Source organism: Leifsonia sp. 21MFCrub1.1 (assembly GCF_900107895.1).
In the GTDB taxonomy this organism is placed as follows: Bacteria; Actinomycetota; Actinomycetes; order Actinomycetales; family Microbacteriaceae; genus Leifsonia; species Leifsonia soli.
This window is the reverse complement of the sequence record NZ_LT629867.1, coordinates 3,340,253-3,455,595: the sequence shown is the minus strand read 5'-3', so window position 1 is coordinate 3,455,595 and position 115,343 is coordinate 3,340,253. Positions and strand designations below refer to the sequence as shown.

The following is a 115,343-nucleotide window of genomic DNA, read 5'->3' as shown; positions in this document are numbered from 1 at the left end:
GACGCCCGTGATCTTCGTGAAGTTCACGATGAGCGGCGAATGGAAGCCCTCACAGGGAAACCAGACCTACCAGGATGTCACCGGCACCACGCTCAATGGCACGCAATTCGACGGACGTCCCGAACCGGCCGTCCTCGACACCGCCGACGGACCTTCCGCCGCCAAAGCCGCCGGACTTGCGTGGCTGCCGAGCGGGATCTTCCACGGCAAAACTAATTGGACGATTCCCAACGACAAGGAACGATCCTTCGGCGCCGCCTGGTACCTCCCGGCCGGCGTCGACCGGCTCCTGCTCACCATGAACGTCCCCTCCGAGGGACAGCCCTTACATCTGACCGTGCCCCTGCCCCCGTCCGCGACGGACGCAGCGAACGTGAGCGGAGAGTAACCCCATGGAGCTCGTGCTGAACGTGCTCGGCCTCCTGCTCATCATCGGCATCACCCTGCTCGGAATCGTCGGTTCCGGGCTGCTTGCGGCGAAACGGATGACTGAGACCGAAGAACCCGAGTCGAGAACAGATCCCACCGAAAGGAAGAACCACTCATGAGCGCACTCAACGAAGCCCTTGTCACCGCGCACGCTCGCGTGATCACCGTGTTGACGGTGAACAACCCGTCACCTGATTTCTCCGGCCCCGGCGTCGGTGCCCTCCAGTCGATCGCTAACGTCGTGTTCGCCATCGTTCTCACCCTCGGCGTAATCGGCGGTCTTATCGCGGCCGGGTTCATCGTCGTCGGCCACATCTCCAGCAACGGACGAGTTCAGAAGATGGGCATCGTCGGCGTGGTTAGCTGCGTCGCCGGAGTCGCCGTCGCCGCCGGAATCGCGGGACTGATCAACTGGGGTCAGTCGCTGAAGGTGGCGTGATCCCGATGCTCATCTCAGCCGCTGTTGCTCCGCCGGACCCTTTCTCGCCGAACTACGGCTGCTTCATGGCCGACTTCGGCTGCCAAGCCTCTCAGACCGTCGCCCAATTCATGGGCTCCACCATCCGCAACCTGGGCAACTTCATCGCCACCATGATCGCCGGGGCGTTCAACACCAACATCGACCAGGGCAGCTGGGAGATCGCCCACTCGCAGTTTCTGTTCTGGATCGCTGTCACCGCCCCCGTCATCCTGATCGTGGCCCTCGTGCAGATCGGGATCGCCATGATCCTGCAGGACTGGGCACGCATCGGGCGCACAGCCGCCGGCGCCGCCCTCGCAATCCCGTTCAGCGCCATCTGCGTATGGGGAATGCAAAAGGCGTCGGGAGTCACCGACGCCGTAACCACCAGCCTCACCTCCACCGTCCAAGGCGGTGACCTCAGCCAAGGCCTCTTGCGGGTGGTGGGGCTCTTGGACATCACCAAGCAAGCACCCAACGCAGTCATGCACAACGCCCAATTCACTCAAGGGGGCGTCATCTTTACCATCGCCAGCCAAGGCGCCCAAGGGCCCGGCTCGGTCGGGGAATACGTGTTGGCGTTGCTCGTGGTCGGGCTGATGATGATCGCCTCACTGTTCCTCTTCATCGCCATGTCAATCCGCGAGTTCGGGCTCCTCGCCCTGGCGGCGATGGCCCCGGTCGGGCTGATGATGATCGGCCAGCCGAAGCTCACCGCCTGGGCACAACGCTGGCTGAACCTCTCCGTCGGACTTCTCATCGCCAAGCCCCTTGCCGCCGGAGTCGTCCTACTCGCGGTCGAGTTGACCAAAGCCAGCCTCAGCATCGGCGTCATCCTCGTCGCCGCAGGCGCCGTCATCGCCGCCTCGTTCAGCCCGTTGTGGGCGACGAAGCTCGTCTCGTTCGCCGGTGCCGAGGTCGGCACCGCCCTCCATCACCGGTTCTCCGTCCGCGACCAGTTCTCGCGCGCGAGCACCGCCTCCGCACCCGTCCGCACCGCGGCACGGATCGTCAAGGTTGGGAGATAACTCATGACCACCCTCACCGCTGACCAGATCTTCACCGAGGAAGGCGCACCCCGGGTCCGCTTCGCGGCCCGGGAACGTCGCGGGATCTTCCTTGGGCTGACGTTCCTTCAGCTGGTCGTGATCGGCGCCGCCGTCGCGGTCCTGCTCTCCACTCTGTTCATCGACACCAACGCCATCTGGGCGGTGCTCCCGATCGTCGCTGTCGTGGTGTTCTTCGCGCTCGCCACCTACCGGCGCGAACCCGTCATTGTGATCGTTGCCCAAGCTGCCCGCTACATACGCCGGAGCCTGACCGGCCAGACCATCTTCCGCCGCGATGTGTGGTTCCGTGTCACCGTCGCCTCCCTCAACGTCGGTCACGCCCAGGTCGCCGCAGTGACCCCGGTGGTGGCATCGAAGTTCCTCCTGCCCGGAGCGCTCGGCGACGTGCAGATCGTGCAGATCCCGGGCGCGGGCGGCTTCATCTACAACGCCCGCGGGCGGCTCGCTTCCGTCACCGTCAAGGTCGGTTCCAAGGCGTGGGCGCTGCGAGACAAGGGCACCCAAGAGGCGGCCTATGACGGGTTCGTGGAATGGCTCAGTTCGCTGGAGAGCTTGCCCGGGGTTCGCGAAACCACGATTCGGATCCGGGTCGACCGGGCCTCCTCGAACGAATTGCGCGACTACCTGGTCGGGCGGGAGAACGAACACAATCCGCAGGTCACCGCCGAGCTGCGCGAGCAGTATTGGGCGTTGACCCGAGCGGCGTCAAAGCGGTCGATGGGATTCACGAACTACATCACCCTCACCTTCGACACCGGCGCACTGAACAGCGCGATCCGCGACGCGGGTAAGGGTCTTACAGGCCTCGCCGCCGTGCTTAGGGAGCGGGTCGCCGGCATCGAGACCTCGATGGAGCACGCTCGCCTCACTCCGGACGGATGGCTCACCGCTGAGGAGCTCGACGAGCTCAACGCGCTGTCTGCCGACCCCGTGGCCGCCGCGACGCGGCGTGAGCAGGACTCCTACATCGGCTCTGCCCCGTCGCCGGTGATGGGGATCGACGAGGGCTGGGATGCGATTCGCGTCGACGAGACCTGGCATCAGACGTTCTGGGTTGCCGAGTGGCCGCGCACCGACGTCCGCACCGGCTTCCTTGAGCCCCTCCTCTATGCGGGGGATGCGACGCGGGTGATCACGCTGCAGGTTCGCCCGGTGGCAACGCACAAGGCGCTGGCCCAGCTGAACCGTGCCCAGTCCGACATGGAGACCGCCGCGACAATCCGGATGAAGCTGTCCTCCCGCATCCCGCTCACCCACCTCCGTGAAGAGGAAGACCTCGCCGTGCGCGAACACGACCTCGTCGACGGGTTCGGCGACGTCCAGTACCGCGGCTTCGTCACCATCTCCGCCGAATCCAAAGACGCTCTCGCCAAAGCGCGGACGGACATCGAACAGGCCTCGCACCCCGCCCGGCTCGTCCTCGCATCAATGTCCGGCCAACAAGCTGCCGGGTTCGTCACCGCAGCGCTGCCGGTCCCGCTGGAAGGGGAATGAGATGAAGCAGTCCGCCGTCATCGGACGCATCCCAGCGAACGAGAAGGCTGGCGCCAACGGCCGCCACCGCCAGTCGGCCGCTACGGTCAAGACCTCGAGTTGGAAGTTGCAATCTTCGGAGTTGCCGGCGTCGAAGATGCCGGCCTGGGGGTGGAAGCAGCCGCACAACCTGCGTGGCCCACTACGCGCCACCCCACCCGCACACCGGTGCTCCTCCAAAGTCCTCGGCGGGGCGTATCCGTTCCTGGCGGAGACCGGCGACATCCTCACCGGTGCGTACATCGGGGAGAACCTCCTGTCCCGGGCGCCATTCTGTTTTGACCCCTGGGACGCGTACTCCGCCGAAGCAGTCCGCTCGCACTCGGTCGCGATCCTCGGGGTGAAGGGAACCGGGAAGTCGATGCTGGCCAAGTCCTGGTCATCCAGGCTGGCCCGGCTGGGTCGGAAGATCGCCGTGCCGCACGATCCGAATGGGGAGTGGGTGCGTGTCGCGGCGTACGTCGGCGGCACCTCCATCTCGGTCGGCCCGGGCAAGGCTGCCCGGATCAACCTCCTCGACGAAGGCCCGCGGGACGCCTCGTTCTCCGATGAGGACTGGAACCAGAACGTACTCCAGTACCGGCGCGCGACGGTGAAGACGATCATCCGACGTCTCCGCGAGGGCGGGAACCTGGAACCGGTCGAGCACACCGCTCTCGACGTCGCCCTCGACTCCCTCCGCGGGAACTCCACCGTCACCATCACCCACGTCTACGACCGTCTCGTCGACTCCCATCAGAGCCAGCCGCTCGAGGTAGTCGAGGCCGGGCACCGGCTCGCGCACTCGCTACGCCGGATGGTCTCCGGCGACCTCACCGGGTTTTTCGACGGCCCCTCCACCGTCCGTTTCGACGCCGACGCCCCCATGATGGTCGTCGACACCTCCGCGCTAAAAGGAGCCTCACCCGAGGCGCAGGCGCTCGCCCGGCTGGCGACCGCGAACTGGATCCGACGCTCCTCGCTCGGTGCGAACCGGCAAGCTCGGGTCATCGTCCACGAAGAGGCCGCCGTTGAGCTGCTCAACGATGTCTCGGGCGGTGACGGGCTCGCGGACCGTGTAGAAGACGAGAAGGTCGCCCGCCACCTCGGCACCTCGAACTGGTACCTGCTTCATCGGGTCGCCGACCTCGACGCGCTCGGCGACCGCAACAGCGCCCTCCGCTCCCGAGCCCTCGGTCTCCTCGCCGACTGCGAAACCCGGATCTCCTACGCGCAGCACTCGGGTGAGATCGCGAGGTCGCGGGAGATCCTGGGCTGGAACGACACCCAGGCTGACCTGGTCCGCAAGCTTCACAAGGGCGAAGGGCTCTGGCAGATCGGCCAGGACCGGGTCGCGAAGGTCCGCAACATCTGCACCGACTACGAACTCGGTATCTTCCGCACCGACGCGATGGGCGGTGAACGAGCATGAGAAACCACCGCTCCTCTTGGACGCAGGCCGCTCTCTATAGCCTTTTCGGGATCGTCGTCGCGGGCGCACTCGCTACTGGTGTCGCGAGTGTGACCATCACCGCGACTTGTAACGGGGGCGGACAGCCGGCCAGCGTCTTCGCCGGCCTGCAATTGGCAATAAGCGGCGATCCAAGCGGGTTCGCCCTGGTGCCCGGATGCACGGCTCCTGTCACCTTGATCCGGGTTCTCGACCTGCTTACCGTCTTCCTTCTTCTCAGCGCGATTGCAGTCGGGGTGATCTGGTGGCTTCGGTACCGGCAGTCGGACCGGTACTTCATTCACGAGCTCCGCGGACGCGACGGGCTCGCCAAGCCAGGCGAAGTCCGCAAGCACACGTCCGCCGGCACCGCCCGGCACCGCGCCAAGACGCTGCGCCCGTCCCTGGTCGATCCGTCGCCATCTGCGGCGGGGTGGAAGGTCGGCCGCGCCCACGGGCAGGACGTCTACGTCTCGATCGAGGACTCGATCGTCGTCGAGGGCGCTCCCCGTTCCGGCAAGGGCTACCGGTTCATCATCAACGCCATCCTCGACTGGAACGGACCGCTGATCACCACCTCCACCCGCAACGACAACCTCTCCGCCACGATGCGCGAACGCGCCCGCGTCGGCCAAGTCACGGTCTTCGACCCCCAAGAACTCACCGGTATTCGCTCCGGCCTGCGGATCTCGCCAGTAGCCGGATGCGAGGATCCGCTCGTCGCCGACCAGCGGGGACAAGCAATCATCGCCGGCACCGCCCTCGGCGCGTCCAAGACCAACCAGGAATGGGCGCAGGTGTCCTCCAATGTGTTGTCCCGGCTCCTGCATGCCGCCGCGGTCTCTGGCCGCGGCACGGACGCGTTGGCGCGGTGGGGATCCAACCCAAGGATCGCGCGCGAAGCCGTCAGCGTGCTCGCCAACCAAGGGACGTCGGGCTGGTCCGAGGATCTGGACGCGATCATCAACGGCGACGAGAAGCTCCTCGCCAACTCGTGGTTCGGCGTCTTCGGCGCACTCCGCCCTCTCGCCATCCCCGCGATCCGGAAGGCAATGACACCAGGGCCGGGGGAGCAGTTCGACCTCGACGCGTTCCTCGCCGGCTCCAACAGCCTGTATCTCGTCGGCACCGGCGCCGGAGCCGGCTCCGTAGGTGGGTTCCTCGGCGCGGTCCTGGACGACATTGTCGAGACCGCACGCCGTAAAGCCCTCGCCTCACCCGGTTCCCGGCTCGGCCTTCCGCTGGCTGTGATCTTGGACGAGATCGCGAACATGTTCTCCTGGCCGGCGCTGCCGCGGATCATGGCCGATGGCGGCGGAATCGGCATCTCCACCATCGTCGTCCTCCAAGCGCTCTCACAGGCCGAGACCGCGTGGTCGAGGTCCGAGGCCGACACCATCTGGTCCGCCGCCACCGCCAAGCTGCTCCTTGGTGGCGCGTCCGATGTCGATCATCTCCGCGACATCGAATCCCTCCTCGGGACACGGCGGATCCGGAACACCGGGCACTCGTACAACGACAACGGCTCATCGACGAACGTGCAGAAAGAGAGGGTGCCCGTGATGACGCTCGACGAGATCCGCCGCATGCCCGAAACCGTCGGGCTCCTTGCCTACCGGAACCGTCGCGGTATTCTCCTCGACCTGCGTGGTTGGACCGATCGCGACGACGCTCAGCAGGTCAGCGCCGGGAAGAAGCTCACCGAGCTCGACCAGCAGGTGGTGTTCGCCGAACAGTATCAGGCCGCGCTGGATCGCCGAGGGTCAGCGGGGGAGGGAAACTGATGTCCAACCGTCGCCGGCCTGCACGGGATAGCACCTACCGCAGCCGCTACCTGCACTCACCGGCGTGGTTCGCCCGACGCGACCGCTGGTTCCTCGAGGAAGACCACCGCCACGGTGCGGTCCGCTGCGCTCTCTGCCTCGGCGCTGGCAGCGCTCGGTCCCTGGAGCTGCACCACCTCGACTATCGCGGCGTCACCCAAACCCCGCACGGCTGGACCGCCCACGAGCAACACGACGACCTGACAGCGCTCCACCCGCGCTGCCACGAATACGTGCACCAGCTGATCGAACGCGACCGCGCCCTCTCCGGGTTCGTCTCACGCCGCACCGCCTCCATCCAGGCCATCGCCCGGCTGCAGGCCAAGATCGCCCGCTACATCGAAGCCTCCCTGGAGCAGCAGTGAGCGACGACACCCCGCTCGACGACCTCGTCGCGTCGCTTGCCGACGGATGGGAGGACCGGGCCCCCCGGCAGAGTCCGGGGATGCTCGGGATCCGCGTCATCAGCTGGCGCACCCTCGAAGACGAGGAAGCTCCGCAAGTCTGGACCGACCTACGCGAATGGGTGGTCTGGTTCACCCACCGCTACAACATCGCTACCCGGAAGATTCCGCCATGCTGGTTCAAGCACGGCGCCCTCGTCGAAGAACTCTCGGCCCTGCACACCGCATGGCTGGTCTCTTACGACAGCCTCGACGCCGGCTACGGACCCATCGGCTGGCACGAACGCCTCGCCGTCGCAATCCCGCGCCTGGCGACCTGGTACAACGGCGAATGCCACAACGGCCACACCGAACTCCCACAAACCGGCGACGACGCCGTCCGTGCGGAGTGGGCCGACTGGATCCGCCACAGCCACGCCGACTCGTAGTTCTTGCCGGCCCGTGAGTTGCGCGCCGTCTGCGCGCATTTTCGGACCGCGAACCGGAAGTTCTAAGTGAAAGCGACCCGAAAAGCGGCCGCCAAATGGAAAGGAAGAGAACGATGAGCACACGAGTCCCGATCAGCATCGAAGGCAACCTCGTCGCCGACCCCGACTACGGCGAATCCCAGAACGGCACCAAGTTCGCCAAGTTCACCGTCGCCGTCACCGATCGCAAGCAGGTCGACGGCAAGTGGGTCGACGGCGACACCCAATACCACCGCACCACCGTCTTCGGCCGCACCGCCGAGAACGTTCGCGCCAGCCTCGCGAAGGGCGACACCGTCATCGTCAACGGCAACCTCGAGTTCCGCCACTGGACCGACCAGGCAACCGGGGAACCTCGAGCCGCCACCGAAGTCGTCGCCGACAGCGTCGGCCCCTCCCTCCGCTACACCACCGCGGAGGTCACCCGACGCGCCCCAAAAGCTGACGGCCCGGACGCGTCCCCCTCCGGGCCCGTGTCGACCCGAGGGGTGGAGCAGCAGACGGCATCGCTCGCATGACCCCACCCAAAGGGGGCTGGCGAAAGCCAGTCCCCTTTTGGTGTTCCTGCATCGCCGGGTCGCGCCCCGTGTTAGTGACTGACAACCGACAAAGGTGCAGCGCCGAACACGAGGAGTTACAGGGTTGGCAGTGTTTGCCGCGGCGACCCCTTTCTCCGGTTCGGAAGCAGGCCCTGCCGGGCGTTGCACGTTCCTACCCAGTCGCACAGGAACCCATTCCTGCACCTCTGGACGTGTGAAGGGCAAAAATTCTGACTTCAACAGGGCCGCAGAGCGGTGCGCTTAGATTACGGCGCGGTCGCGCAAGTCGCCCTACCGAGCATTGCATGGTGTCACATGGGGGATCACACAATGCAATGGGATAATCATCATGTCAGTGACGCCTGCGAGAGCGCAATTAGCCCCGCCTCTTTGTGATGGCACCCGTTCAGCGCAGATGCGCGGATCCCAGTACGGTGATGCCATGAACGAGACCGAGTTGGCGGACCGCGATCTGGCGGCCGCAGAGGACCGTCAGGCGGCGGCCGCAGCCTGGAAACGCGGGTACAGCCAGTATCGCGCGGTCCTCGTGCAGCACGATCGTTCGGCCGACAAGCGGACCAGCACGCTTGGCAAGCTTGTCAATGCTCGCCAGCATCGTGCTCTGTTGCTTTACATGATGCTACTCAGCGTCTGGCCGTGGCTTCGCGATCGCAAGTACCCGCTTGAGGCGCACGTGTGGATGCAGTTGCTCCACTCCCGAGTGGGCACCGGCGACCATGATTTCCAATCCCTCGTCTGGTCTGAGTCAACTCTTTCCCGCACTTGGAAGTACCTCGCCAAGGAGAATCTTGTGAGCAAGAAGCGGGGGGCCAAGGGGCGGCTGCGAGTGACGCCCCGGCGCGAGGACGGCCTGTCGGATTATGAGTTCCCGGACGGGTCTAAAGACTGGAACGAGATTTACTTCACTCTGCCGGATCGGTTCTGGTTGGACGAGGACTTCGCGCGGCTGTCCCTCCCTGGTCTGGCCGTTCTTCTTGTGATTGCCAAGGAGACGAACCAAAAGCCAAGTGTGCGCATGACGCAAGACCAGATGGCTGAGTGGTACGGGTTCAGCAGAGCCACGGTCACCAAGGGCCTCGCCGACCTTCGCAAACTCGGCTTGCTCGTCGAGGACGTGAGATGGATTCCGGCTCGCCTGTCAAAGATCCGCACCACGAAGGAGGTCTGGTTTTCCCTCGCTGGCGACTACTCGATGGAGGCACGGAAGCTGGCCCGCAATAACGCTGAGCGGCGACGGCGGCGAGCCGAGAAGAAGGCCGTCGTCGGGTTCGGGCAGCCCGAGTTCGCGGAAGAGGACGGTGAGGACTATGACGGTGATGCGGCGTGACGATTCAGAGCGGTGGAAGACGGTTCGCGCTGCGATTGCAGGCGGCTGGGGAGCAACACTGCGCTACGTCGTTATCGCAAGCGTTCCCACCACCTTGGGCATTCTCGGGCTCTGGTTTGCTCGACACCTGTGATCGACAACTCGACGCGTCCGGAAAAGTACTAGCGCGTTGCGCGAAACTTGACCACCAATGCGGTAGCGTTAGGCGCAACTGAACGGAGAGTCATGGTTAATGCGGTGTCGGTTCTTCCCCACGGCCACAGCGACGAGGCGCGCCTCAACGCCTTTGGCCTCTCCACCGAGCTTATCCATGGGGCGTATCGGCCGGGCCTGTCGAGAGCCTTGAACCGGACCTCGCTCGCCCTTCCTTCGTCGCCCGGCACGGATATCTACCACGACACCATGGAGAATCTGTCGCTGCTCTTGTCAGATCGCGGCTGGAAACTCGCATGGATTGATCGTCAGCCCCGGCTCGTTCATCCGGAGAGCCTGATTGCGATCACGGTGGCCTCTGGCACCGATGTTGCGAGCTCCGATCGTCGCAGAGCTCCTCGAGCTAGGAAGGGAGTGGCGACTCGCGCCGCACTTGCGCCCCCGGTGGCAGCGATGCCCCTGTCCATTTTCGAGGACCAGATCGAGAGTGAGCGCGCATTGGCGCAAGCGGCCGCCCAGACCGCACCGCTTTGGCTCCTGGTCCACGAGCGGACGGACCATGGACTTCGGATTGAACTTTCGCGTCCGGCGCTCATGACGGAGTCGGGCGTGGTATACGACTGGGAAGACCGCATCCTGATCGATTTCCTTGATCTAAACGGCGATCTGTCGATTTTCGACGAGCCAGACGATGCCGGCGGCTTCGACGTCTTCGTCGAGCCCCTGGCCTGATCCAATGTTCGCACCCTCTCGCCTGAAGCTCGCCCGCCAGCGTCTCGGCCTCACGCTGACCGGGCTGGCGAACGCGAGCGGCGTCTCTCCGCGTTCGTTGACGAATTTTGAAACAGGGGATCGCGTTCCGAGTGCGGAGTCGCTTGAAAAACTTGCAACCGCGTTGTCGGTACCAACGGCCTTCTTCGACCGGGAGGCGCTCGAGGCGATTGCGCCGGAGGCGGCCAGCTTTCGAAAGCTGAGCAAGACAAGCGCGACCCGACGCGACGCTGTATTGGCCGGGGCAAGCCTCACGGTCGAGTTCTACGACTACATCAGTTCGAACTTTCACTTGCCTGAACCGAACATCCCGACGCTAGACAAGCTAGCGCCCGAAGCCGCAGCAGAGCTTGTGCGTCAACGGTGGGCACTCGGAGATCGGCCAGTAGCTAATCTCGTCCATCTGATGGAGTCGAAGGGGGTGCGTCTCGGCGCACTCAAGCATCAATACCACGACATCGACGCCTTCTGCTTTGTTCGCGACAACACGCCGTATGTACTCCTGAATACCTCGAAATCAGGCGAGAGGCAACGATTCGACGCGGCGCACGAACTTGGCCACCTCGTATTGCACGATGAACTCGAGATGGATCCGAGTACGTCAAAGGAACGCGAGTCCGAAGCGAACCAGTTCGCTTCAGCGTTCTTGATGCCGCGTAGCGCGGTTCTAGCACAGTCCATGCGAGCTGCGAGCCTTGACCGTGTCCTGGCTGCGCGCAGATATTGGCGCGTCTCGGCTATGGCTCTCACCCATCGGCTGCACGAACTTCGGTTGCTGAACAACTGGCAATATCGCACGATGTGTCTCAATCTTTCAGAGCTCGGCTATCGCTCTACCGAGCCCGGTGGGATAGTCCCTGAAACATCACAGCTGCTGAGGAAGGTCATGTACGGCACGGCCGGACGCGTAACCGTTCGCGACGCGGCGAACGCATTGAGCCTTGACCAACGGGACGTCCGGGGCTTCGTCCGCGATCTCGTGCCCGTCAGTGCGGCAGATGATCTGTCGGATCGCGGCCCGGCTGCGTCCGCCATCGACAGCCCCCTCGGATCCGAACGCTCAGGACTGAAGCTCGTCGAAGGCTCACAGCGCAGGAGGCGCAGTGGGTGAACAGCCATGGGTCGACGTATTCTGCGACAGGGTCGCTCAGTGAGCGACCTCGACTGGCAGGCTCTTTTTGCGTCGGTCCCTCACCCGGAGACTGACGCAGACTACGCCACACTCCGCACGTTGGGCCGAACGATTATCGGTAGGTCCTTTCCCTTGACCTATGGCCACCCGGACGACATTGGCCATCCCGCGCGCACCATTTGGCAAATCATCGCTGAAAGTGCTGACGCGCCAGGCAGCTTCGACGATGAGGGGGACGAAGTGGAACTTCATCAAAGCCCTGGCGGACGAGTCCAGGTGAAGGCGCGGGTGGTACGTGAAAAGGGCAACGTAGCTGAGATCCGATTCGAGAAGGTCACGGGTCGAGTGAATCACGACGCCCAACTCACCCGCCTCTTGAACCTCGATCGTGATGCAGCTAACCGGCTGATAGACATGTGTGTCGCCCTGAGAGGGGTGGACCCCGCCGGCGGGGAGACCGTGAGAATCGATGAGCATGCGTTGGCTGCATTTCTCGAGAATCCGGAAGCGTTGACCTCGGCGTACGTTGAAAGCCCAGACAAATTCAAGGCTCTTATCGAGGCGGATGCTTCCGCGTCAGATGTCATCGCTATAGCCGCCCGCCGGAAGACGCTTCAGCGTTTTGAGGAGCTCTTGTCCGACCCTGCTGCTTTCGAGGCGGAGCGAGAAGGAGGTACAAGGGAGTCAGTCTGGCAGCGGTTTTTCGAACAGAACCCTTGGCTCCTCGGCGTCGGACTGTCAGGGCACCTACTCACCGCGTGGGACAAAGGTCGGCTTGAGCGTGTGGTGGCAGGTCATTCCGTAGCGGATGTCGGAAAGCGGGTAGACGCCCTGCTGACGACAACTGGAATCGTCCGTTCGCTCGCTTTCGCAGAAATCAAGCTTCACGACGATGATCTCTTAGAAAACGCCAGCTACAGACCCGGAACATGGGCGCCCTCTCGAGCCCTTTCAGGGGGAATCGCGCAATCTCTAGTGACCATTGAACGAGCGCGCAACGATCTTGGCGAGTGGCTAGGGGTGCGTGACGACGACGGGTTTCGAACCGGTGAGGATGTCTTTTCTGCGGCTCCGCGGTCCTTCCTTATCATCGGACGGCTCGAAAGCCTCACGCGAGACGGACAGGTGCACACGGACAAGGTTCGATCCTTCGAACTCCTTCGCGCGAATCTCAACGCACCTGAAATCCTCACTTACGACGAAGTTCTCGCGCGAGCTCGGTGGACGGTGGACGTTTCAATGGAAGCTGGCTAGCGTGAGCCACCGCGTGATTCCTTTCGATCAGGCGTGGTGAGGTGGTGCTGTGTCGGTCTGCCGCGGGCGCTGCGGATCGATTGTTTCTCGTTCCGAAAGACAGCGGTCTCGGGCAAACTGGGTTTGTGAGTGTGCAAACTCCGGCTCCCCGGCCCTTGGGAGTCTCGGACGTTGAAGCGGTCGAGCTGTGTCGTCAGTGGATGGTCTATCTGGGCGCGGCCGATTCTGTCGCGGCCTCAGGGGACTTCCGCCAGATCTGTGATGTGTATAGCCGCCATTACCTGGCGTGGGTCGACAATCGGCAGCAAAACCTAGACGCAGGGTTGGTGCGGCGTGCAGCGCGGCTCTGTGCGGGCGACGGACGTCGAGGCCTGATTTTTGTGTCTGGCGGAGTGTTTCCTGAGGCGCAGGACGGTGCGGAAGCGTTGGGTGTTGCTCTTCTTCGGTTCGATCCCTACGGCGGCGATCTCGACGGCGCAAACCCGCTAGGGCGATATCTGCGCACGCACAGTCTCGCCCTCGAGTAGCGCGGCGTCATACCAAAGCGGGGCCAGATGCGTGCTTGGAGACGGATGGCTGGGCCGGGTCAGTGTCACCACGGGCTGCGCGGTTGAGTTCTGCCCTCGCAGCAGCGCGAGACTTTTCGATCGTCTCCTCGACTGACTGCCGCTGCATTGTCTCCATGAGCTGATCTTTTGCGTGAGCTGTTGTCGTAGCAAGCACGATCGCTCGGTTGTCCTTCTTCCCGCGCGTCATTCCGACGTAGAGGCCGGCAGCGTCGACGCCTGGACCAACTAGTGACACGTCCGTTGTCTCGCCTTGTACCCCGTAGACCGTTGTGGCGTAGGCCAAATGAAGATGGGATTCGGCGTACGCATGCGTAATCTTCCGTAGATCGGTCGAGTCGTTCGCAGAGGCGAGCAGCACGTGATCACCGGCGACCTTTCTGACCACCCAGTTCTGACGGTTTTGGACGTCAATCGTGGCGTCGTTTCGGCGAGTCTGCACGACGTCGCCAACAAAGATCGGCTGCCCGCCCTGGCCCGTCACGCACTCGAGGGTTTCGACCATTCCGATCGCGACTCGTCGAGCTTGGATGTCCTCGCTGACGGCTTGTGCCTCCGCGTGTGTGGCTGTGACTAGCGCGATGGATTGACGCTCGCGAGTTGCTTGGAACCATGCGTGAACCATGGCCTCGCGGGCCTCCAGGTCACTGTTCGCAAGGACGACGTGGCCGGTGGTGATCAATTCCTCGGCGACCCTCGCCGCGTCCTCCGCACCTCGAGGCTTACGTAGTTTCAGGGTCAGATCCCCCCAATTCGGATCTTCGAATCGATGGATCGTTAGGAGCTCGATCTGACGAGCAGCGCGACGCCAGAAGAGTGCCATCGCGCCAGAATGTCCGACTGGCAGAGCTTGGTGTTGATCTCCGACGACCGCGACCGATGCACCGGTTCGGTGAAGAACATCAAGCAATGCACTCGCGGCCTCCAGGTCGAGCATTCCGGCTTCGTCCACAACGATGCGATCGCCCGGGCGAATACGGACCCGCGGGCCGGCGTACTCGACTCCGGTGATCGGGTCGACGTCCCCGACTCTTAGGCAGGACCACTCGACTGCACCTGCAGGGCTGCCCTTCCATCGCCATCCGTAATCGTGCAGGAGTTGATGAAGCGACGACGACGCGCTCTCGGTTGCCCGACCAGCGACGGCGGAGGCCTTCTTCGTCGGCGCCACGATGAGCATGTTGCGGCCGCGGCGACGCAAAGCGGCGCCGGCGACCTTGAGCATGGTCGTCTTTCCCGTGCCGGCAGCTCCGGCGATGGCGACGACTCTGTCCGTTCCCGCGATGGACGACGCACCTTTGATCTGGTCCTCATCCAGGATGTGGTTCGGTTCGATCGCCCTCGCGATGGCGGTGGTCTCGCCTGACGTCAACACGTCGCCCGTGGCGGCGAGCGCTTCAGTCCGCTGGGCGACGGTGGCCTTGAGCATCGCGGTCGAGGTCGCCATGAGCCGCTTGATGTGTGCAGGAATCTCTGGCTCAGAGAGGAGTGTCACCGTGTGAGTCCGGATCGCGAGAGAGCACACCTCGTCGATCAGGGAGACGAGCTGCGTCCTATCTCCGATCACACCAGAGGCGGAGATTGATCGGATCGCCCCCGCACGGACATCCATGTCGCTGAATCGCCCGCCGTTGCCAGTCGACCGAGCATCGGCATCTACGATCGCCGTCGCCGCGAGGAGCTCGATGTCGAGGTCCTGAGGAGCGAGCGCTCGAGGTGTCACCGCTGGCCGGGAGTGGGCGAGCTCCGGGTCTGCATGAAAGAGCTCAGCCATGACAGCGGATGCCCAGTCGTCCTCGTCCAGCAGCCCCGGCTTGTTCGGCCTACCCGCCGCCCACGCCCACTGGTCAATTTGAACTAACACGGTAGAGGACGGCTCTTCACCCGGGTGCTTCTCCCTCCAGGTGCGGAGACGGGTCGCCTTGTTGGCTTCAATCTGCGCGGACCTCTTGGACAGTGGTCGCACAAGGTGCTGCAGCTGCGCGATCTCTCCATCCGTGTCCAGCGTGAAGCCCTTGGCTGCCAATACGGCAATCCACGCCGGGTCAGTCCGCGAGGCCAGATCGCCCTCAGCGTTCACGACATTCTGAAATCGCAGCGCAACTCGAGTGTCGACGTTCGACCACTTCCCGTCGCGGCCTTGAACCTTGACGTTCAGCCACAGGTGGCGGTGCTTGTGTGGGTCCAACGAACGGGACCGCTCGTGCCGAAGCTCAACGACCTCGATGCGGGCCAGGCCCTCACGTACCGAACCTTGCCTCCCCCGGCGAGCGTTGAGCTCGCTCTGCCACAATTTGATGATCCGATCCCGCAACCGGTCCTGTAAATCCTCGTACGCGGCCGCCAGCTCGGGGTCCAGCATGGCCGCGATCGAGATCGACTTCGGCGCGTTGATCGTCGCATCAAGAATCAGGTCCGCGACGGGTGACTCGAGGTCGCGACCTCGCCGCTCCCCAGTGAGGGGGTCGAGACCATCGACCCATCCTTTTAGCTCGGATCGTGTCAGCAGGTCGTCCCGGATGGCGCCGTTCTCCACGATGTAACGGGCCATGACCGCATCCGCGTAGCCCGCTGCGGCCAGCGCGCCGTCGGCGGTCTTCGCCGTGAGGGTGGCATCGCAAACCCCGCCGAAGGCGTAGTTCACCGCCTGCTTGACTCCCTGGGCCGCATGCCCGCGCTTCCAGCGCGCCACTCCACCTCTCACACTTAGAACTTCCGGTAGCGCGCTCCATCCGGCGCGCATTTGGCGCGCACATCTCGAAGAGTGCCTACGTGCATTCGCTCTTTAGGTTGCTTCTTCTCCTATCCGTCCTTTATCGTGTTGCCCCGTTTGTTCGGACACATTCCCTCTTTTCTAGATTGGGTTCTTCCTTTCCGGTCGCCCTTTCTCGCATCCCCTCAGCGCGCTCATCCGCGGATTATGACCCGGCGGTTTCATACGCTTGGCGGGGATGCGCGACATCGAGATGTCGAGGAGGGTGACCCCGTCGACATCGTCGACGTCCTCTTTGATGCGCTGGTGATGAGCTGCCTGTAGCTCAGTCACCGATTGGCCGGCTGACGCGAGCGGCGCTTTCGCCGAACGGCCCCGCCGGTGACCCCGCCCCGCGTCACGCTAGCGTGGCTTCCAACAGCCACGCCGTGTCCGGACCTGCTGGCGGGGCAGCGACACCGGTGAGCGCGAGGGCCTGGCCGGTGAGGACGATTCCCGGGCGCGCATCGGTCGACAGCCGCGGGGAGAGGGGTGTGCTGCCGTCGGCACCCGTCGGAAGTGCCCCATCTGCTCCAGCGAACCATGGCGGGAGGGGGCCACCGGCCGCGGGGTCGGAGTGGGGGAGGGGGCGGATGACGTAGCGACGGGCGGGGTCGAGCCCGCGCAACGTGATCCTGCCCGGCGACGAGACATCGCTCACGTCGACGGCTACCACCCAATATAGGGCGCGCTCCCGGCTGGGGGAGACGACACCGCTGACGTGGAGAGCAGGATCGATCTGGTCCATCCGGACCATGTCCCCACTGTGCAGGAACGAGCGGTTCGCGCGGTAGAACGTGACCCACGAGGCAAGAGCGCGGAGTTCCTCATCATCGGCCTCGAGCAGATTCCACTCGATGCCGAGGTGGCCGGCGACCGCCGTGGCTGCGCGGAACGCTAGGTCGTGCCGACGGCCGGTGGTGTGCGAACGGCTAGAGGCAATGTGGGCGCCGAGGAGCTCCGGGGGCAGCAGCTGCAGGGTCCAGCGGTGTATCTGCTGGCGTTCGTGGGGATCGATGCAATCGGACACCCACACCCGGTCGGTCCGGTCGATCACGCCCAGGTCCACGCGGCCGCCGCCGGACGAGCACGACTCGATCTCCAGTCCGGGAAACCGCCGCCGCAGCTCATCCATCAACCGGTATGCGGCATGGGTCTGCGCGTGAACCCCTGGGCGTGCGCGGGGTCCGGCTCCGGCATCCACCAGATCCCGGTTGTGGTCCCACTTCAAGTAGGCGATGTCGTTGCGGGTGAGGATGTCGACCAGCCTGTCTCGGACGTACGCGTAGGCCTCGGGGTCGCCGAGGTTCAGCACCTGCTGGTGCCGGGACTCGACGGGGAGCCGGCCGCCTGTTCGCATGATCCACTCGGGATGCGCCCTCGCCAGGTCGGAGTCCGTACTGATCATCTCGGGCTCGACCCAGAGGCCGAACTCCATCCCGAGTGCGCGGACGCGATCGATCAGGGGAGTGAGGCCGTCCGGCCACACGGTCTCGTCCACGTACCAGTCGCCGAGGCCGGCGGTGTCGTCGCGACGGTGGCGGAACCAGCCGTCGTCGAGGACGTACCGCTCGACCCCGATTGCGGCCGCGCGCTCGGCGAGTGCGGTGAGCTGACTCAGGTCGTGGTGGAAGTACACGGCTTCCCACACGTTCAGGGTGACCGGTCGGGGTCGGGAGGGATGCTGGGGTCGTGCGCGCAGGTGGCGGTGGAGGCGGCGTGCCTGCTCGTCCAGGCCGTCGCCGTACACGGCGTACAGCCAGGGCGTGCGGTACTGGTCCCCGGTGTTCAGGACGATCTCGCCGGGGAGCAGGAGTTCCCCGCCCCCGAGGACCTGCTCGCCAGTGGAGAGTCGCTCGGCATAGTGGCGGTGATTGCCGCTGAAGCCGACGTGCACCCCCCAGACTTCGCCGCGTGCGAAGCCGAACCCGGGTTCACCCGCCGAGAGGAGTGTGGCCGCGTCGGCGCCGGTTCGGCCGCGACGGCCCTCGCGCAGATGCGTCCCAACCTCGAGCGTGCCCCGTTGGGGCACGCGTTCCTTGCCCCAATGGCCGGCGAAGTCGAAGAGCTCCCGCGCGCGCGGAGGGATCGGCAGTGCGAGCGAGAGTTCGTCCATCCGGTACGGCTCGCCCGTATTCGTGAGTGTCGCGGCGAGGCGGAGGACTCCGGACGGGGACAGTTCGATGTCGATCGCCAGCCCTAGCGAGGCCAGGCGATCCCTGGCGGTCACCGCGACGGAGCCGCCGTCGACGAGCGTGAGCAAACCATCCGCTGCCTCGACCGGGAGGCCTCCGCTCGTACGCGCCTCCAGTACGCTGTCGCGGAACCACGGCGACCAGTCGCCGCCGTCGCGGCTGCCGTTCAGGCCGGGGCGACCGGCCCATCCCGCCCGGTGCTCGGGAAGGACGGCGACACGGACCGGCTCGTCGACCGTGTTGCCCGCGTGCGCCGCGACGCCGGCGATCACGACGGCCCGTGCGGCCGCCGCATCCAACGGGCCGAGGTCGGCTCCCCAGTGGGCGATCGCCGGGAGCAGGCCGCCCCGAACATCTAGCAGGACGCTCACACCGGCCGCGGTCAGGTGGACGAACTCGACGACGGTCAGGTCCGGCTGATCGTTGCTCGACCGGCTCTCATCGTCTCCTCCCGCTAGCCGCATGTCGTCGATCGCAGACGCACGTCGCGGCCGAAGTAGCTTGGACGGTTGTCGGGATGGATGGCCTGCGCATTCACCCGTGCCTTTCCGGCGGCGATGGCGCCGCCCTGGCCCGTGAACTCCGCCGTGACGCTCCGGTGCGGAAGGACCGACGGGAACGACTTCTCGCCCATCGCCGTTGCGACGCTGACGCTCGCCGTCAGCGGGCTCCGGTTGGTCGCCGTCACGGTCGCGACGGCGGCCGTCGCACGACACTCCTCGCGGACGGCCACCGTCACCGCCAAAGGAGCAGCGGAGACAGGCATCAACCGGAGGGCGTGGAACTTGGTGGGATCCTTGCTCTCGGCCACGCCTTTACCCCAGCTGCTCCACCCTCTCCGCACCGTGCCGTCGTTGTCGTTGAAAGCGACCGTGGCGGCGAGCACTCGGTCGGCCGGATCGAAGACGGAGGTGGCGCCGAGTGAGGTGTAGGGGATCGCCAGCTCGTAGGTCGTGGTGTGCTGCGAATCGTCCCGGGCGACGGCGGAGGTGATGCCGTCGGTAGTCGCGCCGACGGGCAGCCACCGCGCTACATCCGTCGGCCCGGCACTCGTGAGCGCCGTCCCGATCTCGCTGACCGGCGTGCGACTCTCGCCGGGCCAGCCCGGGCTGACACCGATCTGCATACTGTCGCCCTGCCAGATGTCGGCGGCGCGCGCCGGCTGGTACTGCGTGTCGTCGGTCATGCGGGCGGTGATGTACAGCGTGCTGTCGTCATGAGTGAGCCAGAGGTCGCCGCTGAGATCTGCCGGCCCTGTCCATCCCGTGATGGTCTGTTCGTCAGCGCCCAAATGCTGGGCGGGGAGGTGCGTGACGGCCGGATCGACAGAGCCGTCGACCTGCACGGCCTGGAACGGCACGTCGACAGGTTGAGCGGCGGCGAGGGTCCCCGAGGTGGTGGCGGTCGCCGATCCTGCTGTCGCTGTCGCCGACCACGACCCGAACTGGCTGAAGGGGACATCCGTCGAGACGGACGACCCTGCGGCGACGGAGACGCCGGCCAGGGTGGTGCCCGTCGTCCCGGCGACCGTGTACGCGACCTGACCGAGCTGAACGGTTACGTCGCTCCGGTTCGTGACGTGGAGACGCAACACGTCCGCTCCCGTCGCGCTCAGGGCATGGCTGCCGGTGACCTGCAGCTCGGCATCCACCTGGGCGGACACGCTGAGCCGGGCGATCGCGGCGCTCCCTTCGGTCACGACGGCGGTCCAGGTGTGAGCACCCTCGTCGGCGGCGGGGAGAGCGGCTGGCACGTCTTTCGTCTCGCCGGCCGCGACCGTCGCCGTGGTCGTCTTGCCTCCGGAGGTGAGAGTGAAGGTCCCCGTGGTCGACCCGGTGTTGGCGATGTGCCACGTCGCGGTCGGCGCGACGCCGGCGACGGCGTTCGAGATCGTCAGCCCGAAGGGGGACGACGTCGTCACGGAGCCGACCGGTCCCGTCAGGTAGACCGGCTGAGTGCCGACACCGACGTGGATGGCGCCGGACGCGTCGGGGGTCAACGTCTGACGCGACCCGTACAGATCCGTGACGGTGACGGGACCGGTCGCCGCGACACTCCACGTCTGCGGGCTCAACGCCCACAGGGCCTCCATGCGGGTGCCCGACGGCTCGCCGGCACGAGCACCGAAACGTACGCCGTAGTTGCCGCTGCCCAACGAGAGCACCGAGTCGACAGCGCGGTCGGCCGTCTGCCGGGTCAGGATGCCTTCTGCGACGAAGGCGGGCTTCGGCGTGTACGCGCCGCGCGGGTCCGCGTCATTCCGGATGATCCCGAAGTTGTGCTCCGGGTCCGTGGCTGTGGTGCCATCGTCCTTGAAGTCGTAGACGGTGTACCGCCCGATGCCCTCACCGAGGGCGAGCAGCTGTGCGCGAGCAAGATCTTGCGCCTGGACGGCAGGCGTCACTCCCGGGGCCGTCGGGGTCGTGTACCAGCCCTGTTCGGTGAACCAGATCGGCATGTCCGCGTGGCCAGCGGCGTCGAGTTTCTGGCGCAGGATGTTCACGTGGTCCATGAAGACCTCGGGGGCGGCCGTGAAGTTGTAGGGGTGGGTGGAGAACGCGTCGATGTTCGAGAGTCCGCCCGCGGCGATGAACTGGTCCAACCAGGTCTGCCAGTCGTTCATCGGCGCCAGCGCCGGACCGACGATGGTGACCGAGGGGTCGACCGCCCGCATCTTCGTGGCGGTCGCCGCGAGCAGGGCGGCGTAGTTCTGCGCGGTCGCACCGGCCGGGCCGCTCGCATCGCGGATGTTCCACTCGTTCCAGGCCTCGTACGCCGTGTGAGCAGTGCCGAAGTGCGAGAGGGAGGCGGCAGCGTAGTTGGCGAACGCGGTGCGTTGGGCGTCGGTGGACGGCGCCTCGTCCGGATAGTAGAGGGTGTTGCCGTAGTCGAGGATGTTGAGGTGGTCCACGTCGGACGCCCGCAGCGCGGCCGTGTACGAATCGATCTTCCCGGAGAAGTCGTAGACGCCCTTGGACTTCTCGACGGAGGACCAGTAGGCCTCGTCCCGGGCGAAGCCGAGTCCAGCCTTCCCGAGAAGCGGGATGGAGTCCTGCACCCACGGTCCGGAATAGTGGGTGGCCGCGCCGATGCGCCGTTCACGGAGCGTGCTCGCCGGCAGCACCGAGATGTCCGTCCCCCCGCGCACCACCGACCCGTCGCCCTGTTTCGCAGAAACGTTGACGGTGTACCAGCCGGCCGGGAGCGCGCCGAGCGAGACGGTCTTGACGGAGTTCGCCGGGGTGCCGTTGCCGGTGGCGACGACACTGCCGCTGGTGTCCCGCGCCGTCCAGGCGACCAGGGTTCCCGCGGTCTGCACATCGAAGGACACGGTCGCGCCTTCGGTGAAGGCGTTGCCGAGCGTGGTCGTCTGAATGGCCAGCGGAGGCGCCGCGCCCTGAGCCACCACCTGGTCGACATCCAGGGTGACGCTGGGGCCGGGGGAGAGGCGGAAGGAGTCGATCAGCAGCGACAGCTGAGTCAGCGGACCGTGCCAGACGCCGTCGTTCGCTCCACCCCAGTGCGAATACTGGGTGCCCCCGGCGAATTGGCTGATCGAGAGGGTCTGCCATTGACCGCCGGCTGTCAGGGGGACGGTCTGCTGATGCGCCTGTCCGGTGCTGTCGGTGAGACGCACGACGAGCGCGGTCAGCGCGGTGCTGCGCACTTGGAGCGTCAAGCTCCTCGCGTCGATCGACGGGACGCTGCGAAACAGCTCGGCCGTGCCTGCGGGGACGGCCGCGGTCACCCGAGCCGACGCCGTCCCCGTGCCCGGAGAGTCCGAGGTGGTGCTCAGCGAGGCTGTCGCGCCGCCGCCTGCCGTGGTGGACCACGGGCTCGTCCCGGTCTCGAAGTCTCCGAGGGTCGTCGCCGTGGCACCCGCCGCAGCGGCGGGGGCGGTAGCGACGACGGTCGCTCCGGCGATGGCGAGGGCGATGGCGAGAGCCGCCCGTGCTTTCCATCCGTGGCCTGGGTGTCTCATCGCCCTCTCCTTCGAGTTCGCTGGTTACGAAAGCAGTTTCGTGAACGCGCCCATCCTGCGGGAAGGGCGCGGGGTTGTCAACCGCTCCGCGAAAATGGCGGCCATATACTCGCCTGTATGGCCGCTCCTCGAAGGCCGCGGCAGCGTGGCGTCAAACTCAGCGATGTCGCCGCCGTGGCTGGTGTCTCCTTGTCCACGGCATCCAAGGTCCTGAGCGGCACGACCGAGCGCATCTCGGAAGAGACGCGTATCCGGGTGCGCGAAGCGGCGGCCCGGCTGGACTTTCGTCCGAACGCGCTCGCGCAGTCGTTCGCCCTGGGTCGCAGTGACACCATCGGCGTGCTGACCTATCGGGCAGCGAGCACGTTCACCGGGCCGGTCCTCGTCGGGGTGGTGCTGGAACTCGGGGCGAACCGGCAGGCGGCGCTGGTCTACGACGAGGACATCCTGGGGCGGCGGCAGATCACCGAGAGCATCCGGCGTCTGCAAGCGCGCCAGATCGACGGGCTGATCGTGGTCGGCGACGGGCATGAGCATCTCTCTCCGTCGATCACGCATGAGTTCCAAGTGCCGGTCACCTATGCTTTCGCGGCATCGGAGAGCCCGGAGGACGTGGTGTTCCTGCCGGACAACTTCGAGGCGGGGCGCATCGCGACCCGGCATCTCATCGAGCGGGGCCGCACCCGCATCGCCCACATCACGGCCGATTCGACGGCGATCTCCGTGCAGCTGCGCGAGAAGGGGATGCTCGCCGAGCTCGCTGCGGCCGGCCTGCAGCAGGCGGCCCCGACGCGGTACGGCGCCTGGTCGCAGGCCTGGGGAGCGGAGGCGACGGAGGGTCTCCTGGCTTCCGGGGTCCCGGTGGATGCCATCTTCTGCGGCAACGACCACATGGCGCTCGGGGCGCTCGACGTGCTCCGGCGCCGCGGTGTGAGGGTGCCGGAGGACATCGCCATCGTTGGCGTCGACAACTGGGAGGGCATCGTCATCGACCAGGGGATCCGCCGTCTCACCACGGTCGACATGGAGCTGCAGAAGCTCGGCCGGCTCGCCGCCCGCGACGTGATGTCGGGCGAGCGTTCCGTCGGCGAGCAGCGCGTGGCTCCCACGCTGATTGTCGGCCCGTCCTCCTGACCCCACTCCCGACGCGCCCGGGCGGGGCTGTCGCTCCCGGTGCGCGACGACGTCCTTTTGCCGCGATTGACAGCCGGCCCTTTCGTATGCTGAGGTGTACGAAAGCAGTTTCGTTGATGACACTGCGGGAATGGACTCACTGATGGCGACACCTCCCGAGCGCTCCGTCCTGGTCACGGGAGCAGACGGGCTCATCGGCCGGGCCGTGGTCGACGCGCTGACACGTGCCGGCCGCACGGTGTCCGCTCTCTCGCGGACCTGGTCGTCTCCGACGTCCGCCGCTCGCGTCTTCACCGGGGACGCGGCGGACGAGGAGCTGGTTCGCCGGGCTGTGCAGGGGATTGACGCTGTCGTGCACCTCGCCGCCATCCCGCACCCGAATCTGGGGACTCCGCGGCAGGTCTTCGTCGGCAATACGTCGGCCACCTTCACCGTGCTCAACAGCGCGGGCGAAGCGGGCATCCGCCGCGCCGTAGTCGCGAGCTCGATCAACGCGTTCGGAGTTCCGCTCAACCGGCACGACACCTACACCTCGCACTATCCGCTCGACATCGATGAGCCCGTTGAGCACGATGACGCGTACTCCCTGTCCAAATGGGTCGACGAGCGGATCGCCGCCTGGGCGTACAGCCGCTGGGAGATCGACTCCGTCGCCTTTCGCTTCCCGCTGGTGCGACCGGCGGCCGAGCTCCGGCTCGCGGCCGACAGGCTCCGCGAGCAGCCCGGCGAGCAAGCACGGCTCGCCCGAGAAGGCTGGGCGTACCTCGAGCTCTCGGACGCCGTCGACGCCATCGTGCGCGCCCTGGATGTGCCCCTCAGTGGCGCGCACACCCTCATGCTGGCTGCGGAGGACACGCTCCTGGCTGAACCCACCGACTCCCTGCTCGACAGGTTCGCTCCGCACAGCCGGCGCCGCACAACGTTTCCCGGGCGGACGGCGCCGATCGACACCAGCGCTGCCCGCGAGCTGCTCGGCTGGGCCCCCACGCACACTGTCCTCCCTCTCGATCCGAGTTATCAGGAGACCCCTGCATGAGCGCGCCGGAGACTGAATTCCCTGCGCCGTGGCCGTCCGGCGAGGATGTCCGTATCAGCGGCGTTCGGGCGATCGTCACGGCGCCCGAGGGTATCCCCCTGGTGGTGGTGAAGGTGACCACGACGGACGACGGGCTGTACGGGCTCGGCTGCGCGACGTTCACGCAGCGCTGGAAGGCCGTCGTCTCCTACGTCGAGGATCACCTCGCCCGGCTGGTCGTCGGCCGGTATCCGGGGGATATCGAAGACATCGTCCGGCTGGCGAAGCTGTCGTCGTACTGGCGGGAAGGCCCGGTCGGCAACAACGCGATCTCCGGGATCGACCAGGCGCTGTGGGACATCGCGGGGAAGCGGGCCGGCCGGCCCGTGCACGAACTGCTCGGCGGCAAGGTCCGCGCCGCAGCGGACACCTACCTCCATGCCGCTGGATCCACCGTGGAGGAGACGCTCGACCAGGCGGAGCGTCTCCGCGAGGCGGGCCTTCGTCACATCCGTCTCCAGGTCGGCCAATCCGGCCGCGGCACGTACGGCGCCACGCCGACCGCTGACATCACCGACCCGACCGCACCGTATCCCGGCGGATGGAGCGTCACGGAGTACTTCCGCAACACGCCCGCCCTGTTCGCGGCCGCCCGCGAGCGGCTCGGAGACGACGTCGAGCTGCTGCACGACGTCCACTCCCGGCTCTCGCCGAAGCAGGCGGTCGTGCTGGCGCGCGCACTCGAGCCGTACCGTCTCTTCTTCCTCGAGGATGTCGTCGCCCCTGAGCACTGGAGCGCGCTCCCCGACGTGCGCGCCGCATCCCCTGTCCCTCTGGCGGTGGGGGAGTTGACCACCTCCGTCACCGACGCCGCGCGTCTGGTGCTCGGCGGCGGTGTGGACTACATCCGGTCGCATGTGTCAGATCTCGGCGGGCTGACCCCGGCCAGGAAGATCGCCGCCGCGGCCGAGCTGGTCGGTGTGCGGACGGCATGGCACGCACCGGGAGACACCTCGCCGGTCGGCGCCGCCGCGAACCTCGCTCTCGACGTGTCGAGTCCGGCATTCGGCATCCAGGAGGGACATGTGTACGCCGAGCAGGTCCACGATGTCTTCCCGGGCACCTTGCGCATCGAGCACGGGTGGTTGCGCCCGAACGAAGCCCCGGGCTGGGGAATCGACCTCGACGAAGAGCAGGCTGGACGTTATCCGGCCGACCACTCCCGTCACGACGCCTGGGCGGCACACGTCCGCGGTCTGGACGGAGGTCTCCTCGCTCCCTGATCACGTTCCCGAGTTCCGTCCCAACCAGCACAACGAAGTACTGAGGAGAACCATGCACACGAAGTTCCGCCCCCTCGCGGCGGTGGCAGCAGTCGCTGTGGCGGCCGCGCTGATCACCGGCTGCACCTCGAACGCGTCCGGCGACTCCGGAAAGGTGTCGATCACCGTCGCCGGGCAGCCGTCGAAGGAGAATCCGGATCAGCTGAAGGCGTTCAATCAGAAGGTCGAGACCTTCAATAAGGCCAACGCGGACATCAAGGTCACGGGCGAGGAATCCGATTGGAACGCCAGCACGTTCCAGGCCCTCGTGGCCGGCGGCAAGCTGCCGACCGTGTTCTACGTACCGTTCACTGAGATCCAGGGCGTGATCGCCCGGCAGCAGGCCATCGATCTCACGGACTCGCTCACCAAGGATTCCGACGTCAACCGCATCAACCCGTCCATCCTGTCGGTGGCGAAGGCGTCCAACGGCCACATCTACGGCGTCCCCACGGCCGCCTACAGCATGGGCCTGCTTTACAACCGGGCACTGTTCGCCAAGGCGGGCCTCGATCCGGACAAGCCGCCGACGACCTGGGACGAGGTGCGGTCAGCTGCGAAGAAGATCCAGGACGCCACCGGGGTCCAGGGGTTCGGTGCGATGACCAAGGACAACACCGGCGGCTGGGTGCTCACAGCGATGAGCTACGCGAACGGCAGCACTATCCAGTCCAAGGACGGCAAGAAGGCGAAGCTCGACAACGATGCCACGCGTGAGGCGCTGCAGTTCTACCGCGAGCTGCGCTGGGACGACAACACCTTCGGGTCGAACTTCCTCGTGGGCTACAACGACGCCATGAGCATGCTCGCCGGCGGCAAAGTCGGGATGATCGTGCAGGGCGCCGACGCCTACACCACCGTGGTGCAGTCCCTCGGGATGAAGGCGGACGACTTCGGCCTTGCTCCGCTGCCGCAGGCGTCGAAGGGCATCGGGACGCTCGGTGGAGGCTCTGTCGCCATCGTCAGCCCCAAGGCCACACCGGACCAGGTGAAGGCGGCGCTCAAGTGGATCGACTTCGCCTCGTTCAAGAAGTACGGCTCCGAATCCGCCGCCGTGACCAACGCCAAGGCTGCTGCGGCCGACAAGCTGCCGGTGGGAGCGCCCGAACTGCCGCTCTTCGACCAGGCGACGACCGACCGGTACTACGGCTGGATCGCGGACGAGATCAATGTGCCCAGGAAGAACTTCTCGGCCTACTTCTCCTCCGCTCAGAGCCTCCCGCTCGTCCCGGAGCCCTCAACGAAGGCGCAGGAGATCTACAGCGTGATGGACAACGTGGTGCAGTCTGTCCTGACGCAGCAGAACGCCGACATCGACGCCCTGCTCTCCGACGCCCAGAAGAAGGCCCAGGCCGTCATCGACGCCGGCTGACCACCGTGTTCCGCCGTGCCGGACGTGTGCCGGCACGGCGGGGCCCCCGAACGAGAAAGGGCAGGCACCTCGCATGGTCCACGCACCCACCTCGGCCGTTCCTCTGATAGCGCCGCCCCGGCGGCGTCCCCGAAGCGTCATGCGCTGGGTGAAACGCGGCGGCCTGTCCACGCTCGTGTTCTTCCTGCCGCTGCTGCTGTCGTTCGGGCTGTTCTCGTGGTGGCCGATCCTGCGGTCGCTGCTGCTGAGCGTTCAGAAGACGAACTTCATCACCACCGACTGGGTGGGTTTCCAGAACTTCGCGCAGGTGCTGAACGACCCGCTGCTGGGGACCGCCGCGCTCAACACGTTGTGGTTCGCAACGCTCGCCTTCATCATGGGCTTCCCCGTCCCGATCGTGCTCGCCGTCGTCATCGCGGAACTGCGGCGTGCGCGGCCGATCGCCTCCGCTCTGGTGTACCTCCCCGTGATCTTTCCGCCCGTGGTCGCCGTGCTGCTCTGGAAGGCCTTCTTCAATCCAGGCAATGAGGGCGTCTTCAACAGCATCCTCGGGTGGTTCCATCTGGGACCGCTAGCCTGGCTGAACGACGGCAACCTCGCGATGCCCTCGATCGTGCTCCAGGCGACCTGGGCTTCGTTCGGGACGGCGACCATCATCTATCTCGCCACCCTGATGGGCATCCAGACGGAGCTCTACGACGCGGCCGAGGTCGATGGCGCGGGTGCGTTCCGCCGGTTCTGGTCGATCACCCTTCCGCAGATGCGCGGGGTCCTCCTGGTCATGCTGCTGCTGCAGATCATCGGCACGTTCCAGGTCTTCACGGAGCCGTACATCATGACGAACGGCGGTCCGGACAACCGGACCATCACGATCCTCATGCTGATCTACCGCTATGCATTCATCTCCGGCGACTACGGCCGTGCCACAGCGCTGAGCGTCCTGCTCGCGCTGGTGCTGTCTGGGCTGTCCGCCGTCTATCTCTGGAGCACCCGCCGTTGGAGCACGTCATGACCGAGACGACCACACGCGCCATAGCCGTCGCGAAGCCCGCATCCGGCGGGGCCGCGCGGTCGCGACGCGTTCGCCGCCAGAGCGACACCGAGGACCGCAGTATCCTCTCGGAACTCGACCGCCGACGCAGGGGGATGCGCGTCGGCGTCGCCGTCCTCGGCGGCCTGGTCATCGTCGCCCTCATCATCGTCTGCGCCGGACCGCTCGCCTGGCTGTTCAAGGCGGCGACCTCGACCACCGCTGAGACGCTGTCCTCGCCCTTCTCCCTCTGGCCCACCGGTATCCATTGGGATGCGTTCGCCCAGGTGTGGACGCGGGTCGACTTCGGACGGTACTTCTGGAACACTCTCGCGCTCATGGCCGGGTCGTTGTTCTTCGGCGTGCTGGTGGCGGCCACCGGCGGTTACGGGCTCGCCGTGCTGAAGCCCCGGTACGCCAAGCCGGTCTTCGCTGCGGTCCTGGCCACCCTGTTCATCCCGGGTGTCATCTCGCTCGTACCGCTCTACTTGACGGTGATCGACGTTCCCCTGGTGCACGTCAGCCTGCTCGGGACACTGTGGGCGGTCTGGCTGCCGTCCTCGGCGAACGCGGTGAACGTCCTGCTGATGCAGAGGTTCTTCGCTAACATCCCCGGCGAGATCTTCGAAGCGGCCCGGATCGACGGAGCGGGGGCCTTCCGCATCTTCGTTTCGATCGTGGTGCCGATGTCCCGGCCGATCTTCGGCGTGGTCAGCCTGCTGACGCTGGTCGCCTCCTACAAGGAGTTCCTCTGGCCCTTACTGGTCCTCCCGAATCCGCAGGACCAGCCCATCGCCGTCGCCCTCCCGCGCTTGGAGGGCTCGATCGACCTCGCCCAGCTCATGGCCGCTCTGTTCATCTCGGTGATCATCCCCGTGATTCTCTTCCTCATCTTCCAACGTCAGTTCCTGCGAGCGGCCGGCAACGCCGGGGCCCTCAAAGGCTGACGCTCCAACCCTCTCGACCACCATCACCGAGGATCCTCATGCCCCGATTCGATCTGCCCCTCGACGAACTCCGCGAATATCGACCCGTGGTGAACCGTCCAGCCGACTTCACCGCCTTCTGGGAGACCACCATCGCGACGGCGCGAGCTTTCGGCGGTGAGCCGGACTTCAGCCCCGTGGATGGGCCTCTGCGCTCGGTCCGCGTGTTCGACGTGCGTTTCCCCGGGTTCGCCGGCAACCCGATCGCCGGCTGGCTGCTGCTCCCCGCCGGCGATGGGCCGCATCCCGCCGTCGTGGTCTACCTCGGCTACGGCGCAGGCCGCGGCCTTCCCCACGAATATCTCCCGTGGGTCGCGGCCGGGTACGCCTGCTTCGTGATGGACACCCGCGGCCAGGGTGCCGGGTTTGGCGTGGGTGGGGTGACCCCCGATCCGCACGGTTCCGGCCCGGCCAACGGGATGCTCGCGCGCGGCATCGAGGACCCGGCGACCTACTACTACCGGCGGGTCTACACCGACGCCGTCCGCGCGGTCGACGCCGTCCGGCAGCATCCCGACATCGATCCGGCGCGCGTCTCCGTCGCCGGGGGCAGCCAGGGCGGTGGGATCGCGCTCGCCGCCGCCGGGCTGACCGAAGGACTCGGCGCCGCGCTGATCGACGTGCCCTTCCTGTGCCATTTCGAGCGCGCGATCGGCCTGACCGGCAGCGACCCCTACTCCGAGCTCGTGCGCTACCTCGCCGTTCGCCGCGACATGACGGAGATCGCCTTCCAGACCCTGTCGTACTTCGACGGCGTGAACCTGGCGGCGGGCGCGACGGCGCCGGCCCTGTTCTCGGTCGCGCTGCTCGACCAGATCTGCCCGCCCTCCACGGTATTCGCCGCCTACAACGCCTACGCCGGCGAAAAGGAGATCGTCGTGTACCCGTTCAACGGCCACGAGGGCGGCGCCTCCGGGCACTGGCCGCTCCAGATCCGCCACCTGGAACCGGTGCTCACGGCATGAGCATACGGTTCGGTGTCAACTACCTGCCCCGCCGCAACTGGTGGTACGAGTGGGGCGAGGACGGCACGGCGGCCTGGGACGACGATCTCGGCAGGCTCGCGGAGCTCGGCTTCGACCACATCCGCGTCCAGTGCCTGTGGCCCGTCTTCCAGCCGAACCCGGACTGGGTCTCGCCGCGCGCGCTCCGGCGGCTCGGGCAGCTGCTCGACATCGCGGACGCCCACGGGCTCGCGGTGTGCGTGACCATCCTCGACGGCTGGCTCAGCGGCTTCGACTTCCGCCCCGCCTGGCTGAAGTCCCTGCCGGCGTACACCGACCGCGAGGCGATCCGCGCCGCGGCATTCCTCGTCCGAGCCGTCGCCGAGTCCGTCGCCGGGCACCCGGCTCTGTGGTGCATCGACATCGCGAACGAGCCGAACGTGCTGATGGGCGGGCTGCGGCGCGGCGAGGGCGAAGCGTGGGCGCGGACGATGCTGGCCGAGGCGCGCCGGGCGGGGGCGCCGGTGACCGTCGGCGCCGACCACGACCCGTGGATGAACGACGCGGCACCGCTCTCGCGGGAATTCCTCGTGCAGAACAGCGACCTCGTGGCGGTTCACGCGTGGCCGTACTTCACCGGCGCACTGGCCGCCGTCGGCGAGGAGAAGGCCTGGGCGATCCCGGACTACCTGGCCCAGATCGCCCGCGGGACGCCGGGCGCCGACGGCAAGCCGCTCTGGATCCAGGAGCTGGGAGTGTCGGAGCTCTGGCTCGACCGGATCGAGGTGAGCGACTTCGCCGAGGCGATGCTCCGCCGTTCCGCCGCCGTGCCCGGTGTCGCTGCGATCAGTTGGTGGGCTTCGCACGACATCCCGCGTCGCTTCACGGGTTTCGACGAGCTGGAGTACGGGCTCGGGCTGATCGACGAGGAGGGGCGGCTGAAACCTGTCGGTGCCCGGATCGTCGACGTGATCGCGCAGCTGCGCAGGATGTCGGAGCCGGTCAGCGATCCGTCTGCCGAACGGCCGGAGCCGTCCCAGCAGACGCTCGCCCCCGAGGGCGGACGCACCGGCATCGCGTTCGCCGCTCAGTGGTTCGAACAGATGGACGCGGTGGCCGGGCCGCGCATCGCTGCTGCACCCATCTCAGCGACGGAAGGGGTCGGCCGATGACCGACCGGATCGTGGGCGCCGACCTTCTCGTCGTCGGGGGTGGCCTGGGAGGCGTCGCCGCGGCTTTGACGGCAGCGCGGCTCGGCCTGCGAGTGGTCCTGACGGAACGCTCCGACTGGCTGGGCGGGCAGCTAACCACGCAGGCCGTCCCTCCCGACGAACACCACTGGATCGAGACCGGACTCGGGTCGGCGTCGTATCGCGAGCTGCGCCAGACCATCCGTGAGCACTACCGCCGGCACTATCCGCTCACCCCCGAGGCGGCCGCCGACCCGCAGCTGAACCCCGGGCGCGGGAACGTGTCCCGGCTCTGCCATGAACCGCGGGTCGCCGCGCTGGCGATAGACGAGCTGCTGTCCCCCCACGTGGCCTCCGGCGCACTCACCGTGCTGCGAGAGCACGCGCCGGTCGATGCGGAGCACTCCGGGCGGACGATCACGCGAGTCCGACTACGCGGCCCCGACGGCGACCATGTGGTCGCGTCGGCGCCTCTGATCGCCGACGCGACCGAGGAGGGGGACCTCATCGCCCTGTGCGGACTGGATCATGTCATCGGCGCGGAGTCCCGTGACGAGACGGGCGAACTCCACGCTCCAGATCTCGCCGACCCCCGCGATCAGCAGGCGATCACCTGGTGCGCCGCTCTCGAGTACCGGCCGGGGGAGAACCATACGATCGCGCGGCCGGCGGAGTACGAGCACTGGCGCGACACGGTGGACCCGCGCTGGCCCGGCCCGCAGTTGTCGTGGCGGGACATCGTCCCCAACACGGGAGCCGTACGCGATCGGCCGCTGTTCGCGGACTCGCCGGAGACGGCCGTCGGCTCTCCTGCGGACGACCTCTGGCACTACCGGCGCATCCTCGCCCGCAGCACGCTCGACCCGGCATTCCCGGGCGGTGAGGTCACCCTGGTGAACTGGCCCCAGGCCGACTACTGGGAGCGCCCCCTCCTCGACGTCGGCCCGACGGAACGGGAGCGGGCGCTGGCCGGGGCGCGGTCGCTCACGAACAGCCTGATCTACTGGTTGCAGACAGAGGCCCCGCGTCACGACGGAGGTCAGGGCTATCCGGAGCTCCGGCCGCGAGGCGACGTCATGGGGACACCGGATGGGCTGGCCAAGGAGGTGTACATCCGTGAATCCCGACGGATCCGGGCGCTGTTCACCATCACCGAGGGGCACATCGGCACGGAGATGCGCGGAGCTCTCGCCGGCAGCGCGCTCTTCCCCGACACGGTCGGAATCGGTCACTACCGGATCGATCTGCACCCGAGCACCTCGGGCCGCGGTTATGTCGACATCGACTGCTTCCCGTTCCAGATCCCCCTCGGGGCGCTCATTCCCGTCGATTCGGACACGGTGGTCGCCGCGAACAAGAACATCGGCACCACGCACGTTTCGAACGGGGCCTACCGGCTGCATCCCGTCGAGTGGTCCATCGGGGAGGCCATCGGAGCGCTCGCGGCCGAACTCGCCGACGGTGGCGGGACGCCCGCAGCCATCCGTTCCGACCCTGCTCGGCTGAGCAGGCTGCAGGCTACGCTCCGTGACCGGCTCGGCGTCACCCTCGAGTGGCCGGAAGGGATCCGCACCGGCCGGATCGGTCTCGCGGCGCCGGCCGGATACGCCAGGACTACGGAGGCGGGCACGCCGACGGAGAGGACACGATGACCACCGCTGATCTGTGCGTGTACGGAGGAACTCCGGCCGGCTGCGTCGCCGCCGTCGCGGCCGCGCGGGAGGGCGCGTCCGTCGTTCTGATCGAACCGAGCCGTTGGCTGGGCGGGATGTTCAGCGCGGGCATCAAGCCGCTGCAGGACTGCCCGCTTCCCGAGGCAGTCGGCGGATTGACGGGGAGCGAGCTGTTCGGGCTCGGCGAGGACCCGCTCACCTTCCTCCATGCGGTCCACCGCTGGGTGGTCGAGGCCGGTGTGACCGTGCTGTTCGAGCGGCGCGTGCGTCGCGTCCGGATGGACGGGACCAGAATCGCCGGGCTGGATCTTGAGACGTCGTCGCCCGACGCCTGGGGTGTCCCGCTTCCTGCCAGCCGCTCGGAGCCGGCCGGCCAGGTCACCGCCCTTTGCTTCATCGACGCCTCCTACGAGGGCGACCTGATGGCGGCCGCCGGTGTGCCGTACCGGACCGGCCGCGAAGCGCGATCGGAGTTCGACGAGGCACCGGCCGGAGTCCAGGAGCCGACGAACTGGACCCCCATCGACCCGTACCGGGAGCCGGGGCGGCCGGAGAGCGGCTTGCTTCCGGGGATCGACCCCGACCACGGTCTACCGCGCGGCGCGGGCGACTCGTACACGCAGGCGTACAACTACCGCTACTACGTGACCGCGGATCCTGCGCGACGGGAGCCGATCACCCCGCCCGAGGATCTGCGACCGGAGCGTTTCGAGCTGCTCCGCCGCTACGTCCGCCAGCTCGCGGCGGGCGAGCCCGACCGCGAGACGCTCCTGGCGCGGCTCCGCTCGATCTTCCCCGGGTGGATCAACTCGGGCGAGTACAACTACGAGCGCGGCTCCCTGATCTCGATCGCCCCCCTAGGGCTCAGCAAGGATTACGCCGACGGCGACTGGGACACCCGGTCCGCGATCTGGCGGGAGCACATCGAGCACCTGCGCGGACTGCACCACGTGCTGTCGACGTCAGGCGAGGTCCCCGTCGAGATCCGTGCCGAGACGGCCGCGCTCGGACTCGACCGAGCCGTGTACCCGCACACGCAGGGCTGGCCGCACCAGCTCTATGTCCGGGTCACGCGGCGGTTGTCCGGACGCTACATCCTCACCCATCGGGACGTCCAGAACCGCACGACCATCGACGACAGCATCGGCCTCGCCCTGTTTGGCGTGGATGTCTACCCGGTGCGCCGGATCGCTCGCACGCATCCGGAGACCGGGGCGATGGGCGTCGCCACCGAGGGCGACATGTTTATCGGCGGCCACCTCGGCACGGGGACGCCCTACCCGGTGCCCTACCGGGCGATCACGCCGGAGCGCTCCGACTGCACGAACCTCCTGGTGCCGGTATGCCTGTCCGCGACCCACATCGCGTACGCGGCCACGCGCATGGAGCCCGTGTTCAGCGTGCTCGGCGAGTCCGCCGCCGTCGCCGCTCTGATGGCGCTGGAGGGCGCCTCTGCGGTGCAGGACATCGATACGCATGAGCTGCAGCGCCGACTCGTCGCCCGCGGTCAGCGACTCTGAGCGCGCCCGCCCATCCGCCCCGAACCGAGGAGTGATCGTGAGCACACCCGCCGCCTCAGGACCTGCCATCGGAAGCTCCGGCAAGGCTGCCGCACCGGGCCGCCTGCAGCCGTCGGCCGTCCTGCGCAGCTGCCCGGTGATCGCCGTACTGCGCGCCCGGGATGCACGAGACTACGACCCCGTCATCGACGTGCTCGCGGAGAACGGCATCCTCTCGGTGGAGGTGACACTGACGACACCGGGGACGGTCGAGCAGCTGCCCTCCCTGCTCGCACGCACCGGGACCGAGATCGGCGTCGGGACCATCACAAGCGTGGATGACGCCCGCCGCGCCATCGACAGCGGTGCTCGCTACCTCGTCACGCCCGTGACGCGGCTGGACATCGTGGCCTGCGCTGTCGACTCCGGCGTCCCTGTGTTTCCGGGAGGCCTGACTCCGACAGAGCTGTTCGCAGGATGGGAGGCCGGCGCCACGGCTGTGAAGGTCTTCCCGGCGGCGACGGTCGGAGCGCAGTACGGCTCGCACCTGCGCGGCCCGTTTCCCGACATCGAGTTCGTGCCGTCCGGGGGCGTCGCCCTCGATGACATCTCGGCCTGGCTGGACGCGGGCGCCGCCGCCGTGAGCCTGGGCGGCCCCCTCCTCGGGGATGCGCTGATGGGCGGATCGCTGGATGCGCTCGCACGACGGACCCGGCGAGTGGTGGAGATCGTGGCCGAGGCCAGGAGCGCCCGGTGAGCACGGTCGTCACGATCGGCGAGACGCTGGCGCTGATGTCCGGCACACTGGGACCCCTCCAGCACAGCCCGGGCATGACCCTCGGGATGGGCGGTTCGGAGAGCAACGTCGCGATCGGCCTGGCCCGGCTCGGCGTGGACGCCACGTGGATCGGCAAGGTCGGCGCCGACGCCCTGGGTGACCTCGTGGTCCGCGAGATTGCCGCGGAGGGCGTGCGCGTCGTCGCGACGCGCGACCCCGACGCGCCCACCGCCCTCATGATCAAGGAGCGGCGGACAGCCCTCGAGACCAGGGTCTACTACTACCGGGCCGGCTCCGCCGGATCGCGGCTGACGGTCCAGGAGGTGGATTTCGACCTCGTGCGCTCCGCTTCGCTTCTGCACGTGACCGGCATCTCTCTGGCGCTTTCGCCGAGTGTGGCCGAGGTGATCGGGGAGGCCGTCCGGATCGCGAAAGCCGCAGGCGTCATCGTGTCGTTCGACCTCAACTTCCGGTCGAAGCTGTGGTCACGCGAGCGCGCCGCGGCTGCGTACCAGCGCATCCTGCCGCACGTAGACATTGCATTCGGGGGCGCAGACGAGGCCGTCATCGCCCTCGGCGGCGATGGCCCGCCCCTGCAGCTCGCCCACGGACTCATCGAACTCGGTGCGCGCTCCGCGGTCGTCAAACTCGGCGCGGCGGGCGCGGTGGCCTTCGTCGGCGGCCAGGACTACGAGCAGGCAGCTGTCGCGATAGCCGCAGTGGACACGGTCGGCGCGGGCGACGCGTTCGTCGCGGGATACCTCGCGGAGGTAATGGCAGGAGAGCCGCCGGCGATCCGGCTGGCGACGGCCGTCACGGCCGGCGCCTACGCGTGCCTGGCACCCGGCGATTGGGAAGGACTGCCGCGGCGCAGCGAGTTAGCGGGATTGTCCAACGCGGAGCCCGTCACGCGCTGACGCCTATTCCGCTTATCGTCCCAGGCTCGCGTGCACCGGATGCCCCGAGCGGCGACGGCTCAACATCGTGGGCGGCGCAAATGGTTCGCCGGTCATCTTCGGCAAACCGGCCCACCACCTCAGCACATCGGGATTGACCCAATTTGGGCGGACTGCGACAGAGAGCCGCGGGAAACCAGCCGGGCAGCTCCGCTAGGGAGTACCAAGCTGACAAGATACAGTGTCGGTGCCGCGGGGCTGTGCCCCGCTCCCCTCTAAGTGAGCTTGGCGATGCGGTGTGCAGTGTCCAGTACACGCGCGGCGGTGGCGTGGATCAGGTTGGTGTCGCCGTCGGCCCATCCGGTGATGTAGCCGATGCTGTACGCGCTGGTATCGAATCCGGCGAGGCCGGCGACGATATATGCCACGGATTCCGCTTCGACCTCCATCACGCCGCGGTGGCTCACGTAGTCGGCCGGGTTGCTGGTGTGTCCCAGCAGGATGTGCGCGGCTTCGTGGATCAGCGTCTTGGCAGTGTGCTCAGCGCTGAGCCCGTCATCAAGTACCACGGTCCGCGCTTCGGGATCGGTGTAACCGTTTCGGGCGCCTGGTAGCGGACGGTATTGGATGCTCCAGCCTTCGGCGACCAGGTAGTCGGTGAGGGCGTTGATGAGACCGTGGTCATCAATGCCGGTGAGCTGCTGAGTGATGCTGCTGGTGTCTTCTGCTCCGTCGATGAGGTCGGTTTGGCTGATGTCGAAGATGGTCAGGATCGGGTAGCGGACAAGGCGTTGCTCGAATTCCTCGCCCTTGTCGTCTTCGTCGGTGACCTTCTTGGTGGAGTAGCCGAAGATGCGGATGCCGGTTTCGCCTTTGCGTACCTGCCGGCCGAGCTGCTGCCATTTCCGGAACCCGGCGACCTGGGTTGCGTCCGGTTTTTGGGCGAGGATCAGCAGCAGGTTGTTCAGCGAGTAGGCGTGGAACCTGTTGGCGAAGTCCAAGAACGCCCGCCACTTCTTCGAGTTCTTGAGTTCTTCCACCTGTTCGCTGATCGAGTTGTGGAGCGCCTCTGCGCGTGCTTTCTGTTCGTCGGCGTTCGAACCGGCTCGGTGTGTGGTTGTGGTGCTCATTGGTTTCTCCCCTGTGAACGACTTGTTGTGTGTGCCTTTTCGGCAAGGGGAATCGATGGGGAGCGGTGGCGGCGTAGTGCCGGGAGCGTGGAATACCGGAGCGCAGCGAGGATATGCCGCGAAAGCCCGGCAAGGAGCCGCAGGAGCGAACTACGATGAACGGCCGGAAAGATCACCAATCCCTATCTGAGTCGGACCCCTGAAAAACGGCTCAGCACGTTGGGTCATTCGAGGACCGTCGTTGTGCCGAACCGTTCGCCTCCGGCCCGGGAGTGCCAGCCGATCTCCTGGCAAATACGCGGGTCGGGGGCGTCGGAGATCAGCCGCAACCGCAGCAGGCGTCCGCCCGCTGGAACCAGTGGAGCCGCCTACGGCGGCACTGTTCCTACGAGTTTGTGTGTCTTTCCGCGGGGCGATCGTAGCTCGTTCCCGCGGCTTACCGTGCCGGGCTTTCGCGGCATATCCTCCCTCCGCTTCGCTCCAGTCCGGTATTCCACGATCCCGACACTCACGCCGCTCCCACTCGCAATCGATCTCTCCGCCGGAAAGGCAAACAAAACGATCGACCAGGGGAGTGATCAGGATGCGGGTATTCATTATCGACACCACACACATGGGTCCAGAACTGCAACGGGGACTGATCGGGGTGGTCGGCTCGACCAGCCCGACACCGGAAGAAAAGAAGGAATGCATCGACACGGTCAGCAGGTATGCGGTGGACGGGTGGGCGATCGCCGCCGACCCACACACCCCGATCGGTCACCTCGCCGCGCTGACCGCCGAGACCGCGTGCGTCCCGTTCCTGGCGTTGGATCGGGTTCGCCGGGCCGGCGGCACGGTGATCGCACCGCCGACAGCCGGCGCGCACCTGCACGAAATCGACTGAACTGGGCGGTGATACACGGTTGTGGGTCCCGCCCTCCGCGGCGGGACCCACAACCGGGGGTTTCAGTCTTCGCCCCCGTCGGCGGCGTATTGCTCGGGGTCCGGGTTGATATCTGCGGCCTGGTCGTCGGTACCGGTGACGATGCGTTCGACGTCGCTGAGCGTGTAGCCCCAGGCGACGAGTTGGGTGAAGTAGGCGGCGTCGGTGGGCGAAGGCGTGCGCCAGGTTTGCTTGCTGGTGACGCTTTCGCACGCGCCGAGCACGATCGCCAATGCCACATGTTGTGCTTTGCCCGGCATCTGCTCAAGCAGGGCGGCGAGCTTGTCGGCTTCGAAGTAGCCGGAGGGCTCGACACCGAGCAGTTGGTGGGCGAGTTCGTTGCCTTCCCGGGTGGCGCTGCTGATCGCCTGCCGGTGCACGGTGAGACCTAGCGCGATCACCAGTCCCGTGTCTTTGGGGAGTGTTTTGCGGCTGAGGAGGGTGGTGAGCCAGTCGCGGCGGACGACTTCGGCGGAGGCCCAGGCCTTGTTGTTGGCGATCAGGGTGCGGCGTTCCGCCTTCTGCTCCTCCGTCATTGGTCCGCTGTGCGTGCCGCTGGTGTTGTAAGTGTGGAATCCTGCGGCCTTGGCGTCGTGGAGGAAGTAAGTGATGCTCGGCTCGCCGTCGGCGTAGACGCGCACATACGCGGCACGCCCTTCGATGTTCTCGATCTGTTCGACGGTGACGCGTTCGTCCTCGGCGGTAAGCAGTTCGCTGATCCGGGTGTACTGGGTGTCGTAGTAGCCGGGGTCGGTGTCGAGGATTTCATACCCACGCCCAATCAGGTCGGCTTCGGCGGCTGCCTTGGCTTGGGCGCGGGTTTTTTCGTCGCGTGCCCGCTGGGCCGCGTGCGGGAACTGGGCCGGATCGGTGGTGGCGACGTGAATGAGCTCGCTGCGGGTGTGTTCGTCGGTGTCGAATTCGATGAGCACGGCCGCCTGGTCCAGGGTGAGCGGGTGCTCCTGCAGGGCGGTCGCTGCGGCGGCGTTCTCGGTGACCGCAAGCGCGGTTTTGACCTCCCGGGTTTTGCTGCCGGTGCGGCGGGCGATGGCGGTGACGGTGAGGCCTTCGAACGCGAGCTGCTGGAACGCGGCAGCACGCTCCCCGTCGGTGAGCGGTTCCCGCTGATCGTTCTCCACCATCTGCTGCACGATCCGCTCCGTGGCCACGTCATCCGCTTCCACGAGATAGACGGGGATGGTGGCGAGTTGCGCTTCGCGGGCGGCGAAGACGCGGCGTTGCCCGGCCCGCACGGTGATGCTGCCGTCCGGGTTGTGGTGGGCGAGGACGGGGGTGAGGACCCCGTTTTCCCGGATGGACTGGACGAAGGCGGGGGTGATGGGTGCGGTGGGTCGCACGTTCTCTTCCAACAGGAGGGTGTGCGGGTCCAGATGCTGGATGGTTCCGGTGACGGTGGTGTCGTTCATGGTGTTGCTTCTTTCGATCAACTGGTTTGGTTCGCCTGTCTGGCAAGAGGATCGAGAGGGAAGCGGAGGCGGTGCAGTGCCGGGTACGTGGAATACCGCAGCGCAGCGAGGATATGCCGCGAAAGCCCGGAACGCAGCCGCCGCAGCGACCTACGATCAGCTGGCCAGGCAGGCGGACAACCTGAGTAAGCGGGGCGCCGCTCGCGGCTCCACTGAGGTTGGGATGCTACTTGCGGTGAACGAGGTTCCCGGCGACCCACACATGGATGGGGGACCGGGACCCTTCGGGAACGTAGCGGATCAACACGAGGCCGCCGGTTGTCCAGGCCAACGCTTCACCGTCGACCAGTTGCACGTCGGTGTAGGCCACCTGGACCGGCACGTGAACCATCACCGGCACGGGTTGGGGTTCGTCCCGGCGTCGACCGCTGGCCCGCACCACATCCTCCGGGATGCTGATCGGCCGCGGCTGCCGCTCGGCCGCCTCCGCGATCTCCGACAACGGTTCCGCGTAGACGTCGTAGCGCTTGTTCGTACCCACGGCTCAGGCCGGGTCGAAGGCGATCAGGACCCAGCCAGCCCCCTGGCGCTGCACCCGGAACACGCGCACATCCGCAGGGTCCTGCTCCGCGCGACCGATCACTGACCAGCCCCGCAGCTGCTCCGCGGGATGGGTCAGCGCATCGTGTACAGCGATGGTGCGGATCGGTTCAGCTCCCGCGAGCCGGTATCGGGTCCCGGCCCAGACGAGGCGGATTGGTGTCCCGTGTTCGGTCCAGACGTGGATGATGTCGGCGGCGGGCGCGATGCTCATGACCAGGACCTCCAACTGCTTAGTGTCACCCCATTGCACCACAATTCGAAGATATGTTCGAATGTTGTACGAGGCGAGGAACGTGAAGGTGTTGCAGGTAGGGGAGCAGGTGTGGCTGGTTTTGAACGATGCGGCGAACCGGATCCACTTCCAGATCGAGTACGGCCCGGCAACCCGCTCGGACACCCACGAGACGCTGATGGTGTACCGGGTTGATCACTGGGTGCTCAAGCGCAGTGACCGGTGGCCGTTGGGCTATTACGACGAGTTGCGGCAGGCGGTCGACGGCTGCGCGTTGGCGCTGGGTATGCCGAACTTCCTCACCCCGGCCACGGCACCGGATGGCACCATCATTACTCCGCAAGAGCAGCGCTCCCGCTGGCAGGCCGGCCTTGATCCGCGCACGGGACGCAGCAGGCACGAGTCGGTGACGGCGTGACCCCTCAGCCGGGAGCCGGTCTCCGGGATGTGAGCGGAGAGTTTGCTTGGACGTCTCGCCGACGGAAGCCTTGAGGCAGTGTCCTGGGTGAGTCTGCGGCGGTGACCCTGGCGCCGATTTGCGAACGGATCGTGTTGGCAGTCGCGTCCGCGATCGCCCGTCCGGTTCCTTACAAGTGTGGTTGGAACACTGACCAGCAGCCGAGGTCGTACTCGAGTTCTTCGCCGGAGTAGAGCCGCAGCACCCATCGGTGTGAAGTGCCGCCGGCGAACTGTCCGGTGACAGTTTCACTCACCCAGACGCCATCGGATTCATGAACCCACCGGATTAGGCCGATGTGCTCCCTCAGCCGTGGCGGGTGGGGTGGGTGGAGGTAATCCACTTCATCGGCCATCACGTCCCCCTTTTGCCGCCGCCTGATTCCAGCGGTGGGCACATGGTGCACCCACGAAGCTCTCTACGGGAATGCCCATTTCACCGCACGGTCAGCAGCGTCCGGCCTCGATACGGGCCAGCCGGTACATCGCCGTGTGACCGTCGGCGATGCTGCACCGCTCCCAGACTTCCAAGATTTCACCGTCAGGGGTGTCGATGGGTCGGCGGATCACAATCGGCGGCACATCGAACGCGTCCGGCGATTGAAGGGTGACGATTTCGGCTTCGCCGTCCGGGTCTGGGGAGACCAGGATGGCGACTATCTCGCGCATCAGCTACCTCGGTCGGGGTGGCTGGACTCTACGACCAGGCGCGTCGCCCGCAATAGACAAGACATGTGCCGCGCGCCCGGCTTATGAGCGGGAGTTGCCGTGTTCGCAGGGACCGATGTTTCGTGGATGGCGGTCGCTTACTGTGCGGACATGAAGAAGATGGCTGCTGCAGCGATATACGCGCGGATCTCCTCCGACCAAACGGGGGAAGGGTTGGGCGTGCAACGCCAACTCGAGGACTGCCGCCGATTAGCCCAAGACCGCGATTGGGTGATCGCCGGCGAGTACGTAGACAACGATGTTTCCGCCTATTCGGGGAAACCGCGGCTCGCCTACGAGCGAATGGTCGGAGACATCGTCGAGCGACGAATCGACGCGGTTCTGGTGTATCACTTGGACCGGCTCACCCGACGGCCGGTCGAATTAGAGCACTTCATCGACGTGTGCACCGTCGCTGGCGTGGATGTCACCACAGTGACCGGGGACGTTGGGCTGGGAAACGACAACGGGCTGCTGATTGCCCGGATCACCAGTGCCATGGCGGCGGCAGAGTCGGGAAGAAAGTCAGCGCGAATCCGACGCAAAATGCTACAAAACGCGCAAATGGGCAAACCCAACGGCGGGGCCAATCGACCCTTCGGATACGAATCCGACCGGATCACCATTCGCGACGCCGAAGCAGCCATCATCCGCGAGGTCGTCTCCCGCTACCTGGACGGTGAATCCTTGAACTCGCTGACCCGCTGGATGAACGAGAAGGAAATTCCGACATCCGGGGTGGCGGACTCATGGAGCGTCCGCACCCTTCGCCCGATCCTGATCAGCGGACGCATCGCCGGATTGCGTGACCATCACGGGAAAACCGTGGGGCCCGCGGTGTGGCCCGGGATAATCACCCCCGAGCAGCACGAGACGGTGCTCGCCACGTTCGCGTCTAGGCACATCGAGCGGCGGCCGCCGCACCAGTACCTGCTTAGCGGCCTGCTGCGGTGCGGCCGCTGCGGTAACACGCTGGTCACCACATCGCCGCGGGGCGTGCGCCGCTACACCTGCACGAGAACACCAGGAACCAACGGATGTGGCCAACTCTCCATCAACGCCTCGATGCTCGAAGAGTTCATCGCCCCGGCCATCGTGCTGCGGCTGGAATCGCCCGAAATCGGGCCTGTTCTGGTTGCCCGCGCCGAACCGGGCCAGCACCCGCAGCAGCTAGGAGAAGTCGTTCGCGCACAACAGGCGATGCTTCAGCTAGCTGCGATGCTCGGCGCGGGGGAGCTTACCCGCGCCGAATTCCTGGAAGCCCGGAAGGCCGCGGCTGCCCGCCACGCCAGGGCGGTGAAACGGTTTGACCGGGTCGCTGGTACCCGCTTGTTCGATGGCTGGGCGAGCGAGGGCGCCGCACACATGTCTGCGTGGCAACAGCTCCCACTGGCTCGTCGACGAGAGATCGCCCGGACGGTGCTCACGTCTGCTGTCATCCAACCGCGTCCAAGGGGTGCACGCGTCCTCGATCCGACTCGTGTCGAACTCGTCTGGGCGACGTAGCGGCACGCCAGCACGAAGAGCTTGATAGAACTGTTCTTCCGTTCGTGCAGCAGGTTGTTTACCCGGGCCGCCGATCGGACGGTCGAGAGTCGCTGCGCCCCGGTTAGACAGTTCTCCCGCGGAGCAGCGAACCCTGCACAAGAACGTGCTGCGGTTTCGTGTTCGGCGCCGCGATTCGATCAAGAGTCTGCCGTGTCGCAGCCTCAGCCATGGCCGCCACATCCTGTCGCCAGGTGGTGAGGCCGAAGACGGGTGTGGCTACTTGCCCGAGCCCGTCGTACCCAGTCAGAGCAAGGTCGTCCGGAACCTGAACCCCCCAGCTGTCGAGCAGGTTCCACGCGGCGATGAGCGTCGGATCGTTGGGGCACATCAATGCTGTGATCCGGTTCAGCGATTCCCGGAGATCCTCCGGGTCGACGCCGTCGGCTCGGCTGCTTGCCTTGACGGGGAAGGGCTCGAGGCCCCGCCGTTCGAGCGCCTCCCACAGCAGCCGAGATCGACGGCTCAGGGTTATGGACCGGGCCCGCGAGTACATGACCACCCCGATCTTTTGATGACCGGCGTCGGTGATGAGCTGCGCGAGGGCGTCTGTGCCCGATCCGTCGTCTGCCACAGACCCGACCAGTTTCGAGGTGGACGTTGGGCCGATGGCCGTAACCGGCACTTGCGCACCGACAGCCTCGATACTGCGCGAGGGGATTCGACCGGACGCGACGATGATCGCGTCCGGTCGGAGACCGAGAATGCGACCGAACGCCCCCGTCGCATGGTGATCGCCGTCGGACGCGGCCGTCAAGGCCGTGCTGTAGCCGAGGGCTTCCAACCGATCTTGCATTGCTGCGATCAGCTCGGCGTAAAAATCGAGCCGGACGGTACGGACGACGATGCCGATCGTGCTCGTGGATGTCGCCTTCAACGCGTGCGCTCGAATGTCTTTGACGTAGCCGAGGTCGGCAGCTGCCTTGGCCACGGCGTCGCGCACGGCGGTGGTGACGCCCACTTGGCCGAGAAGCGCTCGACTCGCCGCGGATCGCGAGACGCCGGCTGCGGTGGCGACGTCGATGAGAGAGGGTCGCCGTGCCGCTTCTGAATCGGGTTTCACAGGTGATAGTCCACCACGATGCCGAGGTGGTCGCTCGGCCAGGCGCCCGTGTCGGCGTTCTCAGGTTCACCGACCACCCACGCGCGTCCCGCGGATACCGATCCGCGGGAGAAGTGGAAGTCGAGCGTGTAGTCCAGCCTGCTCGTGCTTCCCGGCATCAGTGACGTCACGTAGTCCCGATATGGTCGGGGGTTGTCGAGGACCAGGGGGTTCGTGTCGAGGATGGTCGCACCCGATCCCAGCCGGGGGGCAGCGCGCCAGGCGTCGACCCACCCGGCTTGGACGATCGTGTTGTATTCGGGGCCGTCGGGAACGAAGTTCATGTCGCCGGCGAGGAGCCGTGCTTCCGCGCCGGTCTCCGTCTCGTCGAGCGCCGCGAGGAGCGATGTGAGCTGGTCGAGGCGGTGATTGACGCTCTCGGCGAATTCGGTATCTGCTTGGGCGGGCATCGTGACCCCTCGAGCGGCCGCTCGATAGTCGTCGTCGCAGCCCATGCGTCCCGCCTGCCAGGTGTGTCGAAGGTGCGCGGACGCGGCCTGCACGTCGGCTCCGTCGTGGTGGACCGTCGCGGTCACGCCGTAGTAGTGGCGCTGCTGGGGGTGTGGCAGTTCGATGATCGAGGGTTCGCGGAAAGCGGCACTGGTCAGAAGCGCGGGGACGCTGGTGTCCGCATCGGACAGGACATCGGGGACCGCCGCGAGGCGGAGCCCGGTGCTGTGCGCGAGTGCCGCTGCGTCGGCCGGGCTGGTCTCTTGCAGCATCACTACGTCGGGTCTGATCCGGGTCACATAGTCGGCCAGGATGGCTGCTCGTTCCCTGCGATCGCGGTAGAGCACGTTCCAGGTCAGGGTGCGAATGCTCATGCGCGGTCTCCCTCGTGGAAGTTGATGCGAAGGTAGGTGCGATCGTCGGGAGCGACGCGGGTGCCACCGACGGCCTTGCCGAAGCCACGGAGTGTGGTGATGGCGGCCGGGTCCGCAGCGATCGCTTCTGACAGTTCGGATTCGGCCTGGTGCAGCGTCGAGCTGGCTGCGAGGTAGCCGTCGGTGGCGAGGACCACGTGTGTTGCGTCGGCGAGTGGACGCACTTCGATGAAGCGCTCCGGAACCTCGGTACCGTTCAGCACCCCGTACCCGAAGGGGACATCGCGGTTCGCGAGTGCCGGTTGCAGCCGAAGGAGCTCGTCCGCGGCTCGCAGCCCCGGATCTTCCGTCTGCACATGGTCGAGTGATGCGCCGTTCGCTAGGTGCGCTGCGTTCACCGCCGCTCGGTACCAGGCGAGTGCGGTGTCGACGTCTTTCTCTCCAGGCAGCTGGGCCGAGTCGATCCCGAGGTGAACATCCCCGACCCGCCACACCTCCCGACGCCGCAACGAGATGATCGCTGCGACGGCACCTGCTGGGCCGGCATGGTCGGGGTGCAGGTGTCGTTGTGCGGCGGCCACGGCGGTGATCGCCTCCACCGCGGATGCATCAGCGGGGAGGCGCAGGATCGTTTCGGCCGCCACTGCGGCGAACCCTCTACCGGATGCTTGGGCGGACGTCCTGGACAGCGGGCTAGACATCCCATCGATCACGGCGAGGTGATTGCTGGAGAGGACCAGCATGTCTTCGCTGCGCCGTGTCGGGTCCTTGCCGACGGTGAAGGCCTCGACCACACACGACGGGATGGTCCCACCGGCTGCGACCGATTGCAGGTCGGTGCCGGTGCTCAGCACGTCACGCGCGCCCAGGTACGAGGTCACCGTGCACCCGCCGATCCGCCGATGAGGCGCGATGCGCGTTGCGACATGCGGTCGGCCACGATGACCATCGTCAGCGCGATGAGGGTGCTGATGACCACATAGGCGGTCGATATTCCGACGGTGCTCGGATCCTGGGTCGCGGCGAGAGTTCCCAGAGCAACACCGAACGGCGTGCTGTTGATGTTGTAGAGCAGGACGGAGATCGTGTACTCGTCGAAGGTCGAGTTGAAGCCGAGGGCAGCCACCTGTAGCAGAACCGGGATGAGCAACGGGAGCATGATGGTCCGGAATCGTCGAAGTCCGGTCGCGCCCAGGGAGCGGGCCGCCTCGTCGAGTGCCGGATCCATGCTGGCGTAGTCCGCTCGGACGAAGCGAAAGACGGTCGGCAACAGGGCGACCGTGTAGGCCAGGGGCAGGATCCAGAATCCACCGACCAGCACTTGACCGCCGACGAGGGCGCTACTCGCCCCGAATGCGATGAGGAACCCCAGGGCCAACAGCACACCGGGCAGGAAATAGGGCAGCAGCAGGCTCGCCTGCAGCGCTGCCGGAATGAGCCCGCGCTTGCGGTGGGTCAGATGGGTGACGGCGACGCCGAGGACCAGCGCGGCCGGGATGGCGATCGCACACAGCAGGAGCGAGTTCAGCAACGGCCCGAGCTGTGCAGAGGAGGTGAAGACGTGGATGTAGTTCTCGAAGGTGGGAGCACCGATGCTGCCGTTCCGGATGGCCGCGGGACTGGACAGCGACATTAGCAGCGTCGTCACCAGCGGCGCCAGGTTGATGACGGCGAGGATGCCGGCGGCTCCGTACAGGGCGACCCGTGCACCACGGCGGTGGATGCGTACCGGCTGGAAGGGCTTCGCTGATTTTGAACCGGCGAACAAAGCCGCGCGGCGCTCCGTCCGAAGCACCAGGACCAGGAGCGCCGCGGTCAGGATTCCGAGTCCGAGCCCGAGCACCGCCGACATGTCGGGACGGCCGAATGCGGTCAACGCTTGGATCAGCGGCCCGATCATGGTGAAATGCCCGCCGCCGAGGATGTTCGGGGCGGCGAATGACCCGACAGCTGCGATGAAGACCATCAGCACCGCAGCGAGAAGAGTCGGCCGGAGGACCGGCAGAACCACGGAGACGAGGGCACGTATCGGTCGCACTCCCAAGGACCGAGCGGCTTCGACGAGAGAGAAGTCGACCCTTCGGATCGCAGGCCGGAGGAAGAGGAAGTGGTATCCGGTCATCGTGAAGGTGTGAACGAGGATCACCGCGAGCATGCCGGAGAACCAGTTCGGTGGAATCCCTGGAAAAACGCTGAGCATGGCGTGTGTAAGGAGCCCGTTCGAACCGTAGACCGCCGCATACCCTGTCACAGCGGACACGGACCCGAACACCAGCGGTACGGCGAAGGCGATAGCGAAGAAGGCCTTGGCGCGCAGGTGGAATGCTTCAAGTAGGAATGCCTGCGCGATGCCGACGACGTTCACCGTGACGACCGAAACGACGGCGACGATGATGGTGTTCCTCAGCGCGGATTGGACCTGTTCCGACGCCGCAAGGGCGTGGATGGTGTCGAAGAGGGATCCGGTGGGCGGAAACAGGGCAGAGTGGATGATGGAGAGGTTGGGCCAGTACAGGAACGTCACCAGGAACCAGGCGATGATGGCGACGAGGCCGACCACCCCGGCGATGCGCCCTAGCCGGGAGACCGGGATGGGTCGCGCGGGTCTGGCTGTTAGGAGAGCCACAGCAGGTCCTCCTTCCGTACGGTGCAGCGCACGGGATCCCCGGTGGCCCAGCGCGCCGCGGCTCGACCGCCGGGCCGCGCGACGATATCGCCGCCGCCGACACGAACGATCACTCGGCTCGACGCCCCGAGATAGGTGCGCTGCCGGATCTGCCCGACGACGCTGTAGACCTCGCCTGCCGGCTGGTCCGCGGGAGAGCCGAGGTGCACGTGTTCCGGACGGACATAGAGGCCGACCCCTGCCGTCGGCGTGATCCCGAACACCACGGCCATGTGCGAATCGAGTTTGGTGGACTCGCCGATGAACTCGCAGGTGTAGGCGTCAGCCGGATCGCTGTACAGCGTCTCCGGCGCCGCCACTTGGGAGAATCGGCCGTGATTCATCACGGCGATCCTGTCGGACATGCTGAGAGCTTCTTCCTGGTCGTGGGTGACATACAAGGTGGTGATCCCGATCCGGTCGTGCAGTGCACGGATCTCGTCGCGGAGTCGAACGCGCAGCACAGCGTCGAGGTTGGACAGCGGTTCGTCCATCAGCAGGACGCTGGGACGAGTCGCGAGAACGCGTGCGATGGCGACACGTTGCTGCTGACCGCCTGAGAGCCGGGCAGGGGTTGCCTCCCGCAGGTCTTCCAGACCGGTGATCGCCAGCGCTTCACCGACCCGCTCGGGGATCTCCCGGCGGGGGAGGCGCTGCGCTCGCAGACCGTACGCAACGTTCTGAGCAACGTTGAGGTGGGGGAACAGTGCATAGCTTTGGAACACGAATCCCAGGTGGCGGTCCTCGGGGGGCAACGCTGTCACCTCCTCCCCGTTGATGGTGATGCTGCCCGACGTCGCATCGACGAGGCCGGCGATGGTGCGCAACAGAGTGGACTTGCCGCAGCCGGAGGGGCCGAGAAAGGTCATGAACTCGCCGCGCTCGACCCGGAACGACATTCCGCTGAGCGCATCCCGGTCGCCATAACGCACGGTCAGGTCGTCGACGGTTACACCGCCGGGGTGGGGGGAACCCATCAGCTACCGCTGGAGAGCTGGATCTTCTGAAGCCAGTCGCTGAGGTGCTTTGTCACGACCGACCAGTCGATGTCCTGCTTGTCGATGCTGTGCAAGGCGGCCGCCTTGTCACCGAGCTCCTTGACCGCTGCCGAGTTGACCGGCGTGTCGTTGTTGGTCGCCTTCACGAAATCGACTTGGAAGTTCGTCGACCCGAACCAGTCGATGAAGGCTTTCGCCGCTGCGGCATGCGAGCTGCCCTTTACCAGGCCGGCACCGGTCTGCACGTAGGGCGATCCGCCCTTCGTGTTCACCGCCGCCAGTTCGAGCTTGTTGTCGGATGCGCCGGTCTGGATTCCGCCGAGCCAGCTGACCACGATCGGCTGCGCGCCGGATGTGACCCAGTTCCAGTCGAACTTCTGACCGGCGGAGACCGCGAAGGAGTTGGCCTCGATCTTGCTCAGCACATCCCATCCCTTCTGGGACACCGTGCCGGTCGCGTGGTCGGTGTATCGCCAGAGGATGCCGACAGCCGCCGCTTGTCCGGTCTGGCCGGTGATGGAAGGGAACACGAACTTGTTCTTGTACTCGGGTTTCGCGAGGTCTTCCCAGCTTTTCGGTGCGTCTGCCGCTGACATCTTGGCCGTGTTGTAGGCGATCACGATCGGCGTCTGGGTGGCGAGGGTGAAGTCCTTGTCCGACCCACGGAGATTCTTGGGAACGTCATCGGTCCAGGAGGGCGTGTAGGGCTGAAGGATTCCAGCGTTCGCCACCTGGGTGAGCTGAGCCTCACCGAGGCCCAGGACGACGTCGGCCTGGGTGTTGTTCTTCTCCGCGAGAAGGCGGTTCGTCAGATCCCCGCCGCCGCCCGAGACGAACGTCACGGTGATCCCGAGATCGTCCTTGGCTCGCTTGACCATGTACTCCCCGCGCGCGTCGGATCCCTGGGGCGAGTAGACAACGATCGTCTGGCCACGCACCGAGGTCGGAGTCGCGTCAGCGGACGAGGCCCCTGTTGCGGGTCCGGATGAGCATCCTGTCAGGGCGACGGCGAGGACGGCTGTGCTGCCGATGACGGCGGCGATGGTGCGGAGTCGGGAGGACATGGTGGCCTTTCGGTCGAAGTGGGGTGCTCTAACGCTCGCCAGATCCGGTGAACAGCGCACAAACAGACGGCCACATCGAGGTGAAAGCGTGGGAACGATCCCGGGATCGTTCCCATCACAATGGCCTCAGAGAACCTGCCACCGCGGCTTGTTCGCGTAGGCATACCGGTAGTACTCGAGGTTCTCCAGCCGCGACGCGGCCGCCTCGTCGACGATCACTGTGGCGTGCTCGTGCAGCTGGATCGTCGACGCCGGAAGGCGCGACGTGACCGGACCTTCCACGGCGCCAGCGATCGCTTCTGCCTTGCTCGCGCCGAAAGCGAGCAGAAGGAGCCGTCGGGCTTTCAGGATGGTGCCAAGCCCTTGAGTGATGCAGTGAGTGGGTACCTCTTCGAGTGATGCGAAGAAGCGCGCGTTGTCGGCTCGGGTCTGGGCGGTGAGGGTCTTCACCCGGGTGCGTGACGCGAGGGAGGAGCCCGGCTCGTTGAACCCGATGTGACCGTCGGTTCCGACCCCGAGAATCTGCGCGTCGATACCCCCTGCGGTCGTGATGGCTTCTTCGTAACGTGCGCCGGAATGCTCGATTCGATCTGCCGAGCCGTCCGGGACCTGAACGAGCGACGGATTCAGCCCCAGGGGTCCGATCACTTCGCGATCGATGACCGCTCGGTAGCTTTCCGGGTGGCCGGTTCGCAGCCCGACGTATTCGTCCAGCGCGAACCCGCGGATCCGGGAGACGTCCAGGCGGGCCGCCTTCACGCTGGCGGCGAGAGCCTGGTAGACCGGGCGGGGTGTGGATCCGGTTGCCAGGCCGAGGACCACATTCGGTCTGCGCCTGATGAGTTCGTGCAGCACCTCCGCGGCAAGCGTTCCCGCGACGTATTCATTGCTCACCACGATGACTTCGGTCACAGGTGTTCCCTTCGATGTGGGAGATCCGGGCACAACCGTGACCGTTGACCGGTGCTGGATCAGACGGCGCCGTAGGACAGGCCGGAGACCAGACGACGCTGGAACAGGGCGGCCAGGATCAAGACGGGGATGGTGCCGACGGTGATCGCGGCGGCCATCTGCCCGAAGTCCGTGCCGGCGATGGAGATAAAGAAGTTCACCGTCGTGGGGTAGGTGCGGGCATTCACCGACGTCAGGAACTGGGCGAACGCGAACTCATTCCAGGTCTGGATGACGAGGAGCAGGGCGGTTGAGACGATGCCCGGCCCGAGAAGCCGGAAGTGGACGGTCCACAGGATGCGCCACCGGGAAGCGCCATCCAACTGCGCCGCTTCGTCGATCTCGACCGGGATATCGCGCATGAACCCGCGAAGCATCCACACCGCGAGCGGGACGTTCATCGTGAGCGTGGCGATGATGAGGATCCACGGGGTGTCCAGAAGGTGGATGAACTGGGTGATCAGGAAGAAGGGGATGACCACGGCGATCGCAGGGATCATCCGGAACGACAGGATGTTCAGCGCGACGGAGCGTTCCTTCCTCAGGCCGAACCGGGTCAGTCCGTAGGCGGCCATGAGGGCCAGGAACAGAGATGGAATCACCGAGCCGATGGTGACGACGATGCTGTTCTGGATGTACCCGCCCATGTGGTTCTCGACGAACAGGTCGGTGTAGTTGTTCAGGGTCGGGGTGAAGATGAAGTTCAGGGGCTGGAGCACGTCCCTCTTCAGCTTGAACGAGGAGGAGACGGCGAACAGGGCGGGGAAGAGGGAGATCAGCGACCAGATGATGACGACCGCGTAGATCAGGGCTGCCGACCAACGCCGTTTGCGGCGCACTCGAGGGGCGGGCTGGGTCTGTGGCGACGTTTGTGGGGGAGCGGTTTCGGTGAGGGTGGTCATCCTTGCAGCCCTTCTGCTCGCTTGAGGTACCTGGTGACGAATTGGGAGACGAGTATGACCAGGATCAGGAGAAGTACGGCGATGGCCGACGCTCTCCCGATCCATCCGGAGGTGTACAGGCCGTAGTGGAAGATCATCAGCCCGAGCGTCTCCGTCGCCTTGCCGGGGCCGCCCTGGGTGAGGGCGTACGCGGTGTCGAAGACTTTGACGGAGTCGATCAGGCGCAGCGCGACCACCAGGCCGAAGATCGGCTGGAGCATCGGGAAGGTGATGTGGCGGAATACCTGCCACGCGTTTGCCCCATCGATCTGTGCTGCCTCTTTCGGGCGGTAGTCGAGCGAGCGGATGCCGGCGAACATGATGAGCGCGACGAACGGTGTCCACTGCCAGGTCTCGACGGCGAGGACGGAGAGGAACGCCAGCGGCGGTGAGCCGAGCCACGCCTGATCGAGTCCCAGGGGACGCAGGAACGCGTTGAGTGCCCCATTGAGGTCGTTGAACATCAGGCGCCACAAGAGCCCTGCCATGACCGGAGCCATTACAAGGGGGACGAGGAAGAGGGTGGTGAACAGCCTGCGACCGACGAGGATGCGATCCAGGAGAAGAGCGAAGATCGTTCCGAGAACGACGGTGGTGGCTGTGGAGGTGAGCAGGAACGCGATGGTGACACCGACGGCGGGCCAGAAGTTGCCGTCGGAGCCGGAGAGCAGCCGAGTGTAGTTGTCGAAGCCGACGAACTTCGCACTGGATAGTGGTGTTCCGCGGTTGTAGTCGAAAAGGCTGACGCCGTAGAGGAACAGGCCGGGCAGTACTCCGACGGCCAAGACGACGATCAGGGCGGGGGCGATGTAGAGACGGCCGGTGCGAGTTGTTCGCCGGGTGAGTTCGTGGGTGAATTGCTTCGGTGCGCTGTCTGTTGTTGCAGTCACGTCAGGGTCCTTTGGTGGGACCAGGAAGGGCGGCCGGGGGAACCGCCCTTCCTGGAGTGTGAGCTAGCCGGCGGCCTTGATATCGGCGCTTGCCTTCTCGAGAGCTTCCTTGGCAGTGAGCTCCCCAGCGAGGGCTTCCGATCCGTAGTTGCCGATCGTGGTCAGCTTGGAGTCGAGGTTCTCGACCTTGGGCAGCCAGCTGATGCCTTCCTTAGCCAGGTTGTTCGAGGCGTCGAGAGCCTTGAGCATGGCCGGGTAGTACAGCTTCTGGGCTGCCGTCTGAGGGTTGCTCATCGTGCTGGTGCGCGTCGGAACGCCGCCGTCGGAGACGTACGTCTTCGAGGTCGCCTTGGACGTCATGTACTCGATGAACGCCCAGGCGGCGTCCGCGTTCTTGGCGTGCGCGGCCAGGCTCAGGCCCCAACCGGCCAGTGCGCCGTACTGCCCGCGCGGACCGGTGGGCGGTGGTACGAAGGCCACCTTGTCGGCGACCGTGGAGGCGTCGGGATCCAGAATCGAGGGCGCGATCGCGGTTGCGTCGAACCACATCGCCGTGTGACCGGAGGAGAAGGCCGAGAGAGCTTCTTCGTTGGTGTAGCTGCTGACATCCTTCGGAGCGGTCTTGAGCAGGTCGATGTAGTACTGCAGAGCGGTGACATTGTCATCCGAGGCGATTTGGTCGGCTCCGGTCTTGGGGTCCCAGAAGCCGGTGCTGAACTGGTACATGATCGTGAGTAGACCCGAGGCGAACTGGATGCCCTTCTGTCCACGCATCGACGTGCCGTACAGGCCCGGCTCCTTGCCGGCGAAGAACTGGGCGTCCTTGAGGTATTCCGCCATTGTCTTCGGAGGTGTCTTGTCGTACTTCTTGAAGATGTCTGTGCGGTACCCGATGAATCGCGATTCTCCTGCGATCTGGACGCCGTAGGACTTGCCGTTCACCTCCTGCAGGCCCTTGCTGTAGGCGGGGACGATGTCGTTGTAGTCGAAGAACTTGTCGTCGGTCTTCGCAAGGCGATCGGTGACATCCTGCACGATGCCCTCCTTGGCGAACGAGGACATCCAGAAGCCGTCGACCATCACGGCGTCGTAGGCTGCGTTGTTGCTCTGGTAGTCGAGCTCGATCTTCTGCTGCAGGCTGTTCTGGTCGACAATGTCCCATCGGACATTGACACCGGTGAGCTTGGTGAACTCGTCGGTCATCTTCTGCATGGCCTGGGTGCTCGGGTGGGTCTGCGCGGCGATGGTGATGGTGTCGCCGTTGTACTTCTCTTTGATCTTTGCCGCCCAGGCCTTGACCTCGGAACTGGCGGACTGTGAGTCTCCGCCTGTTCCTCCGGTCGTGCTACATCCTGTCAGGATGAGCGCGCTTGCTGCGGTGACGGCGAGAATCTTTGAAATTCGTCGCATGGTGGGGGATTCCTCTCGGTATTCGGGTGAGTGTTACTGGACGACTTCGCTGTTGCCAGACGAGAGCGATCGCTCGATTGCGAACAGCACCTTGTTCACTTGCACTCCAGTCGCGAGCGGGGTCTCGGGCTCGTGGCCCCGCTTCAGATCGGAGAGGAAACGACGCGCCATCCACGCAGGGGCGGCACTGTTGATTCCGTCGAATACACCGTCGAGCACACCGTCTGTGGTGTGCCGGTCGGCGAAGAATTGGACGCCGCTGCGTCCCACGTCTACGAGAGAGGACGCTTCGGTCCCTACGTACTCGTAGGTGAAGTCGACTGGCGCCGGGTGGCCTTCGGGAAGCACCCACGCAGAGGTCAGTGAAGACGTGGAGCCGTCTTGGTGAACGGCCAGGGCGTGCACGACATCCCAGGTGTCCACGCCTCGGCTGGCGAGGACGCCTCGGCTTCCCAATGCGAAGACGCGAACGATGTCCGAGCCGGCGAGCCACTGGACAAGGTCGACCGTGTGCGGCATCAGGAACCAGAGCGGTGAGCTTTTGCCCGCCCAGGCCAGCATGCGGGTGGGGACGAAGTAGGTGTTGCTGAGGTTCGCCGTCTGGAAGACCGGACGCCCGGACGATCCGGATTCGATCGCCCGGCGCACCTTCACGAAGGGCGTGTTCCATCGGTTCTCGAATGCAACCATGCAGTACACGCCGGCAGTCTCGACGGCTTCGCTGATGCGCTGGGTGTCCTCCACCGAGGTGGCGACCGGCTTCTCCAGCATGATCGCCACGCCTCGGTTGGCGAGCGCGACCACGGCGTCCGCGTGAAGGAAATCGGGCGTCGCGATGATCGCGGCGTTCGGGCTGACCTGGTCGAAGGCTGTCACCAGGTTGGGCCACACGGGGAACTGGCGCTCTCCGATCGCTACGGACCCGGCCGGGAAGGCGGGATCGACGAATCCGACGAGTTCGGTCTCGGGATCGCCGGCGATGACATCGGCGAAGATTCGCCCGCGAAGGCCGGCGCCCACGATGAGCACTCTCGGGTTGATGGCGTCCATGACATTCCTGTTTCTGTGATCGCCAGCCGCGGTCCTGCTACAGCGGCTGCGGTGCGGGCAGGTTTACTTGATTCGTCGTACGTTACTCTATGAACTCCGACAATAACAATACGATTTTCGCGTAGATATTTTCGATCATCGAACGATAGAGTAGAAACCATGACGACTCTTTCTCCGCTCCCGTCGACGACGCCGGCGCTGGGCACCCCGGGAAATCTGCTGCAGCTGGTTCGCTCGGGTCACGCCAGATCACGATCTGACCTGGCACGAATCACCGGATTGGCGCCTTCCACGGTGGGTCTCCGAGTGAACGACCTGCTGCGCCTGGGCGTGCTGACCGAGACGGGTACCGGCGCGCACGGTGGCCGCAAAGCGCGTCACCTGAAAGTGGATGGGCGCTCCGGGATCGTGGCCGCCGTGGACATCGGCGCCAGCCACGTTCGGGTGGCCATCGCTGATCTCGCCGGCAATGTGCTCTCTGACGAGCAGCGCTCTTCCGAGCTGATCGACGCCGACCCCGGGATCACCGTCGACCGGTTGTGGAGCGAGATCGAGGCGATGGCGGCCACGGTGGGGCGTGAGATGTCGAGCCTCCGGGGGCTCGCCGTCGGTATCCCGGCCCCCGTCTCCCAACCCGATGGACGTATCGTGTCCCCGGCATTCATGCCGTCGTGGAACCAGGTCCGCCTGGCCGACTGGTTCGCACTGCACACCAGCGTTCCCGTGCACGTGGAGAACGATGCGAACCTCTATGCCATCGCAGAGTGCCCTGCCGGCGGTGATCTGCACGAAGCCCACGTGCTGGCGGTGAAGCTGGGAACACGAATCGGTAGCGGCATCATCAGCGCAGGCGTCGTCCACCGTGGCTTCAACGGTGCCGCCGGAGAGATCTCGCACACACGGGCCTCTGGGGAAGCATCGATCCCCTGTTCGTGCAGCGTGCCGAACTGCCTGGAGTCCGTGGCCAGTGGTGGCGCTCTCGTTGCGCGGCTTCGACAGAGTGGGCGCACCATCGCCGACACGGCCGAACTCGTGCAGCTGGGCGCCGACGGCGATCCCCAGGTAGTGGAGGTCCTCCGGGAGGCCGGGCGCGAGATCGGCGCCGCCCTCTCGGCTTTCGTGAACTTTTTCAACCCGCACGATGTCGTCCTCGGCGGGACGATGTCGAACAGTGGACCACTCGTGGCCGCGTTGCGGGCCGAACTCTTCCGCACGTGCCTTCCCCTGGTCACGGAGGACCTCGATGTTCGCTCCGCACGGATCGACACGGGCCTGGCAAGCATGGGCGGGCTTCGCCTCGCCCTGGATTCTGTGCTTCACCCGCATCGGGTGGACCAGCTGGTCGGAGAGTCCGAGACCGGCGGAGCGCGGTGAGCGCGGACGCCGCCTATATCGGCGTGGATGTCGGCGGAACGACGATCAAAGCGATTGCCGCTGACTCCGGTGGTCATCTGATCACCTCGACGCGGTCGGCGACCTTCCGGGTCGACGGCAGCGCACTGAAGACCCTGAGTGCGACGATCGATGACCTGCACTCCCGGCTCACAGCATCCGGGCGGACCGTCGCTGCCGTCGGTGTCTGCACCCCCGGCATCGTCGACCCTGTTGAAGGGGAAGTGCGATTTGCGGCGAACCTCGACTGGGACCGCCTGCCGCTGGTCGCGATCTTGCGGCGCCGCCATGGCATACCGGTCTTTCTCGAGCACGACGCTCGCACGGCCGCGCTGGCCGAAATTGCCGTCCGGGGGATCTCGGCGGCGACATCGATCGCGTTCATCCCTCTTGGTACCGGCATTGCAGCAGCGATGTACGACCGCGGCACCCTCATCACTGGTCGGACAGGCGCGAGCGGTGAGATCGGACACACGATCGTGTATCCGGCAGGTGAGCTCTGTACCTGCGGACAGCATGGATGCGTGGAGGCATACGCCGGGACGGCTTCGATCCGTCGCAGATATGTGGCCAGGGGCGGCGAGACCATCAGCGTGAAGACCTTGGTGGAGCGCATCGAGGTCGAACCTCTCGCCGCCGCCATCTGGGGAGAGGCGGTCGATGCTCTCAGTCGGGGGCTGCACACGACGATTGCTCTCACCGATCCGGAGCTCGTGGTGTTGGGCGGAGGTCTATCTCTTGCCGGGTCGAGGCTTCTTGACCCGGTACGGACCAAACTGGCGGAGCTGTTCACCTGGCGTGTTGCCCCCACGGTCGTGACTTCGCGATTGGGCCGCGATGCCGGCGTGGTCGGAGCGACCTTCCTCGCATCGCAGCGCAGCTTTTCGGTGTCGCAGTTGCGCACCTTGTCCGCCGAACTATCCGCCCGGTCACGGTCGGCGTCGCGTCGGCCCGGGGCCGTCACGGTTTCAGCCGACGAGCTGGACGCGTAGCGGTTAAGGCTTCCGGGCGGGCATCCCGTGGCGCGACAGCCACTCGGAAGACGCTGCACCGGCCCCGCTCCGGGGCCGGTGCAGTCATGGCTTGACCGCTGTCTTCTGGGGAACCTCAGGGTCGATCGAGTTGTGCCCGGGTTCGCGCCAGGGGCCGGATGCGGATGAAGTACCACAGGACGCCGAGTGCGAGAACGACCAGTCCGGAGTATCCGGCGACGTTGTTCTGAGCAGGCAGGGTGAGCGCCAAATCCATCACGATGATCCAGAGGATCGCCAGCACGCCGATCGGCTTGAACCAGCGGCCGAGGCTGAAGCCGTCGGCGGGCTGCACGATGCCGGTCCTATTCCACATGCCCGCGATGATGATCAGCGCGTAGGAGGTGTAGACGGCGACCGAGGACACGCTGGTGATGATGGCTTCGATTTGTGCGCCGAGGGTGAACAGGATGGAGATGACGGTGGCTGCGATGATCGCCACGTACGGCACCCGGTTGATGGTGCTCACCTTCACCAGGTGCTTGGAGCCGGGCAGCACGGAATCGCGAGCCATGGACCAGCCAAGACGAGAGACGGCTGCGAGGTTGATGAGCCCGCAGGCGAAGATGGCGATGAACACCAGGACCATGAAGAGCGAGGACACCACGTTCCCGAAATGCGCTTCGACGATCGCCAGCAGCGGCGTCGGCGATGCCTGGATCTCTTGGACGTTCGGGATGGCCAACGTGAAGCCGAGTAGGACGACGAATCCTCCGATGGCGGAGATCAAGACGGAGTTCACGATCGCCTTCGGAACGGATTTTGTCGGTTTTCCGCTTTCTTCGGCGAGATCCGCGGCGCCTTCGAATCCGGTCAGTGTGTATGCGGCCGTCAGCGAGGACAGTGCGAACCCGCCCAAGCCGGCTGTCGCGGCGCCGGTGTTGCTGAAGAGGTCTACGTGTGTGCCGCCGTTGAGGAAGACCCACACGAACAGGGCCAGCCCCACCAGGAGGGTGCCGACAATTTCCGCGACGACGGAGAAGTTGTTCAGGGCGCTGGCGAACCGCAGCCCGACAAGGTGGATGACCGCCCAGGCAACGAGGGTGACGATAGTGACGGCGACGATTGTCCCGGTGCTCGAGCCCATTCCTACGAACGGGCAGAAGTAGGACGCGAACGCATAGGCGACCCCGGCGGTCCCGGTGAGCCAGCCGACCAACGCGAGCCATCCGGGGAACCAGCCATACCCGAGGCTGACCATGCGGGCGGACCATTGGTAGGCGTAACCGGCGAGCGGAACGCGGGTCGCGAGGTGGGCCAGTGTCAGGGCGATGAGCACGTTGCCTAGGCCGACGATGGGCCAGGTCCAGACGAAGACCGGCCCCGCAGCGTTGAGGCCGAAGCCGTAATTGGCGAACAGGCCGGTGGTGATCGACATGAGGGAGAACGACACGGCGAATGTGGAGAAGAAGCCGAGCGTTCTTCGCAGTTCCGATTTGTATCCGAACTGGGTCGTTTCCTCGCCGTCGACGAGGGTCGGGTTCTCGGATGATGACATTCTGGTGCTCCTTTGCGTGAATGGTTGGGGGTGGGGCGAAAGGGATTCGGTCAGGTGCGTGCAGGCTGTCGCGGGGTGGCGGCAGGGCCGGCATTGATGAGCTTCATTGCCGCCTGGATGTCCGCGATGATGATCACGTCGGGGTGGAGTTGCAGGGCGGAGGCGGGGCACGCCCAGGTCACTGGGCCGAGTATGGCGTCTGCGAGAGCATCAGCTTTCGCAGCGCCATGGGCGACCAGCAGCAGGGTGGCGGCGTTCAGAATCGTGCCGACGCCTTGGGTGATGCAGTGGGTGGGGACCTCGGACAGCGAGGGGAAGAATCGGCTATTGTCACGGCGGGTCTGTTCGGTCAGCTCGGCGACGTGGGTTCGGCTGGACAGGCTGCTGAAGGGTTCGTTGAAACCGATGTGCCCGTTTACTCCGATCCCTAAGAGCTGCAAATCCACTGCTGCGTCTCTCACCAGCTCGTCGTAGCGCCGGGCTGCCGCGTGTGGGTCAGGCGCCCAGGCATCCGGTGTGTGCAGCGCTTCGTCGGGAAGCCCGAGCGGACGGGCGAAGGTCTGAAGGAGGGTCTGACGATAGGTCGCGGGAGAACCCTGCGGGAGCCCGATGTACTCGTCGAGGGCGAAAGCGTTGATGTCAACAGTGTCGAAGAGCGTGCGGTGGTTCTCGGCGAGGCTGACATAGGTGGCCAGAGGTGAGGATCCGGTGGCGACACCGAGCCGGAACTCCCGCCGCCCGGACATGTGCTTTGCGATTTCGTCGGCTGCCATGCGCCCGACAGCCGAGGGGTCGTCCGCGACGATCAGCTCCATGATGGTTCCTTTCGGAGGGCGAGCTCGCCTGCCGCGATGGCCAACCCGCGCACGACCGCGTCGTGGACGAATTCTCCGGCGCGGATGTCCACGGGGTAGGGGTGGCCGGACAACGTGAGCTTCAGGTCGTGAATCAACGATGGGGCTGAGCTGACCCCGCCGCCGACGACGATTCGCTCTGGGTCGAGCATCCAGACGATGTTCTCGATCACCTCGGTCAGCGCGTCGACCGCTCTCACCGCCACCGCGGCGAGGGGACCTGTTGCGGATTCGAAGACTTCGCTCGCTCGAACTTCTCGGCCCGCTACGGCCGCCGCGGACGCTTCGATCGCTCTGCCGCCGATCTGGTCCTCCAGGATCGACCCTGACCGGGTCCGGATGTAGCCGATCTCGCCTGCGATCCCGTTCTGCCCTCTTACGAGGCGGCCGCCGACGACGAGGCCGGCGCCGATTCCGGTTCCGAGACCGAGGTATACGCCGTTCCGGACTCCCCGAAGTGCCCCGGAGGTGAGCTCGGCCTGAGTGGCGAAGTTCACATCGTTTCCGATGACGAAGGGAAGCTGAAGTGTGCGCCGGGCGGTTTCGGGAAGACGCAATGACGTCCAACCGCCGACGTTCGGGGCGAGGTCGATGCCCTGCTCCTGGACGATGCCCGGGCTTGCGATGGCTGCTGCCGAAACCGCTGCTCCGAACTCCTGCGTTGCCCAGTCGGCCAGGTGCAGTGCGCGGGCGAAGGCGTCCTCCACGATCGCTTGCGCCGACGCCGAGTGATCGATCGCGTGTCGCTCACGGCGCAACAGGACGCCCGCGGGTGTCGCGACGGCGACATCGATCTTGGTCCCGCCGAAGTCGATCGCGAGAACGCACTCGGTGTGGTCTACCGGATTGACCTCAGACATCGCGGGACCACGGTGTTCCCGGCTCTGACTGGATCCACGTACGAATGGCGTTGCGGAATCCCGGCGTGAGCTCGCGAGCCGAGAGGACGGTGTACCAGAGTCCACTGCGCTGGATGACTTCGGGTACGGCGTCGAATGCGCGGTCCACGTCTTCCCAGGTCACACCCATGTCAGCGGGACGATAGGGCACCTCGAGGGTGTCGAGAACACCTCGGATCCTGTCCGGTTCGTTGTCCTGCAGGGCGCTCGCGATCAAGATGCCGAGGCCGACAGCCTGACCGTGCAGGAAGGATTTCCCGGTGACGTACTCGAGTGCGTAGAAGAGGAAGTGATCGGCGCCCTCGATGTGACGAGGATTCCATCCAGCGTTCGCAAACGCGCTCCCGCCGTAGCTGAGCGAGGCGACCAGGTGCCGGATGCCGTCGTCGGTGAGATCGTGGATCGCCTGGGCATTGTCAACGATGCGCTCATAGGCCTCGCGTGATGCCGCAGCCAGCCGCTCGTCATAGGGCCACTGGGCCTCGACCCTGCCTTCCGAGGCGGCGAACTTCCAGTCCCAGAGCGCCGTGTGGTAGCACAGCACGTCCGCGGCGCCGGAGCGGGACAGAAGGGCTGGCGCCGACCGAATCAGGTCGAAATCGACGAAGATCGCCTCGGGCACAGCCCAGCCCACGTACGAGACGATGCCCCCTGTGCGCACCGCACTTCGGTGGCCCCACGGTGCGTTGACGCTCAACGCCGTCGGCACCTGGAACAGCGGCTTGCCGGTACGCCAGGCCAGGTATTTGGCCGTGTCAATCGCCTGTCCTCCGCCGATACCGATGATGGTCCCGGCGTCCCGGACGCGGTCGACCAGCTTCTCCAGGTGCGTGCGGTCGAGACCGGCCGTCAGCTCCATCGCCCCCTCGAATCCGGCGACGTCACGGTAGAGGTGCGTGAGATCCGGCATGGAGACGACCACCAGGGGTCCGTTTGCGATCTTGGGGAGCTCTCCGATGAGTCCTCGCCCGAAGATCGTGTTCATTTCGCGCACGTGCGCCTCCGTCCTATCGAGTATCTGAGAGTGTGCATCATCGAACGGAGCAAGTCAATACTATTAACGTGATCGGAATGCGGGAAGATTGTGAGGTGAGCGACGAAGCAATCAAACTGGGGCATCAGGGGCGCCACGAAATCGTGCGTCGACACAACGAACGCGCGGTGCTTCGCGCCATCTACGATTCGGGACCTTCGAGCAGAGCGGCGATTGCAGCGTCAACCGGCCTTTCAAAACCGACCGCCGGAGCCCTTCTGGAGAACCTGGCCGAGCAGGGTCACCTCAGGACCGCGACCGAACTCATCGAAGGCCGAGAACGTCAGACCTTCCACTTCTCGGACGGAATCGGTCTCGCGCTGGGGATTGAGATCGGTGCGTCGTTCGTGCGTGGCGCGCTTACAGACATCACCGGGAATCGCAGCATCGAACCCGTCGCGCTTCCCACGCCGACCGACCGGAACGACCTCGTCGATGTGGTGCGCAACGTGTTCTCCGAGGTGCACACCCGAGCTGGCTCCCGGGCGGAAGACGTCAAGACGCTGACGCTTGCGGTGCCTGGCTCGTTGACCGATTCAGGCGCAGCCATCGCGCTTTCCCCGACGGTTCCCTCGCTGGAAGGGCTGCAACTGACTCGCCGGCTGCAACTGGGAGACGAAGTCGAGATCGCCATCGAGAACGATGCCAACCTTGCCGCCCTGGGGGAAGGGTGGCGCGGGGCGGCGTTTCCGTCGAAGAACTATGCGGCGGTCTACCTCGCGGCCGGGGTCGGTATGGGTATCGTCAGCGATGGGCACATTCTGCGCGGCGCACGCGGATTCGCCGGCGAGATCGCGTACCTGCCAATCGGTGCGGACTTACACGACCCGGAAGTGCATGCCCGCGGTGCGCTGGAAGTTGCCGTAGCAAACGCCGACGTGCGGAGCAACGCCGAGCTCATTCCCCTGCTTGCGCGCACGATCCTCAGCGTTCACGCGATTCTGGACCCTGAACTGGTCGTACTTGGCGGGGCGCGTGCGGCGTCTCCCGGGTTGATCGAGGGTGTCCGCTCGGCTGTTGGCGCGATCGTGCCCTTCGAAGTCAGAATCGAGGCGTCTCCGCTGGGCACGGACGCTGTGCTTATCGGGGCGGTGGCCGACGCGCGGTTGCATCTCTTGAATACCGTTCTGGGGTGATTGGGCGACGGCGACGGCGCCCAATGGACGTGCGCGCCCGAGCGATCCCGACTGCCGGCCTTCCATTCGGAGGTCACATTCCGCAACGCTCGCTCGACCGAAGGTGCCGGGCGCCGGGATAGTCAGCGCTCAGCCACCTGATACAAGGACAAGTCGCCCAACGGGGTTGCTTGTCCTGGGAGCGACGGGCTCCCACGGTCAGGCGATGGCGCGACGGAAAGGCAAGGCCATGACGATCACGAATCCCGCGATAGAAGCTCCCGCCCCACGCTGGCGGGACGAAGGACGCCCTCACGACAGCGCGGGATGGATCCGCAGGGCACAGGAAGTCGCTGACATCCTGTCTGTCGACGCCCTCGAGCGCGACCGCGCCAATGCCACTCCTTACACGGAGGTGCAGCTCCTTAAGGAGTCCGGGCTCGTCACCCTCCTCGGACCCCGTGAGCACGGTGGCGCCGGGGAGAGCTGGGACACCGCGTACAAGGTCATCAGAGCTGTAGCCCGGGGCGACGGTTCGATCGGCCAGGTGCTCGGTTACCACTATCTCTGGGCCTGGGCCGCACGCCTGGTCGCCACCGAGGAGCAGATCGCCGCCGTCGAGGAGCTCTACACGACAAACAACTTTGTCTTCGGCGGTGCGGTCAATCCCCGGGACTCCGACCTCACCATCCGCGAAGACGGCGATGAACTCGTCTACTCGGGGCGGAAGTCGTTCTCGACCGGCGGTCAGATCTCGGACCTCACGGTGCTCGAAGGGGTCCTCGAAGGCGCGGAAACGCACATCTTCGCCATCGTCCCAACGGCACAGGAGGGCATCGTCTTCGCCGGCGACTGGGACAGCCTGGGACAGCGGCTCACCGAATCCGGGTCCGTGGAGATCCGGGATGTGCGAGTGCCCTGGACAGCCGCGGCCGGGTTCGTCGATAGGGAGTTCCAGCCGCTGGTCTACAACACCCTCAACGTCCCCACGATCCAGCTGGTCTTCGCCAACTTCTACCTCGGTATCGCGCAAGGAGCGCTAGAAGCCGGTTCCTCGTACACCCGCTCCACCACCCGCCCGTGGCCGTATGGAGGCGATAACAAACAGCGGGCCGGCGAGGAGTGGTACTTGCTCGAAGGGTACGGGGAGCTGCAGTCGAAGCTCTGGGCCGACGAGGCGCTGCTCGATGTTGCGGGCGCGGAGATCAGTGCCCTGCTGCACGCGCCGCGAGAAGGCCTGTCGGAGCGGCGCCGTGGTGAGGTCGCGGTGCGCATCGCAGCTGGGAAGCTGCGGATCGTCGACGATGGCCTGGAGGTGGCCACCAAGATTTACGAGCTCGCCGGCGCCCGGGCCTCGGCGAGTTCCGTCGGGTTGGACATCTTCTGGCGCAACCTTCGCACGCACAGCCTGCACGATCCGATCGCATACAAGAAGCGTGAAGTGGGCGAGTACGTCCTCCTCAACCAGATCCCTGAGCCCACCTGGTATACGTGAGGTCGCACAGGCGGTGAGGAGCCTGAAACGGCGGCTGATCATCAGCCGCCGTTTCGTCGTAGAGGCGGGGTGTTCGCCCAGGCAGGGACCGCTACTCGGCCCAACCATCCGCTAGACGCCATGTATATTTCGCGCGTACCGGGTCGACGACTTGTCTAATCGGTCGAGCGTGTCCCGACCCTACCGTGAGACGCAACCGACCCCTGAGGAGGACCCGCGATGCTCTCGATGGAGACCGCACGACGGACCACTGCCAACCCGCTCGCTGACGCAACCTCCCAGTTGGATGCCGCGATTGCCAGTCTGGGGTACGACTCCGGTATCCGAGACATGTTAGCTACGCCTCGTCGCGAGATGACCGTGTCAGTTCCGCTGCGAACCGACGACGGCAGCATCCGGGTCTTCACCGGTCACCGGGTGCAGCACAACCTCTCACGAGGGCCGGCGAAAGGCGGACTTCGCTACAGCCCCGATGTCACCCTCGATGAGGTCCGCGCCCTCGCGATGTGGATGACCTGGAAGTGCGCGCTCGTCGACATCCCGTATGGCGGAGCAAAAGGCGGCATCACCATCGACCCTCGCGCCCACTCCGAGGCCGAACTCGAACGCGTCACGCGGCGCTACACCAGCGAGATCCTCCCCATAATCGGTCCGGAGCGCGACATCCCGGCTCCCGATATCGGGACGTCGGAGAAGACCATGGCCTGGATCATGGACACCTACTCCGTCGCCACCGGATACACGGTTCCCGGCGTGGTGACGGGCAAGCCGCTGGCCCTCGGCGGCTCCCTGGGCCGTGCCAGCGCAACCTCTCGCGGCGTGGCGCACGTGGCCCTCGCCGCCCTCCAGCACCGCGGCATCTCCTGCATCGGTGCCACTACCGTCGTGCAAGGCTTCGGCAAGGTCGGCCGCGACGCAACCCGGTTCCTGACCGAAGCGGGGGCGCGGGTGGTGGCGATAGCCGACCAATACGGTGCCATCTACAACGCAGGCGGGATCGATCCGGACCGCCTCGGCGCACATGTGGACGCCACCGGATCCGTGGTCGGCTTCGCCGGTTCCGAGCCGATCGACGCCTCCGCCGCGCTCGAACTGCACGTCGACCTCTTGATCCCTGCCGCAGTCGAAGGTGTGCTCACCGCCCAGAACGCACCACGGATCACCGCCCGCGTCATCGTCGAGGGAGCGAATGGGCCGACCACCACGGCCGCGGACCGGATCTTCGTCGCCAACGACCAGTTGGTCGTCCCCGACATTCTCGCCAACTCCGGCGGGGTGATCGTCTCCTACTTCGAGTGGGTACAGGCCAACCAGGCCTACTGGTGGGGAGTGGAAGAAGTCGAATCCCGGCTCCGTTCGCGGATGCTCTCGACCTGGCGCAATGTCCTCGACTATTCCAATAAGCGCCGGCTGACCTTGCGCGAAGCCGCGACCGCGCTCGCCGTCGAGCGGGTCGCCGAAGCACACCGTCTTCGTGGCATGTACCCGTGAGGGCCTGAGTCCTCGCTACTCCAATTCGACGGCTCTGACGGGCCGCGTGCGGATGTCCTCGATCTCGCCGCCTGCCTCATCGACCGACATCGCGGGCGTGGGGCGCCGGAACCCGCGCGTGAGCCAGAGGAGCCATAGGAAACCCGCGGCCAGCCAGGTGGACCCGATGATCAGTGCGGTCGGGCTCAGTCGGGTGAGCATGTAAAGGGTGACGCAGGCGCCCACGGCGGGGAGGATCACGTACCCGACAACGCCGAGCGGTGTGGTCTTTCGTTTGCGGACATAGAACGCGATCACGCAGATGTTCACGACGGTGAAACCGGTGAAGGCGCCGAAGTTGATGAAGGAGTAGGCGATGTCGGTGGTCAGGAACATGCCGACGACGCACATCAGTCCCGTGAACGCGATCGCCCAAATCGGTGTCTTGGTGACGGGGCTGACCCAGCCGAACAGTCGTTTGGACAGCACGCCGTCGCGTCCCATGAAGTAGAGCAGTCTGCTGGAGCTGAGCTGCACGGCGAGTCCCGACGCGAACCCGGCGACGACGCCGGCCAGGTTGGTCCAGTCGGCGAAGGTCTGCCCGCCGACCTGAATGGAAAGGATGTAGCCGCCCACTTGCTCGTCGCCCGGTCCGCCAAAGTTGAAGCCGGGGTGGACCAGCTGCATGACGTAGGCGACGCTGACGAACAGAAGCCCTCCAATCACGATCACCAGGATGACGGCGCGGGGGATCGTTTTGGATGCGTCCTTGGTCTCTTCCGACAACGTTGTGACCGCGTCGAATCCCAGGTATGAGTATGCGGCGATCGCGGCGGCCGCGGTCACTCCGCCGAGGCTGGTCTGGCTGTTCCAGACGGGGGTGATGTAGTCGTGAGCGGGATGGTGCACCAGAAAGACCAGACAGTACGCCACGAACAGCAGCACCAGGAAGACGGAGAACGCAGTGAGCACCATATTGACGCGGTCGCTGAGGACGAGTCCGATGATGTTGATGGCGGTGGTGAGACCGGCGTTGATGAGCATCCATGCCCACACCGGGATCTCCGGGAACTGGGCGTTGAGGTAGACCGATTGCACCAGCCAGGCCACCATCGGCAGGAAAAGATAGTCCAGCAGGATGCTCCAGCCGACCAGGAATCCGATGGGGGAGTTCAGGAGCCGGCGTGCGTAGAAGTAGGCGGAGCCGGACACCGGGTAATGCTTGGAGAGTTTGGAGTAGCTGATAGCCGTCAAAAGCATGGCCAACGTGGCGATCAGGAAGGCGGTCGGGGCGGTTCCGGCGCTGGCGACCGCGATGACACCGAAGATCACCATCACCAGGCTCGGTGCCATGTAGGCCAGGCCGAATGCGACAACCGATGGCAGCCCGAGCCGCTTCTCGAGGTGGCCCTCGCGCTGACTCATTTCGCGCCTCCGGCGACACAGTAGCGGGCACGCATGGGATCCTCCTCGATCGATGGGTGCTCCTCAGTATCGACCGTCGGTTGATGCCCGTCAAAGATTCCAAGTGCGTCGCCGAAATGCCTCCGAGGTATCGGATGCGCTCGTCAGCGGTGTCCTGAAGCGGTAGGGCTGGGGGTCGCGGTGCCGCCTCCCGTCATTGTGGCGAGCTTCGCAGATTGAGAGACCGCGGAGGCCCACACGAACTCATCGTTGTCGCTGAAGACGTAGTACGTTGAGCCGTTCGGCATCATTGCTACCGTGATACCGCCGAAGCCCGACATGAACGGGACGGTGAACGGCGTCGTGAAGGCGGGGTCGTTCACGGAGCTGTAGTCCTTCGCCCAGACGCCCGCGTTGTACCGCAGGACGGTGCTCCCGGTTACCGGCAGCCCGCGATCGGCGGGGTTGCGCTGCAGCGCCGCATCGAGGAGCCCGGGGTGGAGCAGCTGAACGCCATGAACGGCCCCGTGCTGCGGCCCCATGAGCCTGGCGACTTTCGCGATCGAATCCTGGGTCCAGAACATTCCGTACCCGCCGAACGGTGCTCCCGTCGGCGAGTTGTCTGTGCGCAATGTCGTCAGGGAGTCCGGGCCGACGCCGGCCGGGATCAGTACTTCGTTGCACAGCATGCTGAAGATGTCGGCACGGGGACCCTCGTGTTGGCGAAGCAGGGCGTTCATGGCCTGCACGGCGAGGTACGAGTCGGACGTGTGGTAGACCCACGTTGTTCCTGGCGTGGCCGAGCGGGGGAAGGACAGCGCTGTCGCGGTTTTCTGCGTCTCGCTCTCGGCGGCGAAGAATGCGCTCATGGTGCTTCCGCCCTCATCGACTTCGTAGCCGGCGGAGGTGTAGTTTCCGGTCGCCATGTCGACCGCGTCCCGGATCGTGACGCCCTTCCACGCGGGCATTCCGGCCGCCTGTGGAATCAGCGCGGTGATCAACTCGTCTGCTACCGAAGGTCCGTACTTCTGGGCCAGCCGCAGTAGCGCCAGAGTGCCGAACGCAGTCTTGGCTGTTGAGTAGGAGGGCATCAGGACCTCGCTGCAGAACGGGTGCGGGCCTTGCCTGGTCGGGCAGTCGCCGACGTAGTTCACGCCGCCGTAGACGAAACCGAGCGTCGTGCGCGCCGATGGGGTGATGCCGGCGCCGAATGCCGAGGTGTCGATCCCCGCGGCAGGGTAGTCCGTCGCGAGCTGCGCGATGGGTCGCGTGGGGATGCGCGCAGCGAGCTCGGCGGCGAACCCGGCCCGGATTCGCTGCGCGCTCGCGACCTTCCCCTGGGTGAGGGTGGCGGGCAGCTGCCCCCACATGTCGAACTGGAAGTACTCACAGGTCTCGCTCGTGATCTGGTACCGCAGGAGGGAGGTCTGGTTGCGTGAGAACAGGAAGGTGATCAGCCCGTTGTGCACGCAGTTCGCGTTGCGCTCGATGAGGGAGAACGGGAGGGCGGCCCGGGTCAGTCTGCCGTCGCCGTTCTCCTGCCAGGCCCGGCCGACGCCGAGCGCGATGTTCCATGCGTCGTTCCCTGTGATCCGCACTCCGCGCTCAGCGGGAATCAGGTAGCTTCCCTTTTGCACGAGGGTGGCGGAGAAGTCGGGAAGATGCTTCACGGCGGCGATCGACGCGTAATCGTAGGGATCCCTGATCGCGCTGAAGCCACCGACCTCTCCCGCGTGCGAGACGGTCAGTGTGCCCTCGAAGGAGTTCCGGGGGTTCGCCGCATCGGCCGGCAGCCCGAATGCGCTGCTTGCAACGGTTCCCGCGGCGTCACCACTCTGCAGTTGCGCCGCTGTGAGCACCGTGCGGGAGACGGCGCCGTTCCCGCGCAGGTCGCCGAACCCCCGCGCTTCCGCTGCTGTCGCGCCTGTCGCGATCACAAGACTTGACCCGATGACAATCGCCGCCAGGCCGGCGACAAGTTGACGCACACGCATGTGATCCTCCTCGATCGATGTGTGGGCCTCAGCATGGGCGGTCGAGGGGATGCGCGTCCAAGACCTGTACTCTCTCTCGTCGATGCTTTCGCGGCATCAGAGTCAGTGCCGGCTCTGCGGATAGAGCACGGCGACGAAGGCGCCGAGGTCGGAAAGGCAGTGCTGGATGCGGGCGCCGGCGTAGTGCTTGTCATCCCAGACGCCGTAGAGAGTGATGGCGAGATCGCCGTCGGCAGTGCGGATCGGGGCGGTGTGTAACCCGTAGCGGGAATCGTCCGACAGGATGCAGACACCGCGGCCGGCCGCTGCGAGGGCGAGGGCGAGGGAGAGCGAGGTCGTCTCAATGGCCGGCGTGTACGACAGTCCGGCGCTCGTGACCGCGTTGTCGAACATCTGACGCACACCGTGCGCGCGGCTCATCACGATGAGCGGCTCCTGGACGAGCAGTTCGAGCGGCACGTTCGGCATGTCCGCGAGGGGATGCTCCGGGTGCATCTGTGCCCAGAGGTAGGCGTACCCGACGACCTCTGAGCGGAACTCTGCCGGAGGCACTCGAGTGCCGACCGCGAAATCCGCGTCTCCTCCGGCGAGTACGCCGTATACGTCCTGTGGCAGCGACTCCACGACATTCTGGATGGCGCCTCGTGCGCCTTGGGAGACGATGAACGGCGCGATGATGTCTGTCACCGTCGTGGTAGCCGAGGCGACAGTGAGGCCTGCGCCGCTTCCGGCGGCGATGGCCTTCGCTGTGAAGGATGCTCGGGCGGCGTGCGTCAGAAGATCACGCGCAATCGGAAGGAACGCCTGCCCGGCCGCCGTGAGGATCACTCCCCGAGGCACCCGCTCGAACAGTGTGAAGCCGAGATCGCGTTCCAGCCCGCGGATTTGTCGGCTCAGTGAGGGTTGCGCAACTCGCAGCTCGTCGGCTGCCGCATGCACGGTGCCGTGCTCGCACACGGCGACGAAATAACGCAACAGGCGCAGATCCAAGAGATACCTCCGGAGCATCGTTTGGGTGATAGTCAAGTATTGGCGAGTCTCGCTCGCATGTCCATACACTGTCCGTACTCCGCACCCCGGCGGAACATCTTCACAGTGAGGTGGACATGGACGTCACCCGAATCAAACGCGGTCGGCTCGCTGCCCTGGGCATCGCCGCCGCCGTCAGCCTCGCAGCCTTGTCCGGCTGCTCTCCCGCATCCAGCGGCACCGGCGCGGATGGCGGCGTGCTCACCGTCGCCGCCTCTGCTGCCGTCACGACCTGGGATCCGGTCGCATCATTCTCGACGGAGGCCCTCTATCTGGGCAACATCTACGAGCCGCTGCTCTGGAAGAACCCGGAGGGCTCCACCGAAGCATTCACTCCCGCGATCGCGGAGAAGTGGGAGACCAGCGCCGACGGCCTCACCTGGACCTTCCACATCCGCAAGGGTGTCACGTTTCACGATGGCGAGAAGGTCGACGCGGACGCGGTCGTCGGCAGTATCGAGGCCGCACGCAAGCGCGCCGGCGCCGCGTTCATCTGGGCTCCGCTGGACACCGTGACGGCCACAGACGCCTCGACCGTGGTGATGAAGCTGAAGTACTCGGCTCCCATGGACCTTGTGGCCGCCTCCACCTATGGCGCGTGGATCGTGGCGCCCAAGGCGCTCGCGGCGTCCGCCTCCAATGACAAATACTTCGAAAAGGGCATCGAGGCCGGCACGGGTCCGTTCACGCTCAAGGATTACGAACCAGGGAAGAAGGTCGTGCTCCAGGCGTACAACAAGTACTGGAACACGAGCAAAGCCCCGCACTACAAGATCGTCGACATCTCGATCACACCCGACGCTGTGACTGCACAGCAGATGCTCACGGCGAAGGAGGTCGACTTCGCCACCACGCTTCCGCTGGAGAACGTCGACTCCGTTGCCAAGCAGGTAGGCGGAGAGGTGCGCGCGGCGAACTCGCCGTTCAACTACCTCGCGTATTTCAACACGACCCGCGCTCCGCTGAACGATCCGAAGGTACGACAGGCGCTCAGTTACGCGGTGCCGTACAAGGACCTCATCGACGTGGGCGTGCAGGGTTACGGCACCCAGTCGCACGGGCCGGTGCCGAAGGGTATCTTCCCGTACAGCGATCAGGTCCCGCAGTACAAACAGGACCTGGAGAAGGCGAAGGCGCTGCTCGCCGAGTCCGGGCACGCCAGCGGCTTGACTCTGAACCTGACGTACGCGTCGGAGAACCCTGCCGAGGCCCGTTTCGTGCCGCTGATCAAGGACGCCTTCGCCAAGATCGGCGTCACCCTGAACGTCACGGCCGAGCTGTTCAACCAGCAATGGGAGAAGGCCAAGGCGGATCCGGCGAACGCGCAGGACATCTTCGTCGTCTACTACTGGCCGACGTACAGCGATGCCGGGTCCGACAACCTGAACTCGCTGTTCCACTCCTCGGACAAGCCGTTCTTCAACCTCAGCTACTGGAAGAACGCCGAGTACGACGCGCTGGTGGACAAGGCCGGCACCCTCACCGGAAGCGACCGGGCCGCGGCCCAGGCCACCTACGAGAAAGCGATGGACCTGCTCGTGAAGCAGGCGCCCGGACTGTTCTTGTTCGACGCCCAATCGGTCACGATCGTCCCGAAGGATCTGAAGGTCCAGAAATTCAACGAGAACTATCCCTTCACGACCTTCTTCGCTCCGATCGCTCCGGCCGCCTGACCAGAACGGACCGGTGGGGGCGGGTATGTCCCGCCCCCAGCGTCGCACACCCCTGGAAGGAGGTGCTCCCATGACACGGCTCATCATCCGCCGAGTCGGATCTGCGCTGCTCGTGCTCCTCGTGATCACGCTGGTGGTCTTCATCCTCTCCCGCGTCATCCCGTCCGACCCGGCTGTCGTCTACGCCGGCCCCAAGGCTCCGCCGGAGGAGCTCGCCCGCATCCGCACCCGACTGGGCTTCGACCGCCCCCTGCCCATCCAGTATCTGGATTACCTGTGGGGTCTCGTCACTGGGAACTGGGGCGACTCGCTCTCGACCAAGCGCCCCGTGCTCCTGGAGCTGGGGACGCGGCTGCCGGCCACCCTCGAGCTGCTGTTCGCGGCCATGCTCTTCGCAACGGTCTTCGGCATCGTGCTCGGTGTGGTCGCCTCCAAACGCCCCGGGGGTGTGGCTGACGGCGCCATCCGCATCCTCTCGATCGGAGGCGTCTCGATGCCGGCCTTCTGGCTCGGATTGCTGCTCCAGGTCCTCTTCGTCGGCCAGCTGCACCTTCTCCCGGCGACTGGTGCCTTCTCGACCCAAACGCAGTACCTGCACCCGATCGCGAACGTCACCGGCTTTCCCCTCTTTGACAGCCTCATCACGGGCAACTTCGTGGCCTGGGGCGACGGCATGACGCACCTCATCCTGCCGGCGCTCACGCTCGCCGCTTACCCGCTCGGCCTCATCGCGCGGATGACCCGGGCATCGATGCTCGAGGTCCTCGGCCAGGACTACGTCTTCACGGCCAACGCGTACGGGGTGCGCTCGTTCATGGTGCGCTGGCGGCTGGCTTTGAAGAACGCCTTGCCGCCGTCGATGACGATCATCGGGCTCGCCGCGGCCTACGCGCTGACCGGCACCTTCTTCGTCGAAGTGGTCTTCAACTGGCCCGGAATCGGGCAGTTCGCCAGCACCGCGATGCTGTCTGTCGACTATCCGTCGATCATGGCGATCACCCTGCTCGGCGCGTTCGGGTACCTGGTTGCCAACCTCGCCGTGGATCTCGTGCAAGCACGACTCGACCCGAGAGTGAGGGCGTCATGACCACGACCCCGACCATGACCAGCGCCACGGCCGCACTCCGCCCGGCCGCCTTCTCCGCACGCGATACCGGGCTGAGCCGCTTGATCCGGGTGCTCCGCACCGACTGGCTTGCCGCGGCCGGCCTCGCCATCGTCCTTCTCGTGATCGTCTTGGCCGTGTTCGGCCAGTGGATAGCGCCCTTCCCGGCCCAGGGCCTCGGGGAGACCAGTGCTGCCACTCGCAACCTCGCCCCCAGCGTCGCTCACGTCCTCGGCACGGATCAGCTCGGCCGCGATGTGCTCAGCCGTATCATCATGGGCGCGCGACCCGCGCTCGTCATCTCGCTCGTGGTCGTGTTCATCGCCGCGGTGATCGGCATCCCTCTCGGCGCCATCGCCGGGTACCGCGGGGGCTGGCTTGACGACGTTCTGATGCGCGTGACCGAGGTGTTCCAGGCTTTCCCGCCGCTGCTGCTGGCGATGGTGACCGTCGCCATCCTCGGTCCCAGCCTGTTCAACGCCGGCCTCGCGCTCGCCATCGCGTGGTGGCCCTGGTATGCCCGACTCGTGCGGGCCGAGGCGCGCTCCCTGCGCGATCGCCCATTCGTGGAGGCCGCACGGGCGATCGGTGTCCCGGCCTGGCGCATCGTCAGCGTCCACATCCTGCGAAACTGCATGACACCGGTGCTGGTTCAGGCGACCGTCGACATCGGCGCCGTCGTGCTCGCCGCCGGATCGCTGGCCTTCCTCGGTCTCGGCGCACAGCCCCCATCTCCGGACTGGGGGCTCATGGTGGCTGAAGGGCGCGGACAGATCTTCACGTACTGGTGGATCTCGACGTTCCCCGGCCTCGCGATCTTCGCCACGGTCCTGGGCTTCAACCTGATCGGCGACGCGCTGCGCGACCTGTTCGACCCTCGGCAGGTGAAGCGATGAGTGAAACGATCAGTGAAGCGATGACCGACCTGCTTCTCGTGGAGGATCTGGAGGTCGCGTTCGCAGAGCGAGGCCGGATCACCAACCGTCCCGTCCGCGGTGTCACCTTCTCGATCGCGCCGGGAGAGATCCTGGGTGTCGTCGGCGAGACCGGCTGCGGCAAGAGCCTGACCGGACTGGCCGTGCTCGGCATGCTGCCCGAGGGCGCACGCCCGTCCGGGCGGATCGTGCTCGATGGCACCGAGCAGGACTTCTCCGCCCCGTCCGCGGCACGCGGCGATGTCGTCTCGATCGTGTTTCAGAACCCCGGCACGGCCTTCAACCCCGTCTTCACCCTCGGGGACCAGTTGCGTGGGGTGCTCCGCCGCCACCGTCGGATGAGCCGGGCCCAGGCCAAGGAGCGGATCCTCGACTACCTGGGCCTTGTCGGGCTCCCGGACCCCAGCCGCGTCTATGGCAGCCACCCGCACGAGCTCTCCGGCGGAATGCTGCAGCGCGTGATGATCGCGATGGCGCTTCTTTGCGAACCGCGCCTCCTCATCCTCGACGAGCCGACGACGGCACTGGATGTGACGATCGCGCGACAGATCCTGCAGCTCGTGCTGTCCCTGCGCGAACGCTTCGGTTTTGGCGTGCTGCTGATCACCCACAATCTCGGTGTGGTGCAGGAGATCTGCGATTCGGTAGCGGTCTTGTACGCAGGTCGCGTGATCGAGCAGGGACCTGCGGCGGAGGTGCTGCGCAACCCGGCGCATCCCTACACCCGTGGTCTGATCGGCGCGCTGCCGTCGCGGCGTCAACCCGGTCAGATGCTCGATGCGATCGCCGGATCGGTGCCGGCGAACCTGCTGGGCATCACGGGCTGCGCCTTCGCCGATCGCTGTCCGGCCGTGCAAGCCCGCTGCCGAGCGACGGATCCGGCCCTGGAGCCCGTCGCCTCGATGCACGAGGCGGCATGCCTGAGAGTTGGAGAGCTGTGAGCACCACCCTGGACACCACGGACGTCGACGCCCTCGTCGTCGAGCACATCGTCAAGGTCTACCGCACACGCAAGTCAGAGACCCGGGCGGTGGACGATGTGAGCTTCCGGATCCGCACCGGGACCACATTCGGCCTGGTCGGCGAGTCGGGGTCGGGCAAGAGCACCATCGCCCGTTGCGCCCTCAACCTCATCGCTCCAACGTCCGGTCGATCCCTCATAGCTGGGGAAGATCCTGCGAAGCTCCACCGGGGCGCGTTGCGACGACTCCGGGCACAGACGGGGATGGTCTTCCAGAACCCCATCATGGCGCTCGATCCGCGCATGCGCATACGAGACATCGTGGCCGAGCCGCTGCGCACCCACACCCGGCTGAGCCGTGCGGAGATCCGGCGGAAGGTCGAGGAGCTCCTCGACGAGGTGGGACTTGCGGCGGTGCACGGCGATCGGCTGCCGCATCAGCTCTCGGGAGGCCAGTGCCAGCGCGTCGGCGTCGCGCGGGCGATCGCAACGGGCCCGCGCCTGGTGGTGCTCGACGAGCCCACCAGCGCGCTGGACGTGTCGGTGCAGGCGCAGGTGCTGAATCTCCTGCAGCGGCTCAAACGCGAGCGCGACTTGAGCTACCTGCTCATCTCCCACGACCTCGATGTCGTGCAGTACATGAGCGACGACGTCGGCGTGATGCGCGGCGGCTCCCTCGTGGAGACGGGGCGAGCTCAGGATGTGCTGACGTCACCGGCCCACGACTACACACGTCGCCTACTGGCCGCCATGCCTGCGGCTCCCGGGATTGCACAGCTGGATAGGAAGGACCTCCCCCCGGATCCGGGCACCACGACCCCTACCGCCCGAGACGAGATGAGAGTGCTGCGATGACCCGCCTCACGATTGAACAGAGCACGACCCGGCCGCCTCGCTACCCTGGGGTCGCGGAGGAGCTCGACCTCGATAGCTGGCAGGATGTGCCGCACAGCCAGTGGGCGTTCGCCCACGTGAGTGAGCTGGTTCCCACCGCCACCATCGGCCATCGCACCAGGGCAGACTCCGGGGTGGACGCACTGACCGCGCTGGACGGCGTGGCCGATCTGCGGGCGATGCTCGCGGATTCTTGGACCGACGCCTTTCTGGTGCAACGGGATGGCAGAACGATTGCTGAGTACTATCGTCCCGGCTTTGCGCCAGACGACCGCCACCTGCTCCAAAGCGTGTCGAAGTCCATTTGCGGGATCCTGGTGGGAACGCTCGTCGATGACGGGTTGATCGACGTGGGACGAACCATGGCGTCGTACGTCCCCGAACTCGACGGTTCCGCGTATGGCGACGCGACTGTGCAGCAGGTGCTCGACATGACCGTCGCGGTCGAGTACGAAGAGGAGTACCGCAACCCCGAGTCGCATATGCAGGCTCAGGACCGCATCGCCGGGTGGCGTCCTCGTCGCGACACCGATCCGGCGGACACGTACGAGTTCCTGCGAGGGTTGAAGGCCAACGGCATGCACGGCCGGCGCTTCCAGTACTGCTCCGCCGACACGGATGCCCTGGCATGGCTGGTGGAGGCGGTGACCGGTGAACGCTATCCCGTCGTTCTCGCGGCGCGCGTTTGGGAACGGCTGCGTTGCGCGCAGGACGCCACGATCACCGTTGACCCGTCGGGATTCGCCTCCGCCAACGGCGGCATCTCCTGCACAGCAGCCGACCTCGCCCGTGTCGGCTGGCTGATGCTCGGCGGCGGCACCATCGAAGGCAGGCGCGTCGTGTCCGAGGAGTGGGTGCGGCAGACCATGGCCGGGGGAGACCGCGACGTCGCGCGCAACCTCCTGATCCAGCGCGAATTCCCACGGGTCTCGTACCGCAATCAATGGTGGTCGACCGGCAACGACCGCGGGAACGTCTATGCGGTCGGCATCCACGGGCAGTACATCTGGCTGGATCCGCAGACCGGAACCGTGATCGTCAAGTTCTCCTCGGCACCCGATCCCGTCTCCGCCGCGGGCAACGAGATCCATGCGCGTCTGTTCAGTGGGGTGTGCGCCGCGCTGCCTCGGTGACGGTCTGCAGTGGTGGTAGCGGGACAGCGGGATGTCGCTAGGCCGTGTTGACTGACGCGGAAGGATTCTCGTTTACGAGACCCGCTTCGCTGAGCCGCCAGACTCGCAAGGCGAAGTGGATGTCTGCGCTCCACGGAGCTCGGCGCCAGTTCGGACCGAGCAAGGCGTCGATGCGTTCGGCCCGTTGGCGCACGGTGTTCCGATGGAGGAAGAGCCTGGTGGCCGTTGACTCCAGGTGAGTCCCGCATTCGAAGTAGGTCCATGCGGTGAGGCGGAGTTCGCTGGAGTGCGTTTCGTCGTATTCGGTGAGGGGCCCGATTGTTCGCACCAGCATCGCGTCGACGGTCGCGCGGTCGGTGCCGCTGAGGAGCAGCCCGGCGAGTCCCAACTGGACGGCGTCGGCGTATCCGCTGCGCCAGCCCAGAGCGACTTCGGCGGCGAGCACCCGGTGGGCCTGATGGTGAGCGCCGGCGATGAACTCGCTGCCGTCAGCGTGACCGATCCCGATCAAGGGGGACATACCCTCGGTCTGGAGCGCAGCAATCAATTCGTTCGACAGAGCGTGCACGACGTGGGATTCCGCGGGACTCCCCAGGATCACACAGACCTCCGAGCCGTGGAGTGAGACGACGGCTGGCCGGTCCCGAATCGCAGCACGCGTGGTGTTCAGGGCTTGATATCGCTCGGTGGGGCTCGTGGCGATGGCGAGGACTGCCGAGGGTTCGGTAGCCGCGATCCCATACGATTGCGCCGCGGCGGTGAGCGCATGGCGGTCTCCGGACCTGTCTGATACCAGGTCGTCGAAGAGGGCCGATTGGGCCCGGTTGTACGCATCGATCAGGCTGCGCTCGAAAAGCATGATGGCGCCGACAAAGGTGGCGGCACGCTCGAGCAGCTGGCCCTCGATCTGCTCCACCGGGCCTCGTGCGACGAGGGTCGCAATGTGCTCGTCGCCTGAGGTGACGGACACGACGACGTACGGTCTGCGGTCCCAGCGGACGCCAACGGAGCGGCCGCTTTGCGTAGAGCTTGCGACCGCGGCCCGAACCTCCCAATGATCGAACGCCTGGCGCGGGAGCAGCGGCCGTCCTGCGACCAGTCGGCCTCGTGCGTCATGGATCCCGACAGCCATGTGGACAGCCTCGCTCAGGGTCTCGGCCACCCCGGTCAGCCCGGTCGGTGCCACCAAGCTCTGCACCATCTGATCGTCGAGGCGAAGCACCTTCTCAACGCGGTTCAACCGTTCCTCCCCCTGGCCCTCAGCACTCTTCACCTCCGTTGCCAGTGCTGCGTTCTCCGCGACCAACCTCGATTGCTCTACCGCGATCGCTCCGAGCTCAGCCATACGCTCCAACGCCTCGACAGCGCCGCGGGGGAAGTGGGTCGCAGTGCGATCGGCCACGAGCAGCCCGCCGATCACGCGGCCTCCTACGCGAAGCGGCGCCCCCATGATGGCGACGACACCCTCCTCTCTGACGATTTCGTCGATGTCCGGAAGATGATTCATGTCCGAGTCGGAGAGGTAGTCCGCCGTCTGCACCACGGCACCTCCGGCGGCGACCGCACCCAGCACACCCGTTCCGAGCGGCATCCGGATGCTCCGGTAGGCTTCCGTCCGAACTCCGTCGGTCACGTGGATGTAGGTCTCACCGGCAGCGAGGTCATTCAGGCTCAGGTAGGCCATGTCGGTGCCGAGGAGTCGGCGCGTGTGGCGCACGATCGCCCGTGAGACGAGAACGCCATCTCTCACATTCGCGATGTCCGAGGCGGCCTCGCGCATGGCGCGCAGAACGGCAGCGGTCGAGGGCGAGCTGCTTTGGTTCGGGCGTTCCACCCGAGCATCGTAGCGTCCGCATGGCACAGTCGGCCATCCATTACAGCTTTTAATATGCCATCGAGCCATAGCGATATCTCTTCGAGCGCGGGAGGGTTGCACAACCGCACGTCGCGGTGGCCCTGAACCGACCAACAAGCAACGGAGGTTGTTGTGACTGAAATGCGCGTTCACGTGCTGTCCACCGGTGTCATGGAGACAGACCTGACCTGGCTTCTCCTCAAAGGGGGTCGGACGATCCGCGACCGATTCCACAAGGACGACCCCGTTGTGTGGGGTGACTGTCCCACTCACGCAGTCCTGATCGAACACCCCGAAGGGCGGATCTTGTGGGACACCGGGGTCCCACGCGACTGGGAACAGCGGTGGGCGCCGACAGGTTTCCAAGACTTCTTCCCTGTCCGTGAACCCGTCGACGGCCCCGGATACCTGGACAGCTCGCTCGCACAGCTCGAGCTCACCCCCGATGACATCGACCTCCTCGTCCTCTCGCATCTCCACTTCGACCATGCGGCCAACGCGAAGATGTTCGACAACGGCAAGACCCGTATCGTCGCCAACCACACCGAGATCTCCGAAGCCCTGAAAATCGAGGGCTACTCCCAGGGCGCGCACATCGTCGACGACTACCGCGACCTCCCTCTTGAAGGGATCAGCGGCGATGTGGAGATCGTTCCCGGCGTGAGCGTGATCGAGACTCCCGGGCACACCTGGGGGACCATGTCGCTCAGGGTCGACCTCGAGAACGAGGGGACGAAGATCTTCACCTCGGATGCGGTGTACCTGGCCGACAGCTTCGGGCCACCCGCGGTGGGCGCGGCGATCGTGTGGGACAACCTTCGCTGGCTGGAATCGGTCGAGAAGCTCCGCGGAATCGCAGATGCCACCGGCGCTGAGGTCATCTTCGGTCACGACGGTGAGCAGGCGAAGACGCTCCGGTATGCCCCCGACGGCTTCTACAACTGAGCGGAATGGACCGATGATCCTTTACGACTACCAGTGCGTCAACAGCCACCGCTTCGAAGCCGCTGTGCGATCGATGGCTGACGCCAGCCCGAACTGTCCGACGTGCGGTGCAGAGACCGCCAAGCGTCCCTCGCGCGTCCAGCTCGGCGGACGGGCGTCCACCGGACCCAGCCGGGAGCAGATGCCGAAGAGCTGGAACGCAGTCCGCGGCGGCGACAAGGAGACAGTGCGCCGATGGCACGATCTGGCCGCCAAACGGGAAAAGCTCGAAGAACGCCATCCCGAACTCGCCGGCAACCGGCGACCCGTCCTCGCGCACGAAGGGATCTTTCGCGAGAAGCCCCTTCGCGCGGGCGACGACATCGCGAAGTCGGTGTCCGAAGCCGTCGTCACTTCGAAGGAGAAGGAGAAATGAAGATCACAGGCGCCGTCCTCCACCAGATCGGTTTGAGCCGCCCCTATTCCGAGTCCCAGCCGCTCATCGTACAAGAGCTGGAACTCGACCCGCCGGGCCCAGGCGAGGTTCTGGTCCGGATCGAAGCGGCCGGACTCTGCCATTCCGACCTGTCCGTCGTCGACGGCAACCGGATGCGACCGGTGCCCATGCTCCTCGGGCACGAGGCTGCAGGGCGTGTCGTCGAACTGGGGGACGGCGTTGAGGACCTGAAAGTGGGGCAGCGTGTGGTCATGGCGTTCCTGCCGAGATGCGGTGAATGCGCGAACTGCCTCACGGAAGGGCGGCTGCCCTGCATCCCCGGGTCCGCCGCGAACAACGCGGGGACACTACTGTCCGGTGAGCGCCGCCTGCATGCGGACGGCGATGAGGTCTTCCATCATCTGGGGGTGTCCGGATTCGCGTCCCACGCCGTCATCGATCGGCGCTCCATGGTTCCGATCGACGACGACATTCCGCCGCAGATCGCAGCCGTCCTCGGATGTGCGGTGCTGACCGGGGGAGGCGCGGTCCTCAATGCGGGCAAGCCCCAAGAGGGAGACACCATCGTTGTCGTCGGCTTGGGCGGAGTCGGCATGGCCGCCCTCATCACAGCGGTCTCCCTCGGTCTGGGGGAGGTGATCGGCATCGATGCCGTCCCCGAGAAACTGGAGCGGGCGCGAGAGCTGGGGGCCACCGCTGCGTACACCCCCCAAGAAGCCATCGAGCGAGGAGTCAAAGCCGCTGTCGTCGTCGAAGCGGCCGGGCATCCTCGTGCGTTCGAAACAGCGATCGCTCTGACAGGTCTGGGAGGGACAACGGTCACGGTCGGGCTTCCCGCGCCGGCCGCGGAGTCTATCGTCAAGCCGCTCGGTGTCACCGCCGAGGCCCGCACAATCGTCGGAAGCTACCTCGGCTCCGCCGTTCCCTCGCGGGACATTCCGACCTACGCCCAGCTGTGGCGCGAGGGACGGCTTCCCGTCGACGCGCTCGTATCCTCCACGATCACACTCGAACAGGTGAACCAAGCGCTCGATGAGCTCGCCGACGGTCACGCGCTACGGCAGATCATCTTGTTCCCCGAACCCGATTCGGGCTCAACAGTGAAAGGCAGCCGAGAATGACACACCCGCGCGAGGAATCCCTCCTGTCAAGCGTGCCGGACCTCCTGCTGATCGGCGGCCGCTGGCGTGCGGCCGCACACGGGAACACCTTTGCCGTCGAAGACCCGTCCACCGGCGAGATCATCGCACGAGTCGCCGATGCCAGCCCCGAGGACGGCACTGCGGCCCTCGACGCCGCCGTCGCCGCTCAGAGCGGATGGGCGGCCACTCCGCCGCGGGTACGAGGCGAGATCCTGCGACGAGGCTTCGAAGCGGTGACCGCCCGATCCGAAGACTTCGCGTTGCTGATGTCGCTCGAGATGGGAAAGTCTCTCGCAGAAGCTCGCGGTGAGGTCGCCTATGGTGCGGAGTTCCTCCGGTGGTTCTCAGAGGAAGCCGTCAGAGTAAGCGGCCGGTACACCCAGGCCCCCGACGGCAAATCCCGCCTGCTGGTGCTCAAGAAGCCGGTCGGTCCGTCCCTTCTCATCACCCCATGGAACTTCCCCTTGGCAATGGCCACCCGCAAGATCGCTCCGGCCATCGCGGCCGGCTGCACGATGGTCATGAAGCCGGCCGCGCTCACACCTCTCACGACCCTCCTCCTGGCCGAAGTGCTCGAGACGGCAGGCTTGCCGGCCGGAGTTCTCAATGTGATCCCCACGAGCACAGCTCGCGCCGTCACAGGCCCGCTCATCGCTGACCCACGGCTCCGAAAGCTCTCCTTCACCGGTTCGACCGAGGTGGGACGGGGACTGATCGCCGACGCCGCGCAGAATGTCCTACGGACGTCGATGGAACTCGGGGGAAACGCTCCGTTCATCGTGTTCGAAGACGCCGACCTCGATCTGGCTGTGGCGGGTGCGCTCGCCGCCAAGCTCAGAAACATCGGGGAAGCATGCACAGCGGCGAACCGGTTCTATGTGCACGAGTCCGTCGCGGATGAATTCAGCAGACGCCTGGCCGACGGCATGAGCGCGATGAAGATCGGCCGCGGCGCCGAACCAGACACCCAGCTCGGTCCGCTGATCGACGAGGCCAGCCGGCGGAAAGTGGCAGCACTCGTCGACGACGCCATCGGCCTGGGAGCCGTAGCTCTCCTTGGAGGAAAGGCGGTGGACGGTCCAGGCTATTTCTATGAACCCACCGTCTTGACCGACGTGCCGCCCGAGGCGCGAGTGTTCGCTGAGGAGATCTTCGGACCCGTCGCCCCGATCGCCACCTTCCGAACGGAAGAACAGGCGGTCAGGCTGGCCAACGACACGCCGTTCGGACTGATCGGGTACGTCTTCACCCGTGACCTCACCCGGGCGTTCCGCTTGATCGAAGCACTTGAAACGGGCATGGTCGGGCTCAATTCCGGGGTGATCTCGAATCCCGCTGCACCCTTCGGCGGGGTCAAGCAGTCCGGGCTGGGCCGCGAAGGGGGCCTGGAGGGCATCGAGGAGTACCTCGAGACCACCTACGTCGGCATGGCCCATCCCAACCTCTGATCCAGTCCCATTTGTCCCAACGTTCGAAGGAGAACGAAAAGCATGTCCGCACGCGCAGCATCGACCGTGGTGATCGGGATCCTGGCGGCTCTGGCCTGCCTGCTCACCGCCACACTTGTCCCGATCCCCGTCTGGGTCCTGTTCGTCGGATGGGCATCCTTCTTCACAGCGGGAGGCGGCGTCGCCGGCCTCGCCAGATCGGTGATCATGAATCTCGTGGGAATGGTCATCGCGGCGCTCGCGCTCGTGGCGATCACGGCAGCGGGAGGCAACGTCTGGGTGCTGACGATCTCGGTCGGTGTGGGCGCCGCGATCCTCGTGGCGTCGAGCCGGATCGCCCTCTTGGCGGCGACGCCCGCCGGGTTCCTCGGTTTCGCGGCCACCTTCGGGTTCTTCACGGCGGGTGCGAAGCTGGCGGCGCCATTCGGGTTCGACTACCCGTTGGTCCTACTGACGGTCGCATTCGTGGCCGGCGCGGTGTTCGGTATCGCGTCCGAGAAGGCTGGAGCACTGCTCGCTTCCCGGAAGACGTCGGCCCGCGCGACGAGCTCTGCCGACGCATGAGGCGCCGACGATGAACCACGTGGCGATGGTCCCGGATATCTCCACCAAGGATGAAGCGGTCCTTCATATCGACGGCGGCAGCGTCGCAGGGCAACCGGTTCTCCTGCTGCACGGTCTCGGCTACGCCTCATGGGCAGGACACCCCCTTCGCTTGCGCCTTTCTCCGACCGTGCGCCTCCTCTCGCTCGACAATCGTGGAACAGGCAGATCGTCGCGGGGAAGCGCACCAATATCGATCGATCGCTTCGCCTCCGACGCTGCGACCGTCTTGGAGCAGCTGCGAGAGCGGGGGATGGGCCGGACACCGGTGATCGGTCATTCGATGGGTGGATACATCGCGCAGCTGCTCGCCGTCGCCCGCCCCGACCTGGTGTCTCACGTGGTGCTGGTGAGCACGAGCGGGGGCGGCCCGACCGCGACGCCCGTCCCCGAAGCCACCCGCCGATTGTGGCTGGACTCGTCGACGCTCCCTGCGGACGAATACGCCGTACGCACCATGCCCGTGTCCTTCGCAGAGGGATGGCCGGCACAGCACGCCGATGTCTACCAGCAGCTGCTGGCGGCCCGCCTCCGATATCTCACACCGCCCACAGTGTGGCGGGAGCAGTACGACGCCTGCGAAAGGTTCCTCGAGGCGGGGTACGACCACTCCCAGCTCACCACTCCCGCGCTCATCCTGCACGGCAGCGCCGATCGGGTGGTCCCTGTCGAGAATGGCCGGGATCTCCACTGGACCCTACCCTCCTCCCGCTACCGCGAGGTCGAAGGAGCGGGGCACGCACTTCATCTTGAGCACCCGGAGATCGTCGCGTCTGAGATCAATGATTTCCTCACCACCGATCACGCTAGTAACAAGGAGTAAGAACATGCCGAGCATCGAAGTCGCCCCCGGCGTCCGCATGGCCTACGAGGATCGGGGAGCAGGAGACCCGATCGTATTCGTCCACGGCTGGGGTGGGTCCGGAGATGTCTGGGACTATCAGATCCTCGACCTCGCGCCGACCCACCGTTGCATCACCGTCGACCTGCGTGGTCACGGCGCCTCGGACAAGCCATGGGGTGACTACAACTACGACATGTTCGTCGAAGACCTGCATACTCTCATCACCGATCTGGACTTGACCGAGGTGACTTTAGTGGGTTGGTCCATGGGCGGACACATCGGCCTTAGGTATGCGCACGAGCATCCCGGCCGCATTCGACACCTCGTGCTCACGGGGAGCGGACCACGGTTCTGGGAAGCACCCGACGCTCCGTTCGGCACTCCATCGGACCAGGTGCAGCCTCTTGTTGACGCCGTCCGTTGGGCGCGCACCGAGACGATCGCCGGCCTGTACGGTAACAACTTCCATCGTGACGACCTCAGCGCAACGGAGCAGTGGTTCGTTCAGACAGGGTGGAAGGTCCCGGCCTTCGTCGGTCTGACGAGTTTTCAGGCCCTGATCGACAACGACTTTCGAGAGATCCTGCCCGAGATCGACCTTCCCGTCGCGGTCTTCAGTGGGCGCCACGACCAGATCTGGGATCCGCGGTGGTCAGAGGAGACCGCTCGCCTCCTCCCGAACGCCACTCTCACCTGGTTCGAGAACAGCGGTCACGTCGCCTTCATCGAGAACCGGATCGAGTGGAACGCCGCTCTGCTGGACGTGCTGGAGGGAAGGTCGCCGGCCGGTTCCCTGGGGTCGGCAGGGAGTGCGGCAACGGCCTGAGGTGTGTATCGCACGCAACACTCTCTCGGCCCGTCATCTTTCGCGCTCGAGAGATCTGAGTCGGTCCTCCGTTCGTCCGACATCACGGTCGGCGACCATCAGCCGATCGGGTGCGAGAACGCGTTCGATGCCGAGGACCAGCCCGCCGGCGGCACCGGAATCGAAGCCCAACGCAGGTCTGACCAGAGTGAGTTCCCGCGTGGAAATGGGCAGCGCCTGCTGATAGACGATGCTGCGCACGGTGGCGAGGAGTTCCTCGTCGGCGTCGGCGAGCGATCCTCCGAGCACGATCCGGTGCGGGTTGATGACATGCACGAGGTTGGCGATGGCTTCCCCGAGATGCTGGTCCGCCCGGCGGGCGCTGGCTCTGACCTCTGGATCCCCTTCGGCTAGCCGGCGCAAGAAGAGGTCTCGCTCGTCGCGGGTCGTCGGGGTGGCTGGTGCTGCTCCGGTCATCGAGCGGGTGAGTGCACCCACGGAAGCGACCGTTTCGAGGCAACCGTGGCTCCCGCAGACGCAGATGTCGTCGTGCCCCGTGACCTTCAGGTGTGCGATCTCGCCGGAGGACCCGTCGGCTCCGCGCATCAGAACCCCGTCCGATGTGACGATCCCGACTCCGATGCCAGTACCGACCTTGACGTATAGCAGGGGCCCGGAGAACTCCGTGCTCGCGCGCGCTTCGCCGAGGGCGCGGAGGTTGACGTCGTTCTCGAGAATGACGTCGCAACCGAGCGCTTCGCTGACGTACTGGATGACGGGGAAGCGGTCCCAGCCTGGCATGAAGGGCGGCCGGACAATCGACCCGTCCCGATGGTCCACGGGCGCCGGCAAGCCGATCACAGCGATCACTGCTCGATAGGGAAGATCGGAGAGAAGCTCTCGGAAGCCGGCCACGATCGCTTCGAGCACGACATCGGGTCCATTGGAGAACTCGATCTGGATGTGTGCTTCCGCCACCGGATGCTGACGGATGTCGAACACCTTCAGGTTCGACCAATGGCGCCCGCAGTCGGCCACCAGGACATACCCGTAGCTCGGGTCGAGCTCGAGGACCGCGGCCGCTCTGCCGCGCCCGCCCGATTGCTGGTAGCCCTGGGTGCGAACGACTCCGCGGTCCAGGAGTTCGCGCACCCCCGCATCGACGGTCGATCGGGCCAGCCCGCTCGTGCGGACCAACTCGGGCTTCGACGCGGCGGCGCCGCTCGCGAGCAGTCGTGCGAGCGTACTCGCCAGAAGGTCCTCGCTAATCCGCGCCGACAGGGCTGGAGCGTCGATTCTCAAAGACGGCATGCAGCACCTCCCCTTCTTCACCGATGGAGACCCTATCAACGCCCGCTGCCGACGATATTAGTCCGATCAATGCGGTTTAAAAGCGCAAGAAAGACATTGAATACGCCCTCCCAATGCGTTTGAGTCGCTATCACGCCGGCGCACCTGAGGTGACCGGATGTCTAGAGCTCAAGGAGGAGCACGGTGACCCACATGGTGACTTGCTCAGCCGACCAGGTAGGTGGCGGCCGTGTTTGACGAGTTGATGCTCCCCGATCAGGCGGATCTGACTGGACCGACGATGGACGGCACGGCGACCGTCGCCCTCCGGCTTCCGTGGTACCGGTCGCTCCCGCTTTCGTGCGTGGAGGGCGTGGTCATCTCGATCGACGACGGCACAGTCGATGGCGAGGGGATGACGATCAGCGTCGGAGATGTCGAACATCCGGTCGCCGACCTCGGCGAATTGGCCGATGTCGAGTGGTTCGTACTGGACCGGGCGACGGTCCGTTTTGCGAAGCCCGACGGACTGGAACCGGGCATGCACCGCGTCGCGCTCACGCTGACACTCCGGATCCCGTACGCAGAGCCGGAGTACTGGCCCATCGACTTCACGCAGACGGCCGAACATTCACGCACCGTCGAGTTCCTCGGTAAGGACAGCTGATGACCCTCAAACTCGGAGTCACGCTCTACAGCTTCAACGTCGACTACTACACGTATCGGTATTCACTCCAGGATTGCTTCGCCGCGGCCGGCTCGCTGGGCGAGGGCCAAGGGGTCGAGATCGTCGGTCCGCAGATGATCCGCGGGTTCCCGGAACTCACGCCGGAGTTCGAGTACACGTTCCGCAAACTCGTCGACCGATACGGGCTCCAGCCGAGCGCGTACGGCGCGTACGCCGACCGCGAGCGCTTTCGCGGCCGGCTGGCCAGCAGGGATGAGCAGATCGACTACCTGCGGTTGCAGATACGCGCTGCTGCCCGGCTGGGCTTCCCTGTCATTCGCACGCAGGTGGCCGAGTCGGTCATCAACGACCTGCTGCCCTACGCCGAGAAGTACGACGTGAAGATGGGAATGGAGATCCATGCGCCGATGACGGTGGAGGCGTTGGAGCCAGCGATCGAGAAGGTCCAGAAGATCGACTCCCCGTATCTGGGGTTCACTCCCGACAGCGGGGCGTTCTGCCACTCGCCGGCGGCGATCTACGTAAAACGGTTCACCGACCAGGGGGTGCCGGAACAGGTGATCGACCATGTGCTCAGAGGGTGGAGGCAACGTACTCCGGTGGAGCAGTTGCGCCAGGAAGTGGCGGACCTGGGCGGGGGTGCCCTCGGCGACCTCATGGCTCTGGAGAGCGAGGTCTACTTCGGTCACGGCGACCCCATGGATCTTGTGCCGCTCCTGCCCCATATCGTCCACGTGCATGGCAAGTTCTACGGCATCGACGAGTCGGGAACGGACTCCGCCGTGCGATTCCCGGAGATCGTCTCCGTCCTTCTCGATGGCGGCTACGACGGATTCCTCTCCTGCGAATACGAGGGGCACCACTGGGACACCGAACTCAGTGCCCTCGATCAGATCCGCACCGTGCAAGGATTCCTGCGCAGGCAGATCGAGACGAAGGCCGCCGCATGAGCGTTCAGCTGTCACAGCGGTTCGACGTGATCGTCGTGGGCTCCGGCGCCGCCGGAAGTATCGCCGTGAAAGAGCTCACCGAACGCGGCCTCGAGGTCCTGCTGCTCGAGGCCGGACCGGACATCAGCGACGCCGACTTTGCGCCGCTGCCGCCAGAGCCCGTGCGACCCATGGGGATCGGTCTCTACCCACGCGCCAAGGCAGCAGTACTGCGCCGCCAACCGATCCAGGTGCGTCGTGCGTTCTTCAGCGAGAAGACAAGTCCGTTTCTCGTGAACGACCTCCAGAACCCGTACTCGGTGAAGGGGCAGGACTTCCTCTGGGTTCGCGGGCGACAACTCGGAGGACGGCTCCACTCGTATGGGCGCGTGCTCCTTCGCAGTTCCGATTACGACTTCGACGGAGGGGCGGGCCGCGAGCGCGGCGCCCAGCGTTGGCCCCTCCGCTATGCCGATGTCGAGCCGTGGTACGACCGCGTGGAGGAGTTCCTCGGCCTGTATGGCAACACCGACGACGTGCCCATCCTTCCTGACGGGAAGTACATCGGTGCGTCCTCCCTGACGGCAGCAGAGCACGACTTCGCAGACAAGACCCGAGAACGCTGGCCGGAGCGTCGCGGCATCGCCTGGCGGTATGCCGCCCCGAACCCACAACGCGTGCCGTTGGGCATCCTGGCCGCGAGACGCACCGGCGGGCTCACCACCCGAACGGATGCCGTGGTTCGTCAGATCACGATCGATGATCGGACGGGCCTCGCGGATGGTGCTCTCTTCATCGACCGGGTGACCAAACGCGAGCATCGAGTCTTCGCCGACATCGTGATGCTATGCGCATCCACCATCGAGTCCGTGCGACTCCTCGCCAACTCCGGAAGCAGTCGCCACCCCAACGGCCTCGCCAATTCCTCCGGGATCGTCGGGCGCTACTTCATGGACCAGACCCCCTCGCTGCTCTTCGGTGACACACACCGATTCCCCGGATGGGAGGACGACACCTCGGCCCCTGCTGACGCGTACTACGGCGCCGCCGGAGGACTCTACCTCCCCATGATGGAGGGCTTCGCAGCCGACTCGCCTTTCGTCGGCGGCTATGCAGTGCAGGGCGTGCTGGGGCGGATCCCGGTCCCGACCGGACATCCCGGAGCCGTCGGAATGATGGGCTTCGGCGAGATGCTTCCCCACAAAGAGAACCACATCACCCTTCATCGCCGTCGAACCGATGCCTGGGGCGTTCCGATTCCCCGGATTCACGTGACGCTCACCGAGAATGAGAAGGCCCTTCTTCGGGAACAGGTCCGCGGGATGCGGGAAATGGCCGAGAACGCAGGGGTGCGGGTCAATTTCGCCGGATCCACACTCGGCCTGGACTCCAAGCGGGTGTTCCCCGACGCCGATCCCTTCAGCCGCGCCATCTTCCGGGCCTCCTTCACGAAGAGCCTCGCCATCGGTGCCGCGATCCATGAATGCGGCGGCGCCCGGATGGGTGATGATCCCGCAACCTCCGTCCTCAACCCGTTCAACCAGGCGTGGGATGTGCCCAACCTGTTCGTCACGGACGCCAGCTGCTACGTCACCAACGGGATCGTCGGGCCAACCCTCACCATCATGGCTCTAACCGCCCGAGCCTGCGCGCATATCGCGTCCGAACATGCCGCGGGCAACCTCACCCGCCACCGCGCAGGCACGGTGGCAGAATGACCGCGCGCACGCCGGCGGAACACGCCGGACCACCAGAAAGCGAAAAGCAGATGACCGTGCTCTACCGGCCGGGCAACCCGCTCTCGCTTTCCGAGCCGCCCATACCCGAGTTCAGCCCCGGGACCCGTCTGCTTCCCGCGGCCTCTGTGCACGCCGAGGGGGCACGGCCCCTCCCCGTGGACATCGAGGTGTTCGACGACGTCTCCCTTGCGCTTCGGGATGGGACGACGCTCTACGCCGACGTCTACCGGCCTGCCGGTGCCGGGCCCGTACCGGCGATCCTGCTCTACACCATCTACAGCAAGCGCGGCGGCTACTGGAACACGAACGTGAACGCCACGCGCTTCGGGGTGCCGGCGCACCAACTCTCAGGGCTCCAGCCGTTCGAAGCGCTCGACCCGGCGGAGTGGTGCCAGCACGGCTACGCACTCGTCGTCGTCGACGCGCGCGGCACCGGTCACTCCGGCGGGGATTTCCGATTCCTCGGCTCCACAACCGCCGAAGACGTCGCCGATATCGTGGAATGGACCGCCACTCAAACCTGGTGCACCGGCAAAGTCGGGATGGCCGGCAACTCCTACCTGGCGATGGCGCAGTGGGCCGGGGCCGCGGAACGACCACCCCACCTCGCAGCCATCGCACCATGGGAAGGGACCACCGATGTCTTCCGCGACATTCTCATGCGCGGCGGCATCCCGGACCTCGCTTTTCACGACGCAGACATCGTCGGCCACCTCTACGGAAACGGCCTATTCGAAGATCTCACGGGCACCCTGCTCAGCAACCCGCACGAGGGTCCGTACTGGGCGGACAAGCGTCCCGAGCTGGAGTCGATCGAGGTGCCCGCGTACGTGGTGGCCAGCTGGACGAATTCGCTCCACACCCGATCGACGCTGCGCGCGTACGAGCGATTGGGATCCGGGCAGAAATGGTTGCGTATCCACAACACCCACGAATGGGTGGATATCGCTGATCCCGATCGCCTGACCGACCTGCGGCGGTTCTTCGACCGCTATCTAAAGGACGAGCCCAACGCCTGGGAGACCACACCACGGGTGAGGTATTCCATCCTCGAACTCGAGGACCGGGACCTGGTCGACATCCCCGCCCTGTCCTATCCGCCGGTCGATGCTACGGCGACCCCACTCCATCTGGATGCGAACGCTGGATCTCTCGTCCGTGCCCTGCCAGCAGAGAACGGCACCGTCGGCTACAACACCGCGGATCCGACCGCCGTGGCTCGGTTCGTGTGGCCGGTCGACGTGGAGTGCATGCTCGTGGGGCCCCTCAACCTGCACCTTCGTGCGGAGACCAGCGAGGGGGATGATCTGGACCTGTTCGCCAGCGTCTACGTCACCGATGCAGACGGAACTCTACGCTTTCACGTGCCTTACCCCGCACAGCAGGAGGCGGTCGCCGCCCTCGCCCGCGACGGCCTCCTAACCGCATCCGACGTCTACGTGGGGCCGAACGGCCGTATCCGAGCCTCCCGGCGTGCGCTCGACCCTCGACGCTCGACCCCCCTCGCTCCCTACCTCGCGCATGACCGCGACGAACCGGTGTCCCCGCATGAACCGGTCGACCTAGAGATCGGACTGTGGCCGACCGGGATTCATCTACGGCCGGGGCAGCGCCTGGTGCTGGAGATCGCGGGCAGGCCCGGAGGCCCGCTTCCTCCGTCTCCCACCGTCACGGGACTGCCGGCGCCCGAGATTCCGACGCGCAACGCCGGACGGCACACCATCCACACCGGACCGCACGCCGGCTCCACCCTTCACCTCCCTCTCGTCGCTGTGCGATAAGAGCGCCCACACGACCGATCCGAACGGAGGTGCACCCATGAAGCGCCAGTTCCCCACAGCATCGCAACTCGCCCAGGTGCTCACGTTCCGCCGGCCTGTGCTCGACGGAACCGTGCGCCGCCTCCAGGCGGCATCGACCATCGGCGACCTGCGAACGATCGCACAGCGGAGAACGCCACGAGCGGCGTTCGACTACGCGGACGGAGCCGCCGAGCGGGAGATCTCGATTGCGAGAGCCCGTCGCGCATTCGAAGACATTGAATTCTCGCCTCAGATCCTCCGCGGCCTGCCTTCCGACGTCAACGCCTCCTCGCAGATCCTCGGAGCACCCTCCGAACTGCCATTCGCTATCGCCCCAACCGGGTTCACCCGGCTGATGCAGACCGAGGGGGAGATCGCCGGCGCGTCCGCTGCCGGCGCCGCGGGCATCCCCTTCACGCTGTCGACCCTGGGCACAGCTTCCATCGAAGAGGTCGCGCAGGCCAACCCGAACGGACGGAACTGGTTCCAGCTGTACGTGATGAAGGACCGCGAGATCTCGTACGGGCTGGTGCGACGGGCAGCGGCGGCCGGGTACGACACGATGTACTTCACCGTCGACACCCCGGTCTCAGGGGCGCGTTTGCGAGACCGCCGAAACGGATTCTCGATTCCGCCCCAGCTGACACTGCGAACGGTCGCGAATGCCATCCCTCGCCCCTGGTGGTGGATGGACCTTCTGACCACCGCGCCCCTGGAGTTCTCGTCCCTCACCTCCCTCGGCGCCGGTGTCAGCGAGGTGGTCGACGCTGCTATGGATCCCTCGATCTCCTACGCGGATCTCGACACCGTTCGGACCCTCTGGCCCGGAAAGCTCGTCGTGAAAGGTGTGCAGAACCTTGACGACGCCAAGAAGCTGACCGGCCACGGAGTCGATGGAATAGTCCTGTCCAACCACGGCGGACGGCAGCTGGATCGGGCACCGGTCCCGTTTCACCTTCTCCCGGCCGTCGTACGGGAGGTCGGCAGGGACGTCGAAATCGGCGTCGACACCGGGATCATGTCCGGCGGTGACATCGTCGCCGCTGTCGCGCTGGGTGCCCGATTCACCCTCATCGGCCGCGCATACCTGTATGGCCTTATGGCAGGCGGACGACGCGGCGTCGACCGGGCCATCTCGATTTTGAGCGACGAGATCGTCCGCACCATGAAGCTCCTCGGTGTCCAGGATCTCGGAGAACTCCACCCGGGGCACGTCAGACAGCTCTCCAACGCTCTCAGATCACTGAAATGACGATGACGTCAGAAGGGAACCCCATCATGAAATCGAACCCACTCACCCGCCGACGGCTGCTTCCATTCGCCGTTCCGCTGGTTGCGGCCCTGGCACTTGCCGGTTGCAGTGCTTCCGGCACGGGAAAATCCGACGGCCCGGTCACCATCACCCTCGCCACCGAGACTCGATTCGGGAAGACGAGCGCCTACCAAGAGATCATCGACAAGTTCAACAAGAGCAATCACGAGGGCATCACCGTCCGGCTGCAGGAGATCCCTACCGACAGCTACTCCCAGACGATCCGGACGCAATTCCAGGCGGGAAGCGCACCCGACGTGGTCTGGGGTTCGCCCGGCACGGGCTCGGGCAATTCGCTCGGCGTCTTCGCCAAGGCGGGGCAGCTCGTCGATCTGTCGAAGGAATCCTGGGCCACCGCCACGGTCCCGAAAAGCGCTCATGACCTCTACTACGAGGGCGCAGCACTCACCGCTGTCCCCGTCGACATCGCGCCGATTTCCGAGGTCATCAATTCCACCGCGTTCGGGTCGACCGGGATCAAACCCGCCTCCACCTTCGCTGACCTTCTCAAGCAGTGCACCGCCGTCCCGGCCTCCGGAGCAACCTCCCTGTTCGGACTCGCCGGGGCTCAATCCAGCAACACTGGCCTGGCCGCTCTCCAACTCGCCGCTTCCCGCGTGTACGCGGCACAACCGGACTGGAACGCCAAGCGGTCCGCAGGCAAGGTGACGTTCGCCGGGTCATCGGGGTGGAAGTCGACGCTGGAGGCCTTCGTGAAGATGAAGGACTCGGGATGCTTCCAGCCGGGCTCGGAGGGGGGTTCCCCGGAGACGGTGACCCCGGTGTTCGCGTCTGGGAAGATCCTCTCGATCTTCGCGCCGGCGGGAATCGCTTCCCAGCTCGCTCAACTGGCACCGAGCGCCACGATCTCGGTCGCAGCCCTACCCGGTGTGAAGGCGAGCGACACCTTCCTCTTCGCGTCCCCGACCAACGCTTTGGCCATCAACGCGGCCGGCAAACACATCGATGCGGCGAAAGCATTGCTGAAGTTCTGGACGGAGCCACAGAACCTGGACGCGTTCGCCAAGGCGAATGGCAACCTGTCGCTGACCACGGTCTTGAACGGTTCGCACGTGCCCGACCAGTACGCGAGCTTGGAGCCGTACCTGACCAACCCTGAGCGCAACGCTCCCTTGCCCAACCTGCTGTGGCCCAACGCGTCCGTCTACGACGCGCTCGGCACGGGCGTCCAGGGTCTGTTGACCGGTCAGACCACCGTGTCGCAAGTCCTCCAGTCCATGGATGCGGCATGGGGATGAAGGCGCGTCGGATGACCTGCTGCACGCTCGAGCTCGTGCTATGACCAGCCAGACAAAGGGCGTCGCACTCGACTCCGCACACCCGGCCGGGGCTCGCGACCTCGGCCGGGCGGTGCGCCGCAGCAGGCGCGCGCAGAAACGGGCCACCGGTCATCGTTCGGCGACCTGGTGGTGGGCCGCGCCGGCCGTCGTCCTGACCATCGGCGTCCAGTATTTCGGGGTCGGAGCAGGCTCGGTATTCGCCTTCACCGACTGGAGCGGTCTCGGCACCTTCAACTTCGTCGGCTTCGACAACTTCGCGGCCGCCTTCAGGTCTCCCGAGACAGTCCAAGCTCTCTGGAACACGCTACTGCTGGCCGTCTGCTTCGTCGTCCTCACAAACGTGTTCGGTCTGGGGCTGGCGCTGGCGCTCAATCGCACGTTGAAGAGCCGATACGTCCTCCGCGTACTGATCTTCCTGCCGGTCGTGCTCAGCCCACTCGGCGTTGCGTACGTGTGGAAGTTCATCTTCCAGCCGAACGGCCCACTCAACGAGGTGCTTCGAGCGGTAGGCCGTGACTCGTGGGCGGTGGCCTGGCTCGGCGATCCCCATACGGCGATCTGGACCATCGTCGTCGTGGTGGTGTGGCAGAACATCGGCCTGACGATGGTGATCTACCTCGCCGGTCTCGCCACCGTACCCGTCGAGCTGGAAGAGGCCGCAGCGGTCGACGGAGCCTCGGCCTGGTCCCGATTCCGTCGGATCGTTCTGCCGCTTCTTCGGCCGACGATCGTCATCGCATCGGCCCTCACACTGATTCAGGGTCTGCGGATCTTCGACCAGGTGCTGGCGCTGACCGGGGGCGGCCCCTTCAACTCGACCCAGACGCTCGCGACCCTCGTTTACAAGGAGACCTTCGTGAACGGGAGGTTCGGCTACGGCTCGGCCCTGTCGCTGATTCTGACCCTTTTGATCGTCGTGGCAGCGGTGCTCCAGGTCACTCTGCTGCGTCAACGAGAGGACTGACCATGCACCGCTATGGGAGCCGAGGTTTCGCGCTGGAGATCGTCACGATCATTGTCGCCATGGTGCTGATGATCCCGTTCTATTTCCTCCTCAACGTCTCGTTCAAGGGCAATTCCGACGCCTTCCTGTCGTCGGCGATCGCCCTGCCGCGTCCGCCGAGCGTGTCCGCATTCGGCGACGCGTGGGCGGGTTCCGCGACCGGGAGCATCCCCGGGGGATTGATCAGCAGCGTGGTCGTGACGGCAGGGAGTCTGGTCGTGCTCATCGCCTTCGGATCCATCGCGGCCTATACGATGGCTCGCTTGCCCGGCCGACTGAGCAACACCCTGTACATCCTCTTTCTGGTCGGGATCATCCTTCCGTTCCAGTTGGGGATGGTGCCGGTCTACGTCGTCCTGCGCACTCTGGGGCTTGTGGGGAGCCCGTTCGGGTTGATCGTCTTGTACAGCGGGCTTCTGATGCCGTTGGTCGTCTTCCTCTACACCGGATTTGCGCGGTCCCTCCCTCGTGAATACGAAGAGGCCGCGCAGATGGACGGCTCCTCACGGCTCCAGACCTTCCTTCGCATCATCTTTCCGCTGCTCGCCCCCGCGACCGGAACGGTGGCGATCCTCGCAGGTCTGATCATCTGGAACGACTTCTTCACGCAGCTGATCTTTCTCTCGGGGTCAGCGAGCGCCACACTTCCCGTCGTCATCTACGGATTCGTCGGTGCCAACGTGTCGGCGTGGAACATCATTTTCGCTGGGATCATCGTGTCGATGGTCCCCGTGCTGGTGTTCTACGTCTTCGCGCAGCGGAAGTTCATCCAGGGCTTCGCCGGGGGCATCAAGAGCTGACGACCGCACACGATTGCACCTTCTCTTCGCTGTCCTGCCATGCCTCTTGTGCCCGGGTTCGCGAGACATCGATTCGCGCACTCACCCCGCATTTACCCCGCACATTGAATCGATTCCAACAAGACTCAAGGTCGCTCAGAACGATCGAAATCCGCGGAAAATCAAGCGAAACTCGCCGCACCTCACAGTACGAGATCTCCTGGAACCTAATCGTGGTGTCGCGGGTTCGAGTCCCGCCCTCGCTACATAGCTTGAAAACACTGGGAACGGCGGCTGTTGAACAGCCGCCGTTTTCTCTTTAGTCGGGCCATTTTGCCCACATTTTGCCCACACTTGAAAACGCAGCCGGGTGATGTGGGAAATTAGTCGCTGTCGTGCAACCGGGCGCTGTCCGTGGTTGCAGCGATAATTGCCGAACCATGTTGACCAATCGTGAGGCAGCATCGCTCATCCTCATTGCGGGCGTCGCCCTGTTTACTGCTCTGATCGCCCGATCAGAGCTCAAAGTCATGGTGAAGCTGCTCTTCGCTTCGCGCATCACCGTGTTGTTCCTTCTTTATGTGCTCTACGGGGCGGCCGTTGTCTGGCTGGCCAGCACGGTGCATTTGTGGCAAGCAGCGCTCCTCAAAGACACGATCCTTGTCATGCTCACGGTGGCATTCCCGCTTCTGTGGCGATCGGTTGACGCTGAGACGGGAACAGTACTCGTACGACGGACGCTTCGAGCGGTGATCGGCATCGGTGCGGCCCTCGCCTTTTACATCAACCTCGCGTCATTGACGCTCGCAGGCGAGTTGGGTGTTCAGATCGTCATCGTTGGGCTCAGCGCGTGCGTGTCAGTTTTCGAGGCACGCGGCCGAAAGGTTGGAGTCACTGTAGCCAGTGCGCTCCTCGCCAGCATTGGTGTAGCTGGGATCGTCTACACAACCGTTTGGCTAGTCCTCCAGCGCGAGCATTTGAACTTCGAGGAACTGGGACTGACTGCAGCCATGACTGTCTGGCTGCCCTTGGCTCTCTTGCCGTTCCTCTACGTGGCGGCGTTATATGCCGCGATCGAGCTTGTTTACGTCCGTCTGCCCTACGTTGGCATTTCTCGCGAGGTTCCGTTCAGGGTGCGCCTTGCTGTATTCCTTGGCTTACGGGGAAGCGTTCGATACGCCAAGGGCCTCGTCGGCAAACCTTTGCTGGATGTGAGCCAAAACAGCACCTTTGCGGGCGCGCGCCGAGCCATGCGTCAGTTTCGCGCGGAGCTAGAGTCCGGACAGCTTTCTGGCGATGTAGAGCCCAGGCCGCCCGGGATTTAACTGCAATCCACGTCGCGGCGTCCATGAAGTGCTAGCTCTCTCCCGTGTGGTCCCAATACTTGGTGTCACCAGCGTGCGCATGCACGAGGTCCATCGAGTGCTTCGCGTCAGCTTTCCTCGAGTAGTTCTCGCTGGTGCATATGACCTCTCCGTTCTGAGCTACAACCAGTGTCCAGTGGTAGGGCTGGGCAGCCGTGGACTTGTACATGTGGAACTGCAGGACCCCTTCGGCCATCGCCATCTCCTCAGTTGTTGAGAAAAAGTCTGACGTTTGGGTCGTTCGTATGCAATCGAGCACCGCTTCGCGATACGCCGAGTCGGTAGGTCCCACGGAGGTTGCGTCAGTGCTGATTCGCGTTGACCAAATGATGTCGACAGTGGCGGACGCGACCTCGTTGAGCCGGTTGGCAACTGCGTCGAGGTCGTCATCAAAGAGATCACTGTAGGTGTCCAGGGTCATAGCTGCCGACGCGTGACCGAGCATCCGCTGCACAGCCTTCACGTTTGCGCCCGCGCTGACGGCGAGCGAAGCTGCCGTGTGGCGCAGGTCGTGAATTGTCATGGGGGGAAGGCCGGCTTCGAGAAGCGCGCGGTCCCACCACGAGTTGACTGCCATCGTAGGCGTCTTTTGGTAGGCGCCATTTCGATCGTCAAAGACAAGATGGTCGCGGCTTTTGCCAGCGCAAGCGTCCGCGAGCGGAACAGACAGGAATTGGGGATATGGAACGCTCCGCCGCTCATGGGTCTTGGGAGTGCCCACGACAATCGACCCGTTCACATAGACGGCGTTCTCTGCGACTGAGAGCCGACGCCGGCGGGTGTCCACATCACGGACTCGCAGGGCTGATGCTTCACCCCAGCGAAGGCCGGTGTATGCGAGTGTCGCCACGATGGGTGCATGCTCCCCGCACGCCGCGAGCAGACTGCCAACCTGTGCGTTTGTCAGGTAGACGTGTTCGCGGGATCGGCGTCGGGGGAGTTTTACGCCGCGAGCGGGGTTCGACGGGATGAGATGATCCCGGACGGCGGTGTCGAGGATGCCAGCGAGGATGTCGTGGCTTCGTCGGACGATCGTTGGGGACTTCGGCTTCCTTTCCCCGATGCCTTCACTCAGCTCAGTGATCCACGTCTGGACCTCACTGTGGCGGATCTTGCCGATCATCGTCGCGCCCCAACGCGGCTCCACATGAAGCCGCCAGGCGGACTCGTAGACATACGCAGATGACGGCTTTAGGTGCGAGCGCGACGCCAGCCACGCCTTCCCGAGTCGATCGACTGTCGCGCGAGCCGCTGTCGGATCGATGTACTCGCCAGTCGCTTTCTTCGTCTCGATAGAGGCCAGAAAGAGCTCGGCCTCCCGTTTGGTCCGAAAGCCCCGCTTATCGGTCTGCGAGTGATCGGGCTTGCGGTATCGGACCCGGTAGCGTTTGCCGGCCGCGGACTCGTACGCAGTGATACTGCCCATGATGGTTAGCTCTCAGAACCGATGCCGGCAACGACGCCAGTCAGTCCGCCCGACGTCAGGAGGCCTGCTACCCGGCGAGCCTCCGCCTCGATGCCGTCGATGCGCCGCTGGATCTCAGCGTTGCCTTCAACAACGTCGGGATCTCCGGACGAAGACTGCACAGCTAGAACGATGTGCAGCCGCTCCAGCTCCCTGCGAAGGCTTCCCAACTCTCGGAGGGTGGCCAGGACGTTGATGTCGGTTCGCTCGGCCGCGAGGCGAGGTCTGTAGGAACTCGCGGGAGTCGCGGACAACCAGCAGTCAAATTCAGCGGCGGTCATCCCATCGAAGTCCGAACTGAGGTTCGGCAGGTCAAGCGTCGAGTTCGGATTGCCGATCGGTGCGAGCAGGTACGACGGCGGCACGTTGAGCGCCCGCGCGATGTTGAGCAACTGGCTGACGCTGATGTCGGCCTTCCGACCCGACTCGATGTTCTCGAGAATCGCCGAAGTGATGTTTCCCCCCGGGACTGCCTCTGCCAAGTCGCGAGTGGTGCGGTAACCGCGCTCCCTCCGTGCCAACTTGATCCGCGCGCCGACGTTGGGTTCCGAACGAAAATCCGCCATTTCGACAGAGTAGCGCGTCCCTGCTTGTCAATCCAGCATATGAGCGTTATCGTCGATTTCGCAGATCAAGAGCTCTCTAGTTGTTGAAACGGAGGATATCGAGATGACAGGAGAATTCATTCGGCCCACCGATGTGGCCGAATTGACCGGGCTTTCGGTGGCTGCCCTGGCGCAGCTGCGCTACAAGGGCAAGGGTCCGCGCTATTACAAGCCCACGCCGCACAGCGTGGTGTACAAGCGTACGGAGGTGATCGCATGGCTGGAGGCGACGGTACAGACCGGGACCGCAGTGCCGGCGTGACCGGCCTCACCCCCGCGAATCCCGGTGCCATCCAGGACTTCGTGGACGGCTATGTCGTGCCGCTCGACCCGATGGATGACCTGCAGTGCGAGAGCTGTCAGTAACCATCGGTTCACCCGGCGCGCCATCCAAGCGCGGCCCCTGTTCGGGGGTAGCGTGCGGCACCAAATGGAGCGGCTGATTCTTACCCCGATCACCGTGACGCCCGGCTCCCAATTCGAGTCAGGGCGGCGGTAACGCATCGTGACTGAGACTCCCGAACTTCAGAGTCGAAGTCACTGCTCCATCACCGAATCCGGGCGCGCCGCCCCGACCTCCCCGGCGACGCCTGGCTCACGCAACCACCCATCTTCACGGGCGCTCCCGCGCGCCCATTCGCGCTGACCCAGCGCAATCTCACGAGCCATCCTGGCTCGAACCCGGTCCTTCGCATAAGCCACCTCCGTTAAAGGAAGGTTGTGATCTCGTGGCTGGAGGAACCCAAATCCGCACGCGGCCCGATGCTGTCCTCACGGAGTTGCTCCGTGAAGTTGACACGTTGCGACCGTACGTCCGCTACCAACTGCGCGGCTGGCCGAACGAGGTCGACCCCGTGCTCCAAATCGCCCGGGAGACGGTCTGGCACCGATCCTCGACGTTCGACCCTCAGCGCGGTTCGCCGCACGCTTTCGTGTTCGGCATCACCCGTCACGTCGTGCTTCGGGAGATTGAGCGCAAGCGCGTCCCGATGGACGAGATGCCGGACGACGTTGAGTCCGGCTCGGACATTGACCCGCTGGAGGTGATGATCCGCCGGTTCGATGCGCACCGGTGGATGGTGCTGGTGGCCGACTTTGTCGGCCCCTCTGACTGGCACGTGATGAGCGACCTGAGTCTGGCAGACGGTGACGCCGAGCGAGTGGCGGGCGCACATCAGCTGTCCAAACGCAGTGTCCGCACCATCCATGACCGGGTGTGCCAGACCGCACGCACCGTACTCGCCGCCCTCGCGGCCGCGGACGCGGGACTACCGCTGACCGGGTCCGTGATCGTCTCGTGCGTGCCCGAGACGGGTGGGTTTCGTGAGGTCGCAGCGATGATCGGCGACGACGCAGAAACCATCGCCGCGCGATTGCACGTCCATCCCGGCTCGGCGCGAGCGCGGATCGCGACCGCCAAGCGGTTGCTGATGATCGCCCGTACCGTCCTGGAACAGGAGGTGGCAGCGTGATCGGCGTCGGCGCGGCCGCCGCTCACGCGGTGTCACACCCGAAGACGACCCGGAACCTGCTAATCGTCGCGGCGGTCATCGTCCTGATCGTTCCGGTCGCGCTCGTCGCCGTCCCGGCGTCGCTGGTGCTCGCAATGGGCGCGAGCGGCTTCGGTGGTGGCGGGGGAGTGTGCGGCGGATCCGCCCCGTCTGTCGAGGCCGGCCAGAACGTGGACGGGTACGGACCGGAGCAATTGAAGATCGCAGCAACGATCATCACCGTCGGCCAGCAGATGAGCGTGCCGCCACATGGCCAGACTCTCGCGTTGATGGTCGCGATCGGCGAGTCCGGGCTGCGGAACCTCGATCACGGGGACGCCGTCGACAACACCACCATCGGCGTCTTCCAACAAGGCGCCAGCTACGGCACCTCGGCGCAGCGGATGGACCCGGCGACCGCAGCCGCCGCATTCTACACGCGCATGTTGCACGTCCCGGACTGGCAGACGCTTGCGCCGACCCTGGTCGCGCACGCGGTCCAGATCAATGCCGACCCGAACCACTACGCCCTGTTCTGGACACCGGCCGAGCACGTGTTGGCGGCGCTGACTGGGGCGGCCGCGGGCACCTGTCAGGTGCCGGCGGATGCCCGTGCTGCGGCCGCTGTCCTGGTCGGCGCGATCCAGGCGAAGAAGCTGAACTTCCTCGAGCCGCGCTACCAGCAGCAGGTCATCAACATGGCCGACGGGACCGCGACCCCGGACTGCGCGATCGACGTCCACGTCCTCCAGCTGATCGCCGTCGCCGTCCAGTCTTTCCGACAGGTCGGCGTCAGTGACCTCAACCGGCGCTGCACCGGCATGACCCCCGGCGCCGGAACCAAGTCGGCGCACTGGAAGGGCAAAGCGGTGGATTTCTACGCAATCAACCGGCAGTCCCTCACCGGCGCCGACGTCCTCTCGGTGCAGCTGGTTCACGTGCTGGACCCGTACGCCCCGCACGGCTCATCGGCCGGTCAAAGCGACTGCCGCGCACGCGCTCACGTGTCGCTCGGCGTACTCGTGAACTTCACCAGCGACTTCCCCGATACCTGCAACCACCAACACATCCAGGTGCCCTGACCAACGAAGTCCGGAAGGTGCGCGCCAAAAGCTGCGCCGAACCGGAAGTTCCAAGTGAAGGCGCACACGAAACCGAGGTGAATCGAGATGAACAAGAAGCTGATCGCAGTCGCGGCTCTCTTCCCATTGCTTGCCCTGACGGGCTGCGCAGCAAGTGCTCCAGCGCCGAAGCCTTCGTTCACGATCATCGCACCGGACACACCGGCCGCGGCTCCGTCCAGCGACGCGACTCCCGCAGCTGACGGCATCGTCGACACCGTCTACGTGCAGGTCTTCCCCGGCAAGACCTTCAAGGCGAAGCACGGCTGCCGATGCACTCTCCCGGGATCGAACCAGGAACTTTTCCCGATGGGGACGCCAGTGATCTTCGTGAAGTTCACGATGACCGGTGAATGGAAGCCCTCGCAGGGAAACCAGACCTACCAGGACGTCACCGGTACCACGCTCAAAGGCACGCAGTTCGACGGACGTCCCGAACCGGCCGTCCTCGACACCGCCGACGGACCCGATGTCGCGAAGGCTGCTGGGGTCGCGTGGCTGCCGAGCGGGCTCTTCCGCGGCAAGTCGACCTGGACACTTCCGAACGACAAGGAGCGCTCCTTCGCCGCCGCGTGGTACTTGCCGGCCGGCGTCGACCGGCTTCTGCTCACGATGAACGTCCCCTCCGAGGGGCTGCCGCTGCGTCTGACCGTCCCGCTGCCAGCGTCCGCGACGGACGCAGCGAACGCGAGCGGGGAGTAGCCCATGAACCTCCTGCTGAACCTGCTCGGCCTCCTGCTCGTCGTCGGCATCACACTCCTCGGAATCGCCGGTTCCGGGCTGCTGGAGGCGAGACGAATGACCGAGACCGAAGAACCCGAATCGAGAACAGATCCCGCCGAAAGGAAAACCCAATCATGAACGCACTCAACGAAGCCCTGGTCACCGTGCATGCACGCGCGGTCAACGTGCTGACGGTGAACAACCCGTCACCCGACTTCTCCGGCCCCGGGGTCGGCGCCCTACAGTCGATCGCTAACGTCGTGTTCGCCATCGTGCTCACCCTCGGCGTGATCGGCGGCCTGATCGCGGCCGGGTTCATCGTCGTCGGCCACATTTCCAGCAACGGACGTGTTCAGAAGATGGGCATCGTCGGGGTGGTGAGTTGCGTCGCGGGTGTTGCCGTCGCCGCCGGGATCGCGGGACTGATCAACTGGGGCCAGTCACTTCACGTGGCGTGACAATCATGCTCGCCATTGCTGCTGCTCCGCCGGATCCGTTCTCGCCGAACTACGGCTGCTTCATGGCCGATTTCGGCTGCCAAGCCTCGCAAACCGTCGCCCAGTTCATGGGTTCCACGATCCGCAACCTGGGCGACTTCATCGCCACCATGATCGCCGGCTCGTTCAACACCAACATCGACCAAAGCAGCTGGGAGATCGCCCACTCGCAGTTCCTGTTCTGGATCGCCGTCACCGCCCCCGTCATCCTCATCGTCGCGCTCGTACAGATCGGGATCGCGATGATCCTGCAGGACTGGGCGCGGATCGGGCGCACCGCCGCCGGCGCTGCCCTCGCGATCCCGTTCTCCGCTATCTGTGTGTGGGGGATGCATAAGGCATCGGGAGTCACCGACGCCGTGACCACCAGCCTCACCTCCACCGTCCAAGGCGGCGACCTCAGCAAAGGGCTGCTGCGGGTGGTGGGGCTCCTCGACATCACCAAGCAAGCGCCCAACGCGGTCATGCACAACGCCCAATTCACCCAAGGCGGCGTCATCTTCACCATCGCCACCCAAGGCGCCCAAGGCCCCGGCTCGGTCGGCGAGTACGTCATGGCGTTGCTCGTGGTCGGCCTGATGATGATCGCCTCGCTCTTCCTCTTCATCGCCATGTCGATCCGCGAATTCGGGCTCCTCGCCCTGGCGGCGATGGCCCCGGTCGGGCTGATGATGATCGGACAGCCCAAGCTCACCGCCTGGGCACAACGATGGATGAACTTGACGGTCGGCCTGCTGATCGCCAAACCACTCGCCGCTGGTGTCGTGCTCCTTGCCGTGGAGCTTACGAAAGCGAGCCTCAGCATCGGGGTCATCCTCGTCGCTGCCGGGGCTGTGATCGCTGCCTCGTTTTCCCCGTTGTGGGCGACGAAGCTCGTGTCCTTCGCCGGCGCCGAGGTCGGCACAGCGCTTCACCATCGGTTCTCCGTCCGCGACCAGTTCTCGCGGGTGAACACCGCGGCCGCTCCGGTCCGCTCCGCCGCTCGGGTCATCAAGGTTGGGAGATAGCTCATGACCAGCTTCACCGCCGACCAGCTTATTAGCGACGAAGGCGCCCCTCGGGTCCGCTTTGCTGCCCGGGAGCGACGAGGTATTTTCCTTGGCCTCACCTTCCTGCAACTCGTCGTCATCGGCGCCGCCGTCGCCATCTTGCTGGCAACCCTGTTCATCAACCCCAACGCGTTCTGGGTGATGCTCCCGCTCATCACTCTGGTGGTGTTCTTCGCGCTCGCTACCTACCGGCGTGAGCCCGTGCTCGTCATCGCCGCACAGGCCGCCCGCTACGCCTACCGCAGCCTCACCGGCCAGACCACCTTCCGCCGCGACGTCTGGCTCCGAGTGACCATGGCATCCCTGAGCGTCGGCCAAGCCCAGGCGGCAGCGGTGACACCCGTCGTCACCTCCAGGTTCCTGCTTCCCGGTGCGCTCGGCGACGTGCAGGTGATCCAGATCCCGGGCGCGGGCGGATTCATCTATAACGCCCGCGGCCGACTCGCATCCATCACTGTCCGAGTTGGGTGCCGAGCGTGGGCGCTGCGAGACAAGGGCACCCAAGAGGCCGCCTACGACGGATTCGTCGAATGGCTCAGCTCCCTGGAGAACCTCCCAGGTGTGCGGGAGACCACGATCCGCATCAGAGTTGACCGTGCGTCGTCGACCCAGCTGAAGGACTACCTCGTCGCCCGCGAGGATGAGTTCGGCCCGCAGGTGAGCGCGGAACTGCGCGAGCAGTATTGGGCGCTGACGCAGGCGGCGTCGAAGCGATCGATGGGGTTCACCAACTACATCACTCTCACCTTCGACACTGCCGCCCTCAACAGCGCCATCCGCGACGCTGGCAAGGGTCTCACTGGTCTAGCTGCGGTTCTCAAGGAACGCGTCGCGGGGATCGAGACTTCGATGGAGCACGCCCGGCTCACTCCGGCCGGCTGGCTCACCGCTGACGAGCTCGACGAGTTGAACGCGCTGTCCGCTGACCCGGTCGCTGCAGCGACGCGGCGCGAGCAGGACTCCGACATCGTCTCGGCGCCATCACCGGTGATGGGGATCGACGAGGGCTGGGACACGATGCGTGTCGACGAGTCCTGGCATCAGACGTTCTGGGTCGCTGAATGGCCGCGCACCGACGTCCGCACCGGCTTCCTTGAACCCCTGCTCTACGCCGGGGATGCCACGCGGGTGATCACACTCCAGGTTCGCCCGGTGGCAACGCACAAGGCGCTGGCCCAGCTGAACCGCGCCCAATCGGATATGGAGACCGCCGCGACGATCCGGATGAAGCTGTCCTCCCGGATCCCGCTCACCCACCTCCGCGAAGAGGAAGACCTGGCCGTGCGCGAGCACGACCTCGTCGACGGGTTCGGCGACGTCCAGTACCGCGGCTTCGTCACCATCTCCGCCGAATCCAAGGACGCCCTCGCCAGAGCGCGCACGGACATCGAGCAGGCCTCGCACCCAGCCCGCCTCGTCCTCGCATCGATGTCCGGCCAACAAGCGGCCGGGTTCGTCACCGCGGCGCTGCCGGTGCCGTTGGAAGGGGACTGAGATGAAGCAGTCAGCCGTCATCGGCCGCATCCCAGCTAACGAGAAGCCCGGCGTCAACGGCCGCCACCGTCAGTCCACCCGATCGGACAAAAACTTATGCTGGAAGGTTCAGTCGGCGGAGTTGCCGGCGTCGAAGATGCCGGCCTGGGGGTGGAAGCAGCCGCACAACCTGCGTGGCCCACTGCGCGCCACCCCACCCGCACACCGGTGCTCCTCCAAAGTCCTCGGCGGGGCGTATCCGTTCCTGGCGGAGACCGGAGACATCCTCACCGGTGCGTACATCGGGGAGAACCTTCTGTCTCGCGCCCCGTTCTGCTTCGACCCGTGGGACGCGTATTCCGCCGAGGCCGTCCGTTCGCACTCGGTCGCGATCCTCGGGGTGAAGGGGACTGGGAAGTCGATGCTCGCGAAATCCTGGTCCTCGCGGCTCGCTCGGCTTGGACGCAAGATCGCAGTCCCGCACGACCCGAACGGGGAGTGGCTGCGCGTCGCGACGTACGTCGGCGGCACGTCCATCTCCGTCGGCCCCGGCAAGGCCGCCCGAATCAACCTCCTCGACGAAGGCCCGCGGGACGCGTCGTTCTCGGATGAGGACTGGAACCAGAACGTCCTCCAGTACCGGCGCGCGACGGTGAAGACGATCATCCGCCGCCTCCGCGAAGGCGGGAACCTGGAGCCGGTCGAGCACACCGCCCTCGACGTCGCTCTCGATGCCCTGCGAGGCCAGTCCACGGTCACCATCACCCACGTGTATGACCGTCTCGTCGATCCCGACCAAAACCAGCCTCCCGAGGTGGTCGAGGCTGGCCACCGGCTCGCGCATTCGCTGCGCCGGATGGTCTCAGGCGACCTCACCGGGTTTTTCGACGGACCTTCCACGGTCCGTTTCGACGCTGACGCCCCGATGATGGTCGTCGACACCTCCGCGTTGAAAGGCGCATCGCCGGAGGCGCAGGCGCTGGCCCGGCTGGCTACAGCGAATTGGATCCGCCGCTCCAGTCTGGGCGCGAACCGGCAGGCCCGGGTGATCATTCACGAGGAGGCCGCCGTCGAACTGCTCAACGACGTATCCGGCGGCGACGGCCTCGCCGACCGAGTGGAGGATGAGAAGGTTGCCCGACATCTCGGCACCTCCAACTGGTACCTGCTGCACCGAGTGGCCGACCTCGACGCGCTCGGCGACCGAAACAGTGCGCTCCACTCTCGGGCGCTCGGTCTCCTCGCGGACTGCGAGACCCGGATCTCGTACGCGCAGCACTCGGGTGAGATCGCCCGGTCGCGGGAGATCCTGGGCTGGAACGACACCCAAGCCGATCTGGTCCGCAAGCTTCACAAGGGCGAAGGGCTTTGGCAAATCGGCCAGGACCGGGTCGCGAAGGTCCGCAACATCTGCACGGACTACGAACTCGGCATCTTCCGCACCGACGCGATGGGCGGCGAACGAGCATGAGACCCCACAGTTCCTCGTGGACGCACGCTGCCCTCTACAGCTTGTTCGCCATCGTCGTCGCGGGCGCCCTTACGACCGGTGTCGCGAGCGCGACCATCACCGCGACCTGTGACGGCGCCGGGCAGCCGGGCAGCGTCTTCGCCGGCCTACAACTGGCAATAGGAGGCGACCCGAGCGGGTTCTCCCTGGTGCCGGGATGCACGGCTCCGGCGACATTGATCCGCGTCCTGGATCTGCTCGCCGTCTTCCTTCTTTTCGGCGCGATTGCAGTCGGGATGATCTGGTGGCTTCGTTACCGGCAATCAGACCGGTACTTCATCCACGAGCTCCGCGGCCGTGACGGGCTCGCCAAGCCTGGCGAAGTCCGCAAACACACCTCCGCGCGCACAGCTCTCCGTAGAGCCAAGACGCTTCGCCCGTCGCTGGTCGATCCGTCGCCAGCTGCGGCGGGGTGGAGGGTCGGCAGCGCACACGGGCAGGACGTCTACGTTTCGATCGAGGACTCGATCGTCGTGGAGGGTGCGCCCCGTTCCGGCAAGGGCTACCGGTTCATCATCAACGCCATCCTCGACTGGGACGGCCCACTGATCACCACCTCCACCCGCAACGACAACCTCTCCGCCACGATGCGCGAACGCGCGCGGGTCGGCGAGGTCACTGTCTTCGACCCTCAAGAGCTCACCGGTATTCGCTCCGGACTGCGAATCTCGCCGGTGGCCGGATGTGAGGATCCGCTCGTCGCGGACCAGCGCGGTCAGGCGATCATCGCCGGCACGGCCCTCGGCGTGTCCAAGACCAACCAGGAATGGGCGCAGGTGTCCTCCAACGTGCTGTCCCGGCTCCTGCACGCTGCCGCCGTCTCGGGGCGTGGCACCGATGCCCTGGCGCGGTGGGGGTCCAATCCCCGGATCGCGCGTGAAGCCGTCAGCGTGCTCGCCAACCAAGGGACGCCCGGCTGGTCCGAGGACCTGGACGCGATCATCAACGGCGACGAGAAGCTCCTGGCCAACACCTGGTTCGGCGTCTTCGGTGCACTCCGCCCGCTGTCCATCCCCGCGATACGGAGCGCGATGACGCCCGGGAAGGGGGAGCAGTTCGACCTCGACGCATTCCTCGCCGGACCCAACTCCCTCTACCTCGTCGGCACCGGCGCCGGCGCAGGCTCCGTCGGCGGATTCCTCGGCGCCGTCCTCGACGACATCGTCGAAACCGCGCGCCGCAAGGCCCTCGCCTCTCGCGGGTCCCGCCTCGAGCTCCCACTGGCACTGATCTTGGATGAGATCGCGAACATGTTCTCCTGGCCGGCGCTGCCGCGGATCATGGCCGACGGCGGCGGCATCGGCATCTCCACCATCGTCGTCCTCCAAGCCCTCTCCCAAGCCGAGACCGCCTGGTCCCGGTCCGAGGCCGACACGATCTGGTCTGCCGCCACGGCCAAGCTCCTGCTCGGTGGCGCGTCCGATGTCGACCACCTCCGCGACATCGAATCCCTCCTAGGCACGCGGCGGATCCGGAACACCGGGCACTCCTACAACGACAACGGGTCCTCCACGAACGTGCAGAACGAGAAGGTGCCCGTGATGACGCTCGACGAGATCCGCCGCATGCCAGAAACAGTCGGGCTCCTCGCGTACCGGAACCGCCGGGGCATTCTGCTCGACCTGCGGGGATGGACTGATCGCGACGACGCCCGTCAGGTCAGCGCGGGCAAGAAGCTCACCGAGCTCGACCAGCAGCTGGTGTTTGCCGAACAGTATCGAGCCGCATTGGATCGCCGAGGTTCAGCGGGGGAGGGAAACTGATGTCCAACCTTCGTCGGCCCTCACGGGATAACACCTACCGCAGCCGCTACCTGCACTCGTCGGCCTGGTTCGGCCGGCGCGACCGCTGGTTTCTTGACGAAGAACACCGCAAGGGCAGTGTCCGCTGCGCGCTTTGCCTCGGCGCCGGGAGCCGACGTTCGCTCGAGTTGCACCACCTGGACTACCGAGGCGTCACCCAGGCCTCGCATGGCTGGTCTGCTGGCGAGAAGCACGAGGACCTGACCGCACTGCACCCGCGCTGCCACGAGTACGTGCATCTGCTGATCGAGCGGGACCGTGCGCTCTCGGGTTTCGTCTCCCGCCGCACCGCTTCCATCCAGGCGATCGCCCGGCTTCAGGCCAAGATCGCCCACTACATCGAAGCATCTCTGGAGCAGCAGTGAGCGACGACATCCCGCTCGACGACCTCGTCGCCTCGCTTGCCGACGGATGGGAGAACCAAGCGCCCCGGCAGAGTCCAGGGATGCTCGGCATCCGCGTCATCAACTGGCGCACCCTCGAAGACGAGGACGCCCCGCAGGTCTGGACCGACCTCCGGAGTTGGGTTGCCTGGTTCAGCCACCGTTACAACATCGCTACACGGAAGATCCCGCCCTGCTGGTTCAAGCACGGCGCCCTCGTCGAAGAACTCTCCGCTCTGCACACCGCATGGCTGGTGTCCTACGACACCCTCGACGCGGGTTACGGACCCATCGGCTGGCACGAACGCCTCGCCGTCGCCCTCCCGCGACTGGCCACTTGGTACAACGGTGAATGCCACAACGGCCACACCGAGCTCCCACAAGCCGGCGACGACGCCGTCCCTGCCGAGTGGGCGGACTGGATCCGCGACAGCCACGCCGGTTCGTGAGAGTCGGGGCCACGATTTGCGCGCTCGCTGCGCGCATCTTCCGCCCTTGAACCGGAAGTTCTATGTGAAAGCGACCCCACCAGCGGGCGCGAACCGAAAGGGAGAGGAATCATGAGCACACGAGTCCCGATCAGCATCGAAGGCAACCTAGTTGCCGACCCCGATTACGGGGAATCCCAGAACGGCACCAAGTTCGCCAAGTTCACCGTCGCCGTCACCGACCGCAAGCTCGAAGACGGCAAGTGGGTCGACGGCGACACCCAATATCACCGCACCACCGTCTTCGGCCGCACCGCCGAGAACGTCCGCGCCAGCCTCGCCAAGGGCGACACCGTCATCGTCAACGGCAACCTCGAGTTCCGCCATTGGGCCGACCAGGCCACCGGCGAACCCCGAGCCGCCACCGAAGTCGTCGCCGACAGCGTCGGACCGTCGCTCCGCTACACCACCGCGGAGGTCGCCCGCCGCAACCCAAAAGCTGACGGCCTGGACGCCGCTTTGTCCGGGCCAAGCTTGGATGCGCGGTCGCCACAGGCCGCTTCGGCGACGCTCAGCTAGCCCTGGCGTCTGGTGGGGGGCGACTTTGAGCACCCCACCAGACGCACAGCGGGATGTTGCCGTGGGCCTGAAGACACCCTCGATGTAAGTCGTACTTGGGCCACTTAGCGTTTCGAGTGCGTCCCTATGCCATTTCTAACGCAGCTGCCAGACCTGCTGGCAATCGATGGACCACTTCTGCCTGGAGTGACAACCTTCGCAGATTGCGGTACCAAAGCTTGCGCACTTCGCCGACGTCCCTGCGTGTGAGGCGGGCGACGGTCTTTTCCAAGGCGAGCACGTCGCCCGGGACCCGAGCCCGCGTTCGCGAGCGCGATGAAGGAAAGTCTGTTTCCGGCAGCACGCGGTCAAGGGGCAGCGCCGTCAATTGCGCGTCCGACATTGCGGCGTTTATGGAGAAGTAGCACCCCATCGCGGTAGCTCGTGAAACCTCATCGGGGTTGCCGAGAAACCAATGCAGAATTACGCCAGGGTGTCCATTCTTTTCGAGGGCATCGATGACCTGGCGCGTTCGCCCCGTCGAATGAACAGAGATCAGCGAGGCACCAGCATTGATGAGGATCTCCCGGAAGATGCGAACTTGAGTTTCTAGATCCCCCCGACGATCAAGCCCAACCTCTCCAATTATCGGAGATTGTTTTGCCAGCTGGAGAAAGCGCTCCTCAGACCACTGGTCGAGGGATGTTGAGTTGCCCGGATGGGCCCCGATAGCCCACACCATGCCCGGCTGACGATTATTAGATGCAGCACGGAACTCGTTTAAGGAACGAGTCATGGCAAAGACGATGGCACCTTCAAGAGAGTTCACCTGAGCCTTGGTCACGTCGTGAGCGACGTGCGCGTGGCAATCAAGGGCTGGGAAGTTGTACATGTCCGATCTCTCCGAGGCCGCGTCTCACGAGGTCCATCACGCCGGCGAAGTCGGTGTCGAGGGGCCACCGAGCGGAACTCAAGACCAGTTCTTCGGGGATCCCGAATTCTGCCGCCTCACGAAGGCTCACGATATCGCGCCAACGTTGTTTCAACAGACCATCCAGGTCGCTGCCGTCAAGGAGCTCGCAGTCATATTCGCTTGGATCCTGGATACCCGCGCCCAGGAAAGCGCCTCGCCTCACGACGCACGCCACACATAGACCGCAATTGTGGTTGGAATCGCCTCCGTGAAATTGCGTACCTCCTTTTGCGCACGAAAAGGAGGATTTGAGGGCATCGGCAAACGTGGGCATCGCAAGATCCGGTAGAGCCGCAGCCACCAGTTCTCCCTTGGTCATCGACGTGAATGGATTGGTGATCTCCACGTCGATGCCCAAACTTTCCAGGAGGGAGCCCACGAGGAAGAATGTGTAGGGATGAGTGGAGCGAGTTGTCAGCGTTCCACCGCGACCCGCATCCAACGGCGGATTAATGCTCGTGAATCCGTTCTCGGGTACCCATAAAGTGCTGGCGCCATGAGAGTGAGCGGACATAGCCCCGAGGGCCATGAACATCAACGATCGCGATCGCGGACCGTGGTTCTTACGCCGTGAAGTATCTCGGAGAAAGAATTCGAAGCGATCGTAGGGGGCGTCTTCAATAGCTATATCGATGAGCCGCTGCGCATGTCGAACTGCGCGCGAGGCGTCGCGGTGTCCGATGAAGCGGATGCTCGTTTTGTCTCTGAGGCCAATAACCGCTCCGCAGAGCGAATCGAGACCTCCGGAAAGTAGCTGGATTCGGTCAGCTGGCTCGGCAACTTGGAGCGGGAGTCCCGCATCCTCCGGTTTGAGACTGAAGGTCCACGAATCTCCTGTGAGCCAGTGAAGCAGGTCAGCAAGATCACTGAGAGCCCCAGCTTCCCACGGCTGCGGATCTTCGACGAATGTGGTTACGCGGAGTTGCCGATGAAGCGACACAGCTGGCTTTGGCACTGCGCTATCTGCCAGATAGGCAGCCGCTGCAATTCGATAGAAGTCGCGTGCGGCAGGACTGGCAGCGGCAAACTCTTCGAGATCCCAATACAGACTCGAAATTACGTTTGCGTCGGTATGGCCATCGCGTGGCCAAACGAAAGAGATCTGGTCTGCATCAGCCTCAAGGCCGGCCGGCACGACCGCAATCGAGTGGCTGGTCATCTGTCGTCTCCTCGACCAAACAACCGGCAGGCTTTGGCGGCCAGTCTGGAAGCGTAGTCAGCGACGGTTTGGGGCGTCGCATTTACTAGCTGTCCGGTGACTTGCTGGACCTTTCCGCTGATGTAGGTCCTCACCCGTTCCTCCAGACGACGCATTGACGAGCCGAGTGCCGAGACTCGGCGTTGGCTTGTGGTCAGTTGCACCACAGTCCTTCGCCAAGCCAATTCACTCACAAATCGCCCGATAGTTTCGGATAAGGTTGCGCCCGCTTGATTTTCGGCCGACCGCATCGTGGCGATCAGCGCCTGTTGTAGGGCTGCGTCATCTGGATGTGACGGGGGACCGAGGATCAATCCGATAAGCTCCGTCAGCAGCTTCAGACCGCTCAGTCCTTCGAGTGACGTGAAGTCGACCCCGTACTCCACGAGGTGTGGGACTTCACCGTTTTCGATCGACGCAAGCGCGTCAAGGACAAGCGAACCGCGTGCGGCCTCCCTGGCGAAGGGAGCACCACCGCTATCTCTTCCGTCGCCGGAGCTTGACGCTCCGACGGCCCTTCGGCCGCCGATCAAATCGCCGACGTCGTACGATCTACCGCGTCGGTCGCCTCTTGCCAACGACCGTCCAAGCGTGGCCATCACGGCGGTCGCAATTGGGGCCGCGACATCCGACCCCAACGCGTCCGCAGCGTCGTAAAGCGAATCGACGGTGTCGGACCATGCTCCCGAACCACCGAATGCCCCCGAGGTGCCCATTAGAGCAGGTTCTCCTCTAGCTCTTCGTTGATTGCGGAACGCAGTTCCTCCGTCGTCTTCTCGCGGTCGCGGAGGGCTACGAGCACATCACGGAACGGTCCGCTCAGCCATGGAAGATGTTGAGCGCCGAGAGCACTTTGCACATAGTCGTCCATAAGCGATTCGACCATGTATGGCCTGAGGTCTGCACGAGCGTTCGCAAGAGCCTGGAGAGATTGCAAGGCCGCGTCCTCGCGGTCACCGACGATAGCGGTCGCCAGATGGCGAGCCACGTCCTCGTCGCCTGTCGTGGGCGCCTCTTGCATTCGACGGATCGCTCCTGTCCGTGTTAGCTCCGATACGTCAAGCAGTTCCGCGAGTAGCGCAGCCTGGGCGTCGTCGAGAGCAACTGACGACTGCAATGTCGCAACCACGGCCGTCGCGAACGAAACGTATCGATCGACCCATTGAGCTGCGTGAGATGCGGCAGGCGCCTCCTGCGCCCATGAGACGATTTCGGCCGGCGTGGCGTCGGATCCCTTTTCCCAGGCGAGCAGGAGCTTGGCCCTGCCGTCCGCGCTTGCTCCTACGAGGTCACGAAAGTAGCGGGGATAGTTCTGTTCAAGGAGCCAGAGCTTCATCAATACGTCAATTGGAAAGCCGTCAAATTGGGCCCCCAACATCTCAGCCCTAACCGCGAAATTATTCAAGAACCTCTTGAGCTGTCGTGGCGTCTCCCGTCGGGAGCTACTCATCCCTCGCACGATCTGATTCGCGAGGCGTAGGTGCTCCTCCGTGGGCATATCGCCGGCGGCATTCACTATGGCGTACGGAACCTCACCGTTGGCTCGTCGTTGGGTTGCGCGTTCGGCCACGGCGATTGCTGCGGCTTCGCCCTTCTCGGCCTGCACAAAAAGGGCGGCCAGATAGGCGACCGCGTCTGGTGATGCAAGGCGCGGCAACGTAAACGGAAGCTGGACGATCTTCTCGGTGTATCGGTCGGCGAATTGACCTCGGGACCCACCATTGCGGTCGAGCGCATCGCGCAGACTCTGTCTGATGAAGTCGTCGTCTGCGGCAATTACGAACGCCATGCCTTTCACGCTCAGGAATAGCTTGATCGCCTCCAAAGCGCCCAGCACGTCATCCGGCAGCGAGCGGTCCAGGTCGTCGATTAGGACTACGACTCGGGCGACGTCAGGAAGCTCAGCGAGCAGCGCGGCGAAGTCCTCACGAAAACTACGCATGCCCTTGGCGGGTGACTCACCCTCATCCGCGGGCGTTAGGGCGTCCACCATGCCAGAGATGTCCGGTGTGAGGGTAAGCGCCGACTTTATGGCGACCTGAGCAACCTTGCTCCAGGAAACTCTCTTCCGCAAGGCATTGAGCCGGGCAATCGCATCGCGCGCAAAAGATGCGATTTTGCTGTCCGCATTCGCGCGTTCGCTGTCCGCACGAAGTTGTATTTCAACTGCAATGCCCTCGAGCACCCGAGCAATGAGAGTACCTCGGGGGTCCCCGGAATCAACGAACTCCCAGGGATCGATCTCAACGACCACCGTGGAGGGCCGGCTTCTCAATTCGACGCCAACGAGATTCAGCGCGGTGCTCTTGCCTCCGCCCCACGGCGAGTTCAGACCCACGGTCACGGTTTCAAATCGTTCGTCGACGACAACGTTGGCAATGGTCAGAGCGACTGTCCTTAGACCTGTCAGGTCATGCGTCGCAGGGTTGTCGTCGAACAGGTATTGCGAAGCCCCCACGAATACTCCCGAATACTTTCCACCGTCAAACACGCAAGTAGTTCGCGCCGCTGACGATCGTCCACGCCCGAAGGAGCTGGATAGGCGAGGCGGGCCAACGCGGCGCGATCCTGGATGTCTGGCGTCACCCGAATACTGGTGTCTGAAGCGTAGCCTTGTTGGCTTCCTCGAACTGCTCTGTCGGTTGCCCCAGTTTGGATGACATGATCCGAGGGAGGTCGTCTGATGCACACTTGGGACATGTCAATCGAACCGCCTACTCCGATCCCCTCTGGGGTTTCCTATGAAGGCGCCGTTGAACTGTGTCGTGGCTGGATGGCATACCTCGGCGCGACCGACACAG

Annotated in this window: 104 protein-coding genes (2 of these 104 running past the window's edge); 71 read left to right on the top strand and 33 right to left on the bottom strand. The window is 65.4% G+C overall.

The annotated features are described in order from the left end of the window. From BLW09_RS16205 to BLW09_RS18980, 15 genes are all read left to right on the top strand, one after another. Positions 1–388, top strand: the 3' portion of a protein-coding gene (locus tag BLW09_RS16205) for a hypothetical protein (RefSeq protein WP_089915089.1). The gene continues 266 nt to the left of window position 1, outside the view; only the last 388 of its 654 coding nucleotides appear in the window; its start codon lies off the left edge, out of view; the stop codon is at positions 386–388. Positions 389–392: 4 nt separating this feature from the next. Next, a complete protein-coding gene (locus BLW09_RS18990; RefSeq protein WP_157696986.1) occupies positions 393–548 on the top strand; it encodes a hypothetical protein in 156 nt (51 codons plus the stop codon). Further along, entirely contained in the window at positions 545–868 is a 324-nt protein-coding gene (locus BLW09_RS16200) for a hypothetical protein (protein WP_089915086.1), read from the top strand. Before BLW09_RS18990 ends, BLW09_RS16200 begins: the two co-directional genes overlap by 4 nt. Before the next feature lie 5 nt (positions 869–873). After that, positions 874–1,917, top strand: coding sequence for a hypothetical protein (locus BLW09_RS16195; protein WP_172824234.1), 1,044 nt, complete (start codon positions 874–876; stop codon positions 1,915–1,917). 3 nt (positions 1,918–1,920) lie between these two features. Then, positions 1,921–3,453 carry a PrgI family protein gene (locus BLW09_RS16190; RefSeq protein WP_089915081.1) on the top strand — a complete coding sequence of 511 codons (1,533 nt, stop codon included), beginning with the start codon at positions 1,921–1,923 and terminating at the stop codon, positions 3,451–3,453. Between the two features lies 1 nt (position 3,454). After that, positions 3,455–4,903, top strand: a complete 1,449-nt coding sequence (locus BLW09_RS16185; RefSeq protein WP_089915077.1) for an ATP-binding protein — start codon at positions 3,455–3,457, stop codon at positions 4,901–4,903. Between the two features lie 89 nt (positions 4,904–4,992). After that, complete coding sequence (locus BLW09_RS16180) at positions 4,993–6,705, top strand: type IV secretory system conjugative DNA transfer family protein (RefSeq protein WP_231946909.1); 1,713 nt, start codon at positions 4,993–4,995, stop codon at positions 6,703–6,705. After that, positions 6,705–7,109: a hypothetical protein gene (locus BLW09_RS16175; RefSeq protein WP_089915072.1), complete on the top strand. Its 405-nt coding sequence runs from the start codon at positions 6,705–6,707 to the stop codon at positions 7,107–7,109. The genes BLW09_RS16180 and BLW09_RS16175 overlap by 1 nt, the downstream gene beginning before the upstream one ends. Next, positions 7,106–7,576 (top strand): hypothetical protein, encoded by a 471-nt coding sequence (locus BLW09_RS16170; RefSeq protein WP_089915069.1) that lies wholly within the window; start codon positions 7,106–7,108, stop codon positions 7,574–7,576. Before BLW09_RS16175 ends, BLW09_RS16170 begins: the two co-directional genes overlap by 4 nt. Before the next feature lie 113 nt (positions 7,577–7,689). Beyond that, entirely contained in the window at positions 7,690–8,133 is a 444-nt protein-coding gene (locus BLW09_RS16165) for a single-stranded DNA-binding protein (RefSeq protein WP_157696985.1), read from the top strand. 463 nt (positions 8,134–8,596) lie between these two features. Further along, positions 8,597–9,502: a helix-turn-helix domain-containing protein gene (locus BLW09_RS16160; RefSeq protein WP_089915063.1), complete on the top strand. Its 906-nt coding sequence runs from the start codon at positions 8,597–8,599 to the stop codon at positions 9,500–9,502. Between the two features lie 225 nt (positions 9,503–9,727). Continuing rightward, complete coding sequence (locus BLW09_RS18985) at positions 9,728–10,387, top strand: hypothetical protein (RefSeq protein ID WP_157696984.1); 660 nt, start codon at positions 9,728–9,730, stop codon at positions 10,385–10,387. A 4-nt stretch (positions 10,388–10,391) separates the two neighbouring features. Next, on the top strand, positions 10,392–11,537 hold the full coding sequence (locus BLW09_RS16150; protein WP_089915058.1) for a helix-turn-helix domain-containing protein: 1,146 nt from the start codon (positions 10,392–10,394) through the stop codon (positions 11,535–11,537). Between the two features lie 39 nt (positions 11,538–11,576). Next, positions 11,577–12,812, top strand: coding sequence for a Shedu immune nuclease family protein (locus tag BLW09_RS16145; protein WP_157696983.1), 1,236 nt, complete (start codon positions 11,577–11,579; stop codon positions 12,810–12,812). A gap of 200 nt (positions 12,813–13,012) precedes the next feature. Beyond that, complete coding sequence (locus BLW09_RS18980) at positions 13,013–13,339, top strand: hypothetical protein (protein ID WP_157696982.1); 327 nt, start codon at positions 13,013–13,015, stop codon at positions 13,337–13,339. Between the two features lie 7 nt (positions 13,340–13,346). Here BLW09_RS18980 and BLW09_RS16140 read toward each other — a convergent pair whose 3' ends face one another. The 3 genes from BLW09_RS16140 to BLW09_RS16130 all read right to left on the bottom strand — a co-directional run bounded on the left by BLW09_RS16140 (position 13,347) and on the right by BLW09_RS16130 (position 22,307). Continuing rightward, positions 13,347–16,070, bottom strand: a complete 2,724-nt coding sequence (locus tag BLW09_RS16140) for an AAA family ATPase (RefSeq protein WP_231946908.1) — start codon at positions 16,068–16,070, stop codon at positions 13,347–13,349. Between the two features lie 418 nt (positions 16,071–16,488). Further along, positions 16,489–18,789: an alpha-galactosidase gene (locus BLW09_RS16135; RefSeq protein ID WP_089915052.1), complete on the bottom strand. Its 2,301-nt coding sequence runs from the start codon at positions 18,787–18,789 to the stop codon at positions 16,489–16,491. Further along, a complete protein-coding gene (locus BLW09_RS16130; RefSeq protein ID WP_089915046.1) occupies positions 18,780–22,307 on the bottom strand; it encodes a sugar-binding protein in 3,528 nt (1,175 codons plus the stop codon). The genes BLW09_RS16135 and BLW09_RS16130 overlap by 10 nt, the downstream gene beginning before the upstream one ends. A gap of 117 nt (positions 22,308–22,424) precedes the next feature. Here BLW09_RS16130 and BLW09_RS16125 point away from each other — a divergent pair, with 117 nt between their 5' ends. The 12 genes from BLW09_RS16125 to BLW09_RS16070 all read left to right on the top strand — a co-directional run bounded on the left by BLW09_RS16125 (position 22,425) and on the right by BLW09_RS16070 (position 36,167). Further along, positions 22,425–23,441, top strand: coding sequence for a LacI family DNA-binding transcriptional regulator (locus tag BLW09_RS16125; RefSeq protein WP_089915043.1), 1,017 nt, complete (start codon positions 22,425–22,427; stop codon positions 23,439–23,441). A gap of 130 nt (positions 23,442–23,571) precedes the next feature. Continuing rightward, positions 23,572–24,477, top strand: a complete 906-nt coding sequence (locus tag BLW09_RS16120) for an NAD-dependent epimerase/dehydratase family protein (RefSeq protein WP_089915041.1) — start codon at positions 23,572–23,574, stop codon at positions 24,475–24,477. Continuing rightward, complete coding sequence (locus tag BLW09_RS16115) at positions 24,474–25,739, top strand: enolase C-terminal domain-like protein (protein ID WP_089915038.1); 1,266 nt, start codon at positions 24,474–24,476, stop codon at positions 25,737–25,739. Before BLW09_RS16120 ends, BLW09_RS16115 begins: the two co-directional genes overlap by 4 nt. Before the next feature lie 52 nt (positions 25,740–25,791). Beyond that, entirely contained in the window at positions 25,792–27,150 is a 1,359-nt protein-coding gene (locus tag BLW09_RS16110; RefSeq protein ID WP_089915035.1) for an ABC transporter substrate-binding protein, read from the top strand. A gap of 139 nt (positions 27,151–27,289) precedes the next feature. Continuing rightward, complete coding sequence (locus BLW09_RS16105) at positions 27,290–28,162, top strand: carbohydrate ABC transporter permease (RefSeq protein WP_231946907.1); 873 nt, start codon at positions 27,290–27,292, stop codon at positions 28,160–28,162. Beyond that, positions 28,159–29,127 carry a carbohydrate ABC transporter permease gene (locus tag BLW09_RS16100; RefSeq protein WP_089915030.1) on the top strand — a complete coding sequence of 323 codons (969 nt, stop codon included), beginning with the start codon at positions 28,159–28,161 and terminating at the stop codon, positions 29,125–29,127. Before BLW09_RS16105 ends, BLW09_RS16100 begins: the two co-directional genes overlap by 4 nt. Positions 29,128–29,165: 38 nt before the next feature. Beyond that, complete coding sequence (locus BLW09_RS16095) at positions 29,166–30,131, top strand: acetylxylan esterase (RefSeq protein ID WP_089915027.1); 966 nt, start codon at positions 29,166–29,168, stop codon at positions 30,129–30,131. Further along, positions 30,128–31,282 (top strand): glycoside hydrolase 5 family protein, encoded by a 1,155-nt coding sequence (locus tag BLW09_RS16090; RefSeq protein WP_089915021.1) that lies wholly within the window; start codon positions 30,128–30,130, stop codon positions 31,280–31,282. The genes BLW09_RS16095 and BLW09_RS16090 overlap by 4 nt, the downstream gene beginning before the upstream one ends. Continuing rightward, on the top strand, positions 31,279–32,952 hold the full coding sequence (locus tag BLW09_RS16085; RefSeq protein WP_089915018.1) for an FAD-dependent oxidoreductase: 1,674 nt from the start codon (positions 31,279–31,281) through the stop codon (positions 32,950–32,952). The genes BLW09_RS16090 and BLW09_RS16085 overlap by 4 nt, the downstream gene beginning before the upstream one ends. Further along, positions 32,949–34,493, top strand: coding sequence for an FAD-dependent oxidoreductase (locus BLW09_RS16080; RefSeq protein ID WP_089915015.1), 1,545 nt, complete (start codon positions 32,949–32,951; stop codon positions 34,491–34,493). Before BLW09_RS16085 ends, BLW09_RS16080 begins: the two co-directional genes overlap by 4 nt. A 37-nt stretch (positions 34,494–34,530) precedes the next feature. Further along, positions 34,531–35,229, top strand: coding sequence for a bifunctional 4-hydroxy-2-oxoglutarate aldolase/2-dehydro-3-deoxy-phosphogluconate aldolase (locus tag BLW09_RS16075; RefSeq protein ID WP_231946906.1), 699 nt, complete (start codon positions 34,531–34,533; stop codon positions 35,227–35,229). Continuing rightward, positions 35,226–36,167: a sugar kinase gene (locus tag BLW09_RS16070; RefSeq protein ID WP_089915010.1), complete on the top strand. Its 942-nt coding sequence runs from the start codon at positions 35,226–35,228 to the stop codon at positions 36,165–36,167. Before BLW09_RS16075 ends, BLW09_RS16070 begins: the two co-directional genes overlap by 4 nt. A 254-nt stretch (positions 36,168–36,421) precedes the next feature. On the opposite strand, the gene BLW09_RS16065 is transcribed toward BLW09_RS16070, so the two are convergent. After that, positions 36,422–37,276 (bottom strand): ArdC-like ssDNA-binding domain-containing protein, encoded by an 855-nt coding sequence (locus BLW09_RS16065; RefSeq protein ID WP_089915007.1) that lies wholly within the window; start codon positions 37,274–37,276, stop codon positions 36,422–36,424. 583 nt (positions 37,277–37,859) lie between these two features. Between BLW09_RS16065 and BLW09_RS16060 the strand changes: the two genes are divergently transcribed. Continuing rightward, positions 37,860–38,162: a hypothetical protein gene (locus BLW09_RS16060; protein ID WP_172824232.1), complete on the top strand. Its 303-nt coding sequence runs from the start codon at positions 37,860–37,862 to the stop codon at positions 38,160–38,162. A gap of 62 nt (positions 38,163–38,224) precedes the next feature. Here the strand turns inward: BLW09_RS16060 and BLW09_RS16055 are convergent, their stop codons facing one another. The 3 genes from BLW09_RS16055 to BLW09_RS16045 form a co-directional block, all read right to left on the bottom strand. Beyond that, positions 38,225–39,628 carry a ParB/RepB/Spo0J family partition protein gene (locus tag BLW09_RS16055; RefSeq protein ID WP_089915001.1) on the bottom strand — a complete coding sequence of 468 codons (1,404 nt, stop codon included), beginning with the start codon at positions 39,626–39,628 and terminating at the stop codon, positions 38,225–38,227. A gap of 226 nt (positions 39,629–39,854) precedes the next feature. Next, the gene (locus tag BLW09_RS16050) at positions 39,855–40,169 is read right to left on the bottom strand and encodes a hypothetical protein (protein WP_089914998.1); all 315 of its coding nucleotides are present in this window, start codon (positions 40,167–40,169) and stop codon (positions 39,855–39,857) included. Positions 40,170–40,172: 3 nt separating this feature from the next. Beyond that, positions 40,173–40,442, bottom strand: coding sequence for a hypothetical protein (locus tag BLW09_RS16045; protein WP_157696980.1), 270 nt, complete (start codon positions 40,440–40,442; stop codon positions 40,173–40,175). 82 nt (positions 40,443–40,524) lie between these two features. Here BLW09_RS16045 and BLW09_RS16040 point away from each other — a divergent pair, with 82 nt between their 5' ends. Then, positions 40,525–40,881: a hypothetical protein gene (locus BLW09_RS16040; protein WP_157696979.1), complete on the top strand. Its 357-nt coding sequence runs from the start codon at positions 40,525–40,527 to the stop codon at positions 40,879–40,881. Positions 40,882–41,366: 485 nt separating this feature from the next. On the opposite strand, the gene BLW09_RS16030 is transcribed toward BLW09_RS16040, so the two are convergent. Then, the gene (locus BLW09_RS16030) at positions 41,367–41,588 is read right to left on the bottom strand and encodes a hypothetical protein (RefSeq protein ID WP_089914987.1); all 222 of its coding nucleotides are present in this window, start codon (positions 41,586–41,588) and stop codon (positions 41,367–41,369) included. 150 nt (positions 41,589–41,738) lie between these two features. Here BLW09_RS16030 and BLW09_RS16025 point away from each other — a divergent pair, with 150 nt between their 5' ends. Next, positions 41,739–43,133, top strand: a complete 1,395-nt coding sequence (locus tag BLW09_RS16025) for a recombinase family protein (protein ID WP_197682032.1) — start codon at positions 41,739–41,741, stop codon at positions 43,131–43,133. Positions 43,134–43,236: 103 nt separating this feature from the next. Here BLW09_RS16025 and BLW09_RS16020 read toward each other — a convergent pair whose 3' ends face one another. From BLW09_RS16020 to BLW09_RS15970, 11 genes are all read right to left on the bottom strand, one after another. Continuing rightward, a complete protein-coding gene (locus BLW09_RS16020; protein ID WP_089914981.1) occupies positions 43,237–44,235 on the bottom strand; it encodes a LacI family DNA-binding transcriptional regulator in 999 nt (332 codons plus the stop codon). Further along, positions 44,232–45,098: an endonuclease/exonuclease/phosphatase family protein gene (locus BLW09_RS16015; RefSeq protein WP_089914978.1), complete on the bottom strand. Its 867-nt coding sequence runs from the start codon at positions 45,096–45,098 to the stop codon at positions 44,232–44,234. Before BLW09_RS16015 ends, BLW09_RS16020 begins: the two co-directional genes overlap by 4 nt. Then, positions 45,095–45,979 carry a hypothetical protein gene (locus tag BLW09_RS16010; RefSeq protein ID WP_089914975.1) on the bottom strand — a complete coding sequence of 295 codons (885 nt, stop codon included), beginning with the start codon at positions 45,977–45,979 and terminating at the stop codon, positions 45,095–45,097. The genes BLW09_RS16015 and BLW09_RS16010 overlap by 4 nt, the downstream gene beginning before the upstream one ends. Further along, positions 45,976–47,724, bottom strand: coding sequence for an ABC transporter permease (locus BLW09_RS16005; RefSeq protein ID WP_231946905.1), 1,749 nt, complete (start codon positions 47,722–47,724; stop codon positions 45,976–45,978). The genes BLW09_RS16010 and BLW09_RS16005 overlap by 4 nt, the downstream gene beginning before the upstream one ends. Then, positions 47,712–48,740 carry an ABC transporter ATP-binding protein gene (locus BLW09_RS16000; protein WP_089914972.1) on the bottom strand — a complete coding sequence of 343 codons (1,029 nt, stop codon included), beginning with the start codon at positions 48,738–48,740 and terminating at the stop codon, positions 47,712–47,714. Before BLW09_RS16000 ends, BLW09_RS16005 begins: the two co-directional genes overlap by 13 nt. Further along, entirely contained in the window at positions 48,740–49,825 is a 1,086-nt protein-coding gene (locus BLW09_RS15995; protein ID WP_089914969.1) for an extracellular solute-binding protein, read from the bottom strand. The genes BLW09_RS16000 and BLW09_RS15995 overlap by 1 nt, the downstream gene beginning before the upstream one ends. A gap of 126 nt (positions 49,826–49,951) precedes the next feature. Then, positions 49,952–50,737 carry a glucosamine-6-phosphate deaminase gene (gene nagB / locus BLW09_RS15990; protein ID WP_089914966.1) on the bottom strand — a complete coding sequence of 262 codons (786 nt, stop codon included), beginning with the start codon at positions 50,735–50,737 and terminating at the stop codon, positions 49,952–49,954. A 59-nt stretch (positions 50,738–50,796) separates the two neighbouring features. Then, entirely contained in the window at positions 50,797–51,678 is an 882-nt protein-coding gene (locus tag BLW09_RS15985; RefSeq protein ID WP_157694686.1) for a carbohydrate ABC transporter permease, read from the bottom strand. Further along, positions 51,675–52,607, bottom strand: a complete 933-nt coding sequence (locus BLW09_RS15980; protein ID WP_157694685.1) for a carbohydrate ABC transporter permease — start codon at positions 52,605–52,607, stop codon at positions 51,675–51,677. Before BLW09_RS15980 ends, BLW09_RS15985 begins: the two co-directional genes overlap by 4 nt. A 63-nt stretch (positions 52,608–52,670) precedes the next feature. Then, complete coding sequence (locus BLW09_RS15975) at positions 52,671–54,017, bottom strand: ABC transporter substrate-binding protein (RefSeq protein WP_089877466.1); 1,347 nt, start codon at positions 54,015–54,017, stop codon at positions 52,671–52,673. Positions 54,018–54,050: 33 nt separating this feature from the next. Beyond that, the gene (locus BLW09_RS15970) at positions 54,051–55,067 is read right to left on the bottom strand and encodes a Gfo/Idh/MocA family protein (protein WP_089914963.1); all 1,017 of its coding nucleotides are present in this window, start codon (positions 55,065–55,067) and stop codon (positions 54,051–54,053) included. 306 nt (positions 55,068–55,373) lie between these two features. Between BLW09_RS15970 and BLW09_RS15965 the strand changes: the two genes are divergently transcribed. Further along, positions 55,374–56,441, top strand: coding sequence for an ROK family protein (locus BLW09_RS15965; protein WP_157696976.1), 1,068 nt, complete (start codon positions 55,374–55,376; stop codon positions 56,439–56,441). Continuing rightward, on the top strand, positions 56,438–57,451 hold the full coding sequence (locus tag BLW09_RS15960) for an ROK family protein (RefSeq protein WP_157694684.1): 1,014 nt from the start codon (positions 56,438–56,440) through the stop codon (positions 57,449–57,451). Before BLW09_RS15965 ends, BLW09_RS15960 begins: the two co-directional genes overlap by 4 nt. A gap of 115 nt (positions 57,452–57,566) precedes the next feature. Here BLW09_RS15960 and BLW09_RS15955 read toward each other — a convergent pair whose 3' ends face one another. From BLW09_RS15955 to BLW09_RS15940, 4 genes are read right to left on the bottom strand one after another with little or no spacing between them, the layout of a single operon-like run. Further along, a complete protein-coding gene (locus tag BLW09_RS15955; protein ID WP_089877454.1) occupies positions 57,567–58,988 on the bottom strand; it encodes an amino acid permease in 1,422 nt (473 codons plus the stop codon). A gap of 50 nt (positions 58,989–59,038) precedes the next feature. Beyond that, positions 59,039–59,803, bottom strand: a complete 765-nt coding sequence (locus BLW09_RS15950; protein ID WP_089914955.1) for a glucosamine-6-phosphate deaminase — start codon at positions 59,801–59,803, stop codon at positions 59,039–59,041. Beyond that, positions 59,794–60,702: an ROK family protein gene (locus BLW09_RS15945; protein ID WP_089914951.1), complete on the bottom strand. Its 909-nt coding sequence runs from the start codon at positions 60,700–60,702 to the stop codon at positions 59,794–59,796. Before BLW09_RS15945 ends, BLW09_RS15950 begins: the two co-directional genes overlap by 10 nt. Further along, the gene (locus BLW09_RS15940) at positions 60,695–61,726 is read right to left on the bottom strand and encodes an iron-containing alcohol dehydrogenase (RefSeq protein WP_089914948.1); all 1,032 of its coding nucleotides are present in this window, start codon (positions 61,724–61,726) and stop codon (positions 60,695–60,697) included. The genes BLW09_RS15945 and BLW09_RS15940 overlap by 8 nt, the downstream gene beginning before the upstream one ends. Before the next feature lie 104 nt (positions 61,727–61,830). On the opposite strand from BLW09_RS15940, the gene BLW09_RS15935 reads away from it, so the two are divergent. From BLW09_RS15935 to BLW09_RS15925, 3 genes are all read left to right on the top strand, one after another. Then, positions 61,831–62,910, top strand: coding sequence for an ROK family transcriptional regulator (locus tag BLW09_RS15935; RefSeq protein WP_157696974.1), 1,080 nt, complete (start codon positions 61,831–61,833; stop codon positions 62,908–62,910). A 229-nt stretch (positions 62,911–63,139) separates the two neighbouring features. Beyond that, complete coding sequence (locus BLW09_RS15930; protein ID WP_089914942.1) at positions 63,140–64,384, top strand: acyl-CoA dehydrogenase family protein; 1,245 nt, start codon at positions 63,140–63,142, stop codon at positions 64,382–64,384. A gap of 219 nt (positions 64,385–64,603) precedes the next feature. Beyond that, complete coding sequence (locus BLW09_RS15925; RefSeq protein ID WP_089914939.1) at positions 64,604–65,875, top strand: Glu/Leu/Phe/Val family dehydrogenase; 1,272 nt, start codon at positions 64,604–64,606, stop codon at positions 65,873–65,875. Between the two features lie 15 nt (positions 65,876–65,890). Here the strand turns inward: BLW09_RS15925 and BLW09_RS15920 are convergent, their stop codons facing one another. The 3 genes from BLW09_RS15920 to BLW09_RS15910 all read right to left on the bottom strand — a co-directional run bounded on the left by BLW09_RS15920 (position 65,891) and on the right by BLW09_RS15910 (position 70,311). Then, positions 65,891–67,279 carry an APC family permease gene (locus tag BLW09_RS15920; RefSeq protein ID WP_197682031.1) on the bottom strand — a complete coding sequence of 463 codons (1,389 nt, stop codon included), beginning with the start codon at positions 67,277–67,279 and terminating at the stop codon, positions 65,891–65,893. 143 nt (positions 67,280–67,422) lie between these two features. Beyond that, entirely contained in the window at positions 67,423–69,252 is a 1,830-nt protein-coding gene (locus BLW09_RS15915) for a hypothetical protein (RefSeq protein ID WP_157696973.1), read from the bottom strand. A 102-nt stretch (positions 69,253–69,354) separates the two neighbouring features. Then, positions 69,355–70,311, bottom strand: coding sequence for a LysR family transcriptional regulator (locus BLW09_RS15910; RefSeq protein ID WP_089914933.1), 957 nt, complete (start codon positions 70,309–70,311; stop codon positions 69,355–69,357). Positions 70,312–70,358: 47 nt separating this feature from the next. Here BLW09_RS15910 and BLW09_RS15905 point away from each other — a divergent pair, with 47 nt between their 5' ends. From BLW09_RS15905 to BLW09_RS15880, 6 genes are all read left to right on the top strand, one after another. Next, the gene (locus tag BLW09_RS15905; RefSeq protein WP_089914930.1) at positions 70,359–71,954 is read left to right on the top strand and encodes an ABC transporter substrate-binding protein; all 1,596 of its coding nucleotides are present in this window, start codon (positions 70,359–70,361) and stop codon (positions 71,952–71,954) included. Positions 71,955–72,024: 70 nt separating this feature from the next. Then, the gene (locus BLW09_RS15900) at positions 72,025–73,041 is read left to right on the top strand and encodes an ABC transporter permease (RefSeq protein ID WP_089914927.1); all 1,017 of its coding nucleotides are present in this window, start codon (positions 72,025–72,027) and stop codon (positions 73,039–73,041) included. Then, positions 73,038–73,955, top strand: coding sequence for an ABC transporter permease (locus BLW09_RS15895; RefSeq protein WP_197682030.1), 918 nt, complete (start codon positions 73,038–73,040; stop codon positions 73,953–73,955). The genes BLW09_RS15900 and BLW09_RS15895 overlap by 4 nt, the downstream gene beginning before the upstream one ends. Beyond that, positions 73,952–74,935: an ABC transporter ATP-binding protein gene (locus BLW09_RS15890; protein WP_089914924.1), complete on the top strand. Its 984-nt coding sequence runs from the start codon at positions 73,952–73,954 to the stop codon at positions 74,933–74,935. The genes BLW09_RS15895 and BLW09_RS15890 overlap by 4 nt, the downstream gene beginning before the upstream one ends. After that, positions 74,932–75,810 carry an ATP-binding cassette domain-containing protein gene (locus BLW09_RS15885; protein WP_197682029.1) on the top strand — a complete coding sequence of 293 codons (879 nt, stop codon included), beginning with the start codon at positions 74,932–74,934 and terminating at the stop codon, positions 75,808–75,810. Before BLW09_RS15890 ends, BLW09_RS15885 begins: the two co-directional genes overlap by 4 nt. After that, a complete protein-coding gene (locus tag BLW09_RS15880; RefSeq protein ID WP_089914919.1) occupies positions 75,807–76,982 on the top strand; it encodes a serine hydrolase domain-containing protein in 1,176 nt (391 codons plus the stop codon). Before BLW09_RS15885 ends, BLW09_RS15880 begins: the two co-directional genes overlap by 4 nt. Before the next feature lie 37 nt (positions 76,983–77,019). On the opposite strand, the gene BLW09_RS15875 is transcribed toward BLW09_RS15880, so the two are convergent. Continuing rightward, the gene (locus tag BLW09_RS15875) at positions 77,020–78,816 is read right to left on the bottom strand and encodes a helix-turn-helix domain-containing protein (protein WP_172824230.1); all 1,797 of its coding nucleotides are present in this window, start codon (positions 78,814–78,816) and stop codon (positions 77,020–77,022) included. Between the two features lie 162 nt (positions 78,817–78,978). On the opposite strand from BLW09_RS15875, the gene BLW09_RS15870 reads away from it, so the two are divergent. From BLW09_RS15870 to BLW09_RS15840, 7 genes are read left to right on the top strand one after another with little or no spacing between them, the layout of a single operon-like run. Continuing rightward, a complete protein-coding gene (locus tag BLW09_RS15870; protein WP_089914913.1) occupies positions 78,979–79,782 on the top strand; it encodes an N-acyl homoserine lactonase family protein in 804 nt (267 codons plus the stop codon). Positions 79,783–79,795: 13 nt separating this feature from the next. Then, the gene (locus BLW09_RS15865) at positions 79,796–80,197 is read left to right on the top strand and encodes an FmdB family zinc ribbon protein (protein WP_089914910.1); all 402 of its coding nucleotides are present in this window, start codon (positions 79,796–79,798) and stop codon (positions 80,195–80,197) included. Then, on the top strand, positions 80,194–81,339 hold the full coding sequence (locus BLW09_RS15860) for an alcohol dehydrogenase catalytic domain-containing protein (RefSeq protein ID WP_089914907.1): 1,146 nt from the start codon (positions 80,194–80,196) through the stop codon (positions 81,337–81,339). The genes BLW09_RS15865 and BLW09_RS15860 overlap by 4 nt, the downstream gene beginning before the upstream one ends. Continuing rightward, complete coding sequence (locus BLW09_RS15855; protein WP_089914905.1) at positions 81,336–82,808, top strand: NAD-dependent succinate-semialdehyde dehydrogenase; 1,473 nt, start codon at positions 81,336–81,338, stop codon at positions 82,806–82,808. Before BLW09_RS15860 ends, BLW09_RS15855 begins: the two co-directional genes overlap by 4 nt. Before the next feature lie 42 nt (positions 82,809–82,850). Next, a complete protein-coding gene (locus BLW09_RS15850) occupies positions 82,851–83,372 on the top strand; it encodes a DUF1097 domain-containing protein (RefSeq protein ID WP_089914902.1) in 522 nt (173 codons plus the stop codon). A gap of 10 nt (positions 83,373–83,382) precedes the next feature. Next, a complete protein-coding gene (locus BLW09_RS15845) occupies positions 83,383–84,234 on the top strand; it encodes an alpha/beta fold hydrolase (protein WP_089914899.1) in 852 nt (283 codons plus the stop codon). A 4-nt stretch (positions 84,235–84,238) separates the two neighbouring features. Further along, positions 84,239–85,081, top strand: a complete 843-nt coding sequence (locus BLW09_RS15840) for an alpha/beta fold hydrolase (RefSeq protein ID WP_157696972.1) — start codon at positions 84,239–84,241, stop codon at positions 85,079–85,081. Between the two features lie 33 nt (positions 85,082–85,114). Here BLW09_RS15840 and BLW09_RS15835 read toward each other — a convergent pair whose 3' ends face one another. Further along, positions 85,115–86,371, bottom strand: a complete 1,257-nt coding sequence (locus BLW09_RS15835; protein ID WP_089914893.1) for an ROK family protein — start codon at positions 86,369–86,371, stop codon at positions 85,115–85,117. Positions 86,372–86,600: 229 nt separating this feature from the next. Between BLW09_RS15835 and BLW09_RS15830 the strand changes: the two genes are divergently transcribed. The 9 genes from BLW09_RS15830 to BLW09_RS15790 all read left to right on the top strand — a co-directional run bounded on the left by BLW09_RS15830 (position 86,601) and on the right by BLW09_RS15790 (position 97,228). After that, positions 86,601–87,017: a C-glycoside deglycosidase beta subunit domain-containing protein gene (locus tag BLW09_RS15830; RefSeq protein WP_157696971.1), complete on the top strand. Its 417-nt coding sequence runs from the start codon at positions 86,601–86,603 to the stop codon at positions 87,015–87,017. Beyond that, positions 87,017–87,988: a sugar phosphate isomerase/epimerase family protein gene (locus BLW09_RS15825; protein ID WP_089914888.1), complete on the top strand. Its 972-nt coding sequence runs from the start codon at positions 87,017–87,019 to the stop codon at positions 87,986–87,988. The genes BLW09_RS15830 and BLW09_RS15825 overlap by 1 nt, the downstream gene beginning before the upstream one ends. After that, the gene (locus tag BLW09_RS15820; RefSeq protein WP_089914886.1) at positions 87,985–89,685 is read left to right on the top strand and encodes a GMC oxidoreductase; all 1,701 of its coding nucleotides are present in this window, start codon (positions 87,985–87,987) and stop codon (positions 89,683–89,685) included. The genes BLW09_RS15825 and BLW09_RS15820 overlap by 4 nt, the downstream gene beginning before the upstream one ends. Further along, positions 89,682–91,487: a CocE/NonD family hydrolase gene (locus tag BLW09_RS15815; RefSeq protein WP_089914883.1), complete on the top strand. Its 1,806-nt coding sequence runs from the start codon at positions 89,682–89,684 to the stop codon at positions 91,485–91,487. Before BLW09_RS15820 ends, BLW09_RS15815 begins: the two co-directional genes overlap by 4 nt. Positions 91,488–91,524: 37 nt before the next feature. After that, positions 91,525–92,760 carry an alpha-hydroxy acid oxidase gene (locus tag BLW09_RS15810; RefSeq protein ID WP_089914880.1) on the top strand — a complete coding sequence of 412 codons (1,236 nt, stop codon included), beginning with the start codon at positions 91,525–91,527 and terminating at the stop codon, positions 92,758–92,760. Between the two features lie 26 nt (positions 92,761–92,786). After that, positions 92,787–94,079: an ABC transporter substrate-binding protein gene (locus BLW09_RS15805; RefSeq protein ID WP_157696970.1), complete on the top strand. Its 1,293-nt coding sequence runs from the start codon at positions 92,787–92,789 to the stop codon at positions 94,077–94,079. A gap of 40 nt (positions 94,080–94,119) precedes the next feature. Continuing rightward, a complete protein-coding gene (locus BLW09_RS15800; RefSeq protein WP_089914874.1) occupies positions 94,120–95,085 on the top strand; it encodes a carbohydrate ABC transporter permease in 966 nt (321 codons plus the stop codon). A gap of 2 nt (positions 95,086–95,087) precedes the next feature. Next, positions 95,088–95,924 (top strand): carbohydrate ABC transporter permease, encoded by an 837-nt coding sequence (locus BLW09_RS15795; RefSeq protein ID WP_089914871.1) that lies wholly within the window; start codon positions 95,088–95,090, stop codon positions 95,922–95,924. 419 nt (positions 95,925–96,343) lie between these two features. Beyond that, a complete protein-coding gene (locus tag BLW09_RS15790) occupies positions 96,344–97,228 on the top strand; it encodes a hypothetical protein (RefSeq protein ID WP_089914868.1) in 885 nt (294 codons plus the stop codon). A gap of 31 nt (positions 97,229–97,259) precedes the next feature. Here BLW09_RS15790 and BLW09_RS15785 read toward each other — a convergent pair whose 3' ends face one another. Continuing rightward, positions 97,260–98,693 (bottom strand): tyrosine-type recombinase/integrase, encoded by a 1,434-nt coding sequence (locus tag BLW09_RS15785; protein WP_089914865.1) that lies wholly within the window; start codon positions 98,691–98,693, stop codon positions 97,260–97,262. Between the two features lie 5 nt (positions 98,694–98,698). After that, on the bottom strand, positions 98,699–99,298 hold the full coding sequence (locus BLW09_RS15780) for a helix-turn-helix domain-containing protein (protein ID WP_089914862.1): 600 nt from the start codon (positions 99,296–99,298) through the stop codon (positions 98,699–98,701). Between the two features lie 103 nt (positions 99,299–99,401). On the opposite strand from BLW09_RS15780, the gene BLW09_RS15775 reads away from it, so the two are divergent. The 13 genes from BLW09_RS15775 (at position 99,402) to BLW09_RS15720 (ending at position 110,392) form a co-directional block, all read left to right on the top strand. Beyond that, positions 99,402–99,599 (top strand): helix-turn-helix transcriptional regulator, encoded by a 198-nt coding sequence (locus tag BLW09_RS15775; RefSeq protein ID WP_089914859.1) that lies wholly within the window; start codon positions 99,402–99,404, stop codon positions 99,597–99,599. A gap of 466 nt (positions 99,600–100,065) precedes the next feature. Further along, a complete protein-coding gene (locus tag BLW09_RS15770) occupies positions 100,066–100,809 on the top strand; it encodes a sigma factor (RefSeq protein ID WP_089914857.1) in 744 nt (247 codons plus the stop codon). Next, positions 100,806–101,909: a hypothetical protein gene (locus BLW09_RS15765; protein WP_089914854.1), complete on the top strand. Its 1,104-nt coding sequence runs from the start codon at positions 100,806–100,808 to the stop codon at positions 101,907–101,909. Before BLW09_RS15770 ends, BLW09_RS15765 begins: the two co-directional genes overlap by 4 nt. Before the next feature lie 87 nt (positions 101,910–101,996). Continuing rightward, positions 101,997–102,650: a hypothetical protein gene (locus BLW09_RS15760; protein WP_089914851.1), complete on the top strand. Its 654-nt coding sequence runs from the start codon at positions 101,997–101,999 to the stop codon at positions 102,648–102,650. 3 nt (positions 102,651–102,653) lie between these two features. Then, entirely contained in the window at positions 102,654–102,809 is a 156-nt protein-coding gene (locus BLW09_RS18975; protein ID WP_157696969.1) for a hypothetical protein, read from the top strand. After that, entirely contained in the window at positions 102,806–103,129 is a 324-nt protein-coding gene (locus BLW09_RS15755; protein ID WP_089914848.1) for a hypothetical protein, read from the top strand. Before BLW09_RS18975 ends, BLW09_RS15755 begins: the two co-directional genes overlap by 4 nt. Continuing rightward, positions 103,126–104,175, top strand: coding sequence for a hypothetical protein (locus BLW09_RS15750; RefSeq protein ID WP_089914845.1), 1,050 nt, complete (start codon positions 103,126–103,128; stop codon positions 104,173–104,175). Before BLW09_RS15755 ends, BLW09_RS15750 begins: the two co-directional genes overlap by 4 nt. A 3-nt stretch (positions 104,176–104,178) precedes the next feature. After that, positions 104,179–105,711 (top strand): SCO6880 family protein, encoded by a 1,533-nt coding sequence (locus BLW09_RS15745; protein ID WP_089914841.1) that lies wholly within the window; start codon positions 104,179–104,181, stop codon positions 105,709–105,711. 1 nt (position 105,712) lies between these two features. Next, positions 105,713–107,161 (top strand): ATP-binding protein, encoded by a 1,449-nt coding sequence (locus BLW09_RS15740; protein WP_157696968.1) that lies wholly within the window; start codon positions 105,713–105,715, stop codon positions 107,159–107,161. Next, on the top strand, positions 107,158–108,963 hold the full coding sequence (locus BLW09_RS15735) for a type IV secretory system conjugative DNA transfer family protein (protein WP_231946904.1): 1,806 nt from the start codon (positions 107,158–107,160) through the stop codon (positions 108,961–108,963). Before BLW09_RS15740 ends, BLW09_RS15735 begins: the two co-directional genes overlap by 4 nt. Then, positions 108,963–109,367 carry a hypothetical protein gene (locus BLW09_RS15730; RefSeq protein WP_089914832.1) on the top strand — a complete coding sequence of 135 codons (405 nt, stop codon included), beginning with the start codon at positions 108,963–108,965 and terminating at the stop codon, positions 109,365–109,367. The genes BLW09_RS15735 and BLW09_RS15730 overlap by 1 nt, the downstream gene beginning before the upstream one ends. Then, on the top strand, positions 109,364–109,834 hold the full coding sequence (locus BLW09_RS15725; protein WP_089914827.1) for a hypothetical protein: 471 nt from the start codon (positions 109,364–109,366) through the stop codon (positions 109,832–109,834). Before BLW09_RS15730 ends, BLW09_RS15725 begins: the two co-directional genes overlap by 4 nt. Positions 109,835–109,945: 111 nt before the next feature. Next, complete coding sequence (locus BLW09_RS15720) at positions 109,946–110,392, top strand: single-stranded DNA-binding protein (protein WP_089914824.1); 447 nt, start codon at positions 109,946–109,948, stop codon at positions 110,390–110,392. Between the two features lie 124 nt (positions 110,393–110,516). Here the strand turns inward: BLW09_RS15720 and BLW09_RS15715 are convergent, their stop codons facing one another. The 3 genes from BLW09_RS15715 to BLW09_RS15705 form a co-directional block, all read right to left on the bottom strand. Next, entirely contained in the window at positions 110,517–111,263 is a 747-nt protein-coding gene (locus BLW09_RS15715; protein ID WP_089914821.1) for a TatD family hydrolase, read from the bottom strand. Beyond that, on the bottom strand, positions 111,241–112,503 hold the full coding sequence (locus tag BLW09_RS18970; RefSeq protein ID WP_157696967.1) for a 7-cyano-7-deazaguanine synthase: 1,263 nt from the start codon (positions 112,501–112,503) through the stop codon (positions 111,241–111,243). The genes BLW09_RS15715 and BLW09_RS18970 overlap by 23 nt, the downstream gene beginning before the upstream one ends. A 754-nt stretch (positions 112,504–113,257) precedes the next feature. Beyond that, positions 113,258–115,033 carry a KAP family P-loop NTPase fold protein gene (locus tag BLW09_RS15705; protein WP_157696966.1) on the bottom strand — a complete coding sequence of 592 codons (1,776 nt, stop codon included), beginning with the start codon at positions 115,031–115,033 and terminating at the stop codon, positions 113,258–113,260. Between the two features lie 207 nt (positions 115,034–115,240). Between BLW09_RS15705 and BLW09_RS18965 the strand changes: the two genes are divergently transcribed. Continuing rightward, positions 115,241–115,343 carry the beginning of a hypothetical protein gene (locus tag BLW09_RS18965; RefSeq protein ID WP_157696965.1) on the top strand. The gene runs 293 nt beyond the window's last position, so 103 of the gene's 396 nt are visible here — the first part of the coding sequence; its start codon is at positions 115,241–115,243; its stop codon lies off the right edge, out of view.

Coding starts and splice junctions, on each gene's coding strand:
- BLW09_RS15760 (WP_089914851.1), top strand. CDS start 101,997: ATGAACAAGAAGCTGATCGCAGTCGCGGCTCTCTTCCCATTGCTTGCC.
- BLW09_RS15730 (WP_089914832.1), top strand. CDS start 108,963: ATGTCCAACCTTCGTCGGCCCTCACGGGATAACACCTACCGCAGCCGC.
- BLW09_RS15795 (WP_089914871.1), top strand. CDS start 95,088: ATGCACCGCTATGGGAGCCGAGGTTTCGCGCTGGAGATCGTCACGATC.
- BLW09_RS16135 (WP_089915052.1), bottom strand. CDS start 18,789: ATGCGGCTAGCGGGAGGAGACGATGAGAGCCGGTCGAGCAACGATCAG.
- BLW09_RS16105 (WP_231946907.1), top strand. CDS start 27,290: ATGCGCTGGGTGAAACGCGGCGGCCTGTCCACGCTCGTGTTCTTCCTG.
- BLW09_RS15815 (WP_089914883.1), top strand. CDS start 89,682: ATGACCGCGCGCACGCCGGCGGAACACGCCGGACCACCAGAAAGCGAA.
- BLW09_RS16125 (WP_089915043.1), top strand. CDS start 22,425: ATGGCCGCTCCTCGAAGGCCGCGGCAGCGTGGCGTCAAACTCAGCGAT.
- BLW09_RS16030 (WP_089914987.1), bottom strand. CDS start 41,588: ATGCGCGAGATAGTCGCCATCCTGGTCTCCCCAGACCCGGACGGCGAA.
- BLW09_RS18980 (WP_157696982.1), top strand. CDS start 13,013: ATGGTCTATCTGGGCGCGGCCGATTCTGTCGCGGCCTCAGGGGACTTC.
- BLW09_RS15985 (WP_157694686.1), bottom strand. CDS start 51,678: ATGACCACCCTCACCGAAACCGCTCCCCCACAAACGTCGCCACAGACC.
- BLW09_RS18970 (WP_157696967.1), bottom strand. CDS start 112,503: ATGACCAGCCACTCGATTGCGGTCGTGCCGGCCGGCCTTGAGGCTGAT.
- BLW09_RS18985 (WP_157696984.1), top strand. CDS start 9,728: ATGGTTAATGCGGTGTCGGTTCTTCCCCACGGCCACAGCGACGAGGCG.
- BLW09_RS16150 (WP_089915058.1), top strand. CDS start 10,392: ATGTTCGCACCCTCTCGCCTGAAGCTCGCCCGCCAGCGTCTCGGCCTC.
- BLW09_RS15860 (WP_089914907.1), top strand. CDS start 80,194: ATGAAGATCACAGGCGCCGTCCTCCACCAGATCGGTTTGAGCCGCCCC.
- BLW09_RS15880 (WP_089914919.1), top strand. CDS start 75,807: ATGACCCGCCTCACGATTGAACAGAGCACGACCCGGCCGCCTCGCTAC.
- BLW09_RS15865 (WP_089914910.1), top strand. CDS start 79,796: ATGATCCTTTACGACTACCAGTGCGTCAACAGCCACCGCTTCGAAGCC.
- BLW09_RS15720 (WP_089914824.1), top strand. CDS start 109,946: ATGAGCACACGAGTCCCGATCAGCATCGAAGGCAACCTAGTTGCCGAC.
- BLW09_RS18990 (WP_157696986.1), top strand. CDS start 393: ATGGAGCTCGTGCTGAACGTGCTCGGCCTCCTGCTCATCATCGGCATC.
- BLW09_RS15870 (WP_089914913.1), top strand. CDS start 78,979: ATGCGCGTTCACGTGCTGTCCACCGGTGTCATGGAGACAGACCTGACC.
- BLW09_RS15845 (WP_089914899.1), top strand. CDS start 83,383: ATGAACCACGTGGCGATGGTCCCGGATATCTCCACCAAGGATGAAGCG.
- BLW09_RS18975 (WP_157696969.1), top strand. CDS start 102,654: ATGAACCTCCTGCTGAACCTGCTCGGCCTCCTGCTCGTCGTCGGCATC.
- BLW09_RS16160 (WP_089915063.1), top strand. CDS start 8,597: ATGAACGAGACCGAGTTGGCGGACCGCGATCTGGCGGCCGCAGAGGAC.
- BLW09_RS15715 (WP_089914821.1), bottom strand. CDS start 111,263: ATGTACAACTTCCCAGCCCTTGATTGCCACGCGCACGTCGCTCACGAC.
- BLW09_RS15895 (WP_197682030.1), top strand. CDS start 73,038: ATGACCACGACCCCGACCATGACCAGCGCCACGGCCGCACTCCGCCCG.
- BLW09_RS15930 (WP_089914942.1), top strand. CDS start 63,140: ATGACGATCACGAATCCCGCGATAGAAGCTCCCGCCCCACGCTGGCGG.
- BLW09_RS15790 (WP_089914868.1), top strand. CDS start 96,344: ATGTTGACCAATCGTGAGGCAGCATCGCTCATCCTCATTGCGGGCGTC.
- BLW09_RS15955 (WP_089877454.1), bottom strand. CDS start 58,988: ATGTCATCATCCGAGAACCCGACCCTCGTCGACGGCGAGGAAACGACC.
- BLW09_RS16115 (WP_089915038.1), top strand. CDS start 24,474: ATGAGCGCGCCGGAGACTGAATTCCCTGCGCCGTGGCCGTCCGGCGAG.
- BLW09_RS15785 (WP_089914865.1), bottom strand. CDS start 98,693: ATGGGCAGTATCACTGCGTACGAGTCCGCGGCCGGCAAACGCTACCGG.
- BLW09_RS15905 (WP_089914930.1), top strand. CDS start 70,359: ATGGACGTCACCCGAATCAAACGCGGTCGGCTCGCTGCCCTGGGCATC.
- BLW09_RS15890 (WP_089914924.1), top strand. CDS start 73,952: ATGAGTGAAACGATCAGTGAAGCGATGACCGACCTGCTTCTCGTGGAG.
- BLW09_RS16185 (WP_089915077.1), top strand. CDS start 3,455: ATGAAGCAGTCCGCCGTCATCGGACGCATCCCAGCGAACGAGAAGGCT.
- BLW09_RS16090 (WP_089915021.1), top strand. CDS start 30,128: ATGAGCATACGGTTCGGTGTCAACTACCTGCCCCGCCGCAACTGGTGG.
- BLW09_RS15900 (WP_089914927.1), top strand. CDS start 72,025: ATGACACGGCTCATCATCCGCCGAGTCGGATCTGCGCTGCTCGTGCTC.
- BLW09_RS15740 (WP_157696968.1), top strand. CDS start 105,713: ATGAAGCAGTCAGCCGTCATCGGCCGCATCCCAGCTAACGAGAAGCCC.
- BLW09_RS15805 (WP_157696970.1), top strand. CDS start 92,787: ATGAAATCGAACCCACTCACCCGCCGACGGCTGCTTCCATTCGCCGTT.
- BLW09_RS16110 (WP_089915035.1), top strand. CDS start 25,792: ATGCACACGAAGTTCCGCCCCCTCGCGGCGGTGGCAGCAGTCGCTGTG.
- BLW09_RS15920 (WP_197682031.1), bottom strand. CDS start 67,279: ATGAGTCAGCGCGAGGGCCACCTCGAGAAGCGGCTCGGGCTGCCATCG.
- BLW09_RS16085 (WP_089915018.1), top strand. CDS start 31,279: ATGACCGACCGGATCGTGGGCGCCGACCTTCTCGTCGTCGGGGGTGGC.
- BLW09_RS16055 (WP_089915001.1), bottom strand. CDS start 39,628: ATGAACGACACCACCGTCACCGGAACCATCCAGCATCTGGACCCGCAC.
- BLW09_RS15775 (WP_089914859.1), top strand. CDS start 99,402: ATGACAGGAGAATTCATTCGGCCCACCGATGTGGCCGAATTGACCGGG.
- BLW09_RS15810 (WP_089914880.1), top strand. CDS start 91,525: ATGAAGCGCCAGTTCCCCACAGCATCGCAACTCGCCCAGGTGCTCACG.
- BLW09_RS15840 (WP_157696972.1), top strand. CDS start 84,239: ATGCCGAGCATCGAAGTCGCCCCCGGCGTCCGCATGGCCTACGAGGAT.
- BLW09_RS15835 (WP_089914893.1), bottom strand. CDS start 86,371: ATGCCGTCTTTGAGAATCGACGCTCCAGCCCTGTCGGCGCGGATTAGC.
- BLW09_RS15915 (WP_157696973.1), bottom strand. CDS start 69,252: ATGCGTGTGCGTCAACTTGTCGCCGGCCTGGCGGCGATTGTCATCGGG.
- BLW09_RS16165 (WP_157696985.1), top strand. CDS start 7,690: ATGAGCACACGAGTCCCGATCAGCATCGAAGGCAACCTCGTCGCCGAC.
- BLW09_RS15950 (WP_089914955.1), bottom strand. CDS start 59,803: ATGGAGCTGATCGTCGCGGACGACCCCTCGGCTGTCGGGCGCATGGCA.
- BLW09_RS16130 (WP_089915046.1), bottom strand. CDS start 22,307: ATGAGACACCCAGGCCACGGATGGAAAGCACGGGCGGCTCTCGCCATC.
- BLW09_RS15780 (WP_089914862.1), bottom strand. CDS start 99,298: ATGGCGGATTTTCGTTCGGAACCCAACGTCGGCGCGCGGATCAAGTTG.
- BLW09_RS15745 (WP_089914841.1), top strand. CDS start 104,179: ATGACCAGCTTCACCGCCGACCAGCTTATTAGCGACGAAGGCGCCCCT.
- BLW09_RS16190 (WP_089915081.1), top strand. CDS start 1,921: ATGACCACCCTCACCGCTGACCAGATCTTCACCGAGGAAGGCGCACCC.
- BLW09_RS16200 (WP_089915086.1), top strand. CDS start 545: ATGAGCGCACTCAACGAAGCCCTTGTCACCGCGCACGCTCGCGTGATC.
- BLW09_RS15940 (WP_089914948.1), bottom strand. CDS start 61,726: ATGAACACGATCTTCGGGCGAGGACTCATCGGAGAGCTCCCCAAGATC.
- BLW09_RS16095 (WP_089915027.1), top strand. CDS start 29,166: ATGCCCCGATTCGATCTGCCCCTCGACGAACTCCGCGAATATCGACCC.
- BLW09_RS16100 (WP_089915030.1), top strand. CDS start 28,159: ATGACCGAGACGACCACACGCGCCATAGCCGTCGCGAAGCCCGCATCC.
- BLW09_RS16060 (WP_172824232.1), top strand. CDS start 37,860: ATGCGGGTATTCATTATCGACACCACACACATGGGTCCAGAACTGCAA.
- BLW09_RS16080 (WP_089915015.1), top strand. CDS start 32,949: ATGACCACCGCTGATCTGTGCGTGTACGGAGGAACTCCGGCCGGCTGC.
- BLW09_RS15975 (WP_089877466.1), bottom strand. CDS start 54,017: ATGCGACGAATTTCAAAGATTCTCGCCGTCACCGCAGCAAGCGCGCTC.
- BLW09_RS16175 (WP_089915072.1), top strand. CDS start 6,705: ATGTCCAACCGTCGCCGGCCTGCACGGGATAGCACCTACCGCAGCCGC.
- BLW09_RS16195 (WP_172824234.1), top strand. CDS start 874: ATGCTCATCTCAGCCGCTGTTGCTCCGCCGGACCCTTTCTCGCCGAAC.
- BLW09_RS15735 (WP_231946904.1), top strand. CDS start 107,158: ATGAGACCCCACAGTTCCTCGTGGACGCACGCTGCCCTCTACAGCTTG.
- BLW09_RS16120 (WP_089915041.1), top strand. CDS start 23,572: ATGGACTCACTGATGGCGACACCTCCCGAGCGCTCCGTCCTGGTCACG.
- BLW09_RS16065 (WP_089915007.1), bottom strand. CDS start 37,276: ATGAGCACCACAACCACACACCGAGCCGGTTCGAACGCCGACGAACAG.
- BLW09_RS15970 (WP_089914963.1), bottom strand. CDS start 55,067: ATGGACGCCATCAACCCGAGAGTGCTCATCGTGGGCGCCGGCCTTCGC.
- BLW09_RS16025 (WP_197682032.1), top strand. CDS start 41,739: ATGAAGAAGATGGCTGCTGCAGCGATATACGCGCGGATCTCCTCCGAC.
- BLW09_RS16015 (WP_089914978.1), bottom strand. CDS start 45,098: ATGAGCATTCGCACCCTGACCTGGAACGTGCTCTACCGCGATCGCAGG.
- BLW09_RS15820 (WP_089914886.1), top strand. CDS start 87,985: ATGAGCGTTCAGCTGTCACAGCGGTTCGACGTGATCGTCGTGGGCTCC.
- BLW09_RS15800 (WP_089914874.1), top strand. CDS start 94,120: ATGACCAGCCAGACAAAGGGCGTCGCACTCGACTCCGCACACCCGGCC.
- BLW09_RS15825 (WP_089914888.1), top strand. CDS start 87,017: ATGACCCTCAAACTCGGAGTCACGCTCTACAGCTTCAACGTCGACTAC.
- BLW09_RS15995 (WP_089914969.1), bottom strand. CDS start 49,825: ATGTCCTCCCGACTCCGCACCATCGCCGCCGTCATCGGCAGCACAGCC.
- BLW09_RS15755 (WP_089914848.1), top strand. CDS start 102,806: ATGAACGCACTCAACGAAGCCCTGGTCACCGTGCATGCACGCGCGGTC.
- BLW09_RS15945 (WP_089914951.1), bottom strand. CDS start 60,702: ATGTCTGAGGTCAATCCGGTAGACCACACCGAGTGCGTTCTCGCGATC.
- BLW09_RS16000 (WP_089914972.1), bottom strand. CDS start 48,740: ATGGGTTCCCCCCACCCCGGCGGTGTAACCGTCGACGACCTGACCGTG.
- BLW09_RS15850 (WP_089914902.1), top strand. CDS start 82,851: ATGTCCGCACGCGCAGCATCGACCGTGGTGATCGGGATCCTGGCGGCT.
- BLW09_RS16045 (WP_157696980.1), bottom strand. CDS start 40,442: ATGAGCATCGCGCCCGCCGCCGACATCATCCACGTCTGGACCGAACAC.
- BLW09_RS15925 (WP_089914939.1), top strand. CDS start 64,604: ATGCTCTCGATGGAGACCGCACGACGGACCACTGCCAACCCGCTCGCT.
- BLW09_RS15855 (WP_089914905.1), top strand. CDS start 81,336: ATGACACACCCGCGCGAGGAATCCCTCCTGTCAAGCGTGCCGGACCTC.